Below are 111,787 nucleotides of genomic sequence, written 5' to 3'. Positions count from 1 at the left end.
CGCAAGAGCGAATACCGCCGCTTCCAGATCAAGGGCTTCGAGGGCCAGGACGACGTCCGCTCGATGCACGAGGTCATCGGCCGCCGCTTCAAGCGCTACCTGCAGGAGCGGGAGCGGACGGGGGAGTGGGAGGAGACCCCGGCACCCACGGGCCCCGTCCCGGCCCCCGCAGCCGCACCCGCACCACTCACGGACGCCGGGGAGCACGTGGCCGGGGCAGGCGCAGCGGAGGTGTCCGGCTCCGCCGCCCTCCGGGAGGAGTCCCGCGAGGACGACGGCCGTCCCAAGCGCTTCGCCTATCCGCCGCAGCTCGTCGTCGTCGACGGAGGACAGCCCCAGGTCGCCGCGGCCAAGCGGGCCCTGGACGAGCTGGGCATCGACGACATCGCCGTCTGCGGTCTCGCCAAGCGTCTCGAAGAGGTCTGGCTGCCCGACGACGACGACCCGGTGGTCCTGCCCCGCTCCAGCGAGGGCCTCTACCTCCTCCAGCGCATTCGGGACGAGGCCCACCGCTTCGCCATCGCCTATCAGCGGGCGAAGCGGGCCAAGCGGATCCGCAGCAGCCCCCTGGACGACGTCCCCGGGCTCGGCGAGACGCGCAAGCAGGCGCTGATCAAGCATTTCGGCTCCGTCAAGAAGCTGCGGCAGGCGACAATCGACGAGATCTGCGAGGTGCCGGGGATAGGGCGCAGGACCGCGGAATCGGTGGCTGTGGCCTTCGCGGCGGCCGCCCCGGCCGCGCCCGCCGTGAACACCGCCACAGGAGAGATCATTGAAGAGGACGACGGGGGCAGCAGGCCATGACCGAGCACGCGCATGAACCCAGCAACGAACACGGCCGAGCAGACGGAGCAGCACACGTGAGTACGGGAAGCACCACGGAGGAGGCCGAGGCCACCACGCCCGCCATTCCCGAGCTGGTGATCATCTCCGGGATGTCCGGCGCCGGGCGCAGCACGGCCGCCAAGTGTCTGGAGGACCTCGGCTGGTTCGTCGTGGACAACCTGCCGCCCGCGCTGATCCCCACCATGGTGGAGCTCGGCGCCCGGTCCCAGGGCAACGTCGCCCGTATCGCCGTCGTCGTCGACGTGCGGGGCCGGCGCTTCTTCGACAACCTCCGGGAGTCCCTCGCGGACCTGGCGGCCAAGCACGTCACCCGGCGGATCGTCTTCCTGGAGTCCTCCGACGACGCCCTCGTACGCCGTTTCGAATCGGTCCGCCGCCCGCACCCGCTCCAGGGGGACGGCCGCATCGTCGACGGCATCGCGGCCGAGCGTGACCTGCTGCGCGAGCTGCGGGGCGACGCCGACCTGGTCATCGACACCTCCAGCCTCAACGTGCACGAGCTGCGGGCCAAGATGGACGCCCAGTTCGCCGGCGACGAGGAGCCGGAGCTGCGGGCGACGGTGATGTCCTTCGGCTTCAAGTACGGCCTGCCGGTCGACGCCGACCTCGTCGTGGACTGCCGCTTCCTGCCCAACCCGCACTGGGTCCCGGAGCTCCGCCCCTTCACCGGGCTCAACGAGGAGGTGTCCGACTACGTCTTCGACCAGCCGGGCGCCAAGGAATTCCTCAACCAGTACACGGAGCTGCTCCAGCTGATCGCCGCCGGCTACCGGCGCGAGGGCAAGCGGTACGTGACCATCGCCGTCGGCTGCACCGGCGGCAAGCACCGCTCCGTCGCGATGTCGGAGAAGCTGGCCGCCCGGCTGGCCACCGAAGGGATCGAGACCGTCCTCGTCCACCGGGACATGGGGCGCGAGTGACCAGTCGCAATCTGCGTCAGCGCCGGCTGAGCAGGGCCACGGCCGCGCTCTCCGGCCGCAAGCGCGGCGCACAGCCCAAGGTCGTCGCCCTCGGCGGCGGCATGGGGCTGTCCGCCTCGCTCACGGCGCTGCGCCGGATCACCGGCGACCTCACGGCCGTGGTCACCGTCGCCGACGACGGCGGCTCCAGCGGCCGCCTCAGGGAGGAGCTCGGCGTGCTCCCCCCGGGCGACCTGCGCAAAGCGCTGGCCGCGCTCTGCGGGGACGACGAATGGGGCCAGACCTGGGCCCGGGTCATCCAGCACCGCTTCGAGTCCAAGGGCGACCTGCACGAGCACGCGGTGGGCAATCTGCTCATCGTCGCCCTCTGGGAGCAGCTGGGAGACCCCGTCCAGGCCCTGGACCTGGTCGGCAAGCTCCTCGGGGCGCACGGCAGGGTGCTGCCGATGTCCGCCGTCCCCCTGGAGCTCCAGGCGCTCGTGAGGGGGCACGACCAGGAGCGCCCCGAGGACGTCGTCACCGTGCGGGGCCAGGCGACGGTGGCGCTGACCCCCGGCGAGGTGCAGTCCGTCCACGTCGTCCCGGCCGATCCGCCCGCGGTCCCCGAAGCGGTGGCCGCCGTCCTCGACGCCGACTGGGTGGTGCTCGGTCCGGGGTCGTGGTTCTCCTCGGTGATTCCGCACCTGCTGGTGCCCGAACTGCTCGACGCGCTCGTGACCACGAAGGCCCGTAAGGTCCTCTCGCTGAACCTCGCACCGCAGCCCGGTGAAACAGAAGGCTTCTCACCGCAGCGTCATTTGGAGGTTTTGGGACGACACGCCCCTAAACTCGCCATGGACGTGGTGCTGGCCGACGAGGCCGCCGTGCCCGACCGCGAGTCCCTCGCCGACGCCGCACAGCGGCTCGGAGCCGCGGTCGAGCTGGCTCCCGTGGCCTCACCCGACGGCGTTCCGATTCATGATCCGGAGCTGTTGGCCGCCGCGTACGACCGTATTTTTCGGATGCATGGAAGGATCGGCCCATGGCGATGACGCCAGCGGTGAAGGACGAAGTTTCTCGGCTTCCCGTGACCCGGACCTGCTGCAGAAAGGCAGAGGTCTCGGCGATTCTTCGGTTCGCGGGCGGGCTGCACCTGGTGAGCGGCCGGATCGTGATCGAGGCCGAGCTGGACACGGCTATGGCCGCCCGCCGGCTCAAGCGGGACATCCTCGAGATCTTCGGGCACAGCTCGGAGCTGATCGTGATGGCCCCCGGCGGACTGCGCCGGGGCTCCCGCTACGTCGTGCGGGTCGTGGCGGGCGGTGACCAGCTGGCGCGCCAGACCGGTCTGGTGGACGGCCGCGGCCGTCCCATCCGCGGCCTGCCGCCGCAGGTGGTCTCGGGGGCCACCTGCGACGCGGAGGCGGCCTGGCGCGGTGCCTTCCTGGCGCACGGCTCGCTCACCGAGCCCGGCCGTTCCTCCTCGCTCGAGGTGACCTGCCCCGGCCCGGAGGCCGCTCTCGCCCTGGTGGGTGCCGCCCGCAGGCTCTCCATCGCGGCCAAGGCCCGCGAGGTGCGCGGGGTCGACCGTGTCGTCGTCCGCGACGGCGACGCCATCGGGGCCCTGCTGACCCGCCTCGGCGCCCATGAGTCGGTGCTGGCGTGGGAGGAGCGCCGGATGCGGCGCGAGGTCCGGGCGACGGCCAACCGGCTCGCCAACTTCGACGACGCCAACCTCCGCCGCTCCGCCCGGGCCGCGGTGGCGGCCGGAGCCCGTGTGGGCCGCGCGCTGGAGATCCTCGGCGAGGAGGTCCCGGAACACCTCGCGGCGGCGGGACGGCTGCGTATGGAGCACAAGCAGGCGTCCCTGGAGGAGCTGGGAGCGCTCGCCGACCCGCCGCTGACCAAGGACGCGGTCGCGGGCAGGATCCGGCGCCTGCTGGCCATGGCCGACAAGCGGGCCCAGGACCTCGGCATCCCCGGCACGGAGTCGACCCTCAGCGAGGAGCTGGCCGACGGCCTCGTGGGCTGAGAACGGCACGGGAGCCCCGGCCGGCCCGCCTTCCGGCGCGGCCGGGGCTCGGCTCGGCGGCCGGGCTCCGAAGGTACCGGGCTCAGGCACCGGGGCTCGGTGCCCGGGCTCCGAAGCCGACCGGGCTCCGAAGCCGGCCGGGCTTCGAAGGCGGCGGCACTTTCGCGCCAGGGGCGGGAGCCATTCCCGGAATTCGACGATGAGCCATTTCGGAATAGTCCGAGTGCCACCCCGCACAAATGAGCGGCGCGAGCTTCGTCGGTTTCACCGCACGCAGGCCCCGAAAATGCGCGGACAGCCGCGCTTTCATCGATTGAGTACCGCTCCGCACAATTGAGCGCTACTCCTCGCGGTGTCCCGTACGGGTGCTTCGCAAGCGCACCGCGGGAGTGTCCGCCGGGCCCGCTCATGGCCGGAACCGCGAGGACTGAGTCCGCGTCAGTGACTCCTGGTGACGCCGCCCCGGAGGGGGCGCGGTCCGCCCCTCTCCGGCAAGGGGTGCAGCTCCGGCGGGTGTTGACGCTCGGTGACCGTGCCGCCCGCGGTGGGCATGGCCGCCGCGCTTCAAGGCCGGAATACCCTGCTCCTACTCGGGAGTAAGGAGATCTCCGTTCGTACCGTCCCTCTCGATGTCACTCCGGAGGCTTCGGAGAGGTAGGGTCGGAGGCGGTCGGGGACATCCCTAATAAAACTCGCCGGCATCGAAACCGGCGTTCCTAACGAGGAGATCGGTTCGTGACGATCCGCGTAGGCATCAACGGCTTTGGCCGCATCGGTCGTAACTACTTCCGCGCGCTGCTGGAGCAGGGTGCGGACATCGAGATCGTGGCTGTCAACGACCTGGGTGACACTGCGACCACGGCTCACCTGCTGAAGTACGACACCATTCTGGGTCGTCTCAAGGCAGAGGTCAGCCACACCGCCGACACCATCACCGTCGACGGTCACACCATCAAGGTGCTCTCCGAGCGCAACCCGGCCGACATCCCCTGGGGTGAGCTGGGCGTCGACATCGTCATCGAGTCGACCGGCATCTTCACCAAGAAGGCCGACGCCGCGAAGCACATCGCCGGTGGCGCCAAGAAGGTCCTCATCTCGGCTCCGGCCAAGGACGAGGACATCACCATCGTGATGGGCGTCAACCAGGACAAGTACGACGCGGCCAACCACCACGTCATCTCCAACGCCTCCTGCACCACCAACTGTGTGGCGCCGATGGCCAAGGTTCTCGACGAGAACTTCGGCATCGTCAAGGGCCTGATGACGACGGTCCACGCGTACACGAACGACCAGCGGATCCTGGACTTCCCGCACTCGGACCTGCGTCGCGCCCGCGCCGCCGCCGAGAACATCATCCCGACCACGACGGGCGCCGCCAAGGCGACCGCCCTGGTCCTCCCGCAGCTCAAGGGCAAGCTCGACGGCATCGCGATGCGCGTCCCGGTCCCGACCGGTTCCGCCACCGACCTCGTCGTGACCCTGCAGCGCGAGGTCACCAAGGACGAGGTCAACGCCGCGTTCAAGAAGGCGTCCGACGACGGCGACCTCAAGGGCTTCCTGACGTACACCGAGGACCCGATCGTGTCCTCGGACATCGTCGGCGACCCGTCGTCCTGCACCTTCGACTCCTCCCTGACCATGGTCCAGGAGGGCAACTCGGTGAAGATCCTCGGCTGGTACGACAACGAGTGGGGTTACTCCAACCGCCTCGTCGACCTGACCGTCTTCGTCGGCGGCCAGCTCTGATCCTAGGATCGGCAGGCATCCAGGTGTGATGTGAAGGGGCTCGGACGGCGCGACGCGGCGCCGTTCGAGCCCCCTCGCATGCTCATCAGTCCTTCCAAGGAGTATGGGAACAGATGAAGACGATCGACGAACTTCTCGCCGAAGGGGTCGCGGGCAAGCGGGTATTCGTCCGCGCCGACCTCAACGTGCCGCTGGACGGCACCACGATCACCGACGACGGGCGCATCCGCGCCGTCAGCCCGACGGTCGCCGCGCTCGCCGCGGGCGGCGCGCGGGTCGTCGTCGCCTCGCACCTCGGCCGCCCCAAGGGCGCACCGGACCCGGCCTTCTCGCTGGCGCCCGCCGCCGCCCGCCTGGGTGAGCTGCTCGGTGCCGAGGTCGCCTTCGCGACCGACACCGTGGGCGAGTCCGCGCGGGCCACGGTCGCCGCCCTCACCGACGGCCAGGTCGCGGTCATCGAGAACCTCCGCTTCAACGCCGGTGAGACGTCGAAGGACGACGCCGAGCGCGGTGCCTTCGCCGACCAGCTCGCCGAGCTGGCCGATGTGTACGTGGGTGACGGCTTCGGCGCCGTCCACCGCAAGCACGCCTCGGTCTTCGACCTCCCGGCCCGGCTGCCGCACGCGGCCGGCGGCCTGATCGCCACCGAGGTCGGCGTACTCAAGAAGCTCACCGAGGACGTCACGCGCCCCTACGTCGTCGTCCTCGGCGGCTCCAAGGTCTCCGACAAGCTCGGCGTCATCGACCACCTGCTGGAGAAGGCCGACCGCATCCTCATCGGCGGCGGCATGGCGTACACCTTCCTCAAGGCCCAGGGCCACGAGGTCGGCAGCTCCCTCCTCCAGGAGGACCAGATCCCGGCGGTGCTCGGCTACCTCAAGCGCGCCGAGGAGAAGGGCGTCGAGTTCGTGCTGCCCGTCGACGTCGTCGTCTCCGCGCAGTTCCCGGACCTCAAGACCAAGGCCCCGAGCAACCCGAGCACGGTCGCCGCGGACGCCATCCCGGCCGGCGTGATGGGCCTGGACAACGGCCCGGAGACCAACAAGCTCTACGCCTCGAAGCTCGCCGACGCCGCCACCGTCTTCTGGAACGGCCCGATGGGCGTCTTCGAGCACCCCGACTACGCCGAGGGCACCAAGGCGGTCGCCCAGGCCCTCGTCGACTCCCAGGCCTTCACCGTCGTCGGCGGCGGCGACTCCGCGGCCGCCGTCCGCATCCTGGGCTTCGACGAGAACGCATTCGGCCACATCTCGACCGGTGGCGGCGCCAGCCTCGAATACCTCGAGGGCAAGACGCTTCCCGGCCTCGCCGCACTGGAGGACTGACCTTTCATGACCACCCGCACCCCGCTCATGGCGGGCAACTGGAAGATGAACCTCAACCACCTCGAGGCCATCGCACACGTCCAGAAGCTCGCTTTCGCCCTGGCCGACAAGGACTACGACGCGGTCGAGGTCGCCGTCCTGCCGCCCTTCACGGACCTGCGGTCCGTGCAGACGCTGGTCGACGGCGACAAGCTGAAGATCAAGTACGGCGCCCAGGACATCTCGGCGCAGGACTCCGGCGCGTACACCGGTGAGATCTCCGGCCCGATGCTCGCCAAGCTGAAGTGCACCTTCGTCGCCGTCGGTCACAGCGAGCGCCGCCAGTACCACGGCGAGAACGACGAGATCTGCAACGCCAAGGTGAAGGCCGCCTACAAGCACGGGCTGACCCCGATCCTCTGCGTCGGCGAGGGGCTGGACATCCGCAAGGCCGGTGACCAGGTCTCCTACACGCTGGCGCAGCTCGACGGCGCGCTGAAGGACATCCCGGCCGAGCAGGCCGAGTCCATCGTGATCGCCTACGAGCCGGTCTGGGCCATCGGGACCGGCGAGGTCGCGACCCCCGAGGACGCGCAGGAGGTCTGCGGCGCGATCCGCCGCCGACTCGCCGAGCTGTACTCGCAGGAGCTGGCCGACGCCGTCCGCATCCAGTACGGCGGCTCGGTGAAGTCCGGCAACGTCGCGGCCATCATGGCGCAGCCCGACGTGGACGGTGCCCTGATCGGGGGCGCCGCGCTCGACGCCGACGAGTTCGTCAAGATCGTCCGCTTCCGCGACCAGTAGGATCGTCCGCTTCCGCGAACGGTGAGTATGCGGCGGCGCCGATCCGTCGTACCCTTGCGGGGGCCAGGGGGGTGTACCCCCGGGCCCCCGCTGTTCGTACATGCAGTCCTAGGAATTCCGGAAAGTAGGGACCAGCCGTGGTTTTGGCGTTCGAGATCGCCCTGATCGTCTTCAGCCTGCTGCTGATGCTGCTGGTGCTGATGCACAAGGGAAAGGGCGGCGGTCTGTCCGACATGTTCGGTGGCGGGATGCAGTCCTCCGTGGGCGGCTCGTCGGTCGCCGAGCGGAACCTCGACCGCATCACCGTCGTGGTCGGTCTGGCTTGGTTCGCGTGCATCGTCGTCCTGGCTCTGCTCATCAAGCTGGACAGCTGACCCCGCGTCCGCGAATCCCGGTGAGGGTGTAACTCCTTTCACTGGACGCGCGTTGGGCCTTACGTAGACTGGGGCATCTTCGAGCACCATCACGCAGGGAGTTACGACCGTGGCAAGTGGCAACGCGATCCGGGGAAGCCGGGTCGGAGCGGGCCCGATGGGGGAGGCCGAGCGAGGCGAGTCCGCGCCGCGCCTCCGCATCTCCTTCTGGTGCTCGAACGGGCACGAGACGCAGCCGAGCTTCGCCCATGACGCGCAGGTACCGGAGACCTGGGACTGCCCGCGCTGCGGCTTCCCGGCCGGACAGGACAGGGACAGCCCGCCGGCTCCGACGCGCACCGAGCCGTACAAGACCCACCTGGCGTACGTGCGCGAGCGGCGCAGCGACGCCGACGGCGAAGCGATCCTCGCCGAAGCCCTCGCGAAACTCCGCGGCGAGATCTAGACCGAGTTGTTCACCGGCCGGCCACCCCCTGGGTGCCCGGCCGGAATCCGTATGCCGCCCCGTAGCCCGCCGTTGCCCCGACGTGCCCTCCAGATCAATTAGGTTGGAGGGGCAGCGGGGAAGGTTGCAGGTACGAGAAGAAGTGGGCGATTTCCGGGATGAACGCACAAAGCCGAACCAAGCTCAACCAGACGCCCGAGTGGGCGGCTCTCGGCAAGCACCGTGAGGAGTTCGGCGACACCCATCTGCGCCGGCTGTTCGCGGACTCGCCGGATCGCGGGTCCGCCTACACCCTCCGGGTCGGCGACCTCCACATCGACTACTCCAAGCACCTGGTGACCGACGAGACGCTGCGCCTGCTGCGCGATCTCGCCGCGGCCACGGGAGTGGCGGAGCTGCGGGACGCGATGTTCCGCGGCGAGAAGATCAACACCACCGAGGACCGCGCCGTCCTGCACACCGCGCTGCGCGCCCCGCGCGACGCGGTGATCGAGGTCGACGGCGAGAACGTGGTTCCGGCCGTGCACGCCGTCCTCGACCGGATGGCGGCCTTCTCCGACCGGGTCAGGGCCGGTGAGTGGACCGGGCACACCGGCAAGCCGGTCAAGAACATCGTGAACATCGGCATCGGCGGCTCCGACCTCGGCCCCGCCATGGCCTACGAGGTGCTGCGCTCCTTCACGGACCGCTCGCTCACCGTCCGCTTCGTGTCGAACGTCGACGGCGCCGACCTCCACGAGGCCGTCCACGACCTGGACCCGGCCGAGACGCTGTTCGTCGTCGCGTCCAAGACCTTCACCACGATCGAGACCATCACCAACGCCACGTCCGCCCGCGACTGGCTCCTCACCGGGCTGAGGGCCGGTCAGGAGGCCGTCGCCAAGCACTTCGTGGCGCTGTCGACCAACGCCGAGAAGGTCACGGACTTCGGCATCGACACGGCCAACATGTTCGAGTTCTGGGACTGGGTCGGCGGCCGTTACTCCTACGACTCGGCGATCGGCCTCTCGCTGATGATCGCGATCGGCCCCGAGCGGTTCCGCGAGATGCTGGACGGGTTCCACCTCGTCGACGAGCACTTCCGCACCGCCCCCGCCGAGGAGAACGCCCCGCTGCTCCTGGGCCTCCTGGGCGTCTGGTACGGCCAGTTCTTCGACGCCCAGGCGCACGCGGTCCTGCCCTACAGCCACTACCTGTCCAAGTTCACCGCGTACCTGCAGCAGCTGGACATGGAGTCCAACGGCAAGTCGGTGGACCGCGAGGGCGACCCGGTCGAGTGGCAGACCGGACCGGTCGTCTGGGGCACTCCCGGCACCAACGGGCAGCACGCCTACTACCAGTTGATCCACCAGGGCACGAAGGTCATCCCGGCGGACTTCATCGGCTTCGCCGCGCCGGTCCAGGACCTGCTGCCCGGACTGATCGCCCAGCACGACCTGCTGATGGCCAACTTCTTCGCGCAGACCCAGGCACTCGCCTTCGGCAAGACGCCCGACGAGGTCCGTGCGGAGGGTGTGCCCGAGGAGCTCGTCGCGCACAAGACCTTCCGCGGCAACCACCCGACGACCACCGTCCTCGCGGAGAGGCTCACCCCCTCGGTGCTCGGCCAGCTGATCGCGCTGTACGAGCACAAGGTCTTCGTCCAGGGCGCCGTCTGGAACATCGACTCCTTCGACCAGTGGGGCGTCGAGCTCGGCAAGGTCCTCGCGAAGAAGATCGAGCCGGTCCTGACGGAGGGCACCGGAGGGGAGCAGCTGGACAGCTCCACCGCCGCGCTCGTCTCGGCGTACCGCTCGCTGCGTGGCCGCTGAGCGATGACGACGGGGGAGGGGACGATACGGCTCCGGCCGCCGCGCAACGCGCCGGCCCGCAGGGCCGTCGGCTGGTGGCGGGCCCGATGGCTGCTGCTGACGGCACCACCGGTGGTGGTCCTGGGCCTGCTGGGAGCGTTCATCGCTCCCGCCAGGTTCTGGCTGCTGACAGCGGCGGCCCCGCTCGGCGTCGCCGGCCTGCTGTGCACCGTCCTCTTCCCCCTGTGGTGGTACCGCACCCACCGCTGGGAGGTCACCGACGAGGCGGTCTACGTGAGCACCGGGGTCTTCCTGCGGGAATGGCGGATCGCCCCGATGTCCCGCATCCAGACCGTGGACACCGTGCGCGGCCCCCTGGAGCAGGTCTTCGGACTGGCCACGGTGACCGTCACCACGGCTTCCGCCAAGGGCGCCGTACAGATCGAGGGGCTGGCCCACGAGGCAGCCGCGGAGCTCGCCGAGCGGCTGACCCGCATCACCCAGGGCACCCCCGGGGACGCCACGTGAGCACCGCCGCCGACAGCGGCCCCGACTGGCGGCGGCTCCACCCCCGTACGGTCGTGGTCACCGCGCTGGTCGTGGCGGGAGTCGCGGCGAGTGCCGCCGTGCCGGTCACGGTGGCGCTCGCCGGCCCGATCGGATACGCGAGGGCCATCGGCTGGGTGCTGGCGGGCGCCGCCCTTCTGATCGGCTGTGCGGCCGTCGGCGACCACGTCCGGTGGCGGCGCACCCGCTACCGCGTCGGCGCCGAGCGGGTCGACCTGCACACCGGGCTCCTCCTGGTGAAGCGCCGCTCGCTGGCCCGCGAACGGATCCGCAGCGTCGACCTCACCGCGCACCTCCTGCTGCGGCTCCTGGGGCTGGTCACCGTCCGCATCGGAACCGGTGAGCACACGGGCGGCGACTCCACCCTGGAGCTCGACCCCGTCTCCCGTGCGGAGGGGGAGCGGCTCCGCCGGGACCTCCTCGACCGGGGCGCCACGGCGGCCCGGGGGAGTCACCGCGACGGCGAACTGGCCACCCTCGACCTCCGCTGGATCCGCTACGCACCGGTCTCGTTCGTCGCACCCGCGCTCGCGGGGGCGGCGGTGGGCGGGGTGATGCAGGTCAGCGACTGGGTCGGTGCGCAGGGCGAGGTCATCGACTGGGTCACCGACCGCTTCCGGGACACCCCGCTGGTCTGGGCGATCGCCGTCCTCGCCCTGGCCGCGCTGGTCGCCGGTGTCGTCGGAGCGCTCGGGCTGTGGATCGAGATGTGGTGGAACTACCGCCTGGAGCGCGAACCGGGCGGTACCCTGCGGGTCAGGCGCGGGCTCCTGACAGCGCGCTCCCTGTCCGTCGAGGAACGGCGGCTGCGAGGTGTGGACCTGGTCGAGCCGCTGGGTGTCCGGCTGCTGGGCGCCGCCCGGGTGGACGCGATCACCACCGGTCTGGCCACGGACGAGGAGACGCGGGGCGCCGAGCACGACGCGCTGCTGCCGGTCGCTCCGCGGGCGCTCGCCGACACGATCGCCGCCGAGGTACTGCGTGAGACGGTGACGCCGACCGGTGCGCCCCTGAGGGCCCATCCCCGTGCCGCCCGGGGCCGGCGGCTGCGCCGCGCCCTCGTCGTGACCCTGGTGCCCGTGCTGGTCCAGGCCGTCCTGGGCGTCCTGCTGACGCCGGTGCTGCTGTGGACGGCGCTGGGCTGCGCGGTGGTGTCCGTGCCCGTCGGGGTGCTCCTGGCCCTCGACGCGTACCGGTCACTGGGACACACGCTCAGCGGCGACTACCTGGTGACCCGCTCCGGCAGCGTCCGGCGCTCCACGGCGGCCCTCCAGCGCGCGGGCGTCATCGGCTGGACGGTGAAGCAGTCCTTCTTCCAGCGGCGCGCCGGGCTGATCAGCGTCACCGCCACGACGGCCGCGGGGGGCGGCGCCTACACGGCGCACGACACGGACGCCTCCGAGGGGCTCGCCTTCGCCTCCGACGCCGTCCCGGGGCTGCTGGAGCCCTTCCTGGAGCGCGGCTGAGGCGGCCGGCCGCCACTGGCCACGACGAGAGGCCCGGCCCCGCTCCGAGGAGCGGGGCCGGGCCTCTGCGGTACTGCTCCGCTACGCCGAGGCGGGCGGATACAGCGCGCGCGGCAGCTTCGACGCCGCGGCGGCATCCAGCAGCCACAGCGTGCGGCTCCGCCCGTACGCGCCCGCCGCCGGGGCCTGGATCTCCCCGGCGCCCGACAGCGCGATCTCCGCCGCCTCCGCCTTGTCCTCACCCGCGGCCAGCAGCCACACCTCACGCGCCGCCCGGATGGCGGGCAGCGTCAGAGAGACGCGGGTGGGCGGCGGCTTGGGGGCGCCGTGCACACCGACGACGGTGCGCTCGGTCTCCCGGACCGCGGGCAGCTCCGGGAAGAGCGACGCGACATGGGTGTCCGGGCCGACGCCCAGCATCAGCACGTCGAACGTCGGGACCGGCCCGTGGTCCTCCGGGCCCGCGGCGGCGGCCAGTTCCGCCGCGTACCCCGCGGCCGCGGCGTCGGCGTCGCCGCCGTACGGCCCGTCCGACGCAGGCATCGCGTGGACCCTGGAGGGGTCCAGCTGCACCTTGTCCAGCAGGGCGTCCCGGGCCTGGGTGATGTTGCGCTCCGGGTCGCCCTCGGGCAGGAACCGCTCGTCGCCCCACCACAGGTCGAGCCGCGACCAGTCGATCGCGTCCCGGGCGGGGGAGTCCGCCAGCGCGGCCAGCAGGCCGTTGCCGTTGCGCCCGCCGGTGAGGACCACCGAGGCGGAGTCCCGGGCGGCCTGGGCGTCCACGATCTTCGTGATCAGCCTGGCCGCCGCGGCCTGGGCCATCAGCTCCTTGTCGCGGTGCACGACGAGCTGCGGAGCACTCACTTCGACGCCGCCTTCTTGGCCGCCGCCTTCTTCGCGGCAGGGGCGGCGGCGCCCGCGGGCTCCTGCCGCTTCTGCCCCGAACCGACGGACGACGCCTCGGTGGGACCGCCGAGGCGCTCCACACCGAACTTCACCGTGGCCTCGTAGATGTTGTCCGGGTCCAGACGGCGCAGCTCCTCCGCGAGGAGCTCGGCGGTCTCCCGCCGCTTGAGCGCGACCGCACGGTCCGGCTGGCCGGCCATGCAGAGCGTCGCCAGCGAGCCGTCGGGCCGGTCCAGGACGATCACGCCGTTCTTGGTCTCCAGCCGTACGGCCGTCAGACCGGGACCGCCGGACAGCGTCCGCTCCACCGGGACCTTGAGCCGGTCCGCGAGCCACATGGCCAGCAGTTCGCAGCTCGGGTTGTCGGACTCGCCCTCGACCGTCGCCGAGACGACCTGCGCCGGCTGCTGGTCGAGCGCCGCCGCCAGCATCGAACGCCACGGCGTGATGCGGGTCCAGGCCAGGTCCGTGTCGCCGGGCCGGTACGTCGCGGCGCGCACCGACAGCTCGTCGAGCGGGTGCTCGGCGGAGTAGGTGTCGGTGATGCGACGCTGGGCGAGCGCGCCCAGCGGGTCCTTGGCCGGGTCCGCCGGGGCGTCCTCGGGCCACCACGCCACCACCGGGGCGTCCGGCAGCAGCAGCGGCAGGACGACCGACTGGGCGTGGTTGGCCAGCTCGCCGTGGAGACGCAGCACCACGGTCTCGCCCGAGCCCGCGTCGGAACCGACCCGGATCTCGGCGTCGAGCCGTGCGTCGCGGCGCGCACGCGGTGAGCGGCTGACCCTCTTGATCACCACGATGATCCGCGACGGGTGCTCGCGCGAGGAGTCGTTCGCCGCCTTGAGCGCGTCGTACGCGTTCTCCTCGTCCGTGACGATGACGAGGGTGAGGACCATGCCGACGGCCGGGGAGCCGATGGACCGGCGGGCCGAGATGAGGGTCTGGTTGATCTTGCTGGACGTGGTTTCCGTGAGATCGATCTTCATGGCCGGCGCCAGCTCCGTCCGTCGCGTGCGAGCATGTCGTCGGCCTCGGCCGGCCCCCAGGTGCCGGACGGGTACTGGGCGGGCTTGCCGTGCCTGTCCCAGTACTCCTCGATCGGGTCGAGGATGTTCCAGGAGAGCTCGACCTCCTGGTGGCGCGGGAAGAGGTTGGCGTCGCCGAGCAGCACATCGAGGATGAGCCGCTCGTACGCCTCCGGGCTGGACTCCGTGAAGGACTCGCCGTAGGCGAAGTCCATCGTGACGTCCCGCACCTCCATGGAGGTGCCCGGCACCTTGGAGCCGAACCGGACCGTGACCCCCTCGTCCGGCTGCACCCGGATGACCAGGGCGTTGCCGCCCAGCTCCTCCGTCGCACCGGACTCGAAGGGCAGATACGGGGCGCGCTTGAAGACGACCGCGATCTCGGTGACCCGGCGGCCGAGCCGCTTTCCGGTACGGAGGTAGAACGGCACGCCCGCCCAGCGGCGGTTGTTGATCGTCAGCTTGATCGCCGCGAAGGTGTCGGTCGTCGACTTGGGGTCGATACCGTCCTCCTCGAGGTAGCCGGGCACCTCCTGACCGCCCTGCCACGCGTGCGTGTACTGCCCGCGCACCGTGTGCTTGCCGAGGTCCTCGGGCAGCTCCACCGCAGTGAGCACCTTCAGCTTCTCGGCGACCAGTGCCTTCGGGTGGAAGGAGCCGGGCTCCTCCATCGCCGTCAGCGCCAGGAGCTGGAGCAGGTGGTTCTGGATGACGTCACGGGCGGCGCCGATGCCGTCGTAGTAGCCGGCCCGGCCGCCGATGCCGATGTCCTCGGCCATCGTGATCTGGACGTGGTCGACGTACGACCTGTTCCAGATCGGCTCCCACATCGTGTTGGCGAAGCGCAGCGCCAGGATGTTCTGGACCGTCTCCTTGCCGAGGTAGTGGTCGATACGGAAGACCTCGTTCGGCGGGAAGACGTCGTGCACGAGCTGGTTCAGCTCCTGCGCGCTCTCCAGGTCGTGGCCGAACGGCTTCTCGATGACGGCCCGTCGCCAGCTGCCTTCCTTCTGGTCGGCCAGCCCGTGCTTCTTGAGCTGCTGGACGACCTTGGGGAAGAACTTCGGCGGCACGGAGAGGTAGAAGGCGAAGTTGCCGCCCGTCCCCTGCGCCTTGTCGAGCTCCTCGATCGTGGCCCTGAGGGTCTCGAACGCGACGTCGTCGTCGAAGTTGCCCTGGACGAAGCGCATGCCCTGGCTGAGCTGCTGCCAGACCTCTTCGCGGAACGGGGTGCGGGAGTGCTCTTTCACGGCGTCGTGGACGACCTGGGCGAAGTCTTCGTCCTCCCAGTCGCGGCGCGCGAAGCCGATGAGCGAGAAGCCCGGTGGCAGCAGGCCGCGATTGGCCAGGTCGTAGACAGCGGGCATCAGCTTTTTACGGGACAAATCGCCCGTGACGCCAAAGATCACCAGGCCCGACGGCCCCGCGATGCGCGGGAGCCGTCGGTCCTGGGCGTCACGGAGCGGGTTGGCTCCGGGAACACCAGACAAGGTGGTCAGCCCTCCGAAGGAGCGAGGCGCTTGAGCTCGGCCTCGGTCGAGTTGAGCAGGTCGATCCAGGCGGCTTCGAACTTGTCGACGCCCTCGTCCTCCAGCAGCTGGACGACTTCGTCGTAGCTGACCCCGAGCTTCTTGATCGCGTCGAGGTCGGCACGGGCCTGGTCGTAACGTCCGGCGACGGTGTTGCCGGTGATCTCACCATGGTCGGCCACGGCGTCCAGCGTCGCCTCCGGCATGGTGTTGACCGTGTTGGGGGCGACGAGGTCGTCGACGTACAGGGTGTCCTTGAGGGACGGGTCCTTCACGCCGGTGGAGGCCCACAGCGGACGCTGCTTGTTGGCATGCGCCTTGTCCAGGGCGGCCCAGCGGTCGCCCGCGAAGACCTCCTCGTACGCCTCGTAGGCCAGACGGGCGTTGGCGAGGGCGGACTTGCCCTTCGCGGCCTTCGCCTCGTCGCTGCCGACCGCGTCCAGGCGCTTGTCGATCTCGGTGTCCACGCGGGACACGAAGAAGGACGCCACGGAGTGGATCTTGGAGAGGTCGAGGCCTGCGGCCTTCGCCTTCTCCAGACCCACCAGGTAGGCCTCCATGACCTCGCGGTAGCGCTCCAGCGAGAAGATCAGCGTGACGTTGACGCTGATGCCCCGCCCGATGGTCTCCGTGATCGCCGGGAGGCCCGCCTTGGTCGCCGGGATCTTGATGAGCGTGTTCGGCCGGTCCACCAGCCATGCCAGCTGCTTGGCCTCGGCGACCGTGGCCAGGGTGTTGTGGGCCAGGCGCGGGTCGACCTCGATGGAGACCCGGCCGTCCTGGCCGTCCGTCGCGTCGAAGACCGGACGCAGGATGTCGGCGGCGTCACGGACGTCCGCAGTCGTGATCATGCGGATCGCCTCCTCGACCGTCACCTTGCGGGCGGCGAGGTCGGTGAGCTGCTGGTCGTAACCGTCGCCCTGGGAGATCGCCTTCTGGAAGATCGACGGGTTGGTCGTGACACCCACGACGTGGCTCTGGTCGATCAGCTCGGCGAGGTTGCCGGACGTGATCCGCTTGCGCGACAGGTCGTCCAGCCAGATCGCCACGCCCTCGTCGGAGAGGCGCTTGAGTGCGTCTGTCATGAGAATTGCATCTCCTACTAGTCGTTATGACCGCGTCAGCGCGCGGCGGCGGCGAGAGATTCCCGGGCGGCTTCCGCCACGTGCGCGGCGGTGAAGCCGAACTCGCGGAAGAGGACCTTGGCGTCGGCCGACGCGCCGAAGTGCTCCAGCGAGACGATCCGGCCGGCGTCGCCCACGTAACGGTGCCAGGTGAGGCCGATGCCCGCCTCGACGGCGACCCTGGCCTTCACGGACGGCGGCAGCACGCTGTCCTTGTACGCCTGGTCCTGCTCCTCGAACCACTCGACACACGGCATCGAGACCACACGGGTCGGCACACCGGCCGCCTGGAGCTCGTCGCGGGCCTCGACGGCCAGCTGGAGCTCGGAGCCCGTGGCGATCAGAACGGCCTGCGCCTCGCCGCCCTCGGCGTCGAAGAGCACGTAACCGCCCTTGGCGGCACCCTCGTTCGCCGGGTAGGTGGGCACGCCCTGGCGGGTCAGCGCCAGACCGTGCGGGGCGCTCGTGCCGAAGTCCTTCTTGCCGCGCCTGAGGATCTCGCGCCAGGCGATGGCCGTCTCGTTGGCGTCACCCGGACGGACGACGTTGAGGCCCGGGATGGCGCGCAGCGAGGCGAGGTGCTCGACCGGCTGGTGGGTCGGGCCGTCCTCGCCGAGACCGACCGAGTCGTGCGTCCACACGTACGTCACGGGCAGGTGCATCAGCGCGGAGAGGCGGACGGCGTTGCGCATGTAGTCGGAGAACACCAGGAAGGTGCCGCCGTAGATGCGGGTGTTGCCGTGCAGCGCGATGCCGTTCATGGCCGCGGCCATGGAGTGCTCGCGGATGCCGAAGTGGATCGTCCGGCCGTACGGGTCGGCCTCGGGCAGCGGGTTGCCCGCCGGGAGGAACGACGACGTCTTGTCGATCGTGGTGTTGTTCGAGCCGGCGAGGTCGGCGGAGCCGCCCCACAGCTCGGGAATGACACCGCCGAGCGCCTGGAGGACCTTGCCGGAGGCGGCACGCGTGGCGACGCCGTGGCCCGCCTCGAAGACGGGGAGTTCGTCCTCCCAGCCCGCCGGCAGCTCGCCCGCGTCGATGCGGTCGAAGTCGGCGGCGCGCTCCGGGTTGGCGGTCCGCCACGCGGCGAAGGTCTTCTCCCACTCGGCCTTGGCCTCACGGCCGCGGTCCAGCGCCTCACGGGTGTGGGCGATGACCTCGTCGGAGACCTCGAAGGTCTTCTCGGGGTCGAAGCCGAGGACCCGCTTGGTGGCCGCGATCTCGTCGTCGCCGAGCGCCGAGCCGTGCGCGGCCTCGGTGTTCTGGGCGTTCGGGGCGGGCCAGGCGATGATCGAGCGGGCCGCGATGAACGAGGGGCGCTCGGTCTCGGCCTTGGCGGCCAGGAGCGCGAGGTGCAGGCCCTCGGGGTCCAGGTCGCCGCTGGGCAGCTGGTCCACGCGCTGGACGTGCCAGCCGTAGGCCTCGTAGCGCTTCAGGGTGTCCTCGGAGACCGCGGTCTCCGTGTCGCCCTCGATCGAGATGTGGTTGTCGTCCCACAGGAGCACCAGGTTGCCGAGCTTCTGGTGGCCGGCCAGCGAGGACGCCTCGGCCGAGATGCCCTCCTGGAGGCAGCCGTCGCCGGCGATGACCCAGACGGTGTGGTCGAACGGAGAGGTGCCGGGGGCCGCCTGCGGGTCGAAGAGGCCGCGCTCGTAGCGGGAGGCCATGGCCATGCCCACGGCGTTGGCGACACCCTGGCCGAGCGGGCCCGTCGTCGTCTCGACACCGGTGGTGTGGCCGTACTCCGGGTGGCCGGGCGTCTTGGAACCCCAGGTGCGGAACGCCTTGAGGTCGTCCAGCTCCAGGCCGTATCCGGCGAGGTAGAGCTGGATGTACAGCGTCAGGCTGGAGTGGCCGGCCGACAGCACGAAGCGGTCGCGGCCGGTCCAGTCGGCGTCCGCCGGGTCGTGGCGCATCACCTTCTGGAAGAGGGTGTACGCGGCAGGAGCGAGGCTCATCGCCGTGCCCGGGTGGCCGTTTCCGACTTTCTGTACGGCGTCCGCGGCGAGGACGCGGACGGTGTCCACGGCCCGCTGGTCCAATTCGGTCCACTGAAGGTCTGTGGTGGTCGGCTTGGTGCTCACCCTGAGTCAGGGCTCCTCTCCACTGTTCGTAAAGCCGGTGACTGGTTACCGCACCGGGCATTGTCGAGCCTACCCCCGTCCCAAGGCCGTACTTCTGCCCTTTCCACAGTGCGGGCGACCTGCGGAGTTCGCCTCCCGTATGAGCGCTCACGTTCACTTCTGCGCCACCCCAACACGACCCCACCCCCGCGAAGAGCGGCGTATGCCCAACGTCTACAGTGGTCTGGTTCGCGCAAGTCTTTACCGGGCCTTCATGCCTGGAGCTTGCTGGGATTTCTCTGTCAGGGGTGTGCGTGACGGCCGTCGAGTCCCGACCCGCAGGGGTCGCCTTGACTCCGAGCCCAGTGGGCCATCGCCCGTTCGGTGCCCGCATCAAGGCATTCGTGGCTCTTACCAAGCCGCGCATCATCGAGCTGCTGCTGATCACCACCGTTCCGGTGATGTTCCTCGCGGCTCAGGGCGTGCCCGATCTTTGGCTCGTAGTGACCACCACCATCGGCGGATATCTCTCCGCGGGTGGTGCCAATGCGCTCAACATGTATATCGACCGCGACATCGACGCGCTGATGGACCGTACGTCCCAGCGCCCGCTGGTCACGGGCATGGTGAGCCCCAGAGAGTGCCTTGCCTTCGGAATCGCCCTCGCGGTGATTTCCACGGTCTGGTTCGGACTGCTCGTCAACTGGCTCTCCGCCGCCCTCTCACTCGGCGCACTTCTGTTCTACGTCGTCGTCTACACGATGCTGCTGAAGCGCCGTACCTCGCAGAACATCGTCTGGGGCGGAATCGCCGGCTGCATGCCGGTGCTCATCGGCTGGTCCGCCGTGACCAATTCGATGAGCTGGGCCGCGGTCATCCTTTTCGCCGTGATCTTCTTCTGGACACCGCCGCACTACTGGCCGCTGTCGATGAAGGTCAAGGAGGACTACGCCCGCGTCGGTGTCCCGATGCTCCCGGTGGTCGCCTCCAATCGGGTGGTGGCCCGCCAGATCGTCGTCTACAGCTGGGTGATGGTCGCCGTCTCGCTGCTGCTGACCCCGCTGGGCTACACCGGCTGGTTCTACACGGCCGTTGCCCTGCTGACCGGTGGCTTCTGGCTCTGGGAGGCGCACGGCCTGCAGAACAGGGCGAAGTCCGGCGTCACCGGCACCAAGCTCAAGGAGATGCGGCTGTTCCACTGGTCCATCACCTACGTCTCGCTCCTCTTCGTCGCCGTGGCGGTGGACCCCTTCCTGAGGTAGTCCCGCACGACCGGAGCTCCGCCGACGGGCGGGGACGTGGCCGACGCCACGTCCCCGCCCGTCGCCAGTCGGTATACCCGTCGGTAGCATCCTGTCCATGGCAGAGACGGCAGAGCCTCAGACCCAGAAGACGGACGACAGCAAGCAGGCGGCCCGCGCGGAGCGCAGGGCCGGCAGGCTCGCCAAGCAGATCGGCGCCTTCGCCAAGGCGCACGGTGGCGCCGAGGGACAGCTCGCGTACCTCGGCCAGATGGGCACGCGCATCGTGCTGGTCGGCGAGGACGGCGGCTGGGGCGACCTGGTGGCCCCCTCCTACGCGGTGGCGGAGGACGCCACGCGGAAGGCGGGCATCACCGTGCACGAGGACTTCGACGGCGAGTTCGCGGCCAAGGTCCGCACCGGCCCGTACGAGTGGTCCAGGATGGCCGGCATCCAGGTCGGCGGCCCGTCGAACGACAAGGGCTGAGCCCCACCACCGTCCGCCCCGCCGCCCCCGCAGCTCCGTGCCGCGGGGGCGGCGGGGCGTTTCCGTGCGCCCGCCCGCCCGTCCGGATGCTGCGCCCGCCCTCCGGGCACCCCCTCGGGCCCGCCCTCCGGGCACCCCCTCGGGCCCGCCCTCCGGGCACCCCCTCGGGCCCGCCCTCCGGGCACCCCCTCGGGCCCGCCCTCCGGTACCCGCCTGCGGCGTGCCGGACGGCGGGGACCACCATGGAGGCAGCACAGACGTACACCAGAAGCAGAAGGAGGGAACCCGCACGTGGAACTGCTGACCGCGCTGCGTACCCACCGGATCGTCGCCATCGTGCGCGGCGCCGACGCGGATGCCGCACTCAGGACCGTCCTCACTCTCGCCGAGGCGGGCATCGCGCTCATCGAGGTCTCCCTGAGCGGCAAGGACGCCCCCGACGTCATCCGCCGGGCCCGCGCCGAACTCGGCCCGGACGCGCCGCTCGGCGCGGGCACCGTCCTGACCGCGCAGGACGCGCGGACGGTCGCCGAGGCCGGCGCCGACTTCGTCGTCACCCCGGCCGTCTGCGAGGGCGTCACCGAGGCGAAGCGCCTGGGTCTCCCGGTGCTGGCCGGAGTGATGACCCCCACCGACATCGTCGCCGCGCAGCGGCTCGGCGCCGACGGGTACAAGATCTTCCCCGCCGCCCAGGCCGGCGGTCCCGGCTTCCTCAAGGCGTTGCGCGGGCCGTTCCCCGACGCGCCGTTCGTGCCCGTCGGGGGAGTGGACGCCGAGCTGGCGCGCGCCTACCTGGTGCACGGAGCCACCGCCGTGGGCGTCGGGTCGCCGCTGATCGGCGACGCGGCCGACGGGGGCAGCCTCGACGCGCTGCGCGAGCGGGCCCGCGCCTTCCTCGACGCCGTACAGCTCCGGCCGGACACCGGGCGATGAGCGCCGCCGCCCACCGGCAGGGAGGTCCCGCATGACCGCGGTGTCCCGCGCGACGCCTCCGGTGGCCTGTGTCGGGGAGACCATGGCGGCCCTGGTGCCGGATCCCGCCGCCCCGCTTGAGGGGGCGACGGGGCTCGGCATCCGGATCGCGGGCGCCGAATCCAACGTGGCGGTGTACCTCGCCGACCACGGGGTGCCCGCCCGCTGGGTCTCCGCCCTGGGCGACGACCCGTTCGGTCGCCGGATCCGCAGCGAGGTGGCCGCGTCCGGTGTCGATGTCAGCGGGGTCAGCACCGACCCGCACCGGCCCACCGGACTCCTGGTCAAGGACCCCGGCCCCGACGGGACCCGGGTCCACTACTACCGCCGCGGCTCCGCGGCGTCGGCCCTCACGGCTCGGGTGCTGGACGAGGACGCCGTACGCACCGCCGGGCTCGTCCACCTCAGCGGCATCACCCCGGCCCTCTCGGCGGGCTGCCGCGAGCTGGTCGCCGCACTGCTGGAGCCCCCGCCCGCCGAACGGCCCCGCCCCGTCAGCTTCGACGTCAACCACCGTCCGGCGCTCTGGACGGACGGAACCGCGCCCGCCGTGCTGCTGGCCTTCGCCCGGCGGGCCGACATCACCTTCGTCGGCCTCGACGAGGCCCAGGCCCTGTGGGGCGAGGAGCTGACGGACGCCGCGGCCGTGAGGGAGCTGCTGCCCGAGCCGGGCGTGCTGGTGGTCAAGGACGGCGGAACCGACGCCACCGCCTTCGACGGGGCCGGTGCGCACAGGGTCCCCGCGCGCAGGGTCGACGTGGTCGAGCCGGTGGGCGCCGGTGACGCGTTCGCCGCCGGGTTCCTCGCCGGGCTGCTGGGCGGGGAGTCCACCGTCCGGGCGCTGCGGCTCGGTCACATCACCGCGGGCGCCGCGCTGCGGGTCACCGGTGACCACGGTCCGCTGCCGGACCCCGCCCTGATCGCCCGGCTGCTGGACGCGACGCCGGAGGAATGGGCGGGGAACGGCTGAGGCCGGGCGGGGCTCAGCCGGCCGCGGCGGGCTCGGGCAGTCCGGCCGTCCGGGCGGGCACCGGGCCCGCGCCGGCCGGGCGCTCCCGCAGCGACAGCAGCAGGCGCAGCACCGCGATCCACATCAGGGACGAGCCCAGCATGTGGAGGCCGACCAGGATCTCCGGCACGTCGTTGAAGTACTGGACGTAGCCGATGAAGCCCTGGGCCAGCAGCACGACCAGGAGGTCGCGGGCGCGGCTCCTGGTGTCGGCCGGGGCGTCGACGACGCGCAGGGCGAACCACATCGCGACGGCCAGGGCGCAGACGACCCAGGCGGCGATGGCGTGCACATGGGCGGCGGAGCTCCAGTCCCAGGGCATGCGCGGGACGTCGCTGCTGTCCCCGGCGTGCTTGCCGGAGCCGGTCACGGTCGTGCCGAGCGCGATCAGGACCACGGTGGTGGCGACGATCGCCCAGGAGAGCTGCCGCACCGGCTTCGGGGCGCGCGGGCGCGGAGCGCCGTCACCCTCGCCGATCCGGACCCAGGTGACGACGGTCACCGTGAGCAGGCAGTTGGCCAGAAGGAAGTGCCCGGCCACCGACCACGGGTTCAGACCCGCCCAGACCGTGATCCCGCCGATGACGGCGTTCCCCATCACGAGCCAGAACTGCGACCAGGCCAGGCGGGTGAGTCCGCGCCGCCGGGGCTTCAGCGACCGCGCCGCGATGATCGCCCAGCCGACCGCCGCACACAGGACGTACGTCAGCATCCGGTTGCCGAACTCGATGGCGCCGTGCAGGCCCTGCTCCGGCGTGGCGAACAGGCTGTCGTCGGTGCACTTGGGCCAGGTGTCGCAGCCCAGACCGGAACCGGTCAGCCGGACCGCGCCGCCGGTGATGATGATGAAAACGCTCATCACGACCGCGGAGAGCGCGGCTCGCTTGGCCGTCTCCGCCGACGGGGTCCAGCGCTTGGCGATGTAGGAGAGGGGGGTTTCCACGCGGACCATCGTAGGCAACGGCTTGTGCATGTTTTCACGAGGGGGGTGGGTCATTCCCGGATGACCCGGGACATCAGCGGCGCGTCACCGTCCGCTCACTCCCAGCGGAAGAACTTCGCCGCCGCGCCCAGTCCCAGCACCGCCCAGACGGCCAGGACCGCCGCGTCGCCCCAGGGCATCGCGGCGCCGTGCTGAAGGACGTCCCTCAGCCCGTCGGAGAGCGCCGCGATGGGCAGCAGACCCAGGACCGACTGCGCGGCGTCCGGGAACTTGTCCAGCGGTACGACGACCCCGCCGCCGACCAGCAGCAGCAGGAAGACCAGGTTGGCCGCCGCCAGCGTCGCCTCCGCCTTCAGCGTGCCCGCCATCAGCAGCCCGAGCCCGGAGAAGGCCACGGTGCCCAGCACCAGGAGCAGCAGCACGGCGAACGGGTTGCCCTCCGGGGACCAGCCCAGGGCGAAGGCGATGACCGTCAGCAGGACGACCTGAAGCACCTCCGTGACCAGCACCGAGAGGGTCTTCGCCGCCATCAGGCCCCAGCGGGGCAGGGGCGAGGCGCCCAGCCGTTTGAGCACGCCGTAGCGGCGCTCGAAACCGGTCGCGATGGCCTGGCCCGTGAAGGCCGTGGACATCACCGCGAGTGCCAGGACGCCGGGTGCGAGGAAGTCGACCGGCTCGCCCGTACCCGTGTCGATGATGTCGACCGCGCTGAACAGCACCAGCAGCAGCGTCGGGATGACCACCGTCAGCAGCAGCTGCTCTCCGTTGCGCAGGAGCATCCGCGTCTCCAGCGCGGCCTGCGCGGCGATCATGCGGGGCAGCGGGGCGGCGCCGGGGCGCGGGGTGTACGTACCGGCGCTCATGCGCGCAGCTCCTTGCCGGTCAGTTCCAGGAAGACGTCCTCGAGGGTGTGCCGCTCCACCGCGATGCCGTCCGGCATCACGCCGTTCTGGGCGCACCAGGAGGTGACGGTGGCCAGCAGCTCCGGGTCGATCGTCCCGGTGATGCGGTAGGTGCCGGTGGTCAGCTCGGCCGCCTCGCTGCCGTCGGGCAGCGCCTTCAGCAGCGAGTCGAGGTCCAGGCCGGGGCGGCCGGTGAAGCGCAGGGTGTTCTCGGCGCCGCCGCGGCACAGCTGCTCCGGGCTGCCCTGGGCGATGACCCGGCCCGCGTCGATGACGGCGACGTCGTCGGCGAGCTCCTCCGCCTCGTCCATGAAGTGCGTGGTGAGGACGACGGACACCCCGTCGGAGCGCAGCTCCCGGATCAGGTCCCAGGTCGAGCGGCGCGCCTGCGGGTCGAGACCCGCCGTCGGCTCGTCCAGGAAGACCAGCTCGGGGCGGCCGACGACGGCCATCGCCAGCGCGAGGCGCTGCTGCTGGCCGCCGGAGAGCCGCCGGTAGGAGGTGCGGCCGCAGCTGCCGAGCCCGAGGCGCTCGACCAGCGCGCCGACGTCCAGCGGGTGGGCGTGGAGCTTCGCCATGTGGCGCAGCATCTCGTCGGCGCGGGCGCCCGGGTAGACGCCCCCGGACTGCAGCATCACGCCGATGCGGGGGCGGAGCGCGGCGGCGTCCGCGACCGGGTCGAGGCCGAGGACCCGGACGGTCCCGCCGTCCGGACGGCGGTAGCCCTCGCAGGTCTCGATCGTGGTGGTCTTGCCGGCGCCGTTGGGCCCCAGGACCGCGGTCACCGCACCCGCCGCGACCTCCAGGTCGAGGCCGTCGACCGCGGTCTTCGTGCCGTACCGCTTGACAAGGCCCCTGGCCTGTACGACGGGCTCGCTGCTCATGGCGGGCAAGTCTAGGCTGGCAGGTGAGGGGTCCGGCGCGCCGGGTTCCCGCACCCTTCCGGAGCGCTCACGATGGTCCGGCCGCCGTGCGGCCCGGACGGCGCTCACCTGCGGCGGCACCGGGCGAGCGGCCGTTTTCGCAGGTCAACTTAGGTCTGCCTAAGTGATGAAGGGCACCGGGTCCGGTCCCGAGGCGGGTTGTCACGCCCGGAGGAATTACGCAACAATGGCGTTGTGAAATACGTTGGCGAGGCTCCCCAGGAGGAACTCGCGACCGGTGAGCGTTCGACGCGCAACCGGGTCGCGCGCTCCATCCTGGACCACGGCCCGTCCACCGCCGCCGATCTGGCGGAGCGCGTCGGTCTCACCCAGGCCGCCGTCCGCCGTCATCTGGACGCACTCGTCTCCGACGACGTCGTCGAGGCCCGCGAGCAGCGGGTGTACGGAGCGCGGACCCGCGGCCGTCCGGCCAAGGTGTTCGCCCTCACCGACTGCGGCCGGGACGCGTTCGACCAGTCCTACGACAAGCTGGCCGCCGACGCGCTGCGCTGGATCGCCGAGACGGCGGGGGACGAGGCGCTCGTGGCCTTCGCCCGCGCCAGGATGGCCGCCCAGTCCGAGTCGTACCGCGCCGTGATCGAGGCCGCGGGCCCCGAGGCACGCACAGAAGCCTTGGCCAAGGCCTTGTCCGCCGACGGGTACGCTGCTACGGCGCGCAGCGCGCCGGGCCCTCAGCAGGGCGAGCAACTGTGCCAGCACCACTGCCCGGTCGCGCACGTGGCCGAGCAGTTCCCGCAGCTGTGCGAGGCGGAGACGGAATTCTTCTCCAGCCTGCTCGGGACCCATGTGCAGCGTCTCGCCACCCTCGCCCACGGCGACGGTGTGTGCACGACGTTCGTACCGCGCAGCAGCCCCGCAGCACCACAGCCTTCACAGACCACCTATTCAGCATCTGCAAGTACGGCCGGGAGGAACCCCGCATGACGCTCCCTACGGAGACTGCCCACCCTGAGCTCGATGGCCTGGGCACGTACGAATTCGGCTGGGCCGACTCCGACGCGGCAGGCGCGGCGGCGAAGCGAGGCCTGTCCGAAGCTGTCGTCCGCGACATCTCGGAGAAGAAGAACGAGCCGGAGTGGATGCTGAAGCTCCGTCTCAAGGGCCTGAAGCTGTTCGGCAAGAAGCCCATGCCGAACTGGGGCTCCGACCTGTCGGGCATCGACTTCGACAACATCAAGTACTTCGTGCGGTCCACGGAGAAGCAGGCGGAGTCCTGGGAGGACCTGCCCGAGGACATCAAGAACACGTACGACAAGCTCGGCATCCCCGAGGCGGAGAAGCAGCGCCTCGTCGCCGGTGTCGCCGCGCAGTACGAGTCCGAGGTCGTCTACCACCAGATCAACGAGGAGCTGGAGGCGCAGGGTGTCATCTTCATGGACACCGACACCGCGCTGAAGGAGCACCCGGAGCTCTTCAAGGAGTACTTCGGCACCGTCATCCCCGTCGGTGACAACAAGTTCGCCTCGCTGAACTCGGCGGTCTGGTCCGGCGGCTCCTTCATCTACGTGCCGAAGGGCGTGCACGTCGAGATCCCGCTCCAGGCCTACTTCCGTATCAACACGGAGAACATGGGCCAGTTCGAGCGGACGCTGATCATCGTCGACGAGGACGCCTACGTCCACTACGTCGAGGGCTGCACCGCGCCGATCTACTCCTCGGACTCGCTGCACTCCGCGGTCGTCGAGATCATCGTGAAGAAGGGCGGCCGCTGCCGCTACACGACCATCCAGAACTGGTCGAACAACGTCTACAACCTGGTCACCAAGCGTGCCGTGGCGTACGAGGGCGCGACCATGGAGTGGGTCGACGGCAACATCGGCTCCAAGGTCACCATGAAGTACCCGGCCATCTACCTGATGGGCGAGCACGCCAAGGGCGAGACCCTGTCCATCGCCTTCGCCGGCGAGGGCCAGCACCAGGACGCCGGCGCCAAGATGGTCCACATGGCACCGAACACCTCCTCCAACATCGTCTCCAAGTCGGTGGCGCGAGGCGGTGGCCGCACCTCCTACCGCGGTCTCATCGAGATCGGCGAGGGTGCGCCGGGCGCCAAGTCCAACGTGCTGTGCGACGCGCTGCTCGTGGACACCATCTCGCGCTCCGACACCTACCCCTACGTCGACGTCCGCGAGGACGACGTGTCGATGGGTCACGAGGCGACGGTCTCCAAGGTCTCCGAGGACCAGCTCTTCTACCTGATGAGCCGCGGCATGACCGAGTTCGAGGCCATGGCGATGATCGTGCGCGGCTTCGTCGAGCCGATCGCCAAGGAGCTGCCCATGGAGTACGCCCTGGAGCTCAACCGGCTGATCGAGCTGCAGATGGAGGGCTCGGTCGGCTAGGACGGCCCCGCCGTCCACCGACCGTCCCCGAGAGTTCTTGACTGAGAAAGCGAGCACTACGACAGCCATGGCTGAGGCTTTGAACATCCCTGCGGGCTCCACCACCGCCGGGTCCATCGCGGTGGCGGCCGAGTCCACCGTCGCCACGCGCATGAGCGCCCCTCCGTCCTTCGATGTCGCGGACTTCCCGGTCCCGCACGGCCGCGAGGAGGAATGGCGCTTCACGCCGCTGGACCGGCTGCGCGGACTGCACGACGGCACCGCCGTCGCCACCGGTGACGGTGTCAAGGTCGTCGTCGAGGCGCCCACGGGCGTCACCGTCGAGACCGTCGGCCGCGACGACGCGCGACTCGGCAGGGCCGGCACCCCGGTGGACCGGGTCGCCGCCCAGGCGTACTCGTCCTTCCAGCACGCCTCGGTCGTCACGGTCGCCAAGGAGGCCGTGCTCAGCGAGCCGGTCCGGATCACCGTGCACGGCCAGGGCGGCGTGGCCTACGGCCACCAGGTCATCGAGCTGGGTGCCTTCGCCGAGGCCGTCGTCGTCATCGACCACACCGGTGACGCCGTGCTCGCGGCCAACGTCGACTACGTCCTGGGCGACGGCGCGAAGCTGACCGTCGTCTCCGTCCAGGACTGGGACGACACGGCCGTCCACGTCGGCCAGCACAACGCGCTGGTCGGCCGGGACGCCTCCTTCAAGTCGATCATCGTGACCTTCGGCGGGGACCTCGTGCGTCTCCACCCCCGGGTCGCCTACGCCGCCCCCGGCGGTGAGGCGGAGCTCTTCGGCCTGTACTTCACCGACAAGGGCCAGCACCAGGAGCACCGCCTCCTGGTGGACCACAACACCCCGCACTGCAAGTCCAACGCGGTGTACAAGGGCGCGCTCCAGGGCGACGACGCCCACGCCGTATGGATCGGTGACGTGCTCATCCAGGCCGCCGCAGAGGGCACCGACACCTACGAGATGAACCGGAACCTGGTTCTCACCGACGGTGCCCGTGTCGACTCCGTGCCGAACCTGGAGATCGAGACCGGCGAGATCGTCGGCGCCGGACACGCCTCGGCGACCGGCCGCTTCGACGACGAGCAGCTGTTCTACCTGCAGTCCCGCGGTATCCCGGCCGAGGAGGCCCGCAGGCTCGTCGTGCGCGGCTTCTTCGCCGAGCTGGTCCAGCAGATCGGCCTGCCGGACGTCGAGGACAGGCTCCTCGACAAGATCGAGGCCGAGCTGAAGGCGTCGGTCTGAGATGGCCTTCGTCAAAGCCTGTGCGCTGAGCGAGCTGGAGGACGACACCCCCAAGAGGGTGGAGCTCGACGGCACGCCGGTCTCCGTCGTCCGCACCGAGGGCGAGGTGTTCGCGATCAACGACATCTGCTCGCACGCGAACGTCTCGCTGTCGGAGGGCGAGGTGGAGGACTGCGCGATCGAGTGCTGGCTGCACGGATCGAGCTTCGACCTCCGCACCGGCAAGCCGTCCGGTCTTCCCGCGACGCGCCCCGTCCCCGTATACCCCGTAAAGATCGAAGGGGACGATGTGCTCGTCTCCGTCACCCAGGAGTCCTGAGTCACCCATGGCAACGCTTGAAATCCGCGACCTGCACGTCTCCGTCGAGGCCGACAACGCCACGAAGGAGATCCTCAAGGGCGTCGACCTGACCGTGAAGCAGGGCGAGACCCACGCCATCATGGGCCCGAACGGGTCCGGCAAGTCCACCCTCGCCTACTCGCTCGCGGGTCACCCCAAGTACACGATCACGAGTGGCACGGTGACCCTGGACGGCGAGGACGTCCTGGAGATGTCCGTCGACGAGCGGGCCCGCGCCGGCCTGTTCCTCGCCATGCAGTACCCGGTCGAGATCCCCGGTGTCTCGGTCTCCAACTTCCTGCGCACCTCCGCCACCGCCGTCCGCGGTGAGGCCCCCAAGCTGCGGACGTGGGTGAAGGAGGTCAAGGAGACGATGGCCCAGCTCCAGATGGACCCCGCCTTCGCGGAGCGCAACGTCAACGAGGGCTTCTCCGGCGGTGAGAAGAAGCGCCACGAGATCCTCCAGCTGGAGCTCCTCAAGCCGAAGATCGCCGTTCTCGACGAGACCGACTCCGGCCTGGACGTCGACGCGCTGAAGACCGTCTCCGAGGGCGTCAACCGGGTGCGCGAGAGCGGCGAGGTCGGCACCCTGCTGATCACGCACTACACACGCATCCTCAAGTACATCAAGCCCGACTACGTGCATGTCTTCGCCAACGGCCGGATCGCCGCCTCCGGTGGTGCCGAGCTCGCCGACACGCTGGAGAACGAGGGCTACGAGGCCTACACGAAGGGTGGCGCTTCCGCGTGACTGACGCCCGACAGGGGCTCTCCGGCCTCCTCGACACCGAGGCGATCCGCAAGGACTTCCCGATCCTGGACCGCACGGTGCACGACGGCAAGAAGATCGTGTACCTGGACAGCGCGGCCACCTCGCAGAAGCCGCGCCAGGTCCTCGACGCGCTCAACCAGTACTACGAGCGGCACAACGCCAACGTCCACCGCGGTGTGTACACGATCGCCGAGGAGGCGACCGCGCTGTACGAAGGCGCTCGCGACAAGGTCGCGGCCTTCATCAACGCGCCCAGCCGCAACGAGGTGATCTTCACCAAGAACGCCTCGGAGTCGCTCAACCTCGTCGCGAACATGCTGGGCTGGGCGGATGAGCCCTACCGGGTCGACAGCGACACCGAGATCGTCACCACGGAGATGGAGCACCACTCCAACATCGTGCCCTGGCAGCTGCTCTCGCAGCGCACCGGCGCGAAGCTGAAGTGGTTCGGCATCACGGACGACGGCCGGCTCGACCTGTCCAACATCGACGAGATCATCACCGAGAAGACGAAGATCGTCTCCTTCACGCTGGTCTCGAACATCATGGGTACGGTCAACCCGGTCGAGAAGATCATCCGCCGCGCCCAGCAGGTCGGCGCGCTGGTCTGCATCGACGCCTCGCAGGCCGCCCCGCACATGGTGCTCGACGTGCAGGCGCTGCAGGCCGACTTCGTGGCCTTCACCGGCCACAAGATGGTCGGCCCCACGGGCATCGGCGTGCTCTGGGGACGGCAGGAGCTCCTCGAGGACCTGCCGCCGTTCCTCGGCGGCGGCGAGATGATCGAGACCGTGTCGATGCACTCCTCGACGTACGCCCCCGCGCCGCACAAGTTCGAGGCGGGTACGCCCCCGATCGCGCAGGCCGTCGGCCTCGGCGCGGCCGTGGACTACCTCTCCGCGATCGGCATGGAGAACATCCACCGCCACGAGCAGGCCATCACCGAGTACGCGGTGCGGCGGCTCCTGGAGGTCCCCGACCTCAGGATCATCGGTCCGGCGACGGCCGAGGACCGCGGTGCGACGATCTCCTTCACGCTCGGCGACATCCACCCCCACGACGTGGGCCAGGTGCTCGACGAGCAGGGCATCGCCGTCCGGGTCGGACACCACTGCGCACGACCGGTCTGCCTGCGGTACGGAATTCCTGCGACGACGCGAGCGTCGTTCTATCTGTACTCCACGCCCGCCGAGGTCGACGCCCTGGTGGACGGGCTGGAGCACGTGCGGAACTTTTTCGGTTAGACGGCAGAGGGTTGACTGGTGAAGCTTGATTCCATGTACCAGGAAGTGATCCTGGACCACTACAAGCACCCCCACGGGCGTGGCCTGCGGGACGGCGACGCCGAGGTGCACCACGTCAACCCGACGTGCGGCGACGAGATCACGCTCCGCGTGAGATACGACGGCGAGACCATCGCCGACGTCAGTTACGAGGGCCAGGGCTGCTCCATCAGCCAGGCCAGCGCCTCCGTGCTCAACGAGCTGCTGGTGGGCAAGGAGCTCGGCGAGGCGCAGAAGATCCAGGAGACCTTCCTGGAACTGATGCAGTCCAAGGGTCAGCTGGAGCCGGACGACGCGATGGAGGAGGTGCTGGAGGACGCGGTCGCGTTCGCCGGCGTCTCCAAGTACCCGGCCCGGGTCAAGTGCGCGCTGCTGAGCTGGATGGCGTGGAAGGACGCGACGGCGCAGGCGCTGTCCGAAGGGAAGACGGCATGAGCGAGAACGAGACTCTTACCACCAAGCCGGCCTCCGAGGAGGAGGTCCGCGAGGCGCTGTACGACGTGGTCGACCCCGAGCTGGGGATCGACGTCGTGAACCTGGGCCTGATCTACGGGATCCACGTCGACGACGCCAACATCGCGACGCTCGACATGACGCTGACGTCCGCGGCCTGCCCGCTGACCGACGTCATCGAGGACCAGGCGAAGTCCGCCACCGACGGCATCGTCAGTGAGCTGCGGATCAACTGGGTCTGGATGCCGCCGTGGGGCCCCGACAAGATCACCGACGACGGCCGCGAGCAGCTGCGCGCGCTCGGCTTCAACGTCTGATCCCGCACGTCAAGGACGGCCCCCGGCGATTCGCCGGGGGCCGTCCCGCGTTGTTCGCCCGCCGTACCCGCACCGTGCGCCCCCCGTTGGCACAGGGGCCGGAGCCTGCTTCTCGACACCACGCCGACGAGAGGCACGCAGTGCTGCACCAGCTTTCAGTCCAGAACCGCCGGGCGGCCGCCGCCGCTGCCGGGATCCTCGCGCTGGCCGCTCTGGGGAGCAACGCCCCCGCCGACGCCGCGAGTTACGGGACGCCGACGATCAGTCTGTCGGCCGCCTACCTCTCCGGAGCCGTCGGCGCGACCGGCGACCCGGTGGTGAGTGTGACCGTCGCGCAGAGCGGTGCCGACGTCACGGCGCTCACCGTGGCCGCTTCCGCGAGCTCCAAGTCCTCCGTCGCGGGAACCTCCGACGTGACGGTCACGGGGACCGGGACCACCCGTACGCTCTCCGTCGCCGCGCACGCCCGCGGGTACACCGACCTCACGATCAAGGTCACCGGGCTCGGTGGGAAGACCGCCACCAAGAAGCTCTCCTACGCCGCCTCGGCGGCCGTGCAGAACTCCGCCGACACCCGCTACGTGACGGGTTCCTCCGACGCCTCGGCGGCCGTCGACGTCGGCGGCGGCTACGCGGTGGTCGCGGACGACGAGTCCAACGTCCTGCGGCTCTACGACCTCGCGGCCTCGGGCGCGCCCGTGCGGACCTGGGACGTCGCCTCGAAGCTCGGGGTGAGCAAGGAGATCGACATCGAGGGCGCGGCCCGGGTCGGCAACACCGTCTACTGGACCGGCTCGCTCGGCAACAACAAGGACGGCGAGTACAAGGCCGACCGCAACACCGTCTTCACCACGACCGTGACCGGCTCGGGCGCCTCCACCCAGCTGACCGTCGGCGGGAAGTACAGGAAGCTCCGTGACGACCTGGTGGCCTGGGACGAGGCGAACGGCGACCGGTACGGCTTCGCCGAGGGCACCGAGGACGGGGAGGCGCCGAAGCAGATCGACGGGTTCAACGTGGAGGGGCTGGAGTTCGCTCCCGGCTCGACGAGCACCGCGTACGTCGGCTTCCGCGCGCCCCTCGTGCCGCCCGCGTCGGGCGGCAAGGCGCTGATCGTGCCGGTGACCAACTTCGACAAGGTCGCCGGGAGCGGGGCGAAGGCCGTCTTCGGTACGCCGATCGAGCTCGACCTCGGCGGGCTGACCATCCGGGACATCCGCAGGAACGCCGCCGACCAGTACCTGATCGTGGCCGGTTCCTGGGAGGCGGACGACAACTCCGACCCGTACGCCCTGTACAGCTGGGACGGCGTCGCCGCCCACGCGCCGGTGAAGCGGGCCACCCTGCCCACCACCGACCCGGGCGGCTGGGAGGCCGTCGTCTCGGTGCCGGACCTGACGGTCGCCGGGACGCGTGCGCAGGTGATCACGGACGCCGGCGCCGCCGACCTGTACGGCGACGGCACGGAGGCGAAGGACCTGGAGCACGCCGAGTGGAAGAAGTCCCGCGCCACCTGGTTCACCGTGGGCGGCTGACGGCGACCTCCCCCTGCTTTGCGGGCAGGGGGAGCGTGAGGCAGGAGCGCTGAGCGCCCGCACCTTGTTCCCGCAGTACCGCGGCCCCTCCGCACGTGTGCGGAGGGGCCGCGGCAGGGGCGTCAGCGGTGAATGCCGCCGTAGGGAGGCGCGCCGTACGGGGGCGCGCCCTGTGCGGGGACACCGGCGGCCTCGGCCAGTGCCGGGCCCAGGTCCTCCGTCCGGATGCGCCGGTCGACGTAGAGCAGGCCGGTCACCAGCTGCGGGAACGTCGTCGAGATGATCTGGCTCACCAGCTGGCCCAGCAGGGTCGCGACCAGATAGCCGCTCATCGCGACCATCACGGCTGCGGGACTGGGGTCGTCGTCCAGCGACGCGGTCCCGATCATGCCGGGGAAGATGCCGAGGACCGAGAACGGCATCTGGATGACGTAGCCGGCCACGCCCGCCATCAGGCCGGCGAGCAGGGTGATGCCGAAGATCCGCCACCAGTCGCCGCGCACCAGCTGGGACGAGCGGCGCAGTGCGGCGATCGGCCGGCGGCCCTCGAAGACCACGGCGGCCGGTGCCAGGCAGACCTTTATCCAGAGCCAGACCGCCAGCGGCCCGGTCACCAGGACGCCGACCACGCCCAGCGTGATGGCGGCGGTGGCACCCCCGCCGCTGTCCATGGTGACGAGGCCGATGATCGCCCCGGTGAAGACGGTCATGAGGAGCAGCACGGGCACGATCGCGACGAGGGCCGTGAGGATCAGGGTGCCGATCACGGGGAAGAGGTGCGCCCAGGCCTTGTGCCACACCGCTGAGAAGGGGACGGGCCTGCCCAGGACGGCGTCCTGCAGCACGGCGGGTACCGCCGCGTACATCAGGCCGGAGACGACCGCCATGGTGACGACGCCCAGCAGGACGAGGACGCATCCCGCGATCACGAGGGGAACGACGTCCGCGGACGAGGCGCTCTCGTCGTAGTCGAGGGAGACCACCCGCTCCAGGTGGGCGGAGACGGCGGAGTAGGCGACGACGACCGCCGCGGTCATCAGGAGCGCCGCGCCGCCGTAGAGGGCGGCGGCCAGGCCGAACAGCTGCTTCCAGTACCTGCCCATGGTCGAGAACGCCCCGCCCAGCACGTCCCCCAGGCGCAGCGGGGCGAGCGGTATCACCCCCGGCTTTGGCGGCGGGACCCAGCCGCCCCATCCCGGAGGCCCCCCGTAAGGGCTCCCGCCGTACGACGCGCCCCCGTAGGCGCCCCCGCCCCACCCTGCGTCCTGCGCCACTACCGCTCCGTCTGTTCGTATCGTCCGGTTGTCATCCGGTCCTACCGGTGCGGACACCGTAACGTCCCGGGCCGCCCGGGAATCCCGTCCTGGCCGGTCACGATATGGACGCGCGCGTTGTGTACGCCTGTACGCAACGTTGTGTACGCTTGTACGCATGGGATACGGAATGCTCGCCGCGGCCATCGCCGCGGAGGTGGCCGGGACGACGGCCATGAAGTACAGCGAGGGGTTCACCCGGCTGTGGCCTTCGCTCGTCACCGTCGTGGGTTACGTCGTGGCCTTCGCGCTGCTCGCGCAGACCCTCAAGACGCTCTCGATCGGCACCGCCTACGCCATCTGGGCAGGGGCGGGCACGGCTGCCGTCGCCGCCATCGGGATCCTCTGGATGGGCGAGTCCGCGGGCCTCGTCAAGCTGACCGGCATCGCACTGGTCATCGCAGGGGTCGTGGTCCTCAATCTCGGGGGAGCCCACTGATGGTCCGTCGGTACGATCCCGAGCGGCGCGAGCGCATCATCGACGCGGCGATCCGCGTCGTCGCGGACCGGGGCATCGGGGCGCTCAGCCACCGCACCGTGGCCGCGGAGGCCGACGTCCCGCTCGGCTCGACCACGTACCACTTCGCCTCGCTCGACGAACTGCTCGTCGCCGCGCTGCGCCGCTGCAACGAGAGCTTCGCCCGGACGGTGCGGGAGAGCCCGTACTTCGCCGATCCCTCGGTCCCGCTCGCCGACGAGCTGACCCGGCTGCTGGGGGAGTGGTTCGCGAAGGGGCGCGGGCCGCTGGCGCTGGAGTACGAGCTGTACCTCGCGGCCCTGCGCCGGCCCGCGCTCCAGCCGGTCGCCGCCGAGTGGGCCGACGCCCTGGCCGTGCTCATCGCCGACCGCACCGACCGTGCCACCGCCCGGGCGCTCACCGCGCTGCTGGACGGGATCAGCCTCCAGGTGCTGCTCACCGGGGCCGAGTTCGACCCGGCGTACACCAGGGAGATGCTGGCCAGGGTCGCCGGCGGGGCGGGTCGCTGAGGCCGGTCAGGCGGTGCCCCGGCGGACGGCTGCCGGTGCGGCCCGCACGCTCGCCTCGATGTCCGTGACCGGGTACAGCGCCTCGACGACCGTCCGGTCCCGGTCCAGCACCAGCGTCAGCCGCTTCAGCCGGGTGACGCCGCCCGCGCGGAACGTCGGCAGGCGCAGCGCCGCCGTCAGTGCCAGCCCGGCGTCGGAGAGCAGCGGGAAGCGCAGCTCCTCCTTGTCGGCGAACGCCCGCTGCTCGTCGGGACGCTGGGTGGACACGCCGTGCACGGTCGCGCCGGCCGCTGTGAACCCGGCCGGCTGGTCCCGGTAGGTGCACGATTCGAGAGTGCAGCCACTCGCTCTCGGGATCCCGGCCCAGCCCGGCGGGCAGGCGTCCTTGCGGGCGTACGCGCCGGGGAAGCAGTACAGGACGGTGTACGGGGTGCCGGCGACGGGATCGCCGGGCCTCCGGTCCGAACTCCGGGCCGGACCCGCCGTGGCGGTCCTGCTCGCCGCGATCGTCTGCGTCGGCCTCGTCTACCGCCAGCAGTACTCCACCCTGCCCGTCTTCCTCGCCGACCACGGTCACGGCACCCCGTTCTACGGCTGGCTCATCGCGGCGACGGAGGGGGCATCCTTTGCCTCGAACTCCCCGTCGCGCACGCGCCGCGACGACGGGCACCGCTGCCCGTCGTCGGGACCGGACTCCTCCTCGTGGGTCTCGGGTACGCGGCGCTCATCCCGGGGGCGGGTGTGCTCTTCGCCGTCACGATGATGGTCTCGCTGACCATGGGCGAGATCCTCTGCAGGACCACTGCCACCGCCTACGTCGCCGACGGGGCGCCCGCCCACGCGCAGGGGCGGTTCCAGAGTCTGTACGCGGGGGCGTCGATCAGCGGCCAGGTCCTCGCCCCGCCCCTCGGCGGCGCACTGTACGCCGCCGCACCCGCCCTGCTCCCGCCCCTGTGCGCGGTCCTCGCCGGCGCGGCGGGAGTTGCCGTACTGGCGGCGCGAAGGCCGCGTGGGCCCTTGCCGCGGGAGGAGGACGACGAGCGGTGTGCGGCGCCCCCCCCCGGGCCGGCCGGGGGCGGACACGCTCCGGGAACTGAGACCGGTTCGCCCGCGCGGGCCTCGGGCGGTTAGGTTCTGTCCATGACCGACACGACTTCCCAGGGCTCCGCCCGCACCACCGGCGCCGTCGCCGCCGGCCTCGCCACCATCGCCGGTGACGGCACCGTCCTCGACACCTGGTTCCCCGCCCCCGAGCTCACCGCCGAGCCCGGACCGGCCGGTACGCAGCGCCTGAGCCCCGACGAGGCGGTGAACCGCCTCGGTGAGGGCGCGGCCAAGGCCATCGGTGTGGACGCGCGCCGGGGTGTGGAGGTCGTCGCCGTGTCCACGGTCATCTCCTCGCTGGACGACAAGCCGCTCGACGCGCACGACGCCTACCTGCGGCTGCACCTGCTCTCGCACCGCCTCGTCCAGCCCCACGGCCAGAACCTCGACGGCGTCTTCGGCCTCCTCGCCAACGTCGCCTGGACCTCACTGGGTCCCGTCGCCGTCGACGACCTGGAGAAGGTCCGGCTCAACGCCCGCGCCGAGGGTCTGCACCTCCAGGTCACCTCCGTGGACAAGTTCCCCCGGATGACGGACTACGTAGCGCCCAAGGGCGTGCGTATCGCGGACGCCGACCGGGTCCGCCTCGGCGCCCACCTGGCCTCGGGCACGACCGTGATGCACGAGGGCTTCGTCAACTTCAACGCGGGCACCCTCGGCACGTCCATGGTCGAGGGCCGCATCTCCGCGGGTGTCGTCGTGGGTGACGGCTCCGACATCGGCGGCGGCGCGTCCACCATGGGCACGCTCTCCGGCGGTGGCAAGGAGCGCATCGTCATCGGGCAGCGCTGCCTGATCGGTGCCGAGGCCGGCGTGGGCATCGCGCTCGGCGACGAGTGCGTCGTCGAGGCCGGGCTCTACGTCACGGCCGGCACCCGGGTCACCCTGCCGGACGGACAGGTCGTCAAGGCCCGGGAGCTCTCCGGTGCCTCGAACATCCTCTTCCGCCGCAACTCGGTCTCCGGCGCCGTGGAGGCCCGCCCGAACAACGCGGTCTGGGGCGGGCTCAACGACGTACTGCACAGCAACGACTAGCCCGTAGCGGCGAGGAGTTCCTCGTACAGCGCACGCAGCCCGTCGGTCGCCTCGCGGCCGGCGGGCTGCAGCGGTTCACGGACCGGGCCGGCGTCCAGCAGCGCCTTCGCCGTGACGGTGCCGGGCAGGCCGGAGGACATCATCGCCTCCACCAGGCCGATGGTGAGCCCGTTGAGACGGGCGGCCCCGGCCGTGTCACCGGCGTCGAACGCGTCCAGCACCGCCCGCATCTGACGCGGCGCCGCGTTGGCGACCGTACTGACGTAGCCGGACCCGCCGAGCGCGTACAGCGGGAGGTTCAGCTCCTCGCAGCCCGAGTAGTAGGCCAGCGAGGTCCGCGCCATCACCTTGGTGGCCGCGAGCAGGTCGTACGAACAGTCCTTGACCGCCAGGACCCTCGGGTGCTCCGCCAGGCGGAGCAGGGTCGCCGGTTCGATCCTCGTGCCGGTGCGGCCCGGGATGTCGTACAGCATCAGCCCGAGGCCCGTCGCCTCCGCGACCCGGAGGAAGTGCGCCTCCACCGCGGCCTGCGGGGGACGGCTGTAGTAGGGGGTCACCACCAGCAGCCCGTCGGCGCCCGCGGCCTCGGCCTCCCGCGCCAGCCGGACCGTGTGCCGGGTGTCGGAACTGCCGACACCCGCGACCAGTGGGACCGAGCCGCCGACCGCCTCCCGGACCGCCCGCACCAGCGCCGTCTTCTCCTCGTCCGTCGTGGTCGGCGACTCGCCCGTGGTCCCGCTGAGCACGAGGCCGTCGCAGCCGTCCGCGACGAGACCGGCGGCATGGCGGCGTGCGGCGTCCAGGTCCAGCTCACCGCCGGCGGTGAACGGTGTGATCATGGCGCAGAGGGCGCGGCCGAAGGGCCCGGCCGTGTGGGATGTCATCTCCGCAGTCTCGGTGCACGGTGCGCGCCGGTCCACTTAGATCTGCTCCGGGTGAGGGGCAAGAGACGCTGAACGGTGGACGGCCGCCCCTCCGTCCGCGCGCTGGGGGACGACGGCGAGCACGTTCCCGGCACCGTGAACCCGGGCGGGTCCATGTCCGGCAACGACGAGGAGCCGGAGGAGTTCGTGCCGAAACCCGGTGGGAGCGTCACGTCGGCGCCGCCCGGGTCTCCACCCAGGAGGGCGGAGACCTCACCGAGGGGACGCCCCGGAGATCGCCGCGGCCCCGGACACCGGCGCGCGGGTCTCCCCGCTGGAGGGCCACGGCGTGCGCCTGATGGGCGAGCAGAACGCGACGGCCCGGCCCGCGGGGAAGGCCGGATGAACCGCCTTGACCTCAAGCGTGGTCGATGTACGAGGGTGGCGATCGCAGGCGCACCGCGTGGGTGTGCCCGGAGAGGATCCCGCCATGCCGTCCGTACACTTCGGCTCCGTTCCGGACCCGGCCCGTTCCGACGCCGGACTCGTCAAGGTCAGCACCTGGGACACCGGTACGCCGGAGCGGCAGCGCCGCACGGTCGACGCCGTCCGCGAGGCGTGGGGCAGCCGTGAGTGGCCGCACGCCGGGCTCCTGTCGTACACCGTGTACACCGGGGAGGACGAGAGGACGCTGCTGCACTACTCGCAGTGGACCTCCGAGGACGCCTACCAGCACTTCGTGCGGACCGGCCGTGACGCGCGCAACACGGACATCGACGCCGCCGTCCCCGGCATCGAGCGGCTGGGCCTGGACACCTTCGAGCTGTACCGCTCCGGGACCCGGAAGGGCGGATCCCCTGAGCCGGGCTGCGTCGTGACCGTCGACATCCGGTTCGACGGGCCGGACCCCGCGCGCCAACGGGGCTGGGTGGACACGGTGTTCGAGGCACTCGGCAGCGACCCGGCACCCGCGCCCGGGGGGATCTCGGCCCACTTCCACCTCAGCACGGACGGCACGAGGGTGCTCAACTACGCCGAGTGGGAGACCGCGCGGGCCCATGCCGACGCCCTCGCCGCGGCCGGCGACGGCGTCGGATCACCGACACCGCAGTGGCGACGCGTCCGCGACCACACCGGCGTGAGGAGCAGCACCGTGCGCCGCTGGACGCCCGCGCTCAGCATCGGGGCGGGCAAGCGGTAGAACCGGGCGGCAGGGGACGAATTGCGTCTACGCTGGGGCTGCGGCCATGCACCCGTACGTACCGGGACGGCCCCCGCACACAGCCCGCGCACGCCCCGAGGAGAACCCCCTGATGTCCGCAGAGCGCCCCTCCCTGCCGCCGGTGCGGCTGCACACCGAGGCCGAGCTGGCACGGGACGCGCTGGCCGCTCCGCTGCTCGCCCGCGCCGCCCGCCTCGCCCGCTGGGCGGGCCCCGAGACCCGGGTCGGCGCAGGCGGCGAACTGGTCGACGCGCAACTGCCCGCCGCCGCACGGCACCTGGGGCTCGCCGACGATGAGGACGGCGCCGCCTCCGCGAGCGAGGCATGGCGTCTGGCCGTCGACACGGGGCTCGTCGACGTCGAGGACCCGCAGGACGCCGAGGAGGCCGAGGGGGAGGACGCGGAGGGCACCGCGACGGCCGGCGCGAACCTGGCCCTGCTGACCTCCGGATCTCCCGCCGACGTCCTCGCGATCTGGCTCGACGGCCTGGAAGCCGTGCACGCGGACGCGACCGCCCCCGCCTTCGACGACTTCGCCGACCTCATCGGGGAGGACGGCAGCGTCGACTTCGACGCCCTGGACTGGGACCCGGAGGAGGAAGCCGAATTCCTCGACGGGGTGCTCGGCAACCTCTACCTGCTGACCCTCTCGGAGGCCGGGCCCGCCGACGCCCCCGTGCCGCTTCCCGCGCTCGCCGCGTCCGTCGTGGTGCCCGATGACATGGGCGAGCCCACCGACGACATCCTGGAACAGGTGTCGGAGGCCATGATGCGGCTGGACGACCAGTTCCGGGTGCTCGAACCCATCGGGATCGTCGAATACCGGCCGGTGGACGAGACGTTGCTGACCGAGGAGGGCGAGGAGGCGGCACCCCCCGCCGACGACGAGGACGTCACCCGCTACGGCATGGTGAAGCTGACCCCCCTCGGCCTCTACGGCATCCGGGAGCGGATGCTGGAGGCCGGCGTGGACGCGCCCGCTGTCGGTGACCTCGCGGGCAAGGGGGCCGACGTCCTCCTCGACGGCATCGCCCACTACCCCGAGGAAGCGGCGCGCACCGAGGTCGGGCTGTGGCTCGGACTCCGTGGCACGGACGGGGCGGAGGCCGCCGCGGCGGAACTCCTCGGTGCGGCACGCGGGGCCGACCGGCGGGCGCCGCTGCGCAGGCTCCACTGCCAGCAGGCCCTGGCCCTGGTCGGGCCCGAGGCCGAGCCCGCGGTACGCACCGTGCTGGGCGACCCCGAGCTCGGCGGGCTGGCGCGGGTCTGGCTCGCGGAGCGCGGCGCGGCGGACGTGCCGGCCCCGCCGGAGTCGATGGTCTTCTGGCTCGCGGTGGACACGATCGCGGCTCAGCTGGACGCCGACGGCGACCTCGACGAGCTCCAGGAACTGGTCGAGGGGCTCTCCGGTCAGCACAGCGGCTTCTTCGACGAGGCGTGGCGGGTGGATCACCCCGCGACGGGCGAGGTGCTCGAAGCCGTGGGCCGCCTGCACCGGGACCGGAAGATCGCGAAGGACGCCCGCAAGGCCGCCTTCAAGGCCCGCTCCCGCTCGAAGAGCTGAGCCGCGACGGCGCTGACGGTCCGCCTACCGGGAGGCTTTCCGGCCAGACGTAACCGGCCGGGCCGCGTTCGGTGCCCCGATTTGTCATCGAACGCCCCACGGCTTGACGTGAGGGCCCGCTCGACGTCGTACGTCGTTCAACTCCTGTTGGTGTGGGGGAGGGAGCGTGATCGCGCCAACCCACCCGGCCACGCACCACCAGGAGCCCGCGATGGCGATCACCCGCAGGGAATTCAGCAGACAGTCCGCCCTCACCGGTGCCGGTATAGCCCTGACCGGTGCCGTGGGCGCACTGGCCACGGCACCCGGCGCCCTGGCGGCCGACGACGCGCGGCACGGCCACGGGAACGGCCACGGCCACGGCAAGGAGCTGGGGTACGGCCCGCTGCTCCCCGACCCGAAGGGCATCCTCGCGCTGCCCGCCGGATTCTCGTACCGGGTCATCACCCACAGCGGTGTCACCAAGCTGGAGACGGGCGAACCGACCCCCTCCAACCACGACGGCACCGCAGCCTTCGAGGGCGCCCGCGGTGTCACCCTCCTCGTCAACAACCACGAGCTGAGCGGCGTCCGGGCAGGCTGGGAGCACCCGGTGCCGCTCACCGAGGGCCTCGTCTACGACCCGGTCGCGGCGGGCGGCTGCACGGTCGTGGAGACCCGTCGCGACGGACGCACCGCCGAGTGGGTCGGCATCGCGGGTACGTCGACCAACTGCGCGGGCGGCAGCACCGCGTGGGGCACCTGGCTCACCTGCGAGGAGACCGAGGACGAGGCCGGCAAGAACGGTCTCCTCAAGGACCACGGCTACGTCTTCGAGGTCGACCCGTACGACAAGCGGGCCAACCGCGACCCGCGCCCGGTCAAGGCGTTCGGGCGGTACGCCCACGAGGCCGTCGTCATCGACCCGAAGCAGGGCCACGCCTACCTGACCGAGGACGCCTCCGGCCCCAACGGCCTGCTCTACCGCTGGGTGCCGCCGCACGGCTTCAGGCACGGTCGCGGGAAGCTGCGTACCCTCGCCGACGACGCCGGTGTCCTCCAGGCCACGAAGTGCTTCGACCGGAACGGCGCGTTCGTCGACGACCTGTCCCGTGCCACCGCGGTCGGCACGGTCTACGGCGTGGACTGGGTGGACGTGCCCGACCGGGACGCGAGGACCGTCTCCGTGCGCAAGCAGTTCACCGACGGCCAGGTCACCCGTGCCCGCAAGCTCGAAGGCATGTGGTGGAGCGACGGCGGCGCCTACATCGTCTCCTCGTTCGCCCGTGCCGAGAGCCCCGTGGCCCACGACGGCCAGGTCTGGTTCTACGACCCCAAGCGCCGCACGCTGACCCTGAAGGTCCTGCTCGGCGTCAACGCCGACCCGTCCGTGGACGGCGCCCTCGACGGCCCGGACAACATCACCGTCTCGCCCTACGGCGGTCTGGTCATCGCCGAGGACGGCGAAGGCATCCAGCACCTCTTCGGCGCCACGGACAGCGGCCGCACCTATCCGATCGCGCGCAACGAGCTGAACGGTGGCACGGAGGAGGACCCCTCCTACAGCGAATTCACCGGGGTCACCTTCTCGCCGGACGGAAAGACGCTCTTCGCCAATATCCAGACCCCGGGCATCATGCTCGCCATCACGGGCCCGTGGAAGCGTCAGCACGACAAGCACTGACGCCCTGAACACAGCGCTGTGCGCGAGGAAAACTCCCTCGCGCACAGCACACCCCTTCTCCTAAGGTCATGGACATGCACCTCCCGGTGCGAAGGCAGCGGCTACTTCCTTTCCCGAAATCCGCCGCAGCCGTCCTGACCTCGGGAGACACAAGCGCCGGGGTGCCCGGTGCGCAGGCGACGGATACTTCTACGGATCTGAGGGTTGCGGGTTCGAATCCCGCCCGGCCACGGCCGGTAGCTCAATCGGGTAGAGCATCGGACAAGCACCGTCGCCGACTCCTGATCTCGGGCACCCCTTCCCCGCTGCGTCCCTCGCCCTGAATTCGGGGGAATTCACATGGCACGCTTCAACACCCGTCCCACCCGACCTCATGTCACCTCGCCCGTGCGGTCGACCGGGCGCACCGCGCCGAACCACCAGGGCGCCGTGGGACACCTCCGGGACAGCCGCTCCGAGCTCTTTCTGCTCGCGGTCGCGAACTTCGTGTCCCAGGAGACCTTCCACGAGGACACCGAGGAACGCGACACCCGCTTCGCCACGCTGGTGCGGACGCTCGCGGTCGAGGACCCCGAGTGGACCGCGGGGCTGCTGAGCTGGCTGCGCCGTGAGGGGCGGATGCGCACCGCGTCCGTCGTCGGGGCCGCCGAGTACGTGAGGGCACGGCTGGAGGCGGGCGCGGTGGACGGCCCGTCCAACCGGCAGGTCGTGGACTCCGTGCTGCTGCGCCCCGACGAGCCGGGTGAGCTGCTCGGGTACTGGACCTCGCGGTACGGCCGCGCGGTGCCCAAGCCGATCAAGCGGGGGATCGCCGACGCCGTCCGCCGCCTCTACAGCGGCAGGGCCCTGCTGAAGTACGACACCGCGTCCAAGGGCTACCGCTTCGGCGACGTCCTCAACCTGGTGCACGCCGCGCCCGACCCCGGCAAGCCGTGGCAGGGAGATCTCTTCCAGTACGCCCTGGACCGCAGGCACCACCCCGAGGACGCGGTGCCGCCCGGGTCGAACCGGACGCTCACCGCCCACCGGGCACTGATGGCGGTGCCGGTCACCGAGCGGCGCGCGGTGGTCACCGGGCCGGACGGGGCTGACCGGCTGGCCGCCGCGGGCATGACCTGGGAGGCGCTGGCGGGCTGGCTCCAGGGGCCGATGGACGCCGCGGCCTGGGAGGCCGTGATCCCGTCCATGGGTGCGATGGCGCTCGTCCGCAACCTGCGCAACTTCGACGAGGCGGGGGTCTCGGACGAGGTCGCGGCCGGTGTCGCGGCGCGGATCAGCGACCCGGACGCCGTCGCCGCCTCGCGGCAGTTCCCCTTCCGCTACCTCGCCGCGTACCAGCACGCGCCGTCGCTGCGGTGGGCCTACCCGCTGGAGCAGGCGCTCGGGCACTCGCTGGCGAACGTTCCCGCGCTGCCCGGCCGCACCCTGATCCTGGTCGACCGCTCCGGTTCGATGTGGTCGCCGCTCTCGGACCGGTCCCTGCTGAACCGCGCCGACGCGGCCGCCGTCTTCGGCGCGGCGCTGGCGCTGCGGGCCGCAGACGCCGATCTGGTGGAGTTCGGCACGGGCAGCGCGGCGGTGCCGTACCGCCGGAGTGAGTCCGTACTGCGGATCCTCGACCGCTTCGGCAGTCTCGGCGGCACCCAAACTGTGCAGGCGGTGCGCAAGCACTTCCGCGCGCACGACCGGGTGCTGATCGTCACGGACGAGCAGGCGTCGTTCACCCATTACGGCGACGCCACCGAGGGCATCCCGCCGACCGTGCCCGTATACACCTGGAACCTCGCCGGCTACCGGGTCGGGCACGCGCCGTCGGGAAGCGAGAACCGCCACACCTTCGGGGGTCTTTCCGACGCCGCGTTCCGCATGGTGCCCCTGGTGGAAGCGGGCAGGAGCGCCGACTGGCCCTGGAACCGCTGATTACGAATCCGGCACTACTGCCCCCTCCGGAGCGGTCGGGCATGGCGTCGGGCGCTTACAGGGCGCATACTCGACCGTAATGAAACAGTCAGCCGGTTCCCGGCGTCACCTGCCTTCCAGTCCCTTCAACCGCCCGGCCCAGGCGGCCCCACCGGTCGAATGCTTCGATGTGGGCGACAGGGTGTCGCACGACCAGTTCGGACTCGGGCGAGTCCTTGCTGTCGAGGGCGACAACGACGCAGTGCTCATCGACTTCTCGGGGCGACAGGGGAGGATCCTGAGCCCGTATTCCAAGCTGACCAAGCTCTGAGAGAGCGGACGAGCACGTACAGCGTCCCACCGGAGACTCTCCGGATCCGGGGCACCTGAGGGGAGACCCGTCGGGTGCCCCGGAAGCCGTTCCGGGGGCGGTTTCCGGCGGCCGGGAGGCGTGTCCGGCGCGATCCCCTACAGGGCCTTCGCGGCGGGCTTGACCATGCCGCGAACGGTCCGAGACTTCACGAACTCGCCCATTCCGGTCATCTCCCACTCGCCGGAGAACTGCTTGATCAGCTTGGCCATCATCACGCCCGTCTGCGGCTCCGCTCCGGTCAGGTCGAAGCGGACCAGCTCCTCGCCGGTGGCCGCGTCGATCAGCCGGCAGTAGGCCTTGGCGACCTCGGTGAACTTCTGCCCGGTGAACGAGTTGACCGTGAAGACCAGGCCGGTCGCGTCGGCGGGGATCCGGCCGAGGTCCACGACGATCACCTCGTCGTCGCCCGCGCCCTCACCCGTGAGGTTGTCGCCGGAGTGCTTGATCGCGCCGTTGAGGATGGAGAGCTTGCCGAAGTAGCAGCTGTCCAGGTGATTGCGGTTGGGGCCGAAGGCGATCACCGAGGCGTCGAGGTCGATGTCCTTGCCGCGGAACGCGGGCTCCCAGCCGAGGCCCATCTTGACCTGCGAGAGCAGCGGCCTGCCGCCCTTGACCAGGGAGACCGTCTGGTTCTTCTGGAGGCTGACCCGGCCCTTGTCGAGGTTGATCTTGCCGGAGCCGGCGGGCGCGGGCGGTGCCGGCGGCGCGGGCGGCGAGACGGGCGCCGGCGGAGCGATCCGGGGGTCCACGGGTGCGGCGGCCGGGGGAGCGGGCGGTGCGACGGGTGCTGCCACCGGGGCGGGCGCCGCCGCCGCGGCGGGCTCCTCCACCGAGACGCCGAAGTCCGTGGCGATGCCGGCCAGCCCGTTCGCATAGCCCTGGCCGACCGCTCGGGCCTTCCAGGCGCCGTTGCGCAGGTAGATCTCGATGACCACCAGCGCCGTCTCGCCCCCCAGCTGCGGCGGGGTGAACGTGGCGAGCGCGCTGCCGTCGTCCGCGTCGCGCACGGTGGCGGTCGGCTCGACGCCCTGGAAGGTCTGGCCCGCGGCGTCGGGGCTCGCGGTGACCACGATCTTCTCGATGCCCGGGGGGACCGCCGTGGTGTCCACGACGATCGCGTCGGGCGCGGAGCCGCCGCCCGAGCGGTAGGTCACGCCGGGGCCCGAGGGCTGGTTGTAGAAGATGAAGTCGTCGTCGGAGCGCACCTTGCCGTCGGCGGTGAGCAGCAGGCCCGAGACGTCGAGCCGCACGGGGGCGGCGACGTCCACCGCCACGCGGACGGCGGAGAGAGGGATGTTCGAGCCGGGGGTCATTGCGGTCATGCACGGGGTAACGAACGACCCCTCTTTGCCGTTCCCTTACCTTCGGGCGGGTGATCCGGACGGCTCAGCGGCCGCCGCGGGCCCGGTTGCGGGGGTGGTCCCGGGCGGTGCGCTCGTTCCCGTGCCTGTAGGCGCCGGTCCAGCGAGCCATGACGAGCTGGGCGTCGCCGGACACCACCTCCGCCAGGAACTTCTCCGCCCGGCCGCCGCGCAGGGTTCCCGCGGGGCGGCCGTGGTGGGTGAGGGTGACGCTCGCGTCGCCGTGCTGCTCGTACTGGAATCCGGAAGGTCTCGGCATGGACGTATGGTGCCCGCCCCCGCGGTGCTATGTCGCGGGGATTTCGCGGTCAGTAGGGCCAGATCGGCGGGTCCGTGACGAAGTGGCCGCCGAGGTGGGCGTGGTCGGGGTTCTCCGGGTCCAGCTCGCCGTGCTCGGCGACGAGCTTCTCCGCGTACTGCTCGGAGTCGTCCTGCGGGTCGTAGCCGAGCGAGCGCGCGGTCGTCAGGTCCCACCACAGACGGGTGTTGTCGGACGAGCCGTGGACCACGGTGTGCCGGACGTCCTCGGCGGTCAGGGCCGCGTGGAAGAGGCGGGCTCCGTCGCCGGGGCTCATCCAGACGGAGAGCATCCGCACCGAGGTCGGTTCCATGAAGCAGGAGCCGATGCGCACGGAGACGGTCTCCACTCCGTGCTTGTCCCAGTAGAACTGGGCGAGGTCCTCACCGAAGGACTTCGACAGGCCGTAGAAGGTGTCGGGGCGGCGGAGGGTGTCGACGGGGATCAGCGGGTCGCCGGCGAGCGGGCGCGGTGTGTAGCCGATGGCGTGGTTGGAGGAGGCGAACACGATGCGCCCGACACCCTCCTCGCGCGCCGCCTCGTAGAGGTTGTAGGTGCCCTCGATGTTGGAGCGCAGAATCTTGTCGAACGAGGCTTCGAGTGAGATACCCGCGAGGTGGATGACCGCGTCGACGCCCCGTACGGCTTCCCGCAGTGCGGCCCGGTCGCCGAGGTCGGCGGTGACGGCGTCCGGTTCGCCCTCGATGGGGGTGACGTCGAAGAGCCGGAGGTCGTAGCCGTAAGCGGGGAGCAGCCCTCGCATCAGCGTGCCGAGGCCGCCGGCGGCGCCGGTGAGAAGGACGGTGCGGGGAGCTGGCATACGGGAATCTCCTCGGTGCGGGCGCAGGGCGCGTGCGCGGACGGTGCGGTGCTGTGCTGCGTGGGGCCGTACGGGAGGACAGCGGGGTGCGTGGGGCATGCGGGTGTCGCACGACCGACCGGTGCGTCAAACTCGTGGACGTCATTCACATGCGTGGACACGCTAAGAACTCGTGGCGGGCTGCGTCAAGTGTCGCTCGCTCCCGGTCGGTTCGTCCCGGGGTCGGGCGTTCATGTCTTGACCAGCGCAGCGCGGCTGCCTTAGCGTGGCGGCGTTCAGAAATATGGACACCGATCATAATTGTGCACGCCGGAATCTGCTCAGGGAGCGCCCGTGACCTCAGCCCCCCTTGCCGCCCGACTCACCGACGTCGCCGGGCCGCTCTTCTTCCCCGTCACCGCCTACGGGCCGGACGGCACCGTCGACCTCGACGCCTTTCGCGCGCACGTGCGCGCGGGGATCGACGCCGGCGCGGCGGCGGTCTTCGCCTGCTGCGGCACCGGCGAGTTCCACGCCCTGACGCCGGAGGAGTTCCGGCTCGTCGTCGGGGCGGCCGTCGAGGAGACCGCGGGGCAGGTGCCCGTGGTCGCCGGAGCCGGCTACGGCACGGCTCTCGCCGTCCAGTTCGCGAAGCTCGCCGAGGAGGCGGGCGCGGACGGGCTCCTCGCCATGCCTCCCTATCTCGTCGTCGCCGGCCAGGAGGGGCTGCTGGCGCACTACACCGCCCTCGCCGCCGCCACCTCCCTGGAGACCGTCGTCTACCAGCGGGACAACGCGGTCTTCACCCCGGAGACCGTCGTCGCCCTGGCCCGGACCCCCGGGATCATCGGCCTCAAGGACGGCTGCGGCGACCTCGACCTGATGCAGCGCATCGTCAGCGCCGTACGCACCGGACTGCCGGGCGAGGACTTCCTGTACTTCAACGGGCTGCCCACCGCCGAGCTCACCGGCCTCGCGTACCGCGGCATCGGCGTGACCCTCTACTCCTCCGCCGTCTTCGCCTTCGCCCCCGACATCGCCCTGGCCTTCTACCGGGCACTGGAATCCGGCGACGACGACCTGGTCAACGCACTGCTCGACCACTTCTACCGGCCGCTCGTCGAGCTGCGGGCCAAGGGCCGGGGATACGCGGTGTCGCTGGTGAAGGCCGCCGTCCGGCTGGAGGGCCTGGACGTCGGCCCGGTGCGCACCCCGCTCACCGAGCCGCCGGCCGAGCACGTCGAGGAGCTGGCCTCGATCATCGCGAACGGCCGCGCGCTGCTGGAGAAGTACCGCGCGGAGGAGGCGAAGTGAAGGCCTCCGCCTTCCTGTATCCCTGGGACGTCGTGGGGGACCCCGACGCCGCCTCGCGCCTCGCCGGACTCGGTGTCCAGCAGGTGACCCTCGCCTCCGCCTACCACTCCACCCGGGCCCTGACCCCGCGTCACCCGGACCGCCGGATCGTCACCGCCGAACACGCGGCGGTGCTCTACCCGCCGGATGCCGCGCGGTGGGCGGGGCGGGGCCTGCGCCCGTACAGGCAGTCCTGGGTGGCGGGGGACGACCCGTGGGCCGAGGCGGCCGGGGCCCTGGCCGGGGCCGGCCTCCAGGTGCACTCCTGGGTGGTGCTGGCGCACAGCTCCCGTATGGGCGCGGAGCATCCCGAGACCTCAGTGGTCAACGCCTACGGCGACCGCTATCCCTGGGCGCCGTGCATCGCCCGGCCCGCCGTCCACGCCTACCTGGTGGGCCTCGCGGCGGAGGCGGCCGTACGCCCCGGGGCGTCGGGCACCGAGCTGGAGTCGTGCGGCTGGTACGGCTTCGCCCATCTGCACGCCCACGACAAGGTCTCCGGGGTCGCGCTGGGGGACGCGGCGCAGTATCTGATGTCCCTCTGCTTCTGCGCCGACTGCCGTGCCGGGTACGCCTCGGCGGGCCTGGACGCGGAGGAGCTGCGGGCCGCCGTGCGCCGTGCCCTGGAACCGGTCTGGGCCGGGCAGGGGTCCGCGGAGCAGGGCTGGTCAGGGGTGGAGAAGCTGCTCGGCGCGGGCTTCGCGGACGCCACCCTGCGATGGCGCGGACAGGTGGCCAGAGGGCTCCAGGAGGCGGCGGTCGCCGCCGTGCGGGCCACGGCGGCGGGGCCGGACTTCCAGGTCCTGCTGCACGCCGACCCCGCCTCCTACCGCACCGGCGCCAACGTGGGCACGGACCCCGCCCACATCCTGTCCACGGCGGACGGGGTCGTGCTGCCCTGCACCGGGGGTGACGCGGCGCGCGAGGCGGTGCTCGGCCCGTTCGCGGGGCTGTCGGGGGTGCTGGCCGCGAATTTCAACGTGGTGAGCGGCATGGGCGGCAGCCCCGGCACGCTGGAGCGGGACGCCGCGCACGCGGCCTCGCTCGGCGCGGACCAGCTGCGCCTGTACCACGCGGGTCTCGCCTCCGGACCCGACCTGGACGCCGTCAGGAAGGCCCTCTCGGCGGTCCGCGGAGGCTGATCGCGGAACGTCTCCCACCCTCGACGCGCAGGTCCCCGGCATACGGCCGGGGGCCTGCGTCGTTTGCGCGCCCCGGCCGCGTGGCCGGACCGACAGGCGGTCGAGCCCCCGGGATCCGTGATCGGCGAACTTCTTTTGCCAGAAGCGTTGACGAAACATTCCCACCCCCTCTAGCTTCATCGCGTCGTACTTCGTACGTCATATATGAGACGCGATACGCGAGATGCGAGAGCTCTTCACCCATGACCTTTGCGCCTGCCCCGATTCCGTCCCGGACCCAGTACGTGCTGGAGGCGATCAAGCACGCCATCCTCACCGCACAGCTGAAGCCAGGACAGGCACTCGTGGAGACCGAACTCGCCGCGCAGTTCGGGGTGTCGAAGACGCCCGTCCGCGAGGCGCTGAAGACGCTCGCGGGCACCGGGCTCGTGGTCATGAGCCAGTACAAGGGTGCCACCGTGCGGCTCGTGGACGCGACCATGGCCCGGGAGGTGTACGACGTGCGCCTGCTCCTCGAACCGGAGGCGCTGCGCCGCTCCATCACCCGCAAGGTCTCGCTGGAAGCGGCCCAGGAGGCCCTGGAGCGCTCCGACTCGGCGGTCGACAAGGCGGACAGGTCGCTCGCCAACCGGGACTTCCACCGGGCCCTCTACCTGCCCTGCGGCAACCCGCTCCTCGCCCGGATGCTCGACGAGATCCGCGACCAGGCCGCCCTGGTCTCGACCGTGGCCTGGTCGGCGATCCCCTCCTGGGAGCGCGAGGCGGCCGAGCACCGCGAGATCCTGCGCCTCGCCCTGGCCGACGACGCGGACGCCGCCGCGGGGGCCCTGCACGACCACATCGCATCGTTCGTACGCCGTGCCTTCCCCGACGACGAAGACGGGGGTGACACGACGTGAACCACCAGCTGGACATGGATCACCAGCACCTCGACGAAAGGTCAGTCCGCATGGACTTCTCCCCGCTGAAGGCGGCCCTCGCAGACGTTGTGGCGATCCCGGTGACCCCGTTCGCCGAGGACGGCGGCATCGACATCCCGGCGCACCGCGCCCTGCTGCGACGGCTGCTCGACGGCGGCGTCCGCATCGTCACCCCGAACGGCAACACCGGTGAGTTCTACGCGCTCACCCCCGACGAGCGGCGGACCGTCGTCGAGCTCACCGTCGAGGAGGCGGGCGGCCGTGCCACCGTCCTGGCCGGCGTCGGCCACGACGTGCCGACGGCGGTGGCCGCGGCCGAGCACGCCAGGGACGCGGGAGCCGAGATGGTGATGGTGCACCAGCCGGTGCACCCCTACGTCTCGCAGGACGGCTGGGTCGACTACCACCGGGCCATCGCCGAGGCCGTCCCCGGGCTCGGCGTCGTCCCGTACGTCCGCAACCCGCTGCTCGCCGGAGAGCGCCTCGCCGAGCTCGCCGACAGCTGCCCCAACGTCATAGGTGTCAAGTACGCCGTCCCGGACGCCGCCCGCTTCGGCGCGTTCACCCGCGACGCCGGCCTGGAGCGCTTCGTGTGGGTCGCCGGGCTCGCCGAGCTGTACGCCCCCTCCTACTTCGCCACCGGCGCCACCGGATTCACCTCCGGACTCGTCAACGTCGCCCCCGGTGTCTCGCTCGCCATGATCGAGGCGCTCCGTGCGGGCGACTACCTCGCGGCGATGAAGGTCTGGGAGCAGATCCGCCGCTTCGAGGACCTGCGCGCCGACGCGCAGTCCGCCAACAACGTGACGGTCGTCAAGGAGGCCTTGGCCTCCCTCGGGCTCTGCCGCCGCGACGTACGCGCGCCCAGCAGGGTGCTGCCGGAGGCGCAGCGCGCCGAGGTCGCCTCCCTCGTCGCCGGGTGGTCGATATGACAGGCGCGGGAGGGCGCATCGCCCCCGAGGAGCTGCGCAGTCACCAGTGGTACGGCACGGACGGGCTCCGCTCCTTCAGCCACCGCGCCCGCACCCGGCAGCTGGGCTACCTCCCCGAGGAGCACCTGGGCAAGCCGGTCATCGCGATCCTCAACACCTGGTCCGACATCAACCCCTGCCACGTCCATCTGCGCGAGCGCGCGCAGGCGGTCAAGCGGGGCGTCTGGCAGGCGGGCGGTTTCCCGCTCGAATTCCCGGTCTCCACGCTCTCGGAGACCTTCCAGAAGCCCACCCCGATGCTCTACCGCAACATGCTGGCGATGGAGACGGAGGAGCTGCTGCGCTCCTACCCCGTCGACGGCGCCGTGCTGCTCGGCGGCTGCGACAAGTCCACTCCCGCGCTGCTGATGGGCGCCGCGTCCGTCGACCTGCCGACGGTCTTCGTGCCCGCGGGGCCGATGCTGCCGGGCCACTGGCGCGACGAGGTCCTGGGCTCCGGCACCGACATGTGGAAGTACTGGGACGACAAGCGGGCCGGTCTCATCGGCGACTGCGAGATGGCCGAGCTGGAGAACGGGCTCGCCCGCTCTCCCGGTCACTGCATGACGATGGGCACCGCCTCGACCCTGACGGCCGCCGCGGAGGCGCTGGGCGTCACGGTGCCGGGTGCCTCGTCCATCCCGGCCGTGGACTCCGGTCACGACCGGATGGCGGCACAGTCCGGGATCCGGATCGTCGAACTGGTGTGGCAGCAGCTGAAGCTGTCGCGGATCCTCACGGCGGACGCCTACGAGGACGCGGTCGCCACCGTCCTCGCGCTCGGCGGCTCCACCAACGCCGTCATCCACCTGATCGCGATGGCGGGCCGCTCCGGCGTGAAGCTCACCCTGGACGACTTCGACCGCATCGCCCGCACCGTGCCCGTCCTCGCCAACCTCCGCCCCGGCGGGAAGTACCTGATGGAGGACTTCCACTTCGCCGGAGGGCTCCCCGGCTTCCTGGCGCGGCTCACCGACGTGCTCCACCTGGACCGGCCCACCGTCACGCACACCACCATGCGCGAACAGCTGGACGGGGCGCTCGTCCACAACACCGACGTCATCCGGGAGCGGGACAACCCGCTGGCCCAGGAGGGCGGTGTCGCCGTCCTGCGCGGCAACCTCTGCCCGGACGGCGCGGTCATCAAGCACATCGCCGCCGAGCCCCACCTGCTGCGCCACACCGGACCCGCGGTCGTCTTCGACGACTACAAGGAGATGCAGCGCACCATCAACGACCCGGCCCTGGCCCTCACCCCGGACCATGTGCTGGTGCTCCGCAACGCCGGCCCCAAGGGCGGCCCCGGGATGCCCGAGTACGGCATGCTGCCGATCCCCGACTACCTGCTGAAGCAGGGCGTACGGGACATGGTGCGGCTCTCCGACGCCCGGATGAGCGGCACCAGTTACGGGGCCTGCGTCCTGCACATCGCGCCCGAGTCCTTCGTCGGCGGCCCGCTGGCCCTGGTCCGCACCGGGGACCTGATCACGCTGGACGTCGAGGCACGGCTGCTCCACCTCGACGTCTCCGACGAGGAGCTGGAGCTCCGCAGGTCCCGGTGGACCGAGCCGCCCGCCCGCTACGGGCGCGGTTACGGGGCGCTCTACCAGGACCAGATCACCCAGGCCGACACCGGCTGCGACTTCACGTTCCTGGCCCGGCAGGGAGAAGTGCCCGACCCGTACGCGGGCTGACCGGGCTAAGAGGATTCCGCGCACCGATCCGTCCGGGATACCGAACGGCATGCGGTAAGCGCTTGCACCATGCACCGAAAGCACGGCACATCCAGCACTTTCCAGAGATCGGAGACGCGTCATGGCCCAATCCGCAGCCGTGGCCACACCGCCCCCCAAGGGGAAGGCGTCCAAGCGCCGCTCGGCCACCCCCCGCCGACTGCCGTATCTGCTGATCGCGCCCGCGGGCCTGCTGATGCTGGGCTTCATCGCCTATCCGGTGATCAGCGTCTTCTACTACAGCCTCCAGGACTACAACGTCACCAAGCCGTGGCGGAACGGCTTCGCCGGCTTCGACAACTTCACCCGGATCTTCACCGAGGACGACCAGTTCTGGTCGACGCTCGGCTTCAGCGCCCAGTGGGTCTTCACCCAGGTGACCCTGCAGCTGGCGCTCGGCCTCGCTCTCGCGCTGATCGTCAACCAGAGCTTCATCGGCCGCGGGATATCCCGCGCCATGGTCTTCTCGCCCTGGGCCGTCTCCGGCGTCCTCACCAGCACCATCTGGATCCTGCTGTACAACTCCTCGACCGGCTTCAGCCGCTACCTCGCGGACGCCGGGATCGGTGAGTACGGCACCTCGGTCCTCTCCGACACCGGGACCGTCTTCTGGGCGGCGACCGTCTCCGAACTCTGGCGCGGAGTGCCCTTCTTCGCCATCCTCATCCTCGCCGACCTGCAGTCCGTCTCCAAGGAGCTGTACGAGGCGGCGTCGGTGGACGGCGCGGGCCGGATGCGGCAGTTCTTCCACATCACGCTCCCGCACCTGCGCGACGCGATCATCCTCGCCACCCTGCTCCGCGGGGTCTGGGAGTTCAACAACGTGGACCTGCTCTACACCCTCACCGGCGGCGGACCGGCGGGCGAGACCACCACGCTCCCGCTCTACGTCGCCAATACCGGCATCGAGGGCCACGACTTCGGGTACGCGTCCGCGCTCACCACCGTGGCCTTCGTGATCCTCCTGTTCTGCTCGATCGTCTATCTGCGCCTGAGCAAGTTCGGAGGCGACCACAAGTGACTGCCGCACTCGTAGAGAAGAACGGTGCCCGCACGGCGGGACCGTCCCGGGGGAACGACGCCCCGCCGCCCTCCTCGCACCGCCGCAGCAAGCGCGAGCGCGCCTTCGACGACGTACCGCGCTGGCAGATCTATGTGCCGCTCGGCATCTACCTGCTCTTCACGCTCATCCCGTTCTACTGGATGTTCCTCTTCGCCGTACGGCCCGCCGGCTCCACCTCCCTGGTGCCCTGGCCCATGACGGGGGACCACTTCTCCAAGGTCTGGAACGAGCGCAGCTTCGCCCTCTTCTTCCAGAACAGCATGATCGTCGGCGTCGCGACGCTGATCGCCACGACCCTGGTCGCGCTGGCCGGCGGCTACGCCCTGGCCCGGTTCGACTTCAAGATCAAGGGCGCCTTCATGCTGGCGCTGCTCTGCTCGCAGTTCATCCCGGGCGCCCTGATGCTCGTGCCGCTCTTCGAGATCTTCAAGAACCTCCAGATGATCAACTCCCTGGGCAGCGTCGTCATCGCGGAGACCGTCTTCCAGCTCCCGCTGTCGATCATCCTGATCAGCGGCTTCATCAAGAACGTCCCGGTCTCCCTCGAGGAGGCGGCCTGGGTGGACGGCTGCTCGCGCTTCAAGGCGTTCTGCGCCGTCGTCCTGCCGCTGCTGCGCCCCGGGCTGATCGCCGTCGGCTCCTTCGCCTTCGTCCACAGCTGGAACCACTTCCTGTTCGCCCTGATGTTCCTCAGCGAACAGGACAAGCAGACGATCCCGGTCGGCCTCAACACCCTCATCGGCGCCGACAGCGTCGACCTGGGGGCGCTGGCCGCGGGCGGAGTCATCGCCGCCGTACCGGTGGTCATCGTCTTCGCCTTCATCCAGAAGTGGCTCATCACCGGCTTCAGCGCCGGCGCCGTGAAGGGATGACGGACATGACCTGGAAGCTCCACTCCCGAGCCGCCGCCAGGACGGCCCGTGGGGCCGGGACGGCCCGCGTCGCCGCCGGGACGGCCCGTGGGGCCGGAGCGGGGAGGGCGGACCGATGAGCGCGACCACCCCCGTCCCCGTCGTCCTGGCCGGAGCCCGCGGCCACGGCCGCTGGCACCTCGCCAACATCCGCAGGCTCCAGCACCAGGGGCTGGTCCGGCTGGCCGGGGTCTGCGAGCTGAACCCGCTGACCGACGCCGAACTCGACCTGTTCGCAGGGGAGACGCCCGAGCAGTCCGCGGACTTCGGGGCCCTCCTGGACTCCACCGGCGCACGCGTCGCCGTCATCTGCACCCCCATCCCCACGCACACCGCGCTGGCCCTGACCGCGGCGTCCCGGGGCGTCCACCTCCTTCTGGAGAAGCCGCCGGCCGCGACCTGGGACGACTACGCCCGCATGGCCGAAGGGGTGCGGGCGGCGGGGGTCGCCTGCCAGATCGGCTTCCAGTCCCTCGGCTCGCACGCCGTGGCGGCGATCAAGGGCCTCGTGGCCTCCGGCGCGATCGGCTCCGTCCGGGGCGTCGGCGCGGCGGGTGCCTGGGTCCGCGACGACGCCTACTTCCGGCGGGCCCCCTGGGCAGGGCGCCGCAGGATGGGCGGGACCGACGTCGTCGACGGGGTGCTCACCAACCCCCTGGCCCACGCCGTCGCCACCGCACTCGAACTCGCGGGCCGTGGAACGGCCGAGGAGGTGGCGTCCATCGAGACCGAGCTCTTCCGGGCCCACGACATCGAGTCCGACGACACCAGCTGCGTCCGGATCACCACCACCGACGGGATGCCGGTCACCGTCGCGGTCACCCTCTGCGCCGAGGAGGCCGGCGAGCCGTACGTGATCGTCCACGGCGACCGCGGCCGCATCACCTTCTGGTACAAGCAGGACCGGGTCCTGGTCCAGCGCGCCGGACACGGCCCGGAGGAGGCCGTGCACGGACGGACCGACCTGCTGGAGAACCTCGTCGGGCACCTGGAGCACGGCACCGCGCTCCTCGTACCGCCGGAGCGCACCGGCGCCTTCATGCGGGTCCTGGAAGCCGTGCGCACCTCCCCCGAGCCCACCGCACTGCCTCCCACCGCCTGGCACACCCGGCCCGCCGACCAGGGGGACGGCGTGCGGCGCATCGTGCGCGGCATCGACGGGACCGTCGCCACCGCGGCCGACACCCTCACCCTCTTCTCCGAACTAGGCGCCTCCTGGGCGCGCCCCAGCGAGGTGAGCACCCCATGACCACCGCACTCCTCAGCTGCGCCGGACGCCCCGTCGGCCGCTACGGCTACCGGGACGGCGCGGCCGGCCGCCCCTATCTGCACCCCGTCACCACCCTCGCGGGCACCCCCGTCACCGAGGAGCGCCCGGCCGACCACATCCACCACCTGGGCGCCTCCGTCGCGGTGCCCGACGTGGCCGGACACAACTTCTGGGGCGGGCGCACCTACGTCCGCGGCCAGGGACCCACCGCACTCGACAACCACGGGACGCAGCGCCACCTCGGCTGGAAGCTCCGCGACCCGGACGGCTTCGTGGAGGAGCTCAGCTGGGAGGCCGGCGGCGCCGAGCTGCTGCGCGAGCACCGCACCGTCGCCACCGCCGAACTCTCCGCCGCCGCCTGGGCGCTGGACTTCTCCTTCTCGCTCACCAACCGCGGCAGCACGGACCTCTCCATCGGCAGCCCCGCCACCAACGGCCGCCCCGGCGCCGGATACGGCGGATTCTTCTGGCGCGCCCCCAAGGAGGCCGCGCCGCCCGCCGTCTTCAGCGGCACGCTCGACGGCGAGGAGGCCGTGCACGGCAGGGCCGCCGACTGGCTGGCCCTCGCCGGGGACGGCTGGACGCTCGTCTTCGCCGGCGCGACCGACGAGACCCGGCGCGACCCGTGGTTCGTGCGGACCACCGAGTACCCGGGCGTCGGCTCCTCGCTCGCCGCGGACCGGCGGCTCCCCGTCGCCGCCGGAGCCACCGTCGTGCGCAGGGTCGTCACCGTCGTCGCCGACGGACGCCTCGGCCGGGACACCGCGGCAGCCCTCGTCCGCAAGGCGGTCGCCGCATGACGATGCCCTGGAGATCCGACCTCGGGGACGGCACCTACCGCAACCCGGTCCTGAACGCCGACTGGTCCGACCCGGACGTCGTGCGCGTCGGCGACGACTACTACCTCACCGCGTCCAGCTTCGGCCGGGTCCCCGGACTGCCCCTGCTGCACTCCCGAGACCTGGTCAACTGGACCCTGATCGGCCACGCCCTCGACCGGCTCCGGCCCGACGCGGACTTCGCCGTGCCGCGCCACGACTGCGGGGTGTGGGCACCCTCGCTGCGCCACCACGCCGGACGCTTCTGGATCTTCTGGGGGGACCCCGACCACGGCATCCAGCAGATCAACGCCGAGGACGTCCGGGGCCCCTGGAGCGCGCCGCACCTCGTCAAGGCGGGGAAGGGCCTGATCGACGCCTGCCCGCTGTGGGACGAGGAGACCGGTGAGGCCTACCTGGTCCACGCGTGGGCCAAGTCGCGCTCGGGCGTCAAGAACCGGCTCACCGGCCACCGGATGAGCCCCGACGGCCGTGAACTCCTCGACGAGGGCGCGACCCTGATCGACGCCGACACGATCCCGGGCTGGTTCACCCTGGAGGGCCCCAAGCTCTACCGGCACGACGGCCACTTCTGGATCTTCGCCCCCGCCGGGGGAGTGGAGACCGGCTGGCAGGGTGCCTTCCGCTCCCGGACGTTCACCGGCCCCTACGAGGAGCGGGTCGTCCTCGCCCAGGGCGGCACCGAGGTCAACGGCCCGCACCAGGGCGGCTGGGTCAGGACCGAGGCGGGGGAGGACTGGTTCCTGCACTTCCAGGCCCGCGGAGCGTACGGCCGCGTGGTCCACCTCCAGCCGATGCGCTGGGGCGGGGACGGCTGGCCGGTCATCGGCGACGAGGGCGAACCCGTCCTCACCCACCGCAGCCCGAAGGCCCCGGAGCAGACCGCCGGGGCGCCGGCCTCCAGCGACGACTTCCCCGGCGGGCGGTACGGCCGTCAGTGGCAGTGGACGGCCAATCCGCGGCCCGGCTGGACGGTCGGCCACGGGGGTGACGGGCTGCGCCTCAGCTGCGTGCGGACCGCGTACGCGCACGATCTGCGGGCCCTGCCCAACGTCCTGGTGCAGCGGCTGCCCGCCGAGGAGTTCACCGTCGAGGTGGGCATCACGCTCGACACCGGCGAACCGGGTGCCAAGGCCGGGCTCGCCGTGCTCGGGGACGCCTTCTCGTGGATCGGCCTGGAGGCCGGGACCGACGGGACGGCACAGCTCGTCCACCGGTACGCCGAGACCGTCGCCGAGCACGAGCGGGACGCCGAGCACCCCCGCCCCGCACCCGGCGCCGCCGTCAGGGTCCGGATCGAGGTCACCCGGGGCGCCCGCTGCCGCTTCTCCGCAGACACCGGCGACGGTGCCGGATTCAGGGCGTCCGGACAGGTCTTCGCCGCCACCCCCTGGCGGTGGGTCGGCGCACTGCTGGGCCTCTTCGCCACCGCACCGGCCGGCTCGGGGCCCTCCGGCACCGCCGGTTTCACCGCGTTCCGCACCACCGGAAGACCTCGCACCGTCTGACCCCGCACCGCTGTATGGGAGCCGCAATGACGCACCTCCGTACCGAGCGCACCAGAGCGAGAACACCGTTCACCGCCTTCACCCCCGCCGCCCTCCCGCATGCGCGGAGCCACGGCGGCGGCCGTCGGAAACAGCTGCCACGGGGGCGTCCGGCACACCCGCCGGGACGACACACCGGCCGAGCCGGTCCGGTGCGGTCCCGTATCCCGGCACCGCACCGCGCACACCACTGACCTCCCCCCACGTACGCGTACAGATTCCGAGAGAGAAGAGCCGACATGAACATCTCGAAGACGCTCCGGGGGCGTGCCGCGACCGCGGTGTCCCTCACTGCGGTCCTGGCCCTCGGGGCCACCGCCTGTGGCGACGACGGCAGCGACTCCGGCACGGAGGGCAGCGGGAAGGGCGAGATCACCTTCTGGGACAACAACGGTGGCCCGCGCACCGCGATCTGGACCGAGATCATCAAGGACTTCGAGAAGAAGAACCCGGACATCGAGGTCAAGTACGTCCCGATCCCGATCGCCGACGTCCAGTCGAAGTACGACACGGCCATCGCGGGCGGCGGGCTCCCCGACGTGGGCGGTGTCGGCACCGCGTACCTGGCGAACATGGTCTCCCAGGAGGCCCTGGAGCCGGTCAACGACCGGCTGGACGGGTCGCCGCTGAAGGGCAAGCTCGTCGAGGGCATGGTCGAGAGCGTCAGATCCGCGGCCGGACGGGGCGACGACCTGTACTCCGTGCCCACCTCGGCCAACAACGGCGCGCTCTGGTACCGCACCGACCTGTTCGAGAAGGCCGGCCTGGACGCACCCACCACCTGGCCCAAGTTCTACGAGGCCGCCGACAAGCTGACGGATGCGAAGAGCAACAAGTTCGGCTACACCATCCGCGGTGGCGCGGGCTCCATCGCCCAGGCCCTGGACGCGATCTACGGGCAGACCGGCATCACGGCCTTCTGGGACGGCGAGAAGACCACACTGAACGACCCGAAGAACGTCGCGGCACTGGAGAAGTACGCCGCCCTCTTCAAGAAGACGACGCCCTCCGCCGACGTCAACAACGACTTCACCAAGATGGTCGCCCAGTGGGACTCCGGCACCATCGGGATGCTCAGCCACAACCTCGGCTCCTACCAGGACCACCTGAAGGCCCTGGGCGAGGAGAAGTTCGCCGGGATACCCGCGCCCATCGGGGAGGGCGGCACCCGCGTCCAGGTCTCCAACCCCGTCGACGGCCTCGGTCTCTTCCGGTCCAGCAAGAACAAGAACGCGGCCTGGAAGTTCATCGAGTTCGCGGCCTCGCACGAGTCCAACAGCAAGTGGAACGAGTCCGCGGGCGCCATTCCGGCCAACACCGAGGCGGCCAAGGACCCGTGGATCGGTGAGACGGAGCCGACCGCGCTCGCCGCGAAGGCCCTCACCGACGGATCCACCAAGATCGTCGACCTGCCGTACTACCTGCCCGACTGGAACAACATCAGCAAGGCCGACAACGAGCCGGAGTTCCAGAAGCTGCTCCTCGGCAAGATCACGGCCGAGGCGTTCCTGGACAAGATGGCCGAGGAGCTGAACGCCGCCCAGAAGGAGTGGAAGGAACTGGGCAACGGCTGACCCCGGCCGTCGTAGCCGGCCCCACCCCCATGAACCGGGGGACCGGCGGCGGTCCGGGTCGCACCCCGCCGCCGGTCCCTCTTCCAGCGCACCACCACACGTTTCTCCTCCGAGAGAGGCAGTCGACCTGTGTCACTCACCCGTAGACGGACGGCGGCCGCGCTCCTCGCGCTGCCCCTCGCCCTCTCCGCCACACCCGCGCTCGCCCACGGCGGCGGGGGCGGGCCCCGACCCCGTACGCTCCACATCGCCGGTGACTCCACGGCCGCCCAGAAGTACGCCGACGCCGCGCCCGAGACCGGCTGGGGCATGGCTCTCCCGTTCTTCCTCGGCCGCGGCCTCACCGTCGCCAACCATGCTATGAACGGCCGGAGTTCGAAGAGCTTCATCGACGAGGGCCGTCTCACCGCCCTCCTGGAAGGCGTCCGTCCGGGTGATCTCGTCCTCATCCAGTTCGGTCACAACGACGAGAAGACCGAGGACCCGGCCCGCGGCACCGACCCGTACACCACCTACCAGGAGTACCTGCGCCAGTACGTCAGGGGCGCCCGCGCCCGGCGCGCCGAGCCCGTGCTGATCACCCCGGTCGAACGCCGGCGCTTCGCCGAGGACGGCACGGCGAAGCCCACCCACGGGGAGTACCCCGCCGCGATGCGCGCCCTGGCGTCCGAGGAGGGTGTGGCCCTGATCGACGTCCAGGCACTGTCCCTCGCCCGATGGCAGGAGCTCGGCCCGGACGGCACCGAGGCGTACTTCAACTGGCTGGAGCCCGGCGAGTCGCCGAACTACCCCGACGGCAAGCAGGACAACACCCACTTCCGTCCGGACGGCGCCGTCGACGTCGCCAGGACGACGGCCCGCGCCCTGCTGCACGGGCGCGTGCTCGCCCCGCGTGACCTCCGCCGCCTCGACGAGACGGTGCCCGGGAGCCGGATCACCTGGCCGCAGGCCTGATCCCCGCTCCTCGCTCTCCTCCACATCCCATTCCCCGTACGACAGTTAGGGATCCGCCATGCCCGCACGCATGAGACACGTCCGCGCCATCGCCGTGGTGATGGGCACTGCCTCGCTCGCCCTCGCCGTGAGCGTCCCCGCCCAGGCCACCACCCACCACGGCAAGGGCATCGAGCGCTCCGTGCTCCCGGCCGGCGACGGCTGGGCCTCCGCCGACGGCTCCACCAGGGGCGGCGCGGACGCCACCCCCGAGCACGTCTACACCGTCACCAACCGGGCCGAGCTCATCGCCGCCTTCGAGGACGCCGGGGACGCACCGAAGATCGTCAGGATCGCCGGCACCGTCCACGGCAACTCCGACGCCGCGGGCACCCCGATCGGGTGCGAGGCGTACCAGCAGGGCGGCTACACCCTGGAGAAGTACCTCGCGGCCTACGACCCGGCCGTCTGGGGCACGGACGAGGTCCCCTCGGGGCCGCTGGAGGACGCCCGTGTCGCGTCCGCGAAGCTGCAGGCCGCCGCGGTCAACGTGAACGTCCCGTCCAACACCACGCTCGTCGGCGTCGGCAAGGACGCCACGATCATCGGCGCCAGCCTCCAGGTGAAGAACGTCTCCGACGTCATCGTCCGCAACATCTCCTTCGAGGACACCTACGACTGCTTCCCGCAGTGGGACCCCACCGACGGTGACCTGGGTGCCTGGAACTCCGAGTACGACAACCTCGTCGTCCACGGCTCCAGCCACGTCTGGGTCGACCACAACACCTTCGGCGACGGCGACCGCCCCGACGCCGACCAGCCCCACTACTTCGGGCAGGTGTACCAGCAGCACGACGGCCTCTTCGACATCGTGCGCGGCGCCGACCTGGTCACCGTGTCGTGGAACGTCCTCAAGGACCACGACAAGACCATGCTCATCGGCAACAGCGACGGTGCCGGGGCCAGCGACCGGGGCAAGCTCCGCGTCACGCTGCACCACAACCTCTTCAAGGACGTGAAGGAGCGCGCGCCCCGCGTCCGCTTCGGCCAGGTCGACTCGTACAACAACCTCTTCGTCGCCGGCAGGGGCGCCGCCTACGGCTACACGTACGGCATCGGCGCCGAGTCGAAGCTCGTCGCCGAGCACAACGCGTTCACCGTGCCCTCCGGCTTCGACAAGGCGACCATCCTCAAGAAGTGGTCCGAGTCCTCCCTCACGGCGGGCGACAACTACGTCAACGGGCGGAAGACCGACCTGATCGCCGTGCACAACGCGGGCGTGCCCGCCGAGCAGCTCACCGAGGGCGCCGGCTGGACCCCGACGCTGCGCACCGCGGTCGCCCACCCGCTCGTCGTCCCGCTCCTGGTGGGCCTCGGCGCGGGAGCCGGCAAGCCGCTGGTCCGCTGACCCCACCCCCCCGGAACCGGCCGGAGCGGCACCGCACCCTTCCACCACCCCGGAAGGCGCCGCTCCGGCCCGCTCATCCACGCAAGGAGTACCGCCATGCCCAGCAGACGCAGCGCCCTGACCCTGCTCGCGGGGGCGGGCGCCGCCCTCGCCCTCGGCACACCCACCGCCCACGCCCGGCCGCCGCGCCCGCGGCACCCCTTCGGTCGCCACGGCTCCCCGTCGCGCCGCCCGGACGCCCTGACGCTGTACGTCGATCCGCACGGCAGGGGCGACTTCACCGACGTACGGTCCGCCCTCGACGCGGCCACCGGCCCGGGCCGCACCCTGGTGATCGCCCCCGGCACCTACCGGGGGAAGCTCTCCGTCCCCGCCGACCGGACCGGCCTCACCCTGATCGGTGCGAGCGGCGACCCGCGCGACACCGTCCTCGTCCACGGCGACGCGGCCGGGACCCCGAAGCCCGACGGCTCCGGCACCCTGGGGACCAGCGGATCCGCCTCCGTCACCGTCCAGGCCGCGGACTTCACGGCCCTGGACGTGACCTTCGCCAACGACTGGCTGCGCTCCGACAACCCGGAGTACACCGGCACCCAGGCCGTCGCGATCAAGGTGCAGGGCGACCGCTCGGCGTTCTACGGCTGCCGCTTCCTCGGCCACCAGGACACCCTGTACGCCGACACGCTCGCCCTCACCGCCTTCGCCCGCCAGTACTACCGCGACTGTTCCGTGGAGGGCGACGTCGACTTCGTCTTCGGCCGCGCCACGGCCGTCTTCGACCGCTGCAGCTTCCGCACCCTGACCCGCACCGACCTGGCGTCCGCCCCGTACGGCTTCGTCTTCGCACCCAGCACCGCCGGAGCCAACCCGCACGGCTACCTGGTCCAGCGCTCCCGGATCACCGGCAACGCTCCCGACGGCTACTACAAGCTGGCCCGCCCCTGGGTGCCCTCCTCGGACCTCACCGCGCACCCGATGCTGACCGTCCGCGACAGCCACCTGGGTGCGGGCATCGACGCGGTGACCCCGTACGGCACGATGTCCGCGGGCTTCCCCTGGCAGGACCAGCGCTTCGCGGAGTACCGCAACACCGGCCCCGGCGCACGCGTCACCGTGCCCGGCAACCGCCCGCAGATGACCGCCTCCGAGGCCCGCGCGCACACCCCGGCGGACTACCTCGGCGACTGGCGCCCCTGGGCGTGACCCCCGGGACCACCCGGCGGAGAGGCGCTGCCGCGCCGGGAGGAGGTCTCCCGGCGCGGGGGCCACCGGGGGGAAGCCCTCCGGCGCTCTGCGTCACGCCACCGCGGGCACCGTGCGCGGGCCGCCGTCCAGGCTCACCGGGTGGTGGCGCAGCCCCGTCGGGGCCAGCCAGTCGAACTGCCGGTAGGCCGCCGGTCCCAGGCCCAGGCCCTCGGCCAGCTGCTCGCGCAGGCGGTTGGAGGCGAAGGCACCGATGACGTTCATCTGGGCGTCCCGGTAGTGGCGCTCCACCTCGTGGCCCTGGGTCACGCCGAACGCCCCGTGTATCTGCACCGCCCGCTGGGTGATCTCCACGGCGAGCTCGGTGGCGTACACCTTGAGCATGCCGATCAGCTGCCGCGCCGGGTTGCCCGAAGCACGCTCACGCAAGGCCCGGCGGGCGAGTGTCCGGGCCGCGTCCAGCTGCGCCCGGGAATCGGCCAGCTGGGCCTGGACCCCCTCCATGTGCGCCAGGGCGCGCCCGAAGGAGACCCGCGCCTGGGCGTGGCGCACCGACGCCGTGAGCGCCGCCTCGGCGGTCGCGATCGCCGCGATCGACACCAGCAGCCAGCCCCACGTCATACCGTCCGACAGCGCCTGGAACGGGACCGGGACGACGTCCGCCTCGGGGACGTACGCGTCCGAGAAGACCAGCCCGCCCCACGGCATCGCACGCAGGCCCATGTGCGGGGTCTCGTAGCGCTGCACCCCCGGCCGGCGCAGGTTCACGAAGGCCAAGCACCAGTCGGGGCCGTCGTCACCGGGGCCCTTGTCGCGGCGGGCCAGGGTCACGGACAGGTCCGCGGTCGGGGCGTTGGTGATACGGGACTTCTCGCCCCGGATGACGTACCCGCCGCCGGGCCGGCCCGACGGGCGGACCGTGGTGCGGTACGTGCTCGCGTCGCTGCCGGCCGTCGGCTCGACGATGCCGAAGCAGGCCGTCTGCTCGCCGGACAGCAGCGGGCGCAGCAGCCGCTCGTGCTCGCGGAGACTGCCGTACGTGGCGATGAGACTGCCGCACAGCAGTGCGGACACCGTCGCGGACCAGTACGTACCCGAACAGGCCCTGGCCAGCGCCTCCATGGCGTCGAACCGGGCGTCGGCGTCGGCGCCGGAGCCGCCGGCCTCCGCCGGGTGGAACAGCCGCAGATAGCCGCTGTCGACCAGTTCCTCCCAGTTCGCGGCCGGTATCCGGCCTTCGGTGTCGGTGGCCGCGGCCCGGGACGCGATGCCCGGGAAGGCCGGCGTGCTGTCGTCGGAGCGGGGGTGTTCGTTCATGGTCATCTCCTTCAGCCGAGTCCGAGCATGGAAGCCGCGACGACGGGACGCAGCACCTGCGCGCCTCCGCCGGTGCGGGACAGGAACAGGGCGTCGCGGTACGCCCGTTCGGCGAGGCCGTCGCCCGTCCCGGCGAGAGGCCCGATCAGGCCGGCCGCCGCCCGGGTGACCCGTTCCGCCGCGCCGGAGACGAACAGCCGTGCGGCGGCTGCCTCCTGGAGCGGAAGCGCGCCGCCGTCGTCGAGCCGCGAGGCGGTCCGGCGCAGCAGGCCCTCGGCGAGTTCGACCTGGGTGACGAGGTCGGCGAGTGCGAAGCGGGTGGCCTGGTCGTCGGCGAGCGGGCGGCCGAACAGCTCCCGGCCGCGCGCGGCCTCCAGGGCGTCCCGGGCCAGGGCGCGCATGACGCCGAGCCAGGGCGCACTGCAGTACACCCAGTCCAGAACCGCGAGCAGCGGCTCCACCTCGGTGGCGGCGCCCTCCACCGCGCCCAGGACCGACCCGTCGTCCACGTGGGCTCCGTCGAGCAGGAGCTGTCCCCAGGGGCAGGTGTGCATGGCCGCCGGGCCGCCCTCGGTGACCAGCAGGCCCGGCGTGGCCCGGTCCACCAGGAAGGCGGTGCGGCCGCCGCCCCGGTGTGCGGCGACCACCAGGAAGTGGTGGGCGACGGGCGCACCGGCCACCAGGTCCAGACGGCCCGTCAGGAGCCAGCCGTCCTGTCCTGCGGGTGCGGGGCGGGCGGTGACGGCCGGGGCGGTGGCGCCGCCGTGCGTCTGGTGCAGCGACAGTGCGCCGAACCACTCGCCGGAGGCCATGCGCGGCAGGTAGCGCTCGCGCTGGCGCGGTGTGCCGTGGGCGCGCAGAGGGACGGTCGTCAGGACCGCATGAACGGCCACGGCCAGGGCCAGCCCGGGATCGCGGGAGCCCTCGGCGAGCCCCTCGAGCAGGGCCAGCGCCTCGGCGGCGGTGCTGCCGCCGCCTCCCAGGGGCGCGGGCACGAGGGGGCCGGCCAGGGAGGGGCCGGGTTCCGTGCGCGCCAGACCGGCGAACAGTGCGGGGTCCCAGGCCCGGTCGCGGTCGCGCCGGGCCGTGGTGGGCCAGGCGAGCCTGCCTGCGAGCTCTCGGGATCGTGCGAGCGGTCCGGGGCCGCCGGCCGCCTCCGGGTCCGTACGGAGTTCGGGCTGTGCGAGCACCATTGGATCTCCCCTCGTTCACGGGGCCTTCCCGGCCCCGGCGTGCACGGGTGTCGAAAAGGACGTCCTTGAATTCGCGTACGTGGAATTCCCGGTCGACAGCGGATTCATGAATGCGTGTCTTGAATGCGCGTCTTGAATACGGGTCGTCCGGGGAATGCGGTCACCATAGTCGGGAAGCAGTGGGTTTCGCCGGTCCGGGGTGCCGGTTTATCGGACGAACGAGCGAAGTTTTACGCAACTGGACCCTGCGTCAACCAGATTCCCTCGGTGTCGACCTGCCCTGACGTTCCTTGGCGCGACTTGACACGAACTGCGTTGCCCCGGACCACCGGGCCCTTGCATCCTTTTGTTCAGCGCTCCACGGCGTGCCGCTCGAGCGGGATCGTCTCCCCGGATCACAGCGGCCGCTCATTCGGAATCACGCCCGGGAACGTCCGTCGAAACGCCTTTCCGGAAAGCATGGAAGAGAGGGAACGCGCCATGGCAGTCACCCCCGCACAGGTAAGTCTTCCCGTACCGCCCCATCTGTCCGACGCGACTCTGCGCGACTCCGCGCATATGGCGGGCGTCGAATTCAAGCCCCGCGACGCCGCCGAGATCGCCCGCCTCCTGGTCAGGACCGGCATCGACCTCGTCGAGGTCGGCATGGTCTCGGGCCCCGGCTCCAAGGACGCCGCCCTGATCGAGGCGACCCACGAGGCCATCGGTCCCGAGCGCAGCATGACGCTCCTCGTGGTCCGCGACCGCCACCAGGTGGCCACCGCCCTCGACGAGGCCGAGCGCCTGGGCGTGCGCCACATCATGTACTCCATCCCCACCTCCGAGCAGCACGCGAAGCTCAAGCTGGACTCGCCGAGCGCCAAGCTCCTGCACGCGGTGGCCCGCTCGGCGATATCCCAGGCCAAGGACCGCGGCTTCCACGTCACGTTCAGCGGCGAGGACGGTGCGCGCACCCCCAGGGAACGGCTGGTCCCGTACGTCGAGGCCGGCTTCGAGGCCGGCGCGGACCGGTTCCGGCTCGCCGAGACCGTGGCGTACCTCTCGCCCTGGCAGATGGAGGAGGTCATCTCCGACATCACCGTCATCGACGGCTCGGAGATCGAGATCCACTCGCACAACATGCTGGGCATGGCCGTGGCCAACTCCCTGGCCGCGGTCCGCGCCGGCGCCCGCTGGATCTCCGCGACCGTCGGCGGCATAGGCGAGCGCGGCGGCAACGCACCGCTCGCCGAACTGCTCACCGCCCTGCGCGTGATCCACGACGACCGGCGCTTCGACCTGACCCACCTGACCGAGCTCTCCCGCATCGCGCTGCGCGGCGCGGGCCTCGGCGAGGCCTTCCAGTCCGGACCGACCACCCCGCACGCCTTCGCGTACGAGCTGCCCGGCCAGCTGCTCCACCCGGAGGCCTACGAGACGCTCCCCGCCGAACTCGTCGGAAACACGCGTGAGCTGAGGGTCCGGACCCGGCTCACCGGCGCCCTGGTGCGCTGGGCGCTCGACGACTCCGGGGTCACCGTCGACGTCGACGCCTTCACCCCCTGGCTCGCGGCCCGGCAGGAGGACGGGGGCGCTCCGCTGCTGGACCGCGACGCCATCCGCAAGGCCGCGGTCGACTTCCAGAACGTCTGAGCCGCACCACCCCGCCCTGCCCCACCCGTACCCGTAGAGGAGCCCCACCCATGACCACCGCCACCCTGACCGGTGTCTGCCCGGAGTGCGAGACCGGCCTCACCCTGCCGCCGATTCTCGTCGGCGAGACCCTGTCCTGCCCCGAATGCATGCTGACGCTGCGCGTGGAGGCCATATCCGACGGCGAGCTGACGCTGGAAATGGTCGAGGTCACCCTGCGCGACTGGGGTCAGTGAGATGGGCAGAAGGGTCGCTGTCGTCGCGGACCGGGTCGGCTGGGAGGAACGCCAACTCATGCGGGCGGCCGAACCGGCGGGGCTGCGCATCGACTGGGTCAACGACGAGGATCTCGGCCTCGGCTCCGCCGACGCCTCCCCGCTCGCCGGCTACGACGCCGTCCTGGTGCGCAGCCGCAGCTACACCCGCGGCGGACTCCTCGCCACCCTCGTGGAGGCGGACGGCACACCCGTCCTGAACACCGCCGCCGCCATCCACGCGTGCGAGAACAAGCTCGTCCTGCGGGCGGTGCTGCGCGAAGCGGGTGTCCCCGTGACGGACTTCCGCCTCGTGCTGTCCCGCAAGGACTACGCAAAGGCGCTGACCGACCTCGGCACCCCCGCCGTGCTCAAGCCCGTCTACGGCGGAATGGGCAAGCGGGTCACCCTGGTCCGCGACGCCGACCTGGCGCACTCGGTGTACGACTACGTCGAGGACCTGGGGCACGCCTTCGAGCAGGCGTGCCTGCTCGAGCCCTACCTCGGCGGCGGCTCCGTCCGCTGCCTGGTGGTCGGGCGGGAGATCGTCGCCGCCGCCGAGTTCGAGAGCGCCGGCGCCGACTGGCGCAGCAATGCCGCCCTCGGCAACCGGAGCCGCTCGCTGGCGCACGACCCGGACGTGGCCAAGGTCGTCGACGCGGTCGTGGACCGGCTCGGTCCCGGCATCTACGGCGTCGACCTGTTCCGTACGGAGTCGGGCCACCTCGTCAACGAGGTCAACCACGCGCCCGCCTGGCGCGGGGTCGCCTCCACGACGGACACCGACATCTCGTCCGCCGTCATCCGCCACATACAGGAGACCCTCGAATGATCCGAGCAGGAATCGTCGGAGCCTCCGGACTCGCCGGCGGTGAACTCATCCGGCTCGTGCTCCAGCACCCGGAGCTCGAACTCGCCTATCTGGGCGGCAACTCCAGCGTGGGCCGCCGCCCCGCCCAGCTCCACCCCGGGCTGCGCCTCGACCTCGGCCTCACCGTCGAGGCGGTCGACGCGAACCGGATCGCGGAGACCTGCGACGTGGTGTTCCTGTCCACGCCCGCATCGGTCTCGGCCCGGCTGGCCGCCGAGCTCGCCGATCGCGTCGCCTGCGTGATCGACCTCAGCGGTGCGTTCCGGATCCGCACCCCGGAGCTCCACCAGCGCTGGTACCCGAAGGTGCCGCGGACCACCGAGCTCGCCGACCGCTTCGTGTACGGGGTGCCCGAGCTGATCGGCGAGAGCCTGGAGCACGCCGCGCTGATCTCCGTGCCCGGCTGCTACGCCACGGCCCTCACGCTCGGGCTGGCGCCCCTCACCCTGGGGCTCGGCCTGCCCCTGAAGACCGTCGTCGTGGACGGCAAGAGCGGATCGAGCGGCGGCGGGCTGCAGCTGAGGGTGCCGGACCTGCACCCTCTGCGCAGCGGCGCCATCGCCCCGTACGCGCCCACCGGGCACCGGCACGCGGCGGAGGTGAGCGACTTCCTGGAGCGCGGCAAGGCCGAGGTCGGTTCGCTGTCCATGTCCGCGTACGGCGTGGGCCACGTGCGCGGCCTGATGACCTCCGCGTACGTCTTCACCGACGCGGAGGTCACCGAACGCGAGCTGCAGCGCGCCTACGCACGGTTCTACAAGGGCCACCGGTTCGTGCGGGTGCGACGCCACACCGAGACGCTGATCCCGGTGCCCGACCCGCAGGCCGTCATCGGCTCCAACTACTGCGACGTGGCGGTCCTGCACGACCCCGAGGGCGGGCGGATCGTCGTGCTGTCCGCACTGGACAACCTGCTCAAGGGAGCCGCCGGGCAGGCGGTCCAGGCCCTCAACCGGCGCTTCGCCCTTCCCGAGGAGACGGGTCTGACCATGCTGCCGGTGATGCCGACATGACCGCCACCGGCCCTCGTGCCGCCCCCACCGTCGTCAAGCTCGGCGGCAGCTGCCTGGAGGACCTGGCCGACAGCTGGTGGGACGACCTCGCCGAGCACGGCCGGACCCGGCCCCTGGTCCTGGTGCACGGCTGGTCCAAGCCGCTCAGGAAGCTCGGCCCCCGCTACCGGGAGCCGTCCGCGATCCTGCGCGACCGCTACGGCAACCAGAGCCGCTGGACCACGCCCGAGGTCATCGCCGACATCAAGACCGTCAGCGCCGAGCTCGGCGAGGACGTCCTGGGCCGTCTGGAGGCGCGCGGCATCACCGCCGAGCGGGTCCTGGGCAGTGACGGCCTGGTCACCGCCGGGCCCGGCGAGCGCTTCTGGTGGAAGGACAAGCAGCTCGTCGAGCTGGAGAACCTCGTCGGCCCCATCACCGAGGTGGACCCCTCGTCCTTGAAGAACCTCCAGCCCGGTCACGCCTACCTGGTCACCCCACTGGCCAGGGACGCCGAGGGGCGGGAGGTCAACACCGACGGCGACCGGGCGGCCGCCGCCGTCGCCGGAGCCGTCGGCGCCCGCGACCTGGTCCTGGTCACCGACGTCGCCCATCTGCTCATCGACGGGGAACCGGTCCGCGAGATCACCGCCGGCGCTGCGGCGGCCTTCCGCGACAAGGGCGCCACCGGCGGCATGCGCAAGAAGCTGCGTGCCGCGGGCGAGGCGCTGGACAGCGGGGCCGGGCGTGTCGTCATCGGCGGCGCCCCCGTCAGCGAACTGCTCGCCGGCCGTGCCGGAACCGTCATCACGCGAACCTGAGGAGCCCGACGTGGCGAAACCCCGCGTGCTCGTTGTCAACAACGGGACGCTCTCGCTCAAGCAACTGAGTGCCCGGCTGGAGGAGCTGGGCTCCGACACCGACCCGGTGACCGTGGCCGGCGTACCCGCCGGCCTCGGCGGCCGCTATCAGGCGATCGTGCTCAGCGGAACCAAGGTCCGCGCCTACGACCAGGAGTACTACAAACCCCTCGTCGACCTGGTCCTCGGCTCCGACGTCCCGGTCTTCGGGATCTGCGGCGGCATGCAGATCCTCGCCGTCTCCCAGGGCGGCGTCCTGGCCGAGGGGCCGCAGCGCGTCGGCGGCTTCGAGGTGCGGGTCGACAAGCAGGAGCCGCTGTTCACGTACGTCAAGCCGACGGTGACCGTCTTCCACCGCCACACCCTGTACATCCAGCAGGCCCCACCGGGCTTCCGGTCCATCGGGCGCTCCGAGCACGCCCCGGTCGAGTTCCTGCGCTCCGACGACGGCCGGATCCTGGGGGCCCAGGCGCACCTCGAGTTCCGTGCCGACGGCCGGGAGATCCTGCGCGGCTTCACCGACCTGTACCGCTGAGCACCCCCTGAACCGCCGCACGCACCCCACCTTCCTGCTCACCGTTGGAGAAGACACATGACTGGCTGGGAAGCACGAGAGCCCGCCCTGACCGCTCACCTGAACGGCGCCGGCGGCGACATCAAGGGCTGGGTCGTCGTCGACTCGCTCGTCGACGGCCTCGCCATGGGAGGCACCCGGATGACGCCGGGGGTCACCGAGGCGGAAGTCGCCGGTCTGGCCCGTGACATGACCGTCAAGTTCACTCTCGCCGGGCTGCGCATCGGCGGCGCCAAGGCGGGCATCGTCGCTGACGGCTCCGACCGCGGGACGACGTTCCGCACCTTCGGACGTACCGTCAAACCGCTGCTGCACGGAGGCATCCACCTCGGCATCGACATGGGTGTCACCCCCGCGGACCGGGCGGTGTTCTTCGAGGAGGCCGGGTACGACCCGCGGTTCCGCCCCGGCGCTCCCGACATGCCGATCGACTGGCGCACCTACTACGAGCCCCTGATCGACTGCACCGGTCACGGCGTCGGCGTCGCCGCCGTCACGGCCCTGGAGGCCGGCGGGCGCACCGGTCCCGCCCGGGTCGTCATCCAGGGCTTCGGCGCGGTCGGCCGTGCGGTCGGTCGCTTCCTGGAGGAGCGCGGTCACGTGGTGGTGGCCGTGGCCGACGTGGCCGGAACCCTCAGCGCCGACCGGCTCCCGATGGACGAGCTGGTCGCCGTCACGGATGAGTTCGGTGCGATCGACCGCAGCAAACTGCCCTCCGGCGTCACCGTCCGCACCGACCGGGACGCCTGGCTCGACGTCGAGGCCGACCTGCTCATCCTCGCTGCCCAGAAGCACGCGCTGAACGCGGAGAACGTCCACCGCCTCCGCGCCGGCCTGGTCGTCGAGGGCGGCAACATCAGCTCGTCCGACGAGGCACGCGAGAAGGCCGCCGCCGCCGGGGTCCTCCTGGTGCCCGGCGTCATCGCCAACATCGGCGGTGCCGCGTCCGCCGCGCTGGCCGTCACCCGTGTGGTGCCCTTCGAGCTGGCCGCGGAGGCCCGCAGGGCATGGGTCTTCGACTGGGTCGGCGACCGGGTCCGCCAGAACACCCGCGACCTGCTCGACATCGCCGGCGCCACGGCGGGCAACCCGCTGCCGGAGCTCCTCGGGGCGCGCCGCGAGGAGCTGGCGCGATGACGTCGACCACCGCCGCCTTCCTGTCCAACGCGTCGGCCGCGGACCGGATGGCGGAGTACCGGCGGCGTGGCTGGTGGCGCGACGACACCTTCCTCGACGACCTGCGCAGCCAGGCCCGCCGGCGGCCCCGGAAGCTCGTCATCGCGGGCCGCCGCCTGGACGAGGCCCGCACCGACACGCTCGACTACGCCGAGCTGTCCCGGCTGACCGACCGGTTCGCCGGGGGTCTGCTCGAACTGGGCGTCGAGCGCGGCGACGTGGTCGCCGTACAGCTGCCCAACCGCTGGGAGATGGTTCCGCTGATGTTCGCCTGCATGGCGGTCGGCGCGGTCATCTGCCCCGTCGCGCCGGTCTGCCAGGCCGAGGAGCTGCGCCATCGTCTGGCGCTCACCGAGGCCAGGGTGTGCGTCACGCTCCCCGAGTGGGAGGGCTACCCGCTCGCCGAGACCATCTGCGACCTGACCGGCGAACTGCCCCTGGAACACGTCGTGGTCGTCGACGGTCCGGGTCCCGAGGGCACGGTCGACTTCCACGACCACTTCGTCTCCCACCACTGGGAGGAGCAGCTCATGGGCGATCTGGCGGGGCGCCAGCTCCGCCCCGACGAACCGTTCGTGGTGCTCTTCACGTCCGGCACGACCGGGTTCTCCAAGGGCGTGGTGCACAGCCAGAACACCGTGCACTCGGGCGTGCGGGGATACGTCGACACGTTCCTGCTCCGCGACGACCTGGTGGTCGCTGTCACCACCCCGCTGGTGCACTACTCCGGCTTCGGCCAGGGCGTGCTCGCCGGAGTGATGCTGGGCGGCACCATCGCCTTCCAGGACGGCCCCGACCACGCGGGCCTGCTCGACCTGGTCGAGCGGTACGGAGCGACCCTGCTCTACGGGCCGCCGCCCACGCTCTCCGGCGTCGCCCGCGCCCAGAACGCCGACCCGCACGACGTCTCCAGCCTGCGCCACACGGTCACCGGCGCCGCGCCGGTGCTGATGGAGCTGGTCGACGAACTGCGCGAGACGTTCGGTGCGCGCACCTACTCGGTGTGGGGCATGTCCGAATTCGGCCCGGTCACCATCAGCCGCCTGGACTACAACCAGGACTGGGCCGCGCACAGCCACGGACGGCCGATCGACTCCATGGAGATCCGCATCGACGTGTGTCACGACCCGAGCCGGCGTGCCTCGGTGGGGCGGCTGCGGGTGCGCGGGGCGTCGAGGGCGCTGGGCTACTTCAAGCAGCAGGAGCAGTTCGACTCGGAACTCACCGATGACGGCTGGTTCGACACCGGGGACGTGGCCCGCGAGGACGGGCGCGGCGGCATCCGGATCCTGGGCCGCTCCAAGGACACGATCCTGCGCGACGGGATCGTCGTCCCGATAGCGGAGCTGGAGGCGATCATCTCGCGCCACCCCAAGGTCGTCGAGGCGTCCGTCGTCGGACCCACCGGCCAGGTCGACGACCCCATCCTCGCGGTCGTCATTCCGGTCGGGGGTGTCCGTCCGACGCTGGAGGAGATACGCGCCCACCTGCGCCGGGCCGACCAGGACGACCGGTTCCTCCCGGACCGCCTGGAGCTGACCGACACCCTGCCCAAGACGATCACGGGCAAGGTCCGAAAGATCGAGCTCAGGAAGCTCTACGCACACTCCTGAGTCTTCCGTCCACCTGCCGACACGCCTTTCCCGCCTACCCGTTGGAGCCTCGGATGCCTCATCCAGCGCCGGTGACGATGTCGCCGACACTCGCCGCCGACGAGGCACTGATCCGCCGGCGGCTGGCCGGGGAGCAGGTCCTGTCCCTGGCCAGTGGGGAGATCGGCCTGCCGGTCATGCCCGAGCTGGCGGAGCGGCTCGCGCTCGCCGCGGACCACAACGCGTACGGTCCCGTCGCCGGTGATCCGGCGCTGCGCACGGCGGCCGCCGGCTACTGGGAGCGGCGCGGCCTGGCCACCCGCCCGGACGCGGTGGTGGCAGGGCCGGGCAGCAAGCCGTTGCTGTTCGCCCTGATGCTGGCCGTCGGCGGGGACGTCGTGGTGCCGGTGCCGAGCTGGGTCAGTTACGCGGCCCAGGCCCGGCTGGGCGGACTGCGTCCCGTCCCGGTCGCCACACGGGCGGGTGAGGGCGGCGTCCCGGACCCCGGGAGGGTCCGGGAGGCGGTGGTCCTCGCCCGGGCGGCCGGGCACGATCCGCGCTGCGTGGTGGTCACGCTGCCCGACAACCCGACGGGCACGATCGCCTCGGCGGCCACGGTCGAGGAGCTCGCCGAGGTCGCCAGGGAGCTGGACCTGGTGATCGTCTCCGACGAGATCTACTGCGACCTGGTCTACGACGGCACCAGGCCGGCCGTCTCCCCGGCCGTGTTCGCACCCGAGCGGACGGTGGTCACCACCGGGCTCACCAAGAGCCTGGCGGTCGGCGGCTGGCGCCTGGGCGTGGCCCGGCTGCCCGAAGGCCCGCTGGGCGAGCGGGTGAAGGCACGACTGCTCGGGGTGGCCAGCCAGATCTGGTCGAGCACCGCGGCGCCCGTGCAGGCCGCGGCGGCCTGGGCGTTCACCGAGCCGCCCGAGGTCGTCGCGCACATCGCCGCCGGCCGCAGGCTGCACGAGACGGTGGTCCGCGCCGTGGGTTCGCTGTTCGTCGCGGCGGGCGCCGAGGTGGCGCCGGTCCGTGCGACCAGTTATCTCTACCCCGACTTCGAGGCGGCACGGGACCACCTCGGGCGGGTCCACCGCATCCGTGACGGTGACGGCCTCGCCGTCACGCTCGGCGAGCGCTACGGCGTCGGGGTGCTGCCCGGCTCGGCGTTCGGCGAGCACCCCGGGGCACTACGCGTCCGGGTGGCCACCAGCCGCCTGTACGGGGAGAGCGACTCCCGGCGCACCCGCGCCCTGTCAGCCGACGACCCGCTGCGGCTGCCGTGGATCAGCGCATCCCTGGAGCGCGTCGCCGAGGTCCTGACCGACCTCACCGGCGTGTGCGTCACCCCGCCCGTGCACTGAAACCATCCGCCACCCCCCACCACCACACATCTCTTCTCTCTCAGGAGGCTCCGTCCGCCATGTCCATCCTCTTCGAAGCCGAGTACCGAGGACATCGTTACGCGGGAACCGGAGTCCCCGAGCCGGGCCGGGCCCACACCCTGCACGCCGTCGAGGACGGGCAGCTGCGCGCCGCGTTCCTCGCGGGCGGTGCCGAAGCAGCGCTCGCCGCCGCCACGAGCGGAGCCGAGACCGTGTCGGTGACCCTCGGCGACCCCGAGTTGCGGCTGCTCCCGCCGCTGCTGCCCACGGCCACCGACAACGCGCTGGTCAACGGATTCATGGGCACGCACCGCTCCAAGTTCGACCGCGCCCCCGAACCCGACGAGGAGTTCGTGGCCCCGAACTACTACATGAAGGGCTTCGGCTCCTGGCTGCGCGTGTCCGACGAGCCGCTGACCACCCCCGCCGACCCGATCTGGCTGATCGAGGAGCCCGAGGTGGTCCTGGTGTACGTCAACGACGGGGACGGCACCCCGCACTACGCCGGCTACACCTTCGGCAACGACCTCAACGACATCGGCCTGCACCTGAAGAACCCCTGGGCGTACACCCCGTACGCCAAGCTCTGCGAGACCTCGGTGCTCCCCTGGCTGTTCCTGGACGCGCCGCCGCAGAGCGTGACGGGCCGGGTCGTCGTCGAGCGGGACGGTGCAACCGCGTGGGAGGGCCCGTTCTCCTGCGGGGCCGACTCCATCTTCCACCGGTTCGAGGACATGGCGGAGCACCTGTTCTCGTACCCCCTGCTGCGGCAGCCCGGGCTGGTCACGTACACCTTCCTGGGCGCCGACAAGGCCACGTACCACGACGGGTTCCGTATCGAGGACGGCGACCGGATGGTGCTCGACGTGACCAGCCACGGTGTGGTCCTCGCCAATACCGTGCGGTACGGAACTCAGACCGCGACCGGTGCCGCCGGCCCGTACCTCCCACCGTCGTCGCGCCCGTCCGTGTCGCGCACGGCGTCCAGGTAGCCGGAGATCGCGTCCCGGTTACGGGTCAGGCACTGGATGCGCTCGGTCATCCTGTCCCGCTCCCGCTCCAGGAGCTCGATGGTCTCCGGCGCCGCGTCCGGCACATGGATCATCCGCGGGTCGCTGATGCACGGCAGGACCTTCCTGATCGCCCGCGTCGGCAGCCCGGCCTCCAGCAGGCCGCGGATCTGCAGGACCCGGTCCACCGTGCGCTCGGCGTAGTCGCGGTAGCCGTTGGGCGTCCGGTCCGATGTCAGCAGGCCCTGTTCCTCGTAGTAGCGGAGCAGCCTCCGCGGAGTCCCCGTGCGATCGGACAGCTCCCCGATGCGCATGTGCCCCTCCTTCCGTTCCCGTCCACTCGACCGACTTGACATTCACATCAATGTGAGGGTTTGAGGATTCAATCATGTCAACATCCCAACCAGAGCTGCTGGACGACACCTCCCCGGCACCCGAGCAGCGCAAGCTGCCCATGTCCCCGCTTCTGGCGCTCGCCACCGCGGCGTTCATGGGCATCCTGACCGAGGCGCTGCCCGCCGGTGTGCTTCCCGAGATGGCCCGCGACATGTCCGTCAGCGAATCGGCCATGGGCCAGGCGCTGACGATCTACGCCATCGCGACCGGTCTGTCGGCGATCCCGCTGGCCATCACCACTGCCACCTGGAACCGCAAGAGGCTCCTGCTGCTGTCCGTGACGGCCTTCGCCGTCGCCAACACGGTCACCGCGATCTCCTCGAGCTACCCGCTGACCATGGCGTTCCGGTTGATCGCCGGTGTCGCCGCGGCGGCTGTCTGGGCCGAACTGGTCGGCTACGCACGCCGGCTGGCGCCTCCGCACCTGCAGGGCAGGGCCATCGCCATCACCATGGCGGGCGTACCGCTCGCCCTGTCGCTCGGCATTCCCGTCGGTACGTTCCTGGGCGGCCTGTTCGGCTGGCGCCTCACCTTCGCCCTGGTCACGGTCGTCTCGGTGATCCTGCTCGGCTGGATCTGGGCCACCGTCCCGGACGCCGCCGGCCAGAAGCCCGGCGCCCGCGAGCCGATCCTCAGGGCCGTCCGGCTGCCCGGCGTCGCCGCCGTACTGTTCGTGGTCGCGGCCTACGTGCTCGCCCACAACATCCTGTACACCTACATCGCCACCTTCCTCGACACGTACGACCACGGCGACTCCCGCGACACCGTGCTGCTGGTCTTCGGCATCGCCTCCGTGGTCAGCATCTGGGTCACCGGCGCACTGGTGGACCGCAAGCTCAGGATGCTGACCGTCGCGAGCTCCGTCCTGTTCATCATCGCCTCGATCATGCTGGTGATGCTCGCCGGCGACCTGTGGGCCGTCTACGGCGCGATGATCCTGTGGGGCCTGGGCTGGGGCGGTGTCACCACGTTGCTCCAGACCGCCGTGACGGACGCGGGAGGCGACCGCGGGCAGGCACTTCTGGTCACCACCTGGAACTCCTTCATGGCCGGAGGCGGCGCCGTCGGCGGCATCCTGCTCGACGTGCAGGGTCCCAAGTCCTTCCCGTGGGGCGTCCTGGTCCTGATGCTCCCGGTGCTGCTCGTCGTGATCCTCGGACGACGGCACGCCTTCCCCGCGAAGCGCCCCAGCTCCGGCTGAGGCCCGTCTTCCCGGGCGGACGCCCCGGCCCCGTCCAGGGGCGTCCGCCCGGCTCCGGGCGCGCCACGGCCCGCACCGCCTCCACGTCCCCCGTCCGGCGGACGGGTCACGGCGCCGGAAAGGCCCCGTTCTCGACCTTCGAGAACGGGGCCTCTCCACTGCCCGCGAGGCGGGGTGACGGGCGGTCAGCCCAGTCCGATCTGGAACCCGACGCTGCGGACGGTCAGGATCCAGCCGCTGGAGCCGAGCTTGCTGCGCAGGTTGCACACATGGGTGTCCACGGTCCTCCGGGACCAGGAACCGCCCCAGACGTCCTGCATGATGCGGCTGCGGGAGATGACGTCGCCCGGGTTGCTCGCCAGCAGGTGGAGCAGGTCGAACTCCTTGCCGGTCACCTCCACCCGGCGCCCGGCCACCGTCACCCTGCGCGATTCGCGGTCCACCAGCAGCTCGCCGTGGGCGACCACATGGCCCTCCTGGCGGGGCAGGCGAGGCCGCACGCGGCGCATCACCGCGTCCATACGGGCCATCAGCTCCGGGAATCCGTACGGCTTGACCATGTAGTCGTCGGCACCTGCCTGCAGGCCGAGCACCCGGTCTAGCTCCGAGCCCCGCGCGGTCAGCGCGATCACGGGGGTGTCGTCGAACCGGCGGATGGCCCGGCACACCTCGATGCCGTCCAGGTCGGGCAGCTCCAGGTCGAGCAGGACCAGGTCCGCCTCCCCGTAGGCGCGTAAGGCGGCGACGCCGGTCTCCGCGCTGGTCACGGCGTGCCCGTGGCGCTGGAGTCCGCGCATGAGGAGTTCGGTGTCGGCCGGGTCGTTCTGCACGACCAGGACGGTCCAGCCCCGGGGTTCGTCGACCGTGCGCCTCGTGCCACTTCCTCGCCCCGTGGAGCGCGCCCGCGTGTGTACGCCGCGCGCCAGCAGGCCGGCCGGGTCAGTCATAGCCCTTCCCCCCTCGGATCCTTGGCTTTGACTCAACGACGCGTCAAATTCAATACCTAAAAGGATGTTTCTGTCAAAGGATTCACAGAGGATGAGATGCCCAGCTTTGAGCGGTATGTGGCCTTCTGTGGTGTCGAATCGGCCGGTGATGGTCGCAGTCCGCTTACGACGGCATGTTGATAGAGCTGGATATTCAGGTCATTTCGGTCAGATAATTTAACGCGCTGGTGAAAATTGATTCTCCTAGGTATTTAATGACTCCATGTCGTCGTCTCAACCGCAGGCCTCCCCGCAGGGGTGCCCGACTGCGCACCCGCCTCCCGTGGTCTGCCGAACTCGCAAGCAGGAGCGCTCCGTCCGCACCCGAACGGCCCTGATCCGCTCGGCGGCCGAGCGGTTCGAACGCCACGGGTACGAGCGGACGAAGCTGAGTGAGGTGAGTGAGGGGGCCGGCGTCACCACGGGCGCCCTGCACTTCCACTTCCGCAGCAAGGCCGACCTGGCCGAGGCCGTGGAGCACGCGGCCATCCGCAACCTCTACCGCGCCGCCCGCAGGACCCGGTGCGACCGGACCGACGCGCTTGCCGAACTGGCCGCGATCTCCTACTCGTTGGCTCATCTGCTGCATCGGGACGTGGTGTCCCGGGCCGGCTTCCGGCTCAACTACGAGACCTCGGGCCGCACCCGGCTGAGCATTCACCAGGAGTGGCAGAGCTGCGTCCAGCGGCTCCTCGTGCAGGCGGGCGAGGAGGAGGGGGCGCGTCTCGGTGCGCTGCCTCTGTGCGAGCTCGCCGACACCGTGGTCGGGGCCACCACCGGCTTCGCGCTGCTGGCCCGCGACAACCGCGCCTGGCTGTCACCGAAAGTGCTCACCGGCTTCTGGCGCGCCGTACTGCCGGACTGCGCCCTGGAGTCGAACGGTGGCGGGGACTGTTGAACTCAACGCTGACCCACGGGTATCTTATGGTTGTGGAGATTCTGTGGAGGCGTGCTCCGTGGGTGTTCCAGGCGCACCGGTGCGCCGGACGTTCTTCCAGCCCGCGGTCGCGGTCCCGGCACGGGGAACGATGTCCGCGTCCGGGCGGGTTCCCTGCCGGTCGTGCTTCCGAGTGCGCGCCGCGCTCCGGTGAACCCGACATCGGGACGCGTCCCTGCGCGGTGCGCCCCGACAGCGGGAAGCACGCCCCGTCGGAGCCCGTAGTACCCTTCGGGACTTCCTCCTCGGGCCCCTCGTCGCCGTTCCCGTAGTCCCGCGGGGGACATCTCGCCCACGGTGCGTGGCGCGGTCCTCATCAGCCGCCCCCAGTACCGCCGGAGCAACGGCCGAACGCCTTCCGGTCCGTTCCGGGCGCCTCGTGGGTGAACGCACGCTCACCGAACGGGGGAGGGGAGTCCGTCCCGTCCCCGGACGCCCCGCCGGCGCGGTGCGGAGCTGTTCCCGCAGGAGCGACCCCGCGCGTCCTCGGAGCCGTTCCGGCGAAACGCCCCTCGAAGCCCCGGGCACCGCCTCCTCACCCGGCCACTGAACACGCCTCACCCCGGACCCGAGCCACCGCGACGGTCCGGTCCGGCACGGCGCGTACCGGATCCCATGCGCGCCGTCCCCGCCGCACCCACTCGGAAGCGGCGACCCCGCACACAACACCCGTGCTCCGAGGGGCGGCCGGGAAGCCAGTCGTACGTCAGCAGTGCCGATCCCGGCCCGCTGGTGCCGCGCGATGCCGTGCGGCCCGCGGGTGCACCGACCTGCCCAGCCGCGCTCCTCCTTCCGCCCCGCCCACCCCGCGCCTGCCGGGGCCCCCGGCACTCGGCCCGTGTGCGCGAACCGAACCGAGAGGGATCCGACCCATGAGCATTCCGACCACGGCGGCCACGACCTGCCCCGTCCACCTCGACGCCTCCGGTGCCGACCCGCACGACGAGATCGCCCGCATCCGCGAGCAGGGCCCGGTGGCCCGTGTGACCCTCCCCGGAGGCGTCCTGGCCTGGTCCGTCACCAGCACGGAGCTCCTCAAGCAGCTGATGACCGACCCACGGGTCTCCAAGGACGCCCAACAGCACTGGCCGGCCTGGATACGCGGGGAGATACCGGCCGACTGGCCACTCACCCTGTGGGTATCCGTCCGCAGCATGATCACCGCCTACGGAGGCGACCACGTCCGGCTGCGCAAGCTCGTCGCCCGGGCCTTCACCGCACGCAACGTCAGCACGCTCCGGCCTCGCGTCGAGGAGATCACGCGGGCGCTCCTCGACCGCCTCGACGAGGTGCCCGAGGGCGCCGAGGTCGACCTGCGCGCCCGGTTCGCCCTGCCGCTCCCCGTCCAGGTCGTCTGCGAACTCCTCGGCATCCCGGAGGAGATGCGCGGACCGCTGCAGGAGATCATCGGCCTGACCTTCCTCACCTCGGTCAAGCCGACCGCGAACGAGGAGAACGTCCGCGCGCTGTACGGGGCCCTTTCCGCGCTCGTGGACGCCAGGCGTGAGACGCCCGGCGACGACCTGATCACCCGGCTGGTGGCCGTGCGCGACGAGGAGAGCCGGACCGGCCTCAGCCAGCAGGAGCTCCTCGACACCCTGCTCCTGATCGTCTCGGCCGGCTACGAGACCACGGCCAACCTCGTCGACCACGCGGTCCACCGCCTGCTGAGCGACCCCGCCCAGCTGGAGCTCGTCCGATCCGGGCGGGCGGCCTGGGAGGACGTGGTGGAGGAGACCCTGCGCTGCGAGCCCTCGGGCTTCCACGTCCCGCTGCGTTACGCCGTCGAGGACATCGAGATCGGCGGTGTGCGCATCGCCCGGGGCGACCCGATCCTGGTGTCCGTGGCGGGGGCCGGACGCGATCCGCAGGTGCACGGCCCCGACGCGGCCGAGTTCGACATCACCCGGCCCACCCGCCGCGAGCACATCACCTTCGGCTACGGGGTCCACCACTGCATCGGCGCGCCACTGGCGCGCATGGAGGCGGTCGTCGCACTGGAGGCTCTCTTCGGCCGATTCCCGGACATGCGCCTGGCCCGCCCCGGTGAGGACCTGCCGCTGCTGCCGAGCTTCATCACCAACGGCCACCGGGAACTGCCGGTCCGCCTCGGCTGACCCAGGAGCGCCGGGCGGCGCCGCACCAAGGGACGCGGCGCCACTCGGCCCGGTACGGCGATACATATCGGTGAGTACGGAAACGGGGGAGCCCGGGCCCGCCCCCTGGGGGAGCGGGCCCGGGCGAACGGGGCCGGGCCCGGCGGAACGGGCCGCTCACCCGCCGGGGAAGCAGTGGGCGTGGTCGTCCGCCCAGCCGCGGAACGTGCCCGCGGCGCGCCCCGTCAGTGAGGCGAGCGCGTCGCCGCGCAGCGACTTGCCGCCCCTGGCCTGCAGGTCCGCCCGCTGCAGGAGCGCCTCGACCACGCGAGGCGGATGCCGGCGTGCCAGGTGTTCGCGTGCCTCCCGGACCGTCCACTCGCGGAACCGCAGCCGGCGCCCGAGTACGTCGCCGAGGATGCGCGTCTGCGCGCGTGCGCTGAGCTCCTCGGGTCCGACGAGGGTGTACGTCCTGCCCGCGTGCCCGCCCTCCGTGAGCGCCCGCACGGCGACCCGCGCGACGTCGCGAGGGTCCACCGGCGCGTTGGGCGTACTGCCGTACAACGCGCCCACTGTGCCGTCCCGGCCGATGCGGTCGGCCCAGGACAGGGTGTTCGACATGAACGCCCGTGGGCGGAGCAGGGTCCAGGCGATCCCGCAGGAGCGCACGGCCTCCTCCGTGACCCTCTGGCGTACGGTGAGGAAGTCTTCGGTGTCGTCGTCGACGACGGCTGCCGACAGCTTGACCACGTGGCTGACACCCTCGGCGACGGCGGCTTCCAGGAAGCGCTCGTCATGGGGCTCGACCGGGTGACTGGTGACCAGGAACGCGGCCCGCACCCCGCTCAGAGCTCTGCCCAGCCGGCCGGGCCGGGCGAAGTCCGCGACGGCGGTCTCCACCCGGGGGCCGGGCACGGAGGGGCACACGGGGGTGCGGCTCATCAGCCGTACGGCATGGTCCGCCGCGAGCTGCCGCGCCACCTCCCGCCCCACCGTGCCGGTGGCGCCCGTGACGAGGATCAAGACGGTCTCCGGGGCTGCCCCGCCGAGAAGACCGAGGTGAACACGGCTTCCCCGTCCTGGTGTCCGGTGACCTTCATCGCCCAGTCGGCCCCCGACAGGGACACGTCGGTGACCTCGATGAGCAGGGGCCGGGAGAACTCCGCGTACCGGTGGAAGGCGTTGTCGCCGGTCCAGGGTGCGAAGGCGGAGGGACCGATGGTGGCGTGCGCGGCCTGGCGGGCAGCCTCCATGAGGACCATGCCCGGCACATGGTCCTTGGGGCCCTGGTACAGGGTGCGGTGACCGGTGTCGATCTTGAGGATCCAGTGGCCCCAGATACCGGTGGGGAGGAGCAGGACGTCCTCGGAGCGGAGGCGGCCCACGAGTTGGGGCGGCACATCGGGTGCGTACTGCCGGGGCACGGGCTGCTGTGCGGCGGCGCTCCTCACGCGACGGTAGGCGCGGGCGCTGATCAGGTTGATGCGGCTGACGCCGGTGCCGGCCTCCCGGCCGCCGCGTCCGACCGTGACCGCGGCCCGCATGCCGGACAACATGCGTCCCCGGTAGGTGAGTTCGTCGAAGACGACCTCGATCTCGACGTCCGGTTTGTAGCCGACGTGAAGGTGCTGTGGGCGGCAGGTGAAGTCCAGCGACCGCATCAGGTAGTGCGTGTCGAGTGGGACGTCGTAAGCGGCATGACCGAGCAGAATCGTACTCTGACGCATGGATTCCACCAGTAGCAGCGGATCGTGGAGTCCGCCGACCGGCGCGAAGAACGGATGCTCCTCGGGCCAGCTGCCTTCGACGAGGAAACGGTTCTCCGAGAGCCGTCTCCAATGCGTCGGTACGACGTCCTGCGGTCTCTCTCGATGCGCCCACTGCATGGGCACGGAAGTGGGCTTCCGGGCGCCGACGTTGGTGATCTCTAACACGATCCCCCCAAGAAACGTTGTTGGCGCAACGTTACGTACCTCAAGATATTTTTTTCAACGGCTTGAAGTGTGACGCGGATCACATTGCCGAAATCCGAATAAGTGCAGGTCACAAGTGATCTAGAGGCGATCTTGCGTTTCGTGAATACTCCGGGCGGGCTGGAAGTGGGGCATCCGGGAGGCGCGGGATCGCCTTTCCGGCGGCAGATTCGTACGTTAACGTTTTTCATGCTTCCGAAGTGCAGAGCGAGGGATGAACGTGACAAAGCAGGATCGGTCGGCACGAACCCGGCAGAAACTCATCGAGGCCGCCGCCATCGTCTTCGACCGGCGCGGCTACGAGGCCACCACCCTCAGTGACATCGCCGGCGCGGCGGGAACGACCAAGGGGGCCATCTACTTCCACTTCAGGAACAAGGACGACCTGGCCCAGATAATCCTCGCCGAGCAGCAGCAGACCGAGGAGAACGCCCTGCGGCCGCAGCCCGTCAAGCTGCAGGAACTCGTCGACTCCGGGCTGGTCTTCGCCGAACGCCTGCGCACCGAACCGCTGGTCCGTGCCAGTGTCCGGCTCAGTCTGGACCAGCAGGCCACCGGTATCGACCGCGGCGGCGTGTTCCGCGCCTGGCGCGAGGCCAACCTGGCCATTCTCGAGGAAGCGCGGGAACGCGATGAACTCCGCTGCCACGTCGATCTCCTGGCGACGGCCGAGCTGTTCGTGGGCACCTTCGCGGGCCTCCAGCACATGTCGCAGCTACTCAGTGAGTACGACGACCTGCCGGAGCGTGTGACGGTGCTGCTGCAGGCCCTCATGCCCAGCATCGCCGTACCCCCGGTGCTCGGTGTGCTCGACATGTGCGCGCAGCGCGGCGCCCGTCTGATTGCGGCAGCGAAGCCGGTGGGCGACCGGGAGCCGGTTGCCGACGGAGAGCCCGTTGCCGACGGGGAGCCGGCTGTCGACGAGGAGCCCGTGGTGGCGGACGAGCCGGCCGCCGCGCAGGGCTGAGCCCCGCCGGAGCCGCGGTCCCGGGCGGGGCAGATGGACACGAAAGCTCCCCGCCCGGCTACGCCTTGCGCCGGGGCCGGGCCGCGGCCTTCTTGGCGGTTCTGCTCCTCGACGGCCCTGGCACGCCGTTCTCCTTCTCCGCGTCGGCCTCCGCCGTGGACGCCTTTCCGGCCGCGCTCTTCTTCACGGTCTTCCTGCCGGAGGCCCTCCTGCTCTCCGGGGCCGTGGCTCCGGACGCCTTCTTCCTTGCGGGACTCGTCTTCTTCGCGGAAGCCGGGCGGCGCGGCCTGTCCGGGGCGGTGGAGTCACCCTCCGGGGCCCGGCGCCGGCGACGGGCGGCCGGGCGCTCGGAAGCCCTCTCCGCGTCCTGGTCCCCGGTTTTCCCGCCGGCCTCCTCGGCCGCTTCCGCAGCGCTCCGGCCCACGTCCCCGACGGCTGCGCCCGCCTCGTGGCCGACGCCTTCCACCGCCCTGCCCGTGCCCCTGCCGACGGATTCGGCCGCGGTCCCGGCTCCCCGGCCGACCTCGCTCACGGCCGCGCCCGCGCCCCTGCCCAGTTCTCCCGCGGCCCGGCCGGTGCCGGCCCCGAGGTCCTCGACCGCCGCACCCACGCCACGGGTCAGCTGTTCGAGGATCTGCGGGTTGCGGTCCACCGTGGCCAGCAGCCGGGTGACGATGGCGGCGATGTGGTGGAGCCGCACCTTGAGCTGCGCCTGGACGTCCACACCGTCGATGTCCAGCTGGACCCGCCCGAGGCGCACGTCCGCCCCGACGTTCAGCTTGAGGAGGTCCAGTACCTCCGCCTGGAGCGAGACGTGTGCCTCGAGGTCGTCGACCTCCAGCTCCAGCTCGTCCACATGCAGGGAGGGGACGTCGAGGAAGACGTCTGACGGCCCTTCATCGGGGCCGTCGTCCCGCGGTACCGCGATCTCGGTGTCCGGGTCCCGGCCCTCGTGGCCGGCGCTGTCGGAGCTGGGCATGGTGCGCGCACATCCTCGGTAGGTTCCCCGAGCAGGATCCTCACGTCCCAGTGTCGATCGGCGAAAACCATGACGCAATCGCCGCGTGCCGCGCGTCTGCTCCTGTCGGCCCGGTGCACCGGGCCGACAGGAGCAGACCACACTCGGGCGACGTCGGCGGGATCCCTAGTCGTAGCTGAGGTCCGACGCGGTGTAGCGGCAGTACGTGCCGTCCGGGCCGCTGCCCGTCTCCGTCGGCTCGGCGCCCGTGTTGTTGCCGGTGTAGCGGACGCAGGGCTTGATCTTCTTGCTGCTGTCGCCGTGGATCCGCACCGAACGCAGTGCGGCGGTGTCCCCGTAGTTGGTGTTGATGCCGACCAGGGACTTGCCCGGCGCCGTGATGTCGACGTCGTTCACGATGATGTCGCGCTTGTACTGCTTGGAGCAGTTGCCGCAGGACCGGACGAGCTTGCCGAAGTCCGTGACCTGGAACTTCGTGATGACCAGCTTGCCCGCGCCGTTGAACTGGAAGACCTTGTCCGAGGCCTTCCTGGCGCCGCCCCCGTACACCGTGTAGACGGAGCCGGTCGACGTGCCCTTGAAGGACGCGGCGTCCTCGCCGACGTCCTCCCACCAGACGTTCTGGATCGTGCAACTGCCGGAGCAGTGGACGCCGTCGGCGGCCGGCGAGCCCAGGATGACGTTCTTGAGCGTCGCCCCGTCGGCCAGCTTGAAGATCGGGTCCTGCCCTTCGTCCTGGCCGTCCCCGCCGAGGTCGCCGCTCCCGTAGAAGCGCTTCAGCGAGCCGTCGTACGTCCCCGAGACCTCGATGGTCTTCGAGACGGCCTGGGTTCCGGTGGCGCTGGGCCAGGCGGGCACCGCGGCCGTGGCCGCTCCGGCCGGCTGCAGCATGACGTCGGTGGCCAGGGCGGCGCCGGTGAGACCCAGGGCGGCGGTCATTGCGGCGGCCATGCGGCGCTTGCCGTGCCTGCGCCGATGCGTGTGCGCTCGTTCGCTCATGTTCGTCGGTCCCGTTTCCTAGGGGGTGGGGGATGGTGTCGCGCTCATGGGTCGCCACCGCCCGCGAAAGGGTTGCCGTGTTCCGGATGCGTTGTGCGTGAAGGCTGCCGGCGTGACGTCACCGCGCCCCAACCGCCTCCTCGCGTGGTGAGCTCAGTGCGTCTGCGCGAAGTCGCCGCCCACCGAGGTCTGTCCGCCCGTCGCGCGCCCCCGCGCCGTGTAGTCGTCCCGCCCGGTGTCGCGGGTCCCCTGCGCGTGGTTGTACTGCCCGGCGAAGGTGTGCGTGCCGGCAGGCACGCCCCGTCCCGGCTTGAGCGTCCAGCGGTAGACGAGGAAGCCGTCCTCCTCGCGGGCCGACGCCACGAAGTCCTCCTCCGGCAGGGAGCGCCAGGAACCGGTGGTGTTCACCCCGCCGTTCAGCGCGATCCGCAGCTCGACCGTGAGCTCCGACAGCTGCCGCGTCGTCTTGACCGTCACCTCGCTCTGCGCCCAGTAGCTGTTGCTGTTCGCGTTCAGTGAGCCGTCCGACCACAGCGGGCCGCTCCCGGCAGGCAGCGCACCGCCCCGGCCGGGCGACGGCGACGCCGGGCGGGGCGGTGCCGGCTCGGCGGCCACCCGCTGACCGCCCTTCGGCCCCTCCCGCCCCGCCGACGTGACCGCGAACGCGCCGGCCGCCAGCACCCCGCACACCGCCGCCGTCGCCCCGGCCACCCGCAGCCACGGCATCGGGGAGCGAGGGCCGCGGGCGGGACGGGACGGCGGTTCCTCCGCCATGCCGCGCTCGATCCGGGCCAGCATCCGCGCCCGGTCGGGGCGGTGCGAAGCGGCGGCCGTGCGCAGCCGCTCCCGCAGGTCCTCGTCCATCACTGCCTTCCTCCGGTGCGCTGCCCGGCGGCCGCCACCTGTACCTGTGCCGCAGGGTTCCCGGGTCCGAGCAGCCGCTGGAGTTCCGCCACACCGCGCGAGGTCTGGCTCTTCACCGTACCGACCGAGACCCCGAGGACCAGAGCGGTGTCCCGTTCGGACAGGTCGAAGGCGTGCCGCAGCACCACGCAGGCGCGCTTGCGGAACGGCAGCCGCCGCAGGGCACCCTGGACGTCCACCACGGCCGACACGTCGGGCCCGTCAGCGGCGTAGCCGTCGCCCGCCCCGCGGGGTGCCCAGAACAGGGCGATCCTGCGGCGCTCACGGACAGCGCTGCGGATGCGCGTACGGGCCAGGTTGGCGACGACCCCTCTCGCGTAGGCCGCCGGGTGGTCCGCACCCCTGACCCGGTCCCAGCGGTGCCAGAGCGCCATGAGCGCGTCGGCGGCCAGGTCGTCCGCCGCGTCGGCCTCACCCGTCAGCAGATGGGCGAGCCGGGCGAGTTCGGCGTAGTGCGCCTCGAAGAACGCACGGAACTCGGCGGCGGCAGCATCGTCCACGCCTGTGCCCACGGGTACCTCTCCTCTGCACGGGATCCCTGCGCGCCCGAGCGGACTGTGTACGTTCCCAGTTCCGCTCGCGGGGCGAGAGCGTACCAATGCGCACCCCCGGAAGCGCTTCGACGCGTGTGCGCCTCCAGTAACGCGCACCACGGCGGAAACCTGAACCCCCATGCAGCGGAAGGCTGTTCAAGCGGCCCGCCGGGCGCGGGCCGCACGGTGCGGGGGAGCCCCCGCCCGCCGGCTCGATCCGGCCGGCGCGGAGGGCGGAGAGGGGCGCGCGACCACGCAAGACGTAACACGGGGAAAACCTGAAATCCCCGCGACGGGTGAACAATCCGGCTGACCGTCGCGTGATCCGTACAGGCCGACCGTCGCGTGATCCGTACACAAGGAGGAGTGCCATGCCGGACAGACCAGATCCCACCGTGCCCGCGCCCGTGCCCGCGCCCAGAGCCGAGGAGGCCGGGGTCCCGGGGCCCGCCGGGCCCCCCGAGGACGTGCGGAAGGGCGGTTCGCGCGGCGCGGTCGACCGCTTCTTCTCCATCAACGCCCGCGGCTCGGACTTCGGACGCGAGATACGCGGCGGATTCGCCACCTTCTTCACGATGGCCTACATCCTGGTGCTCAACCCGATCATCCTCGGCTCGGCCGAGGACAAGTTCGGCAACCACCTCTCGGGTCCCCAACTCGTCACCGCCACCGCGCTGGTGGCCGCGGTGATGACCGTCGCCATGGGCGTCGGCGGCAATCTGCCGCTCGCCCTCGCCGCGGGTCTCGGCCTCAACGCCGTCGTCGCCTTCCAGCTCGCGCCCCTGATGAGCTGGCCCGACGCGATGGGGCTCATCGTCATCGAGGGCCTGCTGATCTGCGTCTTCGTGGTCACCGGGCTCCGCGAGGCGATCATGCACGCGATCCCCTCGTCCCTGAAGCAGGCCATCGGCGTCGGCATCGGGCTCTTCATCGCGTTCATCGGCTTCGTCGACGCCGGCTTCGTCACCCGCATCCCCGGCGACACCGGCTCCGTCCCCGTCCAGCTCGGTGCCACCGGGCAGCTCTCCGGCTGGCCGGTCCTGGTCTTCTGCCTCGGTGTGCTGCTCACCGTCGCGCTGCTCGCCCGCAAGGTGAAGGGCGCCATCCTCATCGGCATCGTGGTGACCACCGTCGTGGCGGTGGTCATCGACGAGATCGCCGACATCGCCCCCACAGCCTGGGGCCTGACCGTGCCGTCCGTCCCGGACGACCTGGTGGCCGCGCCGGACTTCGGCCTGATCGGCTCCTTCAGCCTCTTCGGGGCGTTCGAGCACGTCGGCGTCATCACCGTCGTGCTGCTCGTCTTCACCCTGCTGCTGAGCGACTTCTTCGACACCATGGGCACCGTGCTCGGCGTCTCCCAGGAGGCCGGCCTCCTCGACGAGGACGGCAAGGTGCCGCATCTGGGGCGGGTCCTGCTCATCGACGGCGCGGCGGCCGTCGCGGGCGGCGCCGCCTCCGCCTCCTCCGCCACGTCCTACGTCGAGTCCGCCGCGGGCGTCGGCGAGGGCGCCCGTACGGGCTTCGCCTCGCTGGTCACCGGCGGTCTCTTCGCCGTGGCGCTGTTCCTCGCGCCGCTGGCCACGATCGTGCCCTCCCAGGCCGCGGCACCCGCGCTGGTCGCGGTCGGCTTCCTGCTGATGGCACAGGTGCGGCACATCGACTGGGAGAAGTACGAGATCGCCATCCCGGCCTTCCTCACGATCGCCGTGATGCCGTTCACCTATTCGATGACCAACGGCATCGGCGCCGGCTTCGTCGCCTACGTCGTGATCAAGGCGGTCCTCGGCAAGGCCAAGGAGGTCCACTGGCTGCTGTGGGCCACCGCGGCGCTGTTCGCGGTGTACTTCGCCATCGACCCGGTCGAGCAGCTCCTCGGGGCGAAGTAGGCCCCGGCCTCGACGACGGGCCGTCCGTCACCGCCCGGCGCGGGCGGTGACGGACGCGCTCAGCGCTTCAGCGCCGCCTTCATCATCTTCTGCGCGATCGGCGCGGCCAGGCCGTTGCCGCTGACCTCGGAGCGGGCCGCTCCGGAGTCCTCGACGACCACCGCGACCGCGACCTGCCTGCCGGTGGAGTCGTCCTTCGCGTACGAGGTGAACCAGGCGTACGGGGTGTTGCTGTTGTCCACGCCGTTCTGCGCGGTCCCCGTCTTGCCGCCCACCTCGGCACCGTCGATCTTCGCGTTGCTGCCGGTGCCCTCGTCCACCACGGTGACCATCGCGCTGCGCAGCTGCTCCGCCGTCGACGCCTTCACGACCCGCTCGGTGTCGCCGTCCGGGTACTCCTGGAGCGCGGAGCCGTCGGCGTCCGTCACCTTGGAGACCATGTGCGGCGAGGCCAGCTCACCACCGTTGCTGAGGGCCGCGGAGACCATGGCCATCTGCATGGGGGTGGCGGTCACCTCGAACTGCCCGATGCCGGTCAGCGCGGTCTGCGCCTTGTCCATGTCCTTCGGGTACACGCTCTCGGACGCCCGCACGGGCACGTCCAGCTCCTTCGTGTCGAAACCGAAGGCGTCCGCCATCGCCTTCAGCTTGTCCTTGCCGAGGTCGGCGGCGACCTTCGCGAACACGTTGTTGCAGGAGTACTGGAGCGCGGTGCGCAGCGTGGCGTTCTCGCAGGGCGCCGAGGGGTTCTCGTTGGACAGGACCGTGCTCGTGCCCGGCAGGGTGTACGGATCGGGGCTGTCCGTGGCCTCGTCGACCGAGCCGTACAGGCCGTTCTCCAGGGCGGCCGAGGCCACCACCAGCTTGAACGTCGAACCGGGGGGCAGCGGCTGCCGCAGCGCCCGGTTGACCAGCGGCTTGCTCTTGTCGTCGAGCAGCTTCTGCCAGGCGTCGGCGTCCCCCGTCCCGCTGATGTCGGAGGGGTCGTACGAGGGCGAGGAGACCATCCCCAGGATCCGGCCGGTCTTCGGGTCCATGGCGACGGCCGCGCCCCTGTCGTCGCCGAGCGCCTCGTAGGCCGCCTTCTGGACGCCCGGATCGATCGTCGTCAGCACGTCGCCCGGGGACGTCTGCTTGCCGGTGATCAGGTCCGCGGGATTCTTGAGCCGGTCGTCGGTGCCGTCGAGGACGTCGCTGTAGATGCCCTCGAGCTGGGTGGCCCCGTACGCCTGGGAGCTGTAGCCGGTGACCGACGCGTACAGATCGCCCTGGGTGTAGGTGCGCTTGTAGCGGAGGTCGTCGCCGTCCGTCTCCTTCGAACCGGTGACCGGAGATCCGGCCACGATGATGTCGCCGAGCGGCTGCGCGTACTGCGCGATCGTGTTCCGCCGGTTGTGGTCGTCGTCTGCGAGCGCCCGGCCGTCGTACGCCTGCACCCAGGTCGCCCGCACCAGCAGGGCGAGGACCATGAGCAGACAGAAGACCGAGGCGCGCCTGATCGTCTTGTTCATCCAGCTGGAGGGACGAACGGGGACACCTGGGGCGTTCCCGTTCGTGTTCCTTCTCACCGCTTTCTCAGGCACGCCGCCCCGGAACCGTCCGGTGCGGCGCGCCGGACGCTCAGAGCCTGCGGGTCGCGAGGGTGAGCCGGTCGCGGGCGTCGAACAGGGCGTCCTTGACCATCTGCTCGTGCGCCGGGGTGAGCCGGGCGACCGGCACCGAGCAGCTGATCGCGTCGCGCGACGGGGTGCGGTACGGGATCGCGACGCCGAAGCAGCGCAGTCCCAGGGTGTTCTCCTCGCGGTCCACCGCGTACCCCTGCTCGCGGATGACGTGCAGCTCCTCGATCAGCTTCTCGCGGTCGGTGAGGGTGTGCTCGGTCAGCGCCGGCAGGGTCTCCGGCAGCATCTTGCGGACCTGCTCGTCGCTGTGGGTCGCCAGGAGCGCCTTGCCGAGCGAGGTCGAGTGGGCGGGCAGTCTGCGGCCCACGCGGGTGAAGGGGCGCAGGTAGTGCTGGGACTGCCGGGTGGCGAGGTACACCACGTTCGTCCCGTCCAGCCGGGCCAGGTGGATGGTCTCCGTGGTGTCGTCGGAGAGCCGGTCCAGGGTGGGCCGGGCGGCGGCGACGACCTCGTCACCGTCGATGTACGAGGTGCCGACGAGCAGGGCCCGCACGCCGATCCCGTACCGCGTGCCCGTGGCGTCGGTCTCCACCCAGCCGAGCTCCACCAGGGTGCGCAGCAGCATGTAGAGGCTGGACTTGGGGTAGCCGACGGCCTCCTGCACCGCGGCCAGCGAGTGCATGCCGGGGCGCCCGGCGAAGTATTCGAGGAGCTCCACCGTCCGTACCGCGGACTTGACCTGTGCCCCACCAGACTCGGCAACCGACATGCCTCATGCCCCTTCCAGCCCTCTTGGTACGACCCTGCGACTTCTTGCCAACACGGAACGCCCGGAAATAGAGTTCCTGTGTATTCACGTTCAGGAACGCTGTTCAGAATACCGAACAACTTCTCCTGTGTGGCAGTGGAACGGAAGGAAACACGGTGGCAGCAGCACCAGTCTGGAGCGTCGACCCCCGAACGGGGAACCCGCGTGAGCAGGTTGCGGTGGAGGCTACAGCGGAGGAGGTCGACCGTGCGGTCCGGGCGGCGCACGCCGTTCGCGGAGCGCTGGCCGACCGCACCGTGCGCGCCGCGTTCCTCCGCACCGCGGCCGATCTCCTCACCGAGGCCCAGGAACACGTCATCGAGGCGGCCGACGCGGAGACCGCGCTCGGCCCGGCCCGGCTGACCGGTGAGCTCGCGCGCACGGCCGCCCAGCTGAGGGCCTTCGCCGAGGTCGTCGACGAGGGTGCCTACCTCGACATCCACATCGACCACGAGGACGGAAGCCGGACCCCGCCCTGGCCCGACCTGCGCCGCTACAAGATCCCGCTCGGCGTCGTCGCCGTCTACGCGGCCAGCAACTTCCCGCTCGCCTTCTCCGTCCCCGGCGGCGACACCGCGAGCGCGCTCGCCGCGGGCTGCCCGGTCGTCGTCAAGGCACACCCCGACCACCCCGCGACCTCGGAGATCTGCGCCTCGCTGCTGCGCAGGGCCGCCGCACAGAACGGCCTTCCCGAGGACGTCCTGACCGTGGTCCACGGCTTCGACGCCGGTGTCGAGCTGGTGAAGCACCCGCTCGTCTCCGCCGCCGGATTCACCGGATCGATCCGTGGCGGCCGCGCGCTCTTCGACGCGGCGGGGGCCCGGCCCACCCCGATCCCCTTCCACGGCGAGCTCGGTTCGCTCAACCCCGTCGTCGTCACCGAGGCGGCCGCCGCCGAGCGCGGTGAGCAGATCGGCGCCGGACTCGGCGGCTCGATGACCATGGGCGCCGGACAGTTCTGCACCAAGCCGGGCTTCGTGTTCGCCCCCTCCGGCGAGGCGGGCGACCAGCTGCTCAAGTCGCTGACCGAGACGGTCAGCGGCACGGGCGCAGGGGTCATGCTCGACCACCGGATGCGGGACGCCTTCGTCCGGGGCGTGGCCGAGCGGGCCGCGCTCCCCGACGTCGAGGCCCCGGTCACCCCGGGCGCGGGCGGCGAACACACCGTCTCCCCGGGCTTCTTGACCGTGCCGGCGCAGCGGCTGGTCCAGGAGGGGCCGCACGACGCGCTCCTGGAGGAGTGCTTCGGCCCGGTCACCGTCGTCGCACGCTACGACTCGCCGGACGAGATCACCGCCGTGCTCTCCCGGCTGCCGGGCAACCTCACCGCCACCCTCCAGATCGCGACGGAGGAGGCCGACGGCAGCGCCGCGGGCATCCTGTCCGAGCTCACCCCGGTGGCCGGTCGCGTCCTGGTCAACGGATGGCCGACCGGCGTCGCCGTCGCGCCCGCCCAGCACCACGGTGGCCCCTACCCGGCCACCACCTCCACCTCCACCTCGGTCGGCGCCACCGCGATCGAGCGCTGGCTGCGCCCGGTCAGCTACCAGTCGACGCCGGAGGCGCTGCTGCCCCCGGAGCTCCGCGAGGACAACCCGCAGGGTCTGCCGCGTCGGGTCGACGGGCGGCGCGCATGACGGCGGCGGTGCGGCTCCCCGAACTCCCCTTCGGCCTCGACCCGGTCGGTCCCGAGGGCGGGTGGACGTACGCCGACGGCGTGCTGACCGGCTCGGCGGGTGCGAAGCAGGACCGTTTCGTCCCGCCCGGCGGCGACAGCCTGGAGCCCGCCTCCGACGCGCCGCGCCTGCTGGGGCCGGCGCCGGAGGGCGACTTCCAGCTGATCGCCCGGGTGAACGTCGGCTTCGCCGCCGCCTTCGACGCGGGGGTCCTCTACCTCCACGTCGGGGAGCGGGACTGGGCGAAGCTCTGCCTGGAGCTCTCCCCGGAACGCCCCACGGTCTGCACCGTGGTCACCCGCGGCCACTCCGACGACGTCAACTCCGCCGTCGTGGACGGGAACAGCCACTGGATGCGCATCAGCCGCGTCGGCAGCAGCTTCGCCTTCCACGCCTCGGCGGACGGTGAGCGATGGACCTTCGTCCGGGTGTTCACCCTCGGCACGGAGGAGGAGCGGGCGGCGGCCCGTATCGGCTTCCTCGTCCAGTCGCCCACGGGTGACGGCTGCACCGCGTCGTTCGACCGGATCGCCTTCCGGCCCACCGGCCCGGGCGACCTGCGCGACGGCGGCTGACCCACCGCGTACGCCCTCCGAGGGCCCGGATCCGGGAGGATTCCGGGCCCTTCGCGCGTGGTGGGTCCGCCCGGCCCCGTACGCCCGCCGTTCACCTCGACGTCACTCCGGATCCTCCTGCAATCAACCCGCGTTTCTCACGGCTTCCTCATGCGCCCTTGATTGCGTGTCCCGTGCCGGCAGGTCCGGCACGTAGACGTAAGGAGGCGCAAGGTGTCGCGACCCGACATGGCTGCATCCCGTGAGTCCCGGGACGACGACGCCCCGGCCAGGGAGGACGCCCGGCCGCTGGACGTGGCCAGCAGGCTGCACGCGTTCAACCGGTTCGAGCTGAAGTACCTCGTGCCCGTGGAGCGGGCCGCCGAGATCCGGGAGGAGCTCGGCGAGCGCATGGACCGGGACCTGAACAGCCCGGTGGGCGGTTACGGGGTCTGGAGCCTGTACTACGACAGCCCCGAGCTGCGGTTCTACTGGGAGAAGATCGAGGGCCTGAAGTTCCGCCGCAAGCTGCGGATCCGGCACTACGGCGATCTCGACGGCGTCACCGACGAGTCGCCGGTGTGCGTGGAGATCAAGCAGCGGGTGAACCGGGTGACGCAGAAGCGGCGCATCACCCTGCCGTACGCCACCGCCCGGAGCCTGTGCGACGCACGGGAGACGGTGGAGCACTCGCCCGGGGAGAGCGCCTTCGTCCAGGAGGTGCTCGACCTCGTCATCCGGCTGAACCTCCGGCCGACCGCGATCACCGGCTACCAGCGCGAGGCGCTGGTCGGCCGGGCCTCCGACACCGGGCTGCGGGTCACCTTCGACCGGCGGATCCGGGGCCGGGACCGCGACTTCCACTTCGGCACCGCCACACCGGAGAACCGGTTCACCGTCCCGCCCCACATGACGGTGATGGAGATCAAGGTCAACGAGCGCACGCCGCACTGGATCACGGACCTGGCGGCCCGCCGGAACCTGAACCTGGTGCGGATCAGCAAGTACGTGCAGTCCATCGAGGCCTTCGGCCTGGCGCCCAGGTCCGTCTTCCACGTCCACGAGGCGGACTGTCCGCCGCCCACCCCCCACACCCGGCTGCCGCTGGGGCAGCCGGCGGCGCAGCACGCGCCGGTGAAAGCAGGAGCACAGTGAACTTCGATCTGCAGGAACTCAGCGGGACGTTCAGCGTCGCCGACGTGGTCGCCGCCATGGCGCTCTCGTTCATCCTGAGCACGGTGATCGGTTACACCTACCGGTACACGCACCGCAACGTCTCGTACAGCCAGTCCTACGTCCAGACGCTGGTCATCGTCGGCATGATCGTCGCCCTGATCATGCTGGTCGTCGGCTCGAACCTGGCGCGGGCGTTCTCCCTGGTCGGCGCGTTGTCCGTCGTCCGGTTCAGGAACGCGGTGAAGGAGACGAGGGACGTCGGCTTCATCTTCCTGGCGATGGCCATCGGCATGGCCTGCGGCGCCCGCTTCTACACCCTGGCCGCCGTCGGCGCCGTGGTGATCTGCGTCGTGATCCTCGTGATGTTCAAGTTCAACTGGTTCGCGCTGAACGTCCAGCGCCAGGTCGTCAAGGTCCAGGTCCCCGCCGGCGAGGACTACACGCCCGCCATCCGTGACGTGCTGATCAAGTACACCAGCGAGTTCGAGCTGGTGAGCACGGAGACGATCCGCGGCGGAGCCCTGAACGAGGTGTTCTACACCGTGCGGATGAAGAAGGGCACCGAACCCGGTGACCTCGTCACGGCCCTGCAGGAACGCACCTCCGGGCAGCGGGTGACCGTGCTGACCGGTTACGACACGACCGACCTGTGATGAGCGGCGGCACGACCCCGGTCCGCCGGCGGCGGCTCAAGGACCGCCTGCCGGTGCGGCTGCGGCACCACTGGAAGCCGGCCGGAGCGCTGTGCGTCGGGCTCGCCCTGCTCGTGTACGCCTTCGGGGACGCCCGTATCTCGCCCTACGTCACATCGGCCTCGCAGGTCGAGGCCGACACGATCATCGACGACGTCAAGGGCCCGGTCGGTCTGTACGACACCACGGTCGAGCACTCGATCCGGCTGTCGTACCAGCAGACCGACTTCGACAAGATGATGAAGGAGTTCGAGGACGAGGGGACCAAGGACTCCATCCCGGCCGACCTCACCATCGACGGGGTCTACCTGGCGGACGTCGGCATCCGTCTGAAGGGCAACTCCACCCTGATGTCCCTGCGCGGCGACCGGGGCGGTGCCGGTGGCGGCCGGATGCCGGCCGGAGCCGGGCAGGGCGCCCCGCAGCAGCAACAGGGCGGCGGGGGCCAGGACCGCGGCCGGGCCGACGGCGGCGGTCCTGGCGCCGCTGCGGGCGGCGCGGGAACCGAAGGCACCGGAGGCGGCGCGGCCACCGAGGACGCCCCAGGCGGTGCGGCCCGTGCGGGCGGGGGAGGGATGACGCAGTACGACCTCTCCGCCGACAAGCCGGAGGAGCTTCCCCTGCTCATCGAGATCGACAAGTACGTCGAAGGCCGCGCCTACCAGGGCGAGCGGGAGATCTCGCTGCGCCCCGGAGCCGACGCGCAGGTGCCGCTGAACGAGGCCCTGGCCCTGTCGCTGACGGACGGGAGCGGGGCGACGGCCGAGCGGTACGGCTTCACCACGGTGTCCGTCAACAACGGCCCGGAGGTCACCAGGCTCATGGTCGAGAACCCCGACACCGAGTACGCCGAGGCCGTCGACGGCGACAGCGTCCTGTACAAGGCGAGGGCAGGGGGCAGTTTCGCCTACCAGGGCGACGACCCCTCCGACTACGAGACCTCCTTCCGGCAGCTGAACAAGGTCGGGAGCCAGGACCTCGAACCCGTCATGAAGCTCATCAAGTGGGTGGACGAGGCCTCGGACGAGGAGTTCGCCGCCGACCTCGGCAAGCACGTCGACATCGAGTCCTTCTCGGAGTACGTCGCCGCGCAGAACCTGCTGATGAACTTCGACGACATGGCGGGGCCCGGGAAGAACTACCTGCTCCGGTACGACCTGGAAACGAAGAAGTTCTCCATCCTCGGATGGGACTACAACCTCACCTTCAGCGGAGACGCCGGGGCGGGGCCGGACGACTCCATGAGCATGGGCGGCGGCCGCCCCGGCGGCGCGGCCGGTGGCCCGCCGGAAGACGGCGACGCGGACCGGGGCGGAGCCGCACAGGGCCAGGGCGACCTGCCCGCGCTCCCCGAAGGCGGCACACCGGAGGGCCTGCCGGGCGGCACCGGCGAAGGCGCCCCGCAGGGCGGCTTCCCCGGGGGCGCGGCAGGAGAGGGCACGGAAGGGCAAGGCCAGGGTGAGGACGGCCGGGCCGAGGGCGGTCCGGGCGGTGGCGGTATGAGCAGCGGTCACGCGCTGAAGGAACGCTTCCTGGAGCTCGACGCCCTGGACCCGGCGTACAAGAAGGCCTACACGAAGCTGTACAAGGAGCTCTTCGCCTCCGGGGCGGCGCTCGCGGCGCTGGACGACATCGCCGGCCAGGCCGAGAAGGCGGGTGTCGGTGCGGCCGATCTCAAGAAGGCCGTCGCCACGCTCCGTTCGACCGTCACCGCCCGCACCGAGGCGCTGGCGAAGGACACGGAGGTGACCGGATGACCGCCGGCGCCCCGGACCCGGATTCCCCCGATCCGGTCCGGGGCGCCGGCACGCCCGCGCATGCGCGGCGTCCCGCCCGTTCCGTACGGCGGAGACCGGCCCGCGTCACCGGGCCCGCCCCGGCCGGCACGGGAACCGCCCGCAGCACCCGAAGTGGACCCCAGCCGTGATGGCCCCATCAGCCCGGCACACCGTTCTGGTCGTCGAGGACGACCCGAGCATCCGCACCCTGCTCACCTCGGCCCTGCACGCGGCCGGTTACGCCGTCGTGGCGGCGGCGACCGGACAGGACGCCTTCGCCGAGACCGACCGGTGCCGGCCGGACCTGATCGTGCTCGACGTGATGCTCCCCGACACCGACGGCTTCACCGTGACCCGCGGACTGCGCGCCCGGGGCATCTACACCCCGGTCCTCTTCCTCACGGCACGCACCGAGGTCGAGGACCGCATCATCGGGCTCAGCTCGGGCGGGGACGACTACGTCACCAAGCCGTTCCACGTCCAGGAGATCCTGCTGAGGGTGCGCGCCATCCTCCGCCGCAGCACCGGACCGCGCAGCGCCCCGCCCGCCGAGCGCCCGCCCCTGCGGTACGCCGACCTCACCCTGGACGAGGAGGCGCACGAGGTGTGCCGCGCCGGGCAGCATGTCCCGCTGTCCCCGACGGAGTTCCGGCTGCTGGCCTGCCTCATGGCGCAGCCCGAGAAGGTGCTCGGGAAGGACCAGATCCTGCAACGCGTCTGGCACTACGACTTCGCCGGTGACACCCGCATCGTCGACACCTACATCAAGAACCTCCGCCGCAAGATCGACCGCACCGCACCGCTGCTCATCCACACCGTGCGGGGCGTCGGCTACTGCCTGCGCCTGCCCCGGGACGGCACGGCATGAGGGGGGTGCCCAGGAGCCTGCGCCCCCGCTCCCTGCGTACCCGGCTCGTACTGATCGCGACGGTCCTCGCCACCGCGGCGGTCCTGGTCTGCCAGGCCACCGGGCTGACCCTCATGCGCTCCTGGCTCATCGGACAGGTCGACGACCGCCTCACCGACTTCCGTCCGCCCTCGCCCGTCTACCGTGACGTCGCGAACGGCACCGCCCCCGCCCACCGGCCGCCCCCGCACGAGGCCCTGCCCTCGGACTTCCGCGTCTACTTCTACGACGCCGAGGGCCGGCTGCTGCCCGGCTCGCTCGGCAGCGGCCGGGGCGAACCACGTCTGGCGCGCACGATCGGCCCCGGCAGGCCCGCGGACGGCCGCCCCGCCACGGTGCCCTCCGAGGACGGCGACGGGGACTGGCGCGTCGTCGCCGACTCGGGCCCCGAGGGCATGCGCGCGGTCGTCGCCCTCCCTCTGGACAGCGTGCAGGAGGCGACGTCCGGACTGCTCTGGTTCAGCCTGGCCGTCGGGGCGGCCGCCGCGGCCGGAGTGATGCTGCTGGGCAGCGTCGCCGTGCGCCTCGGCCTCCGGCCGCTGACCCGCGTCGAACACACCGCACGGAGCATCACCCGCGGCGAACTCGAACAGAACGTCACCGACACCAGCCCGGACACCGAGGTCGGCCGCCTCGGCATCGCCTTCAACACGATGCTGGACCAACTGCGTGCGGCGCTGCACCGCAAGGACAGGACGGAGCGCAGGCTGCGCCGCTTCATGGCGGACGCCGGGCACGAACTGCGCACCCCCCTGACCTCCCTGCAGGGCTTCGCCGAACTCCTGCTGCACGACCCGCGCATGTCCCCGAGTCGTCGACGTGAGGCCCACGAGCTCATCGCGCAGAACGCCGACCGCATGAGCCGCCTCGTCGACAGCCTCTTCCTGCTGGCCAAGCTCGGCGACGCCCCCACGGCCGAGCACGGGCCGGTCGACCTGCTCTCGCTGGCCGCGGACTCCATCGCCGCCTCGGCCGTACGCCACCCGGGGCGCGGCATCACCATCGCCCCGCTGGGGCCGGGCGGCTCCGGCGGTCCGGGCGAGCTCGACGTCGTGGAGGGCTCGGGCGACCCCCACCAGCTGGCCCAGGTGCTGTCCAACCTCCTGGACAATGCCTGCGCCCACACCCCGCCGGGCACCCGGGTCCAGGTGCGGGTCGGCAGCGCGCGCACCGGTTCCGGTGCCGGAGGCACCGACCGCCCCGGCCGCACCAGCGCCAATCCGCCCCTGCCCCCGGGTGCCCCGGCCCACGTCGTCGAGGTCGTCGACGACGGCCCCGGCCTGACGCCCCAGGACGCCCACCAGGTCTTCGACCGCTTCTACCGCGCCCCACCGGCCTCCGGCACCCCCCGAGACAGCGGATCCGGCCTCGGCCTCGCCATCGCCTCGACGATCGCCGAGGCCCATGGGGGCCGCCTCGAACTCGACACCGGCCCCGGCAAGGGCTGCACCTTCCGGCTGCTCCTCCCGGCGGGGACGCCCTGAGCCGAACCGGGGGGTGCGGTGCTCGCGCGTGATCAAGGAGAGGGGCTACGCCGACCCGGCGGCGTACCGCACGAAGCGCGCCCACCGGGCGGGGGAGAGGGTCAGGTGGGGGCGGGTGACGCCCTTCGAGTCGCGGACGAGGACGCCTGCTGACGTTCTGGACTTCCACGTAGGCCAGTTGTGGGCGGGACGCGGGTGTCAGCAGGATGAAGGGGCCGCCGAGTCCCGCGTGTTCGTCACGAGCGGTCGGCATCACCTGTAACTCCGGAGTCCTCAGCTGCCCGAGTGCGAGCAACTGCTCCAGCTGTGCGCGGTGCACGGACATGCCGCCGACGGGCCTGTGCAGGACCGCTTCCTCGACGATGCACGTCACGATCGGGGCGGGCCACTGCGTCAGCAGATCCTGGCGGGCCAGTCGTGCGGCAACGCGCTGCTCGATCGTCGAATCGTCCAGCAGCGGCTTACGCAAGGCGAACAGTGCGCGGATGACGGCGGACGGCGCACGGTGACGTCGGTGCCTGACCGTGCCGCCGACCGGGACAGGGCCGAGGGGCCAGGCCGGTGTTCTTCGGCGCACGTAGCACTGCCCGAGTTCGCGTTTGACGTCGTAGGGGGCATGGCCGCGTCCTCCTTCCTGGTGACATGGTCGTAGGGAGACTGCTCCGGGTGGGAGCCCTACTCCCGCTGCGCCGTGCTGTTCGCGCCGTCCACCGCCTCGCGGACGATGTCCGCGTGCCCGGTGTGCTGAGCCGTCTCCTGGAGGAGGTGCAGCAGGACCCTGCGTACCTCCCAGTGGTGCACGACGCCGGGTTCCCAGGGGGTCTCGGGGAGAGGGACCTCGGAGTTCGGATCCGCCTTCGCTGCGGCCTCGTCGGTTGCGCGGGCCGCTTCCTCGTACGCGATACGCAGGCCGGCGGCCGTGGCACCCTCCGGCGCGTTGTACTGGCCCATGTCCCACATGCCCTCCGGGGTCCCGGTGGCGGCGGTGAGGATGTGCGTCCAGACCCGTTCGCCCAGGGTGAGGTGGTTCAGGATGCCGCCGAGGGGACGCCCAGCTCACCGTGGAGCGCTCGGTGAGCTGGGCGTCCGTGGCGTTCCGCACGGTGATGAGGAGGAGTTTCCGCGCCTCGCGCAGAGAGTGCAGGATGCCTTCGGTCTCTGGTGTCATGAGGAGAGGCCAGGGATCGATCAGGTCGGAATCCGGCCTAATCGCGCTTCACGGGACGGGCCGTCGCCAGCGCGGTCACGGCCAGCAGGCCCGCGCTGATCACCAGGCTCAACCGGAGCCCGGCCTCGAAGCCGTCCGCGACCAGCGCGCCGAAGGCCGCCACTCCCAGGCCGCCGGACACCTGACGGGCGGCGTTGAGCACGCCCGCGGCGACTCCCGCGCGATCGGCCGGCACCGTGTCCATCATGAGCGCGGTCAGAGGCGGAAGCGCCAGGCCCGCGCCCGCGGACAGCGGTACCAGCATGACCGCCGTCAGCATCAGGGGCGTGTCGGTGCCCACGAACAGGAGGAGCAGCAGGCCGCCCACGGAGATCACCTGGCCCGCCAGCATCGGCCGTCTCGGCCCGTAGCGGTTCGCCAGCCGGCCCGACAGCACGTTCACCGCCACCACCGTGGCGGTCATCGGCAGGAACATCAGGCCCGCGGTGAGCGCGGACTGTTCGCGCACCTGCTGGAAGAAGAGGCTGAAGACGAAGAGCATGCCGTAGAAGGCGACGCTGATCGCCGAACCGGCCCCCACCGCGACCGCGACGGCCCGGTTGCCGAAGAGGCTGAGCGGGACCACAGGATGCGGATGCCGCGACTCGATCCGGACGAACGCGGCCAGTGCCACCACTGCCACGCCGAGCGCCAGGAGGGCGGGCTTCCCCTCCTCGATCACCGCGAACGCCAGTCCGGCGAGGGCGAGTACGGCGGTCACCTGGCCGGCCAGGTCGAGCGGTGCGGCGCGGCGCTCCGAAGGGGAGGCGCGGAAGGCGAGGCCCAGGGCGAGCAGGCCCAGCGGCACATTGATGAGGAAGACGGCCCGCCAGTCCCAGGCGGTGGTCAGGGCCCCGCCCACGACCGGGCCCAGCGCCGATGCCGTCGTGCCGCCCGCCGCCCAGAACGACACGGCGCGCCGGCGTCGTGCGGGGTCGGCGTAGGCCTGGCGCACCAGGGCGAGGGTGGTCGGCAGCACGACGGCGGCGGCGGCCCCCTGCGCCACGCGGAACGCGATCAGGGTGGTGAGGCCCGGAGCCAGGGCGCAGGCCACGGAGGCCAGGACGAACAGGGAGATCCCGATGACGTACGCCCGGCTCGCGCCGATCCGGTCGGAGAACGCGCCGGTCGACAGCAGTAGCGCGGCGAAGGTCACGGTGTAGGCGTCGACCACCCACTGCAGTCCCGACATCCCGGCGCCGAGGGACGAACCCATCGAGGGGAGCGCCACGTTCACCACGGAGGCGTCCAGCAGGATCAGTGCGAAGCCGAGCATCGACGCGGCGAGCATGAGGGCGGGGGAGGAAGCCGGCTCCGTGGTGCGCCGACGGGCAGGCGGCTCGGGGGCCGGGGTGAGAACAGGGGCGGGAACTGCTTCTTCTGTTGCCATGACCCCAGCCTGGCGACCGCGCAGCATCTAGAGTAGTGGCCTGAATGCCATACCCCCGGAGGTTCTGGCCATGCCGTCCGCGCACCGCGTCGCCGTCGTCGCGACTCCGCCCGTGTCCATGTTCAATCTCGCCATCCCGGACATGCTGTTCGGCAAGGTCCTGATCGACGGACGACCCGGGTACGTGACGGAGTTCTGCACCGCGGACCCGGGCCCGGTCCGCACCAGCAACGGACTCGACGTACACGTCTCGGGCGGGCTGGACGTGATCAAGGGTGCCGACACCGTGATCGTCGCCGGTGCGGGATCGCGGGAGGAGACCGATCCCCGCATCCTCGCCGCCCTGCGTGAGGCGGCGGCCGAAGGCAAGCGCATCGCGTCCATCTGCACCGGCGCCTTCGCCCTCGCCGAAGCGGGACTGCTCGACGGCCGTGCCGCCACGACCTACTGGAGGTACACGGGAGAGCTCGGCGACCGCTACCCCGCGATCGACCTGCAGAAGGACGTCCTCTTCGTCCAGGACGGCCCCGTCCTGACGTCGTCGGGATACGCGGCAGGGATCGACCTCTGCCTCCACGTCATCCGCGGCGACCACGGAGCCGCCGTCGCGAACCACGTGGCGCGGCTGGCTCTGGTCGCCCCCGTGCGCCCGGGCGGGCAGACCCAGTTCACCGACACTCCGCTGCCGCCCGAGCGGGGCGTCTCCTTCGCCGTCACCCGGGCCTGGGCGGCGCAGCACCTCGACGAGCCGCTGACGCTCACCGACCTGGCGAGGAACGCCGGGGTGTCGATCCGGACGCTCTCGCGCCGCTTCCACGCCGAGACGGGCCTCAGCCCGCTCCAGTGGCTCCTCCACCAGCGCATCGAGCGCGCACGCGAGCTTCTGGAGACCACGGTCCTCTCCATGGACCAGGTCGCCCGCGCCAGTGGCCTCGGTTCGGCGGACTCGATGCGCCAGCACATCCAGCGCCGCCTCGGGGTGACCCCGAGCGCCTACCGCACCTCCTTCAGCAGGGTGGCGGCCGCACCCTCCCTCCCGCGAGCACAGGTCTGAGGTCTGTGGGGCCCTCCGGGAATCACCAGGTCGGACCCTGTGTTGAATCGGCGGCGGAGGCTCCCTCCGCACCGGGAACGGCAGAGCTGGAGAGTAGAAGAGTCATGCGCGTCGAGATATGGAGCGACATCGCCTGCCCGTGGTGCTATGTCGGAAAGGCCCGCTTCGAGAAGGGGCTTGCCGCGTTCGCCCACCGCGACGAGATCGAGGTCGTCCACCGCTCCTTCGAGCTCGACCCGGGCCGGGCCAAGGGCGACACCGAGCAGGTCGTCGACATGCTGGCGCAGAAGTACGGGCGCACCCCCGAGGAGGCCAGGGGCATGGAGGCGAACGTCGCGGCGAACGCGCAGGCCGAAGGGCTTGGCTACCGCACCGAGGGGCGCGATCACGGCAACACCTTCGACATCCACCGGCTGCTCCACCTCGCCAAGGCCCGCGGACGCCAGGACGAGCTGCTGGCCCGCGTCTACCGGGCGAACTTCGCCGAGGAGCGCTCGGTCTTCGACGACGCGGTACTGGCCGACCTGGCCGTCGAGGCGGGACTCGACGCCGACGAGGCGCGTGCGGTGCTGGCCGACCCCGACGCGTACGCCGACGACGTGCGGGCCGATGAGCGCGAGGCCGCCGAGCTGGGCTCCAACGCCGTGCCGTTCTTCGTGCTCGACCGGCGCTACGGCATCTCCGGCGGACAGCCCGCGGAGGTCTTCGTGCAGGCGTTGGAGCAGGCGTGGAAGGACCGGCAGGTCACCGGGCTGACCCAGGTCGGCGGGGAGGCCGCGGCGTGCGACACCGACGGGTCCTGCGAAGTGCCGCAGCAGGAAGTGTCCGACCAGCGCGTATAAGGATGCCTTGGCCGCGCCGCTCGGATCCGCGTGATTGACGTGGAGTTGAGCGGCCGTCAGGCTGGCCCGCATGGAGACTTCTGCGATCGACCAGGTCACGGCCACCGAGTTCGCATCCGAAACCACCTATCTCAACACCTCGACCTGCGGACTGCTGCCCCGTCGCGCCGTCGAGGCCGTACAGAAGCTGGCCGGTGACAGTGCTGTGGGCATTCGGGGCGGTGTGGGCAGCTTCGACTCGGTGGACGCCGCCCGCGCCGGCTTCGCCCGGATCGCCGGTGTCGGGCCGGCCCGGGTGGCCGTGGGGGGCTCCGTCGCCGCCCATGTCGGTATCGTCGCGGCATCCCTCCCGTCGGGCGCCGAAGTCCTGGCGCCCACGGGGGAGTTCAGCTCCGTGGTCAGCCCTTTCGCTGTGCGCGGTGATCTCAGGATGCGCTACGTCCCGCTGGCCGAACTGGCCGACGCCGTGCGGCCCGGGACCGCGCTCGTCGCCTTCTCGGCGGTCCAGTCGGCCGACGGCCGGGTCGCCGACGTGGACGCGGTCCGCGCGGCCGCGGCCGCGCACGGGGCCCGGACGATGCTCGACGCCAGCCAGTCGGCCGGATGGCTGCCGCTGGACGCCGGTGCCTACGACTACACGGTCACCGGCGGGTACAAGTTCCTGATGTGCCCCCGGGGTTCGTCGTTCCTCACGGTGACCGAGGAGGCGCAGAAGACCCTGCCGTCGCTCTACGCGGGCTGGGTCGCGGCCGAGGACCGCTGGAACAGCACGTACGGGCCGGTCGAGAGGCTCGCCGCGGACGCCCGCCGTTTCGACGAGCCGGTCGCGTTCCTCGCCTACCACGGGGCCGAGCAGTCCCTGGACCTGCTGGCCGGGGTCGGGGTGGACGCCGTGCACGCCCATGCCACCGGACTCGCGGCACGCTTCCGGACGGGCCTGGCGTCGATCGGCCACGAGGCGGTGCCCGGAACCTCCGCGATCGTCGCCGTACCCGGCCTGGGCGGCCGGGAGCCCGACCTGGCCGCGGCCGGGGTGATGGTCTCCGCCCGCGCGGGCAATCTCCGGGCGGCCTTCCACCTGTACAACACCGGGGCCGACGTGGACCGCGCCCTGGACGTGCTGTCCGGCTGAGCCCGGCCCCGGGGTGCGGCGCGTAGGGGTCTTCGGCCCCGCGCAGCGCGCGGTGGTCCTGGGGCGCAGCGCGCAGTGGCCCCCGCCCCGGGTCACGGAGCGGAGCAGTCCCCGGCCTCCCGGCACAGGTTCTCCTCCACCTTGGCGAGCAGCCGGGTCAGCTCCGCGCGCTCCGCCGGTCCCAGCCCGGCGAGGGTGTGCTCCTCCAGGCCCGACCAGGCGTCGCGCACCTCGGCATGCAGGGCGCGGCTCTTCTCCGTTGCCTCGACCAGCACGGCCCGGCGGTCGTCCGGGTCGGGGCGGCGGCGCACGTGGCCGGACTGTTCGAGCCGCTGGAGCATCTTGGTGACGGTGGACGGGTCGAGGTCCATGGCCTTGATCAGCTCGGCCTGGCGTACCCCTCCGGTGTCCCACAGGTGCATCAGCAGGAACTCCTGCCCCGGATAGAGCCCCAGCCTCTTCAGCAGCCGGCCCGCCGTGTACCGGTGCAGTCTGGCGACCCGCGAGACGGCATGGCTGACCGGGCCGCCGAGGGCCGCGCTCGGCAGCCCCCCGGCGCAGGCGGGGTCGGCGTGGGCGCTGGTGTCGGCGTTCATCGTGGCTCCTCGGGGCTGTGCCGCCGCCCGGTGCGGGGCCGCGTTCATGACGTGCTCGTGAACTTTACCTTGGTCGGCCAATTAATAGGTTACAGTGGCCCGGCAGTCGATTACTTGGCCGACCATATAAAGCCCCGGAGGCTCTCATGACCACCGTGTTCGACCCCATAGATCTCGCCGGCGCGCAGCTCTCCAACCGCATAGCCCTCGCTCCGATGACCCGCAGCCGGGCCGGTGCGGGAGGTACGGCCACCGATCTCACCGTCGAGTACTACACCCAGCGCGCCTCGGCCGGGCTGCTCATCACCGAGGGCATCCAGCCGTCCGTGGTGGGCCAGGGATACCCGTCCACCCCGGGTCTGCACAGCGCCGAGCAGGTCACCTCCTGGCGCAAGGTCACCGACGCCGTGCACGCGGCCGGCGGCCGGATCTTCGCCCAGATCATGCACGCGGGCCGGATCGGCCACCCCGTCCTGCTGCCGGACGGGCTGACCCCGGTGGCGCCCTCTCCGGTCGCGGCCCCCGGCCAGGTCTACACCCACGTGGGGCCGAAGGACTTCGTGGAGCCGCACGAGCTGACCGACGCCGAGATCCGCGAGACCGTCCGTGACTTCGCCGCCGCCTCCCGCAACGCGGTGGAGGCAGGCTTCGACGGCGTCGAACTGCACGGTGCCAACGGCTACCTGATCCAGCAGTTCCTGGCGCCCAACACCAACCTGCGCACCGACGAGTGGGGCGGCTCCGACCAGGCCCGCATCCGCTTCGCGGTCGAGGTGGTCAAGGCGGTCGTCGCAGAGATCGGCGCCGAGCGCACCGCGCTGCGGATCTCGCCCGGGAACCCGTACAACGGCATCGAGGAGCCCGAGCCCGACGCGGTCTACACCGCGCTCGTCACGGAGCTGGAACCGCTCGGGCTGGCCTACCTGCACGTGCTGGAGCAGGCCGACACCCGGGAGCTGACGCTCGCCCTGCGCAAGCGGTTCACCGGGACCCTGGTCATCAACGTGTTCTCGGACGGGCCGACCGGCCCGGAGCACCACACGGTGATCGACGACGGGATCGCCGACATCATCGCCTACGGCGCGCTGTTCCTCGCCAACCCGGACCTGCCGGCCCGGCTGAAGGCCGGAGGGCCGTTCAACACTCCCGACCCGTCCACCTTCTTCGGCGGGGACGCGAAGGGGTACACCGACTACCCGGCGCTGACGGCCTGAGGCCGCCCGCGGGCCGTGTGTCCGCCCCGGGGTGCCCGGGGCGGACAGGGTCCGGAAAACAGTAGTCATGGACATAATGTCTATGTACTCTATTTGTCATGAGCAAGAGTGCGCCGGGGCCCACACCCGGCAACCTGGTGTGGCGGCTCGCCAACAAGTGGCGCGTCGCCGTCGACCGCGCGCTGGCCCCGCTGGGCCTCACCCACGCGCAGTACGCCCTGGTCGCGTCGCTGTACGGCATGCGGCGCACCGGAGAGCGGCCCAGCCAGCGCCGGCTCGCCGACCACACCGGCCTGGAGGCGCTGTACGTCTCGAAGCTCGCGCGCGCCCTGGAGACGGCCGGCCTGGTCGAGCGCACCCGCGATCCGCGCGACCCGCGTGCCGTGCAGCTCGCCCTCACCGAGCAGGGCCAGGTCGTCACGGAGCAGGCCATCGGCGTGGTCCAGCAGCTCCTCCAGCAGCTGCTGGAGCCGCTCGGCGGCCTCGACAGCCCGCGGGCGCTCGTGTTCACCGACGAGCTGACGACCCTGCTCGACGTACCTCTCGCTCCGTCCGCACCGACCGACGAGACCACTCAGGGGACGACACCATGACCGCCACCGCATCCACACCCGCCGACGCCCGCACCCTCGGCCTGGCCCACTACGCCGCCCGCGGCGTCCTGGAGCACGTCCTGACCCGGCACGGCGCCACGTTCCTGCAGCAGATCACCCTGCGGGCGGCCGTCACGGCGGAGGTCGCGCCGACGCCGGACGACCTCGTCACCCAGGTCCGGGGCACCCTCAAGGCCGCTCCCGCCGACATCCGCGTCACCCTCGACGAACTCCTGGCCAAGGGGCTGCTCGTCGAGGACGGGGCGCACCTCCGCCCCTCGGACGCGGGGCGCGAGCTGCTCGCCGTCGTCGCCGCGGAGACGGCCCCTGCCTCCGCCCGCATCTGGGGCGGGATCCCGGCCGAGGACCTGGCCGCGGCCGGCCGCGTCCTCGCCCTGGTCACCAGGCGCGCCGAAGCGGAGCTCGCGGCACTGTCGGCCTGACGGCCCGGACGTCCTTCGGCGGTGACCGGCCGAAGGACGTCCGGCCGCGGGACCGGAGATCTCCGGCGGCACGCGCGGTGGCGCCCGTGGGAAACTCCGGCTGTGAACGACATGACGACGCACGGCATACGGATCAGGCCGGGTGGTCCGGCCGACGCACCGGCCATCCTGGGCATGCTCGACTCCGCGGTGGCATGGATGAACGCCCGCGGCAACACCGAACAGTGGGGCACGGTCCCGTATTCGCAGACGTCCGGCGGCGTCGCGCGCGTCGAGCGCTACACCACCGAGAACGCGCCGTACGTCGCCGAGCTCGACGGCACGCCCGTGGGGGCGATGGTGCTCGACCACGGGCCCAGCCCGCAGATGCCGATCGCGGCGGCCGGGGAACCGGAGCGGTACGTACGCATGCTGGTCTCCGACCGGAAGCACGCAGGCCGGGGCATCGGCGCGGCCCTGCTGGCCCACGCCGCGGACGAGGCCCGGCGGGCCGGAGTCGACCTGCTGCGGGTCGACTGCTGGGCGGGCGGCGGAGGGGAACTGGTCGCGTTCTACGAGCGCAACGGATTCGCCCCCACGGACCCCTTCCTCTCCGGTACCTGGCCCGGACAGGTGCTGGCCCGCCGGGTCGGCTGAGACCCGGCCCTCCCGCCCTGCCCCGCAGGGACCCCCGGGCCCTGCGTCGGCCCCCGGGCCCTACGCGGACTCGCGGCGCACCAGCTCCGTGGGGAGTATGACCGCGGCCGGGTCCTCCCCGCCGATCTGCGCCAGCAGCACCCGCACCATCTCGGCGCTGATCCGGTCCCACGGCTGGCGGACCGTC

General features: G+C 71.4%; 105 protein-coding genes and 4 pseudogenes (2 of these 109 running past the window's edge). 77 read left to right on the top strand and 32 right to left on the bottom strand.

Going from position 1 to position 111,787, the window contains the following annotated elements:
- The 12 genes from uvrC to ACFUNE_RS26075 all read left to right on the top strand — a co-directional run.
- Positions 1-804, top strand: the 3' end of a protein-coding gene (gene uvrC / locus ACFUNE_RS26130) for an excinuclease ABC subunit UvrC (protein WP_383572793.1). The gene continues 1,287 nt to the left of window position 1, outside the view; only the last 804 of its 2,091 coding nucleotides appear in the window; the start codon falls outside the window, past its left edge; its stop codon occupies positions 802-804.
- Entirely contained in the window at positions 801-1,766 is a 966-nt protein-coding gene (gene rapZ / locus ACFUNE_RS26125; protein ID WP_383572790.1) for an RNase adapter RapZ, read from the top strand. Before uvrC ends, rapZ begins: the two co-directional genes overlap by 4 nt.
- Positions 1,763-2,797 carry a uridine diphosphate-N-acetylglucosamine-binding protein YvcK gene (yvcK, locus tag ACFUNE_RS26120; protein ID WP_383572787.1) on the top strand — a complete coding sequence of 345 codons (1,035 nt, stop codon included), beginning with the start codon at positions 1,763-1,765 and terminating at the stop codon, positions 2,795-2,797. The genes rapZ and yvcK overlap by 4 nt, the downstream gene beginning before the upstream one ends.
- On the top strand, positions 2,788-3,777 hold the full coding sequence (gene whiA / locus ACFUNE_RS26115; RefSeq protein WP_018104603.1) for a DNA-binding protein WhiA: 990 nt from the start codon (positions 2,788-2,790) through the stop codon (positions 3,775-3,777). Before yvcK ends, whiA begins: the two co-directional genes overlap by 10 nt.
- 735 nt (positions 3,778-4,512) lie before the next feature.
- Positions 4,513-5,523 carry a type I glyceraldehyde-3-phosphate dehydrogenase gene (gap, locus tag ACFUNE_RS26110; protein WP_329227566.1) on the top strand — a complete coding sequence of 337 codons (1,011 nt, stop codon included), beginning with the start codon at positions 4,513-4,515 and terminating at the stop codon, positions 5,521-5,523.
- Between the two features lie 113 nt (positions 5,524-5,636).
- Positions 5,637-6,848 carry a phosphoglycerate kinase gene (locus ACFUNE_RS26105; protein WP_383572784.1) on the top strand — a complete coding sequence of 404 codons (1,212 nt, stop codon included), beginning with the start codon at positions 5,637-5,639 and terminating at the stop codon, positions 6,846-6,848.
- A gap of 6 nt (positions 6,849-6,854) precedes the next feature.
- On the top strand, positions 6,855-7,631 hold the full coding sequence (gene tpiA, locus ACFUNE_RS26100) for a triose-phosphate isomerase (RefSeq protein WP_031094496.1): 777 nt from the start codon (positions 6,855-6,857) through the stop codon (positions 7,629-7,631).
- Positions 7,632-7,768: 137 nt separating this feature from the next.
- Complete coding sequence (gene secG, locus ACFUNE_RS26095) at positions 7,769-8,005, top strand: preprotein translocase subunit SecG (RefSeq protein ID WP_014156893.1); 237 nt, start codon at positions 7,769-7,771, stop codon at positions 8,003-8,005.
- A 109-nt stretch (positions 8,006-8,114) separates the two neighbouring features.
- A complete protein-coding gene (locus ACFUNE_RS26090; RefSeq protein WP_383572780.1) occupies positions 8,115-8,450 on the top strand; it encodes an RNA polymerase-binding protein RbpA in 336 nt (111 codons plus the stop codon).
- Positions 8,451-8,608: 158 nt separating this feature from the next.
- Positions 8,609-10,261, top strand: a complete 1,653-nt coding sequence (gene pgi / locus ACFUNE_RS26085) for a glucose-6-phosphate isomerase (protein ID WP_383572777.1) — start codon at positions 8,609-8,611, stop codon at positions 10,259-10,261.
- A gap of 3 nt (positions 10,262-10,264) precedes the next feature.
- The gene (locus ACFUNE_RS26080) at positions 10,265-10,768 is read left to right on the top strand and encodes a PH domain-containing protein (protein WP_383572774.1); all 504 of its coding nucleotides are present in this window, start codon (positions 10,265-10,267) and stop codon (positions 10,766-10,768) included.
- A complete protein-coding gene (locus tag ACFUNE_RS26075; protein ID WP_383572771.1) occupies positions 10,765-12,273 on the top strand; it encodes a PH domain-containing protein in 1,509 nt (502 codons plus the stop codon). The genes ACFUNE_RS26080 and ACFUNE_RS26075 overlap by 4 nt, the downstream gene beginning before the upstream one ends.
- An 81-nt stretch (positions 12,274-12,354) precedes the next feature.
- Here the strand turns inward: ACFUNE_RS26075 and pgl are convergent, their stop codons facing one another.
- The 5 genes from pgl to tkt are packed head-to-tail and all read right to left on the bottom strand — an operon-like array spanning position 12,355 to position 18,941.
- Positions 12,355-13,137, bottom strand: a complete 783-nt coding sequence (pgl, locus tag ACFUNE_RS26070) for a 6-phosphogluconolactonase (protein WP_383572768.1) — start codon at positions 13,135-13,137, stop codon at positions 12,355-12,357.
- Positions 13,134-14,165 carry a glucose-6-phosphate dehydrogenase assembly protein OpcA gene (opcA, locus tag ACFUNE_RS26065; RefSeq protein WP_383572765.1) on the bottom strand — a complete coding sequence of 344 codons (1,032 nt, stop codon included), beginning with the start codon at positions 14,163-14,165 and terminating at the stop codon, positions 13,134-13,136. Before opcA ends, pgl begins: the two co-directional genes overlap by 4 nt.
- Positions 14,162-15,694 (bottom strand): glucose-6-phosphate dehydrogenase, encoded by a 1,533-nt coding sequence (zwf, locus tag ACFUNE_RS26060; RefSeq protein WP_383572761.1) that lies wholly within the window; start codon positions 15,692-15,694, stop codon positions 14,162-14,164. Before zwf ends, opcA begins: the two co-directional genes overlap by 4 nt.
- Positions 15,695-15,699: 5 nt before the next feature.
- Positions 15,700-16,818, bottom strand: a complete 1,119-nt coding sequence (gene tal, locus ACFUNE_RS26055) for a transaldolase (protein ID WP_383572758.1) — start codon at positions 16,816-16,818, stop codon at positions 15,700-15,702.
- Positions 16,819-16,853: 35 nt separating this feature from the next.
- Positions 16,854-18,941: a transketolase gene (gene tkt / locus ACFUNE_RS26050; RefSeq protein ID WP_383572755.1), complete on the bottom strand. Its 2,088-nt coding sequence runs from the start codon at positions 18,939-18,941 to the stop codon at positions 16,854-16,856.
- A 287-nt stretch (positions 18,942-19,228) separates the two neighbouring features.
- On the opposite strand from tkt, the gene ACFUNE_RS26045 reads away from it, so the two are divergent.
- From ACFUNE_RS26045 to ACFUNE_RS26030, 4 genes are all read left to right on the top strand, one after another.
- Positions 19,229-20,182 (top strand): heme o synthase, encoded by a 954-nt coding sequence (locus ACFUNE_RS26045; protein ID WP_383572753.1) that lies wholly within the window; start codon positions 19,229-19,231, stop codon positions 20,180-20,182.
- A 97-nt stretch (positions 20,183-20,279) separates the two neighbouring features.
- Positions 20,280-20,648: a hypothetical protein gene (locus tag ACFUNE_RS26040; protein ID WP_383572750.1), complete on the top strand. Its 369-nt coding sequence runs from the start codon at positions 20,280-20,282 to the stop codon at positions 20,646-20,648.
- 291 nt (positions 20,649-20,939) lie between these two features.
- Positions 20,940-21,581 carry a bifunctional 4-hydroxy-2-oxoglutarate aldolase/2-dehydro-3-deoxy-phosphogluconate aldolase gene (locus ACFUNE_RS26035; protein ID WP_383572747.1) on the top strand — a complete coding sequence of 214 codons (642 nt, stop codon included), beginning with the start codon at positions 20,940-20,942 and terminating at the stop codon, positions 21,579-21,581.
- A 31-nt stretch (positions 21,582-21,612) separates the two neighbouring features.
- Positions 21,613-22,590, top strand: coding sequence for a sugar kinase (locus tag ACFUNE_RS26030; protein WP_383572744.1), 978 nt, complete (start codon positions 21,613-21,615; stop codon positions 22,588-22,590).
- Positions 22,591-22,603: 13 nt separating this feature from the next.
- Here ACFUNE_RS26030 and ACFUNE_RS26025 read toward each other — a convergent pair whose 3' ends face one another.
- The 3 genes from ACFUNE_RS26025 to ACFUNE_RS26015 form a co-directional block, all read right to left on the bottom strand.
- Positions 22,604-23,581 carry a heme A synthase gene (locus ACFUNE_RS26025; RefSeq protein WP_383572958.1) on the bottom strand — a complete coding sequence of 326 codons (978 nt, stop codon included), beginning with the start codon at positions 23,579-23,581 and terminating at the stop codon, positions 22,604-22,606.
- Positions 23,582-23,667: 86 nt separating this feature from the next.
- Positions 23,668-24,435, bottom strand: coding sequence for an ABC transporter permease (locus tag ACFUNE_RS26020; protein WP_383572741.1), 768 nt, complete (start codon positions 24,433-24,435; stop codon positions 23,668-23,670).
- Positions 24,432-25,358 carry an ABC transporter ATP-binding protein gene (locus ACFUNE_RS26015; protein ID WP_383572738.1) on the bottom strand — a complete coding sequence of 309 codons (927 nt, stop codon included), beginning with the start codon at positions 25,356-25,358 and terminating at the stop codon, positions 24,432-24,434. The genes ACFUNE_RS26020 and ACFUNE_RS26015 overlap by 4 nt, the downstream gene beginning before the upstream one ends.
- A 234-nt stretch (positions 25,359-25,592) precedes the next feature.
- On the opposite strand from ACFUNE_RS26015, the gene ACFUNE_RS26010 reads away from it, so the two are divergent.
- The 9 genes from ACFUNE_RS26010 to ACFUNE_RS25970 all read left to right on the top strand — a co-directional run bounded on the left by ACFUNE_RS26010 (position 25,593) and on the right by ACFUNE_RS25970 (position 33,709).
- Positions 25,593-26,342, top strand: a complete 750-nt coding sequence (locus ACFUNE_RS26010; RefSeq protein ID WP_383572735.1) for a helix-turn-helix transcriptional regulator — start codon at positions 25,593-25,595, stop codon at positions 26,340-26,342.
- Positions 26,339-27,760 carry a Fe-S cluster assembly protein SufB gene (gene sufB, locus ACFUNE_RS26005; protein WP_311306372.1) on the top strand — a complete coding sequence of 474 codons (1,422 nt, stop codon included), beginning with the start codon at positions 26,339-26,341 and terminating at the stop codon, positions 27,758-27,760. Before ACFUNE_RS26010 ends, sufB begins: the two co-directional genes overlap by 4 nt.
- A 67-nt stretch (positions 27,761-27,827) precedes the next feature.
- Positions 27,828-29,009 (top strand): Fe-S cluster assembly protein SufD, encoded by a 1,182-nt coding sequence (gene sufD, locus ACFUNE_RS26000; RefSeq protein WP_383572731.1) that lies wholly within the window; start codon positions 27,828-27,830, stop codon positions 29,007-29,009.
- A gap of 1 nt (position 29,010) precedes the next feature.
- Entirely contained in the window at positions 29,011-29,328 is a 318-nt protein-coding gene (locus tag ACFUNE_RS25995) for a bifunctional 3-phenylpropionate/cinnamic acid dioxygenase ferredoxin subunit (RefSeq protein ID WP_014156911.1), read from the top strand.
- Between the two features lie 7 nt (positions 29,329-29,335).
- A complete protein-coding gene (gene sufC / locus ACFUNE_RS25990) occupies positions 29,336-30,100 on the top strand; it encodes a Fe-S cluster assembly ATPase SufC (RefSeq protein WP_383572727.1) in 765 nt (254 codons plus the stop codon).
- On the top strand, positions 30,097-31,365 hold the full coding sequence (locus ACFUNE_RS25985; RefSeq protein WP_383572724.1) for a cysteine desulfurase: 1,269 nt from the start codon (positions 30,097-30,099) through the stop codon (positions 31,363-31,365). Before sufC ends, ACFUNE_RS25985 begins: the two co-directional genes overlap by 4 nt.
- Before the next feature lie 18 nt (positions 31,366-31,383).
- A complete protein-coding gene (gene sufU / locus ACFUNE_RS25980) occupies positions 31,384-31,839 on the top strand; it encodes a Fe-S cluster assembly sulfur transfer protein SufU (RefSeq protein ID WP_037822147.1) in 456 nt (151 codons plus the stop codon).
- Complete coding sequence (locus ACFUNE_RS25975) at positions 31,836-32,174, top strand: metal-sulfur cluster assembly factor (RefSeq protein WP_014045248.1); 339 nt, start codon at positions 31,836-31,838, stop codon at positions 32,172-32,174. Before sufU ends, ACFUNE_RS25975 begins: the two co-directional genes overlap by 4 nt.
- Before the next feature lie 140 nt (positions 32,175-32,314).
- Complete coding sequence (locus ACFUNE_RS25970; protein WP_383572720.1) at positions 32,315-33,709, top strand: hypothetical protein; 1,395 nt, start codon at positions 32,315-32,317, stop codon at positions 33,707-33,709.
- Between the two features lie 122 nt (positions 33,710-33,831).
- Here the strand turns inward: ACFUNE_RS25970 and ACFUNE_RS25965 are convergent, their stop codons facing one another.
- On the bottom strand, positions 33,832-34,983 hold the full coding sequence (locus ACFUNE_RS25965; protein WP_383572717.1) for a hypothetical protein: 1,152 nt from the start codon (positions 34,981-34,983) through the stop codon (positions 33,832-33,834).
- 157 nt (positions 34,984-35,140) lie between these two features.
- Between ACFUNE_RS25965 and ACFUNE_RS25960 the strand changes: the two genes are divergently transcribed.
- Complete coding sequence (locus ACFUNE_RS25960; protein WP_383572714.1) at positions 35,141-35,461, top strand: DMT family transporter; 321 nt, start codon at positions 35,141-35,143, stop codon at positions 35,459-35,461.
- Positions 35,461-36,009 carry a TetR/AcrR family transcriptional regulator gene (locus ACFUNE_RS25955; protein ID WP_383572711.1) on the top strand — a complete coding sequence of 183 codons (549 nt, stop codon included), beginning with the start codon at positions 35,461-35,463 and terminating at the stop codon, positions 36,007-36,009. The genes ACFUNE_RS25960 and ACFUNE_RS25955 overlap by 1 nt, the downstream gene beginning before the upstream one ends.
- Positions 36,010-36,015: 6 nt before the next feature.
- On the opposite strand, the pseudogene ACFUNE_RS25950 reads toward ACFUNE_RS25955, so the two are convergent.
- Positions 36,016-36,474, bottom strand: a pseudogene (locus tag ACFUNE_RS25950) (peroxiredoxin); the annotation flags it as partial.
- On the opposite strand from ACFUNE_RS25950, the pseudogene ACFUNE_RS25945 reads away from it, so the two are divergent.
- Positions 36,443-37,140, top strand: a pseudogene (locus ACFUNE_RS25945) (MFS transporter); the annotation flags it as partial. The pseudogenes ACFUNE_RS25950 and ACFUNE_RS25945 overlap by 32 nt on opposite strands.
- Before the next feature lie 9 nt (positions 37,141-37,149).
- Entirely contained in the window at positions 37,150-38,148 is a 999-nt protein-coding gene (dapD, locus tag ACFUNE_RS25940) for a 2,3,4,5-tetrahydropyridine-2,6-dicarboxylate N-succinyltransferase (protein ID WP_383572708.1), read from the top strand.
- Here dapD and dapA read toward each other — a convergent pair.
- Entirely contained in the window at positions 38,145-39,032 is an 888-nt protein-coding gene (gene dapA / locus ACFUNE_RS25935) for a 4-hydroxy-tetrahydrodipicolinate synthase (RefSeq protein WP_383572705.1), read from the bottom strand. The two genes, dapD and dapA, sit on opposite strands and share 4 nt — an antisense overlap.
- A gap of 469 nt (positions 39,033-39,501) precedes the next feature.
- Here dapA and ACFUNE_RS25930 point away from each other — a divergent pair, with 469 nt between their 5' ends.
- The 5 genes from ACFUNE_RS25930 to ACFUNE_RS25910 all read left to right on the top strand — a co-directional run bounded on the left by ACFUNE_RS25930 (position 39,502) and on the right by ACFUNE_RS25910 (position 45,690).
- Positions 39,502-40,212, top strand: coding sequence for an antibiotic biosynthesis monooxygenase (locus tag ACFUNE_RS25930; RefSeq protein WP_383572702.1), 711 nt, complete (start codon positions 39,502-39,504; stop codon positions 40,210-40,212).
- 112 nt (positions 40,213-40,324) lie between these two features.
- Positions 40,325-41,797 (top strand): hypothetical protein, encoded by a 1,473-nt coding sequence (locus ACFUNE_RS25925; protein WP_383572699.1) that lies wholly within the window; start codon positions 40,325-40,327, stop codon positions 41,795-41,797.
- A gap of 211 nt (positions 41,798-42,008) precedes the next feature.
- Positions 42,009-43,460: an alkaline phosphatase PhoX gene (locus ACFUNE_RS25920; protein WP_383572955.1), complete on the top strand. Its 1,452-nt coding sequence runs from the start codon at positions 42,009-42,011 to the stop codon at positions 43,458-43,460.
- A gap of 339 nt (positions 43,461-43,799) precedes the next feature.
- Positions 43,800-45,380: a TROVE domain-containing protein gene (locus ACFUNE_RS25915; RefSeq protein ID WP_383572696.1), complete on the top strand. Its 1,581-nt coding sequence runs from the start codon at positions 43,800-43,802 to the stop codon at positions 45,378-45,380.
- A 79-nt stretch (positions 45,381-45,459) separates the two neighbouring features.
- Positions 45,460-45,690, top strand: coding sequence for a hypothetical protein (locus tag ACFUNE_RS25910; protein WP_014156926.1), 231 nt, complete (start codon positions 45,460-45,462; stop codon positions 45,688-45,690).
- A 137-nt stretch (positions 45,691-45,827) separates the two neighbouring features.
- Here ACFUNE_RS25910 and ACFUNE_RS25905 read toward each other — a convergent pair whose 3' ends face one another.
- The 3 genes from ACFUNE_RS25905 to ACFUNE_RS25895 form a co-directional block, all read right to left on the bottom strand.
- Positions 45,828-47,054 (bottom strand): TerD family protein, encoded by a 1,227-nt coding sequence (locus ACFUNE_RS25905; protein WP_383572693.1) that lies wholly within the window; start codon positions 47,052-47,054, stop codon positions 45,828-45,830.
- A gap of 64 nt (positions 47,055-47,118) precedes the next feature.
- The gene (locus ACFUNE_RS25900) at positions 47,119-47,352 is read right to left on the bottom strand and encodes a hypothetical protein (RefSeq protein WP_383572690.1); all 234 of its coding nucleotides are present in this window, start codon (positions 47,350-47,352) and stop codon (positions 47,119-47,121) included.
- A 49-nt stretch (positions 47,353-47,401) separates the two neighbouring features.
- Positions 47,402-48,211 carry an NAD-dependent epimerase/dehydratase family protein gene (locus ACFUNE_RS25895; protein WP_383572687.1) on the bottom strand — a complete coding sequence of 270 codons (810 nt, stop codon included), beginning with the start codon at positions 48,209-48,211 and terminating at the stop codon, positions 47,402-47,404.
- A gap of 333 nt (positions 48,212-48,544) precedes the next feature.
- Here ACFUNE_RS25895 and ACFUNE_RS25890 point away from each other — a divergent pair, with 333 nt between their 5' ends.
- The 14 genes from ACFUNE_RS25890 (at position 48,545) to ACFUNE_RS25825 (ending at position 65,057) form a co-directional block, all read left to right on the top strand.
- Complete coding sequence (locus ACFUNE_RS25890) at positions 48,545-49,504, top strand: 5-dehydro-4-deoxyglucarate dehydratase (protein ID WP_383572684.1); 960 nt, start codon at positions 48,545-48,547, stop codon at positions 49,502-49,504.
- Complete coding sequence (locus ACFUNE_RS25885) at positions 49,501-50,685, top strand: hypothetical protein (protein ID WP_383572681.1); 1,185 nt, start codon at positions 49,501-49,503, stop codon at positions 50,683-50,685. Before ACFUNE_RS25890 ends, ACFUNE_RS25885 begins: the two co-directional genes overlap by 4 nt.
- A gap of 242 nt (positions 50,686-50,927) precedes the next feature.
- Entirely contained in the window at positions 50,928-51,584 is a 657-nt protein-coding gene (locus ACFUNE_RS25880; protein ID WP_376370738.1) for a GntR family transcriptional regulator, read from the top strand.
- Positions 51,585-51,634: 50 nt separating this feature from the next.
- The gene (locus ACFUNE_RS25875) at positions 51,635-52,537 is read left to right on the top strand and encodes a dihydrodipicolinate synthase family protein (RefSeq protein ID WP_383572952.1); all 903 of its coding nucleotides are present in this window, start codon (positions 51,635-51,637) and stop codon (positions 52,535-52,537) included.
- On the top strand, positions 52,534-54,270 hold the full coding sequence (araD, locus tag ACFUNE_RS25870; protein ID WP_383572677.1) for an L-arabinonate dehydratase: 1,737 nt from the start codon (positions 52,534-52,536) through the stop codon (positions 54,268-54,270). The genes ACFUNE_RS25875 and araD overlap by 4 nt, the downstream gene beginning before the upstream one ends.
- A 121-nt stretch (positions 54,271-54,391) precedes the next feature.
- Positions 54,392-55,330: a carbohydrate ABC transporter permease gene (locus tag ACFUNE_RS25865; RefSeq protein WP_383572674.1), complete on the top strand. Its 939-nt coding sequence runs from the start codon at positions 54,392-54,394 to the stop codon at positions 55,328-55,330.
- The gene (locus tag ACFUNE_RS25860) at positions 55,327-56,244 is read left to right on the top strand and encodes a carbohydrate ABC transporter permease (protein ID WP_383572671.1); all 918 of its coding nucleotides are present in this window, start codon (positions 55,327-55,329) and stop codon (positions 56,242-56,244) included. Before ACFUNE_RS25865 ends, ACFUNE_RS25860 begins: the two co-directional genes overlap by 4 nt.
- A gap of 115 nt (positions 56,245-56,359) precedes the next feature.
- On the top strand, positions 56,360-57,532 hold the full coding sequence (locus ACFUNE_RS25855; protein WP_383572668.1) for a Gfo/Idh/MocA family protein: 1,173 nt from the start codon (positions 56,360-56,362) through the stop codon (positions 57,530-57,532).
- Positions 57,529-58,353: a PmoA family protein gene (locus tag ACFUNE_RS25850; RefSeq protein WP_383572665.1), complete on the top strand. Its 825-nt coding sequence runs from the start codon at positions 57,529-57,531 to the stop codon at positions 58,351-58,353. Before ACFUNE_RS25855 ends, ACFUNE_RS25850 begins: the two co-directional genes overlap by 4 nt.
- Positions 58,350-59,900 (top strand): family 43 glycosylhydrolase, encoded by a 1,551-nt coding sequence (locus tag ACFUNE_RS25845; RefSeq protein ID WP_383572662.1) that lies wholly within the window; start codon positions 58,350-58,352, stop codon positions 59,898-59,900. The genes ACFUNE_RS25850 and ACFUNE_RS25845 overlap by 4 nt, the downstream gene beginning before the upstream one ends.
- Positions 59,901-60,178: 278 nt before the next feature.
- Positions 60,179-61,513 (top strand): ABC transporter substrate-binding protein, encoded by a 1,335-nt coding sequence (locus tag ACFUNE_RS25840; protein WP_383572659.1) that lies wholly within the window; start codon positions 60,179-60,181, stop codon positions 61,511-61,513.
- A gap of 129 nt (positions 61,514-61,642) precedes the next feature.
- The gene (locus tag ACFUNE_RS25835) at positions 61,643-62,467 is read left to right on the top strand and encodes a rhamnogalacturonan acetylesterase (RefSeq protein ID WP_383572656.1); all 825 of its coding nucleotides are present in this window, start codon (positions 61,643-61,645) and stop codon (positions 62,465-62,467) included.
- Positions 62,468-62,525: 58 nt separating this feature from the next.
- Positions 62,526-63,854, top strand: coding sequence for a polysaccharide lyase family 1 protein (locus ACFUNE_RS25830; RefSeq protein WP_383572653.1), 1,329 nt, complete (start codon positions 62,526-62,528; stop codon positions 63,852-63,854).
- Positions 63,855-63,950: 96 nt separating this feature from the next.
- On the top strand, positions 63,951-65,057 hold the full coding sequence (locus ACFUNE_RS25825) for a pectinesterase family protein (protein WP_383572650.1): 1,107 nt from the start codon (positions 63,951-63,953) through the stop codon (positions 65,055-65,057).
- Between the two features lie 93 nt (positions 65,058-65,150).
- Here ACFUNE_RS25825 and ACFUNE_RS25820 read toward each other — a convergent pair whose 3' ends face one another.
- Together ACFUNE_RS25820 and ACFUNE_RS25815 are read right to left on the bottom strand one after the other, a co-directional pair.
- Positions 65,151-66,374, bottom strand: a complete 1,224-nt coding sequence (locus tag ACFUNE_RS25820) for an acyl-CoA dehydrogenase family protein (protein ID WP_383572647.1) — start codon at positions 66,372-66,374, stop codon at positions 65,151-65,153.
- A gap of 11 nt (positions 66,375-66,385) precedes the next feature.
- On the bottom strand, positions 66,386-67,567 hold the full coding sequence (locus ACFUNE_RS25815; protein ID WP_383572644.1) for an acyl-CoA dehydrogenase family protein: 1,182 nt from the start codon (positions 67,565-67,567) through the stop codon (positions 66,386-66,388).
- 480 nt (positions 67,568-68,047) lie between these two features.
- Between ACFUNE_RS25815 and ACFUNE_RS25810 the strand changes: the two genes are divergently transcribed.
- From ACFUNE_RS25810 to ACFUNE_RS25765, 10 genes are read left to right on the top strand one after another with little or no spacing between them, the layout of a single operon-like run.
- Positions 68,048-69,199, top strand: coding sequence for an isopropylmalate synthase (locus ACFUNE_RS25810; RefSeq protein WP_383572641.1), 1,152 nt, complete (start codon positions 68,048-68,050; stop codon positions 69,197-69,199).
- A gap of 50 nt (positions 69,200-69,249) precedes the next feature.
- Positions 69,250-69,435: a lysine biosynthesis protein LysW gene (locus tag ACFUNE_RS25805; protein ID WP_383572638.1), complete on the top strand. Its 186-nt coding sequence runs from the start codon at positions 69,250-69,252 to the stop codon at positions 69,433-69,435.
- A gap of 1 nt (position 69,436) precedes the next feature.
- On the top strand, positions 69,437-70,285 hold the full coding sequence (locus ACFUNE_RS25800; RefSeq protein ID WP_383572635.1) for a RimK family alpha-L-glutamate ligase: 849 nt from the start codon (positions 69,437-69,439) through the stop codon (positions 70,283-70,285).
- Complete coding sequence (gene argC / locus ACFUNE_RS25795; RefSeq protein WP_383572632.1) at positions 70,282-71,337, top strand: N-acetyl-gamma-glutamyl-phosphate reductase; 1,056 nt, start codon at positions 70,282-70,284, stop codon at positions 71,335-71,337. Before ACFUNE_RS25800 ends, argC begins: the two co-directional genes overlap by 4 nt.
- Complete coding sequence (locus ACFUNE_RS25790; RefSeq protein ID WP_383572629.1) at positions 71,334-72,137, top strand: acetylglutamate kinase; 804 nt, start codon at positions 71,334-71,336, stop codon at positions 72,135-72,137. Before argC ends, ACFUNE_RS25790 begins: the two co-directional genes overlap by 4 nt.
- A gap of 10 nt (positions 72,138-72,147) precedes the next feature.
- A complete protein-coding gene (locus tag ACFUNE_RS25785; protein WP_383572626.1) occupies positions 72,148-72,711 on the top strand; it encodes a type 1 glutamine amidotransferase in 564 nt (187 codons plus the stop codon).
- Between the two features lie 57 nt (positions 72,712-72,768).
- The gene (locus tag ACFUNE_RS25780; RefSeq protein ID WP_383572623.1) at positions 72,769-73,887 is read left to right on the top strand and encodes a Glu/Leu/Phe/Val dehydrogenase dimerization domain-containing protein; all 1,119 of its coding nucleotides are present in this window, start codon (positions 72,769-72,771) and stop codon (positions 73,885-73,887) included.
- On the top strand, positions 73,884-75,539 hold the full coding sequence (locus ACFUNE_RS25775; RefSeq protein WP_383572620.1) for an AMP-binding protein: 1,656 nt from the start codon (positions 73,884-73,886) through the stop codon (positions 75,537-75,539). Before ACFUNE_RS25780 ends, ACFUNE_RS25775 begins: the two co-directional genes overlap by 4 nt.
- 53 nt (positions 75,540-75,592) lie before the next feature.
- Complete coding sequence (locus ACFUNE_RS25770) at positions 75,593-76,885, top strand: pyridoxal phosphate-dependent aminotransferase (RefSeq protein WP_383572617.1); 1,293 nt, start codon at positions 75,593-75,595, stop codon at positions 76,883-76,885.
- Positions 76,886-76,944: 59 nt separating this feature from the next.
- On the top strand, positions 76,945-77,898 hold the full coding sequence (locus ACFUNE_RS25765) for a fumarylacetoacetate (FAA) hydrolase (protein ID WP_383572614.1): 954 nt from the start codon (positions 76,945-76,947) through the stop codon (positions 77,896-77,898).
- Here the strand turns inward: ACFUNE_RS25765 and ACFUNE_RS25760 are convergent.
- Positions 77,820-78,230 carry a MerR family transcriptional regulator gene (locus ACFUNE_RS25760; protein WP_383572611.1) on the bottom strand — a complete coding sequence of 137 codons (411 nt, stop codon included), beginning with the start codon at positions 78,228-78,230 and terminating at the stop codon, positions 77,820-77,822. The two genes, ACFUNE_RS25765 and ACFUNE_RS25760, sit on opposite strands and share 79 nt — an antisense overlap.
- A 74-nt stretch (positions 78,231-78,304) precedes the next feature.
- Here ACFUNE_RS25760 and ACFUNE_RS25755 point away from each other — a divergent pair, with 74 nt between their 5' ends.
- Positions 78,305-79,513 carry an MFS transporter gene (locus tag ACFUNE_RS25755; protein ID WP_383572608.1) on the top strand — a complete coding sequence of 403 codons (1,209 nt, stop codon included), beginning with the start codon at positions 78,305-78,307 and terminating at the stop codon, positions 79,511-79,513.
- A 185-nt stretch (positions 79,514-79,698) separates the two neighbouring features.
- On the opposite strand, the gene ACFUNE_RS25750 is transcribed toward ACFUNE_RS25755, so the two are convergent.
- Positions 79,699-80,460, bottom strand: a complete 762-nt coding sequence (locus tag ACFUNE_RS25750) for a response regulator transcription factor (protein WP_383572605.1) — start codon at positions 80,458-80,460, stop codon at positions 79,699-79,701.
- 322 nt (positions 80,461-80,782) lie between these two features.
- On the opposite strand from ACFUNE_RS25750, the gene ACFUNE_RS25745 reads away from it, so the two are divergent.
- Together ACFUNE_RS25745 and ACFUNE_RS25740 are read left to right on the top strand one after the other, a co-directional pair.
- Positions 80,783-81,397 (top strand): ScbR family autoregulator-binding transcription factor, encoded by a 615-nt coding sequence (locus ACFUNE_RS25745; protein ID WP_383572602.1) that lies wholly within the window; start codon positions 80,783-80,785, stop codon positions 81,395-81,397.
- Between the two features lie 911 nt (positions 81,398-82,308).
- A complete protein-coding gene (locus tag ACFUNE_RS25740) occupies positions 82,309-83,553 on the top strand; it encodes a cytochrome P450 (protein WP_383572599.1) in 1,245 nt (414 codons plus the stop codon).
- Positions 83,554-83,709: 156 nt separating this feature from the next.
- On the opposite strand, the gene ACFUNE_RS25735 is transcribed toward ACFUNE_RS25740, so the two are convergent.
- Entirely contained in the window at positions 83,710-84,555 is an 846-nt protein-coding gene (locus tag ACFUNE_RS25735) for an NAD(P)H-binding protein (RefSeq protein ID WP_383572596.1), read from the bottom strand.
- Positions 84,552-85,418: a ScbA/BarX family gamma-butyrolactone biosynthesis protein gene (locus ACFUNE_RS25730; protein WP_383572947.1), complete on the bottom strand. Its 867-nt coding sequence runs from the start codon at positions 85,416-85,418 to the stop codon at positions 84,552-84,554. Before ACFUNE_RS25730 ends, ACFUNE_RS25735 begins: the two co-directional genes overlap by 4 nt.
- A gap of 307 nt (positions 85,419-85,725) precedes the next feature.
- Here ACFUNE_RS25730 and ACFUNE_RS25725 point away from each other — a divergent pair, with 307 nt between their 5' ends.
- Positions 85,726-86,472 (top strand): ScbR family autoregulator-binding transcription factor, encoded by a 747-nt coding sequence (locus tag ACFUNE_RS25725; RefSeq protein WP_383572593.1) that lies wholly within the window; start codon positions 85,726-85,728, stop codon positions 86,470-86,472.
- 58 nt (positions 86,473-86,530) lie between these two features.
- On the opposite strand, the gene ACFUNE_RS25720 is transcribed toward ACFUNE_RS25725, so the two are convergent.
- The 4 genes from ACFUNE_RS25720 to ACFUNE_RS25705 form a co-directional block, all read right to left on the bottom strand.
- Complete coding sequence (locus ACFUNE_RS25720) at positions 86,531-87,451, bottom strand: hypothetical protein (RefSeq protein WP_383572590.1); 921 nt, start codon at positions 87,449-87,451, stop codon at positions 86,531-86,533.
- A 165-nt stretch (positions 87,452-87,616) separates the two neighbouring features.
- Positions 87,617-88,450, bottom strand: a complete 834-nt coding sequence (locus ACFUNE_RS25715; RefSeq protein ID WP_383572587.1) for a pectate lyase — start codon at positions 88,448-88,450, stop codon at positions 87,617-87,619.
- A gap of 153 nt (positions 88,451-88,603) precedes the next feature.
- Positions 88,604-89,314 (bottom strand): hypothetical protein, encoded by a 711-nt coding sequence (locus ACFUNE_RS25710; RefSeq protein WP_383572584.1) that lies wholly within the window; start codon positions 89,312-89,314, stop codon positions 88,604-88,606.
- A complete protein-coding gene (locus ACFUNE_RS25705; RefSeq protein ID WP_383572581.1) occupies positions 89,314-89,886 on the bottom strand; it encodes a SigE family RNA polymerase sigma factor in 573 nt (190 codons plus the stop codon). The genes ACFUNE_RS25710 and ACFUNE_RS25705 overlap by 1 nt, the downstream gene beginning before the upstream one ends.
- A 392-nt stretch (positions 89,887-90,278) precedes the next feature.
- On the opposite strand from ACFUNE_RS25705, the gene ACFUNE_RS25700 reads away from it, so the two are divergent.
- Entirely contained in the window at positions 90,279-91,796 is a 1,518-nt protein-coding gene (locus tag ACFUNE_RS25700) for an NCS2 family permease (protein WP_383572578.1), read from the top strand.
- Between the two features lie 59 nt (positions 91,797-91,855).
- Here the strand turns inward: ACFUNE_RS25700 and ACFUNE_RS25695 are convergent, their stop codons facing one another.
- Together ACFUNE_RS25695 and ACFUNE_RS25690 are read right to left on the bottom strand one after the other, a co-directional pair.
- The gene (locus ACFUNE_RS25695) at positions 91,856-93,307 is read right to left on the bottom strand and encodes a peptidoglycan D,D-transpeptidase FtsI family protein (protein ID WP_383572575.1); all 1,452 of its coding nucleotides are present in this window, start codon (positions 93,305-93,307) and stop codon (positions 91,856-91,858) included.
- 109 nt (positions 93,308-93,416) lie between these two features.
- The gene (locus ACFUNE_RS25690; protein ID WP_383572572.1) at positions 93,417-94,187 is read right to left on the bottom strand and encodes an IclR family transcriptional regulator; all 771 of its coding nucleotides are present in this window, start codon (positions 94,185-94,187) and stop codon (positions 93,417-93,419) included.
- 155 nt (positions 94,188-94,342) lie between these two features.
- Here ACFUNE_RS25690 and ACFUNE_RS25685 point away from each other — a divergent pair, with 155 nt between their 5' ends.
- The 7 genes from ACFUNE_RS25685 to ACFUNE_RS25655 all read left to right on the top strand — a co-directional run bounded on the left by ACFUNE_RS25685 (position 94,343) and on the right by ACFUNE_RS25655 (position 102,493).
- Positions 94,343-95,863, top strand: a complete 1,521-nt coding sequence (locus ACFUNE_RS25685; protein ID WP_383572569.1) for an aldehyde dehydrogenase (NADP(+)) — start codon at positions 94,343-94,345, stop codon at positions 95,861-95,863.
- On the top strand, positions 95,860-96,477 hold the full coding sequence (locus ACFUNE_RS25680; protein ID WP_383572566.1) for a DUF1349 domain-containing protein: 618 nt from the start codon (positions 95,860-95,862) through the stop codon (positions 96,475-96,477). The genes ACFUNE_RS25685 and ACFUNE_RS25680 overlap by 4 nt, the downstream gene beginning before the upstream one ends.
- 228 nt (positions 96,478-96,705) lie before the next feature.
- Positions 96,706-97,611, top strand: coding sequence for a polyphosphate polymerase domain-containing protein (locus ACFUNE_RS25675; protein ID WP_383572563.1), 906 nt, complete (start codon positions 96,706-96,708; stop codon positions 97,609-97,611).
- Positions 97,608-98,285 carry a DUF4956 domain-containing protein gene (locus ACFUNE_RS25670; protein WP_099176060.1) on the top strand — a complete coding sequence of 226 codons (678 nt, stop codon included), beginning with the start codon at positions 97,608-97,610 and terminating at the stop codon, positions 98,283-98,285. Before ACFUNE_RS25675 ends, ACFUNE_RS25670 begins: the two co-directional genes overlap by 4 nt.
- A complete protein-coding gene (locus tag ACFUNE_RS25665; protein ID WP_383572559.1) occupies positions 98,285-100,081 on the top strand; it encodes a CotH kinase family protein in 1,797 nt (598 codons plus the stop codon). Before ACFUNE_RS25670 ends, ACFUNE_RS25665 begins: the two co-directional genes overlap by 1 nt.
- Before the next feature lie 169 nt (positions 100,082-100,250).
- Positions 100,251-100,970, top strand: a complete 720-nt coding sequence (locus ACFUNE_RS25660; RefSeq protein WP_383572556.1) for a response regulator transcription factor — start codon at positions 100,251-100,253, stop codon at positions 100,968-100,970.
- The gene (locus ACFUNE_RS25655; RefSeq protein ID WP_383572553.1) at positions 100,967-102,493 is read left to right on the top strand and encodes a sensor histidine kinase; all 1,527 of its coding nucleotides are present in this window, start codon (positions 100,967-100,969) and stop codon (positions 102,491-102,493) included. The genes ACFUNE_RS25660 and ACFUNE_RS25655 overlap by 4 nt, the downstream gene beginning before the upstream one ends.
- 45 nt (positions 102,494-102,538) lie before the next feature.
- Here the strand turns inward: ACFUNE_RS25655 and ACFUNE_RS25650 are convergent.
- From ACFUNE_RS25650 to ACFUNE_RS25635, 4 genes and pseudogenes are all read right to left on the bottom strand, one after another.
- A pseudogene (locus ACFUNE_RS25650) lies at positions 102,539-102,604 on the bottom strand (DUF397 domain-containing protein); the annotation flags it as partial.
- A 103-nt stretch (positions 102,605-102,707) separates the two neighbouring features.
- Positions 102,708-103,070: pseudogene (locus ACFUNE_RS25645) on the bottom strand (Scr1 family TA system antitoxin-like transcriptional regulator); the annotation flags it as partial.
- Between the two features lie 98 nt (positions 103,071-103,168).
- Positions 103,169-103,486, bottom strand: coding sequence for a DUF664 domain-containing protein (locus ACFUNE_RS25640; protein ID WP_383572944.1), 318 nt, complete (start codon positions 103,484-103,486; stop codon positions 103,169-103,171).
- 212 nt (positions 103,487-103,698) lie between these two features.
- On the bottom strand, positions 103,699-105,090 hold the full coding sequence (locus tag ACFUNE_RS25635) for an MFS transporter (protein WP_383572551.1): 1,392 nt from the start codon (positions 105,088-105,090) through the stop codon (positions 103,699-103,701).
- A gap of 70 nt (positions 105,091-105,160) precedes the next feature.
- Between ACFUNE_RS25635 and ACFUNE_RS25630 the strand changes: the two genes are divergently transcribed.
- The 3 genes from ACFUNE_RS25630 (at position 105,161) to ACFUNE_RS25620 (ending at position 108,118) form a co-directional block, all read left to right on the top strand.
- Positions 105,161-106,144, top strand: coding sequence for a GlxA family transcriptional regulator (locus tag ACFUNE_RS25630; RefSeq protein ID WP_383572548.1), 984 nt, complete (start codon positions 105,161-105,163; stop codon positions 106,142-106,144).
- 104 nt (positions 106,145-106,248) lie between these two features.
- The gene (locus ACFUNE_RS25625) at positions 106,249-106,986 is read left to right on the top strand and encodes a DsbA family oxidoreductase (protein WP_383572545.1); all 738 of its coding nucleotides are present in this window, start codon (positions 106,249-106,251) and stop codon (positions 106,984-106,986) included.
- Between the two features lie 70 nt (positions 106,987-107,056).
- On the top strand, positions 107,057-108,118 hold the full coding sequence (locus ACFUNE_RS25620) for an aminotransferase class V-fold PLP-dependent enzyme (RefSeq protein WP_383572542.1): 1,062 nt from the start codon (positions 107,057-107,059) through the stop codon (positions 108,116-108,118).
- Positions 108,119-108,210: 92 nt separating this feature from the next.
- On the opposite strand, the gene ACFUNE_RS25615 is transcribed toward ACFUNE_RS25620, so the two are convergent.
- On the bottom strand, positions 108,211-108,714 hold the full coding sequence (locus tag ACFUNE_RS25615) for a MarR family winged helix-turn-helix transcriptional regulator (RefSeq protein ID WP_383572539.1): 504 nt from the start codon (positions 108,712-108,714) through the stop codon (positions 108,211-108,213).
- A gap of 146 nt (positions 108,715-108,860) precedes the next feature.
- Here ACFUNE_RS25615 and ACFUNE_RS25610 point away from each other — a divergent pair, with 146 nt between their 5' ends.
- From ACFUNE_RS25610 to ACFUNE_RS25595, 4 genes are all read left to right on the top strand, one after another.
- A complete protein-coding gene (locus ACFUNE_RS25610; RefSeq protein ID WP_383572536.1) occupies positions 108,861-109,928 on the top strand; it encodes an alkene reductase in 1,068 nt (355 codons plus the stop codon).
- Positions 109,929-110,026: 98 nt separating this feature from the next.
- Entirely contained in the window at positions 110,027-110,521 is a 495-nt protein-coding gene (locus tag ACFUNE_RS25605; protein WP_383572533.1) for a MarR family winged helix-turn-helix transcriptional regulator, read from the top strand.
- Positions 110,518-110,964: a MarR family transcriptional regulator gene (locus ACFUNE_RS25600; protein WP_383572530.1), complete on the top strand. Its 447-nt coding sequence runs from the start codon at positions 110,518-110,520 to the stop codon at positions 110,962-110,964. Before ACFUNE_RS25605 ends, ACFUNE_RS25600 begins: the two co-directional genes overlap by 4 nt.
- Before the next feature lie 111 nt (positions 110,965-111,075).
- A complete protein-coding gene (locus tag ACFUNE_RS25595; protein WP_383572941.1) occupies positions 111,076-111,600 on the top strand; it encodes a GNAT family N-acetyltransferase in 525 nt (174 codons plus the stop codon).
- 60 nt (positions 111,601-111,660) lie between these two features.
- Here ACFUNE_RS25595 and ACFUNE_RS25590 read toward each other — a convergent pair whose 3' ends face one another.
- Positions 111,661-111,787, bottom strand: partial view of a LacI family DNA-binding transcriptional regulator gene (locus ACFUNE_RS25590; RefSeq protein ID WP_383572527.1) — the end only. It continues 908 nt past the right edge of the window; only the last 127 of its 1,035 coding nucleotides appear in the window; the start codon falls outside the window, past its right edge; its stop codon occupies positions 111,661-111,663.

Origin of the sequence: Streptomyces sp. NPDC057287, from assembly GCF_042667905.1 — a bacterium.
GTDB lineage: Bacteria > Actinomycetota > Actinomycetes > Streptomycetales > Streptomycetaceae > Streptomyces.
The sequence above is the reverse complement of the archived record's forward strand: the minus strand, read 5'-3'. Positions and strand labels throughout refer to the sequence as shown.

What these genes read in the sequence shown, in the direction of transcription:
- rapZ (WP_383572790.1), top strand. Translation starts at nt 801, where the DNA reads ATGACCGAGCACGCGCATGAACCCAGCAACGAACACGGCCGAGCAGAC.
- whiA (WP_018104603.1), top strand. Translation starts at nt 2,788, where the DNA reads ATGGCGATGACGCCAGCGGTGAAGGACGAAGTTTCTCGGCTTCCCGTG.
- ACFUNE_RS26105 (WP_383572784.1), top strand. Translation starts at nt 5,637, where the DNA reads ATGAAGACGATCGACGAACTTCTCGCCGAAGGGGTCGCGGGCAAGCGG.
- tpiA (WP_031094496.1), top strand. Translation starts at nt 6,855, where the DNA reads ATGACCACCCGCACCCCGCTCATGGCGGGCAACTGGAAGATGAACCTC.
- pgi (WP_383572777.1), top strand. Translation starts at nt 8,609, where the DNA reads ATGAACGCACAAAGCCGAACCAAGCTCAACCAGACGCCCGAGTGGGCG.
- ACFUNE_RS26080 (WP_383572774.1), top strand. Translation starts at nt 10,265, where the DNA reads ATGACGACGGGGGAGGGGACGATACGGCTCCGGCCGCCGCGCAACGCG.
- opcA (WP_383572765.1), bottom strand. Translation starts at nt 14,165, where the DNA reads ATGAAGATCGATCTCACGGAAACCACGTCCAGCAAGATCAACCAGACC.
- tal (WP_383572758.1), bottom strand. Translation starts at nt 16,818, where the DNA reads ATGACAGACGCACTCAAGCGCCTCTCCGACGAGGGCGTGGCGATCTGG.
- ACFUNE_RS26040 (WP_383572750.1), top strand. Translation starts at nt 20,280, where the DNA reads ATGGCAGAGACGGCAGAGCCTCAGACCCAGAAGACGGACGACAGCAAG.
- ACFUNE_RS26030 (WP_383572744.1), top strand. Translation starts at nt 21,613, where the DNA reads ATGACCGCGGTGTCCCGCGCGACGCCTCCGGTGGCCTGTGTCGGGGAG.
- ACFUNE_RS26025 (WP_383572958.1), bottom strand. Translation starts at nt 23,581, where the DNA reads ATGGTCCGCGTGGAAACCCCCCTCTCCTACATCGCCAAGCGCTGGACC.
- ACFUNE_RS26020 (WP_383572741.1), bottom strand. Translation starts at nt 24,435, where the DNA reads ATGAGCGCCGGTACGTACACCCCGCGCCCCGGCGCCGCCCCGCTGCCC.
- ACFUNE_RS26015 (WP_383572738.1), bottom strand. Translation starts at nt 25,358, where the DNA reads ATGAGCAGCGAGCCCGTCGTACAGGCCAGGGGCCTTGTCAAGCGGTAC.
- sufB (WP_311306372.1), top strand. Translation starts at nt 26,339, where the DNA reads ATGACGCTCCCTACGGAGACTGCCCACCCTGAGCTCGATGGCCTGGGC.
- sufD (WP_383572731.1), top strand. Translation starts at nt 27,828, where the DNA reads ATGGCTGAGGCTTTGAACATCCCTGCGGGCTCCACCACCGCCGGGTCC.
- ACFUNE_RS25995 (WP_014156911.1), top strand. Translation starts at nt 29,011, where the DNA reads ATGGCCTTCGTCAAAGCCTGTGCGCTGAGCGAGCTGGAGGACGACACC.
- sufC (WP_383572727.1), top strand. Translation starts at nt 29,336, where the DNA reads ATGGCAACGCTTGAAATCCGCGACCTGCACGTCTCCGTCGAGGCCGAC.
- ACFUNE_RS25975 (WP_014045248.1), top strand. Translation starts at nt 31,836, where the DNA reads ATGAGCGAGAACGAGACTCTTACCACCAAGCCGGCCTCCGAGGAGGAG.
- ACFUNE_RS25960 (WP_383572714.1), top strand. Translation starts at nt 35,141, where the DNA reads ATGGGATACGGAATGCTCGCCGCGGCCATCGCCGCGGAGGTGGCCGGG.
- ACFUNE_RS25955 (WP_383572711.1), top strand. Translation starts at nt 35,461, where the DNA reads ATGGTCCGTCGGTACGATCCCGAGCGGCGCGAGCGCATCATCGACGCG.
- dapD (WP_383572708.1), top strand. Translation starts at nt 37,150, where the DNA reads ATGACCGACACGACTTCCCAGGGCTCCGCCCGCACCACCGGCGCCGTC.
- dapA (WP_383572705.1), bottom strand. Translation starts at nt 39,032, where the DNA reads ATGACATCCCACACGGCCGGGCCCTTCGGCCGCGCCCTCTGCGCCATG.
- ACFUNE_RS25930 (WP_383572702.1), top strand. Translation starts at nt 39,502, where the DNA reads ATGCCGTCCGTACACTTCGGCTCCGTTCCGGACCCGGCCCGTTCCGAC.
- ACFUNE_RS25925 (WP_383572699.1), top strand. Translation starts at nt 40,325, where the DNA reads ATGTCCGCAGAGCGCCCCTCCCTGCCGCCGGTGCGGCTGCACACCGAG.
- ACFUNE_RS25920 (WP_383572955.1), top strand. Translation starts at nt 42,009, where the DNA reads ATGGCGATCACCCGCAGGGAATTCAGCAGACAGTCCGCCCTCACCGGT.
- ACFUNE_RS25915 (WP_383572696.1), top strand. Translation starts at nt 43,800, where the DNA reads ATGGCACGCTTCAACACCCGTCCCACCCGACCTCATGTCACCTCGCCC.
- ACFUNE_RS25910 (WP_014156926.1), top strand. Translation starts at nt 45,460, where the DNA reads ATGAAACAGTCAGCCGGTTCCCGGCGTCACCTGCCTTCCAGTCCCTTC.
- ACFUNE_RS25905 (WP_383572693.1), bottom strand. Translation starts at nt 47,054, where the DNA reads ATGACCGCAATGACCCCCGGCTCGAACATCCCTCTCTCCGCCGTCCGC.
- ACFUNE_RS25900 (WP_383572690.1), bottom strand. Translation starts at nt 47,352, where the DNA reads ATGCCGAGACCTTCCGGATTCCAGTACGAGCAGCACGGCGACGCGAGC.
- ACFUNE_RS25895 (WP_383572687.1), bottom strand. Translation starts at nt 48,211, where the DNA reads ATGCCAGCTCCCCGCACCGTCCTTCTCACCGGCGCCGCCGGCGGCCTC.
- ACFUNE_RS25880 (WP_376370738.1), top strand. Translation starts at nt 50,928, where the DNA reads ATGACCTTTGCGCCTGCCCCGATTCCGTCCCGGACCCAGTACGTGCTG.
- ACFUNE_RS25875 (WP_383572952.1), top strand. Translation starts at nt 51,635, where the DNA reads ATGGACTTCTCCCCGCTGAAGGCGGCCCTCGCAGACGTTGTGGCGATC.
- araD (WP_383572677.1), top strand. Translation starts at nt 52,534, where the DNA reads ATGACAGGCGCGGGAGGGCGCATCGCCCCCGAGGAGCTGCGCAGTCAC.
- ACFUNE_RS25865 (WP_383572674.1), top strand. Translation starts at nt 54,392, where the DNA reads ATGGCCCAATCCGCAGCCGTGGCCACACCGCCCCCCAAGGGGAAGGCG.
- ACFUNE_RS25855 (WP_383572668.1), top strand. Translation starts at nt 56,360, where the DNA reads ATGAGCGCGACCACCCCCGTCCCCGTCGTCCTGGCCGGAGCCCGCGGC.
- ACFUNE_RS25850 (WP_383572665.1), top strand. Translation starts at nt 57,529, where the DNA reads ATGACCACCGCACTCCTCAGCTGCGCCGGACGCCCCGTCGGCCGCTAC.
- ACFUNE_RS25845 (WP_383572662.1), top strand. Translation starts at nt 58,350, where the DNA reads ATGACGATGCCCTGGAGATCCGACCTCGGGGACGGCACCTACCGCAAC.
- ACFUNE_RS25840 (WP_383572659.1), top strand. Translation starts at nt 60,179, where the DNA reads ATGAACATCTCGAAGACGCTCCGGGGGCGTGCCGCGACCGCGGTGTCC.
- ACFUNE_RS25830 (WP_383572653.1), top strand. Translation starts at nt 62,526, where the DNA reads ATGCCCGCACGCATGAGACACGTCCGCGCCATCGCCGTGGTGATGGGC.
- ACFUNE_RS25825 (WP_383572650.1), top strand. Translation starts at nt 63,951, where the DNA reads ATGCCCAGCAGACGCAGCGCCCTGACCCTGCTCGCGGGGGCGGGCGCC.
- ACFUNE_RS25820 (WP_383572647.1), bottom strand. Translation starts at nt 66,374, where the DNA reads ATGAACGAACACCCCCGCTCCGACGACAGCACGCCGGCCTTCCCGGGC.
- ACFUNE_RS25815 (WP_383572644.1), bottom strand. Translation starts at nt 67,567, where the DNA reads ATGGTGCTCGCACAGCCCGAACTCCGTACGGACCCGGAGGCGGCCGGC.
- ACFUNE_RS25810 (WP_383572641.1), top strand. Translation starts at nt 68,048, where the DNA reads ATGGCAGTCACCCCCGCACAGGTAAGTCTTCCCGTACCGCCCCATCTG.
- ACFUNE_RS25805 (WP_383572638.1), top strand. Translation starts at nt 69,250, where the DNA reads ATGACCACCGCCACCCTGACCGGTGTCTGCCCGGAGTGCGAGACCGGC.
- ACFUNE_RS25800 (WP_383572635.1), top strand. Translation starts at nt 69,437, where the DNA reads ATGGGCAGAAGGGTCGCTGTCGTCGCGGACCGGGTCGGCTGGGAGGAA.
- argC (WP_383572632.1), top strand. Translation starts at nt 70,282, where the DNA reads ATGATCCGAGCAGGAATCGTCGGAGCCTCCGGACTCGCCGGCGGTGAA.
- ACFUNE_RS25790 (WP_383572629.1), top strand. Translation starts at nt 71,334, where the DNA reads ATGACCGCCACCGGCCCTCGTGCCGCCCCCACCGTCGTCAAGCTCGGC.
- ACFUNE_RS25780 (WP_383572623.1), top strand. Translation starts at nt 72,769, where the DNA reads ATGACTGGCTGGGAAGCACGAGAGCCCGCCCTGACCGCTCACCTGAAC.
- ACFUNE_RS25775 (WP_383572620.1), top strand. Translation starts at nt 73,884, where the DNA reads ATGACGTCGACCACCGCCGCCTTCCTGTCCAACGCGTCGGCCGCGGAC.
- ACFUNE_RS25770 (WP_383572617.1), top strand. Translation starts at nt 75,593, where the DNA reads ATGCCTCATCCAGCGCCGGTGACGATGTCGCCGACACTCGCCGCCGAC.
- ACFUNE_RS25765 (WP_383572614.1), top strand. Translation starts at nt 76,945, where the DNA reads ATGTCCATCCTCTTCGAAGCCGAGTACCGAGGACATCGTTACGCGGGA.
- ACFUNE_RS25760 (WP_383572611.1), bottom strand. Translation starts at nt 78,230, where the DNA reads ATGCGCATCGGGGAGCTGTCCGATCGCACGGGGACTCCGCGGAGGCTG.
- ACFUNE_RS25755 (WP_383572608.1), top strand. Translation starts at nt 78,305, where the DNA reads ATGTCAACATCCCAACCAGAGCTGCTGGACGACACCTCCCCGGCACCC.
- ACFUNE_RS25750 (WP_383572605.1), bottom strand. Translation starts at nt 80,460, where the DNA reads ATGACTGACCCGGCCGGCCTGCTGGCGCGCGGCGTACACACGCGGGCG.
- ACFUNE_RS25740 (WP_383572599.1), top strand. Translation starts at nt 82,309, where the DNA reads ATGAGCATTCCGACCACGGCGGCCACGACCTGCCCCGTCCACCTCGAC.
- ACFUNE_RS25730 (WP_383572947.1), bottom strand. Translation starts at nt 85,418, where the DNA reads ATGCAGTGGGCGCATCGAGAGAGACCGCAGGACGTCGTACCGACGCAT.
- ACFUNE_RS25720 (WP_383572590.1), bottom strand. Translation starts at nt 87,451, where the DNA reads ATGCCCAGCTCCGACAGCGCCGGCCACGAGGGCCGGGACCCGGACACC.
- ACFUNE_RS25715 (WP_383572587.1), bottom strand. Translation starts at nt 88,450, where the DNA reads ATGAGCGAACGAGCGCACACGCATCGGCGCAGGCACGGCAAGCGCCGC.
- ACFUNE_RS25710 (WP_383572584.1), bottom strand. Translation starts at nt 89,314, where the DNA reads ATGGACGAGGACCTGCGGGAGCGGCTGCGCACGGCCGCCGCTTCGCAC.
- ACFUNE_RS25700 (WP_383572578.1), top strand. Translation starts at nt 90,279, where the DNA reads ATGCCGGACAGACCAGATCCCACCGTGCCCGCGCCCGTGCCCGCGCCC.
- ACFUNE_RS25695 (WP_383572575.1), bottom strand. Translation starts at nt 93,307, where the DNA reads ATGAACAAGACGATCAGGCGCGCCTCGGTCTTCTGTCTGCTCATGGTC.
- ACFUNE_RS25690 (WP_383572572.1), bottom strand. Translation starts at nt 94,187, where the DNA reads ATGTCGGTTGCCGAGTCTGGTGGGGCACAGGTCAAGTCCGCGGTACGG.
- ACFUNE_RS25680 (WP_383572566.1), top strand. Translation starts at nt 95,860, where the DNA reads ATGACGGCGGCGGTGCGGCTCCCCGAACTCCCCTTCGGCCTCGACCCG.
- ACFUNE_RS25675 (WP_383572563.1), top strand. Translation starts at nt 96,706, where the DNA reads ATGGCTGCATCCCGTGAGTCCCGGGACGACGACGCCCCGGCCAGGGAG.
- ACFUNE_RS25665 (WP_383572559.1), top strand. Translation starts at nt 98,285, where the DNA reads ATGAGCGGCGGCACGACCCCGGTCCGCCGGCGGCGGCTCAAGGACCGC.
- ACFUNE_RS25660 (WP_383572556.1), top strand. Translation starts at nt 100,251, where the DNA reads ATGGCCCCATCAGCCCGGCACACCGTTCTGGTCGTCGAGGACGACCCG.
- ACFUNE_RS25655 (WP_383572553.1), top strand. Translation starts at nt 100,967, where the DNA reads ATGAGGGGGGTGCCCAGGAGCCTGCGCCCCCGCTCCCTGCGTACCCGG.
- ACFUNE_RS25635 (WP_383572551.1), bottom strand. Translation starts at nt 105,090, where the DNA reads ATGGCAACAGAAGAAGCAGTTCCCGCCCCTGTTCTCACCCCGGCCCCC.
- ACFUNE_RS25630 (WP_383572548.1), top strand. Translation starts at nt 105,161, where the DNA reads ATGCCGTCCGCGCACCGCGTCGCCGTCGTCGCGACTCCGCCCGTGTCC.
- ACFUNE_RS25625 (WP_383572545.1), top strand. Translation starts at nt 106,249, where the DNA reads ATGCGCGTCGAGATATGGAGCGACATCGCCTGCCCGTGGTGCTATGTC.
- ACFUNE_RS25620 (WP_383572542.1), top strand. Translation starts at nt 107,057, where the DNA reads ATGGAGACTTCTGCGATCGACCAGGTCACGGCCACCGAGTTCGCATCC.
- ACFUNE_RS25615 (WP_383572539.1), bottom strand. Translation starts at nt 108,714, where the DNA reads ATGAACGCCGACACCAGCGCCCACGCCGACCCCGCCTGCGCCGGGGGG.
- ACFUNE_RS25610 (WP_383572536.1), top strand. Translation starts at nt 108,861, where the DNA reads ATGACCACCGTGTTCGACCCCATAGATCTCGCCGGCGCGCAGCTCTCC.
- ACFUNE_RS25605 (WP_383572533.1), top strand. Translation starts at nt 110,027, where the DNA reads ATGAGCAAGAGTGCGCCGGGGCCCACACCCGGCAACCTGGTGTGGCGG.
- ACFUNE_RS25600 (WP_383572530.1), top strand. Translation starts at nt 110,518, where the DNA reads ATGACCGCCACCGCATCCACACCCGCCGACGCCCGCACCCTCGGCCTG.
- ACFUNE_RS25595 (WP_383572941.1), top strand. Translation starts at nt 111,076, where the DNA reads ATGACGACGCACGGCATACGGATCAGGCCGGGTGGTCCGGCCGACGCA.